Raw genomic sequence first — 115343 nt, 5'->3', positions numbered from 1 at the left:
GGCAGAGAGCAGTCGCACCAGCTCGTCGCGTTCCACGCCGTCACGCTAGCACCGCGGCATCCGTTGGCACTCACGTTGCACGAGTGCCAGAACCACCATAGACTCGCTTTAGCACTCTCACTCAGAGGCTGCTAACCCAGTCTTCGTCAAGAAAGAGGTCAACCGTGTCGGTTTCCATCAAGCCGCTCGAGGATCGGATCGTCATCAAGCAGGTCGAGGCCGAGCAGACCACGGCTTCGGGCCTGGTCATCCCCGACACCGCCAAGGAGAAGCCCCAGGAGGGCGAGGTCGTGGCGGTCGGTCCGGGTCGCATCGACGACAACGGCAACCGTGTCCCGCTCGACGTGGCCGTCGGCGACAAGGTGATCTACTCCAAGTACGGCGGCACCGAGGTGAAGTTCGGCGGCGAGGACTACCTCGTGCTGTCGGCCCGCGACGTGCTCGCGGTCGTCGTCCGCTAGTCGACACCGACATCGACGCGGCCCGGATGCCATCGGCATCCGGGCCGCGTCGCGTCTCCGGGGCACCGCACCCCGCCGTGGGCGGCACGGCGCGGTTGCGACGTGGGCCGGATGTCGTCGGCTGGCGGCAGTCCCGGTGCCCCGTCGTGTCGGAGCCGACGCGTAGGCTGGCACGGTGTCATCCGCTCCGTCCACCGACGCGCCGGCGCGCGTCCGGCCCGACGGCGTGAGCCGCGCGGGCTTCGTGTACGCGGTCTCCGCGTACGCGCTCTGGGGCTTCCTGCCCATCTACTTCATCGCGCTCGCCCCGAGCGGGCCGATCGAGATCGTCGCGATGCGCATCCTGCTCTCGCTCGTCTTCTGCGCGATCCTCATCGCTGCGACGCGCACGTGGCGGGCGTTCCGATCGCTCCTCCGCGACCGTCGCGTCGTGCTGACGATGGGCGTCGCCGGCGCGCTCATCTTCGTCAACTGGCTCACCTACGTCTTCGCGACCCTCACCGGCCACGTCGTCGAGGCGGCGCTCGGCTACTTCATCAATCCGATCGTGACCGTGTTCCTCGGGGTCCTCGTCCTCCGCGAACGGTTGAGCGCCACGCAGTGGACGGCCGTCGGCATCTCCATCGTCGCCGTCGTCGTGCTCGCCGTGGGGTACGGCCAACTGCCGTGGATCGCCCTCGTGCTGGCCTTCAGCTTCGGCTTCTACGGCCTCATCAAGAAGCGCGTCGGCCACCGGGTGGACGCCGTGTCGGGCCTCACGCTGGAGACGGCCTGGCTCGCCCCGCTCGCCGCGGTCCTCCTCGTCGTGGTCGCGTCGACGACCGGGCTCACCGTCGGCTCGGTGAGCGGATGGCACACGCTGCTGCTGCTGGCCGCGGGCGCGGTCACCGCGGTGCCGCTCCTCCTGTTCGCGGCCGCTTCGAGACGCCTGCCGCTGACGTACATGGGATTCATCCAGTACTTCGCGCCGTTCATCCAGTTCGTCGTGGGCGTCGTGGTGCTCCGCGAGCCCATGCCGCCCGAGCGGTGGGTCGGCTTCGGGCTCGTCTGGCTCGCGCTCCTCGTGCTGACGTTCGACCTGGTGCGCGGCGCCCGCGCCGCGCGACGGGCGGCGAACCTCGAGCCCGTCTGAGCACCGAGGACCCCCCGAACGGGGCTGGAGCATCGGGCTCCGGAGGCACGCCGGATGCGCGATTCCGCACCGGAAACGGCCGATTGCTGCGGAGAAACGCGCGCGGATGTCGCTGAGATAACGATTCCGTGTGCGTTACCGGGTTGTGATCGGGGCAATCTTGTTTCCCCTCTGGGGGCGCAATACGGTCGATACATCGGCGTCGCCAGACGCTGTTTGTGTACCGATCCTTCAGTCCCAAGGAGCATCATGAGCGTATTCGCGAGGGCCACCGGCTCGCGCTCGTCTCGCGCGGCCTGGACGGGCATCGCCATTGCCGGCGTATCCGCCCTCCTCCTCACCGCGTGCAGCACGGGTGGCACCACCACCCCGGAAGAGTCCGAGGAGCCGGCCGACACCGGCGACGCCCTGGAAATCGAGGCCGGTGAGCGCGACCTCACCCTGAAGGTCGGCACGATCCTGCCCCAGTCGGGCACGCTCGCCTTCCTCGGCCCGCCCGAGGAGGCCGGTGTCGCACTCGCCGCGGAGGAGATCAACGAGGCCGACGCGGGCATCCAGGTCGAGGTCGTGTACCGCGACTCCGGTGACACCACGACCGACATCGCCACCGTCTCGGTCACCGACCTCCTGTCGCAGGACGTGTCGGCGATCATCGGCGCCGCGTCGTCGGGTGTGTCGTTCACCGTGATCGACCAGATCACCTCGGCCGGCGTCGTCCACTTCTCGCCGGCCAACACGTCGCCCGACTTCACGGAGTACGAGGACAACGGCCTCTACTTCCGCACCGCGCCCTCCGACCTGCTCCAGGGCGAGGTCCTCGGCAACCTGATCGCGGAGGACGGCGCCTCGACGCTCGGCCTGCTGGTCCTCAACGACCCGTACGGCACCGGGCTGGCCGCCGCCACCAGCGAGGCCTTCGAGGCCGCGGGTGGCGAGGTCGTCGCCGAGGAGCTCTTCAACACGGGTGACTCGAACTTCGACGCGCAGCTCTCGGCGATCAACGCCGCGAACCCCGACGCCGTCGCGGTCATCACGTTCGACGAGGCCAAGGTCGTCGTGCCGGCGCTCGTCGGCGCGGGCTACCCGGGCGACCAGCTGTACTTCGTCGACGGCAACCTGGCCGACTACAGCGCGGACTTCGCTCCCGGCCTCGTCGCCGGTGCGAAGGGCACGCTCCCCGGCCCGGAGCTCGAGGCGAGCTTCGAGGACCGCCTGCTCGGCATCGACCCCGACCTCGACAGCTTCAGCTACGGCCCGGAGTCGTACGACGCCCTCATGCTGATCGCGCTCGCGGCCTACGCCGCGAACAGCACGGCCGGCGAGGACATCGGCGCCTACCTGCAGCAGGTGTCCGGCGGCTCGGGTGACGGTGAGACCGTGACCTCGTTCGCCGACGCGGCCGCGCTCCTCGCCGAGGGCGAGCAGATCGACTTCGACGGTGCGTCGGGTCCGATCACGCTCGACGAGAACGGTGACCCGACCGAGGCCACCATCGGCATCTACGAGTACGCCGACGACAACACCTACACGCGCATCGGCTGATCGGCCGACACGCAGCGAAGGGCCCCGGCTTCGGCCGGGGCCCTTCCGCATGCCCGCAGCACACGCGGCGAACAGCGCGCGGAGATCCAGCGCTCGCTCTCGGGTTCGTACCCGAACCGGCGGAGCTCCTGGCTGCGCCGGCATGCGCGGCGAGCTTCGTCGCTCACTCCTCGCACCCGTCGCGGTCCGACGGCGCGGGACTCGGCGACGACGATCGGGGATTTCGGGCGTAGAGCTCCATCGCTGCGCCGGGGAACGAGATCAGGTACTCGGTCACGGGGTCGCCCTGCACACGACGTGCGGTGCCGCGAGGGGGGGTTCGGCCACGTCAGCCGGTGCGCATCCCCTGCCCGAGCAAACGAGCGCCGACACGACGAAGGGGGCGGATGCCGTGGCATCCGCCCCCTTCGGGCGCTGGAACGAGCGAGTCAGTCCTGGCCGAGCGTACCCAGGTAGAGGCCGATGACCTTCGGGTCGTTCAGGAGGTCGCGGCCGGGGCCCTCGTACGCGTCGCGGCCCTGGTCGAGGACGTAACCGCGGTCGCAGATCTGGAGGCACCGACGCGCGTTCTGCTCGACCATGATGGTCGTCACGCCCGCACGGTTGATCTCCTTGACGCGCAGGAACGCCTCGTCCTGACGGACGGGGGAGAGGCCGGCACTCGGCTCGTCGAGCAGGAGCACGTGCGGCCCCATCATCAGCGCGCGTGACATGGCCACCATCTGGCGTTCGCCGCCCGAGAGCGAACCGGCCCGCTGGGTGAGGCGCTTGCCGAGCTCGGGAAAGATGTCGACCACGAACTCCAGGCGGTGCTTGAGGTCCTTGGGCTTCTGGAAGAGGCCCATCTCGAGGTTCTCCTGGATCGTCAGCGACGGGAACACGTTGTTCGTCTGCGGGACGAACCCGACTCCCTTGGCGACGAGCTTGTTCGCCTTCTGGTTCGTGATCTCATCGCCCTGCAGGAAGATCCCGCCCTCGCGCACCTTCACGAGGCCGAAGATCGCCTTCAGCAGCGTCGACTTGCCGGCGCCGTTCGGGCCGATGATGCCGACGAGCTCGCCGTCGCGCGCCGTGAGCGAGCACCCGTTGAGGATGTTCACGCCAGGAAGGTAGCCCGCCGTGACGTCGCGGACCTCGACGACCATGGCTCGGTCGTCGACCGCGGCGCCGGCGCCGGTGGACTCGGGGCCCGGTGTGGGTTCACTGTTCGTCATCGATGAGCTCCTTTATGGCTTCGACGTGACCGGTGTCGGTCGAGCCGATGTCGGTGTCGTGGTGCGCGCCGAGGTAGGCGTCGACCACGGCAGGATCGCGCATGACCTCATGCGGATCTCCCTCCGCGACGATCTTGCCTTCGGCCATCACGATCACCCAGTCCGCGATGTGGCGGACCATGTGCATGTCATGCTCGACGAAGAGCACCGTCATGCCCTGCGACTTCAGGTCGAGGATGTGGTCGAGCAGCGACTGCGTGAGCGCGGGGTTCACACCGGCCATCGGCTCGTCGAGCATCACCAGCGTGGGGTCGCTCATCAGGGCGCGCGCCATCTCGAGGAGCTTCCGCTGCCCGCCGGAGAGGCTGGCCGCGTAATCCTCCTTCTTCGTGTCGAGCTTGAAGCGGGCGAGGATCTCCTCGGCCTTCGCCTCGATCTCATCCTCCTGCTTGCGCCACAGGAACGGCAGGACCGACCGGAACAGGTTCTCGCCGGTCTGCTGCTTCGCGCCGAGCTTCATGTTGTCGAGCACGGTGAGCAGGCCCAGCGCCTTGGTGAGCTGGAACGTCCGGATGAGACCCATCCGGGCGACCCGGTACGCCGGGACGTGCGCCAGCGAACGACCATCGAACTGCCACTTGCCCTCGTCCGGCTTGTCGAAGCCGGTGAGCAGGTTGAAGAACGTGGTCTTGCCGGCGCCGTTCGGCCCGATCAGCGCCGTGATGGCTCCGCGCGGGATCTCGACGTGCGCGACATCGACGGCCGTGAGGCCGCCGAACGTGCGCTTGACGCCGTCGGCGACGATGATCGGGTCGACCTTCTTGCAGCCGGGACCGGCGTCGCCGACGTGGAGGCCGGTCGTCTTGACCGGCGTCGTGGGAGTGACGTTATCGGACAAAGGCCAACTCCTTCTTGTTGCCGAAGATGCCCTGTGGCCTGAATACGACCAGGAGCATGATCGCGATGCCGACCAGGATGAATCGCAGCTGGCCGGCTTGGACCTGCGTCATGAACGGGAGCCAGCCCGCCTCGACCGCCCGGGCCATGAAGCCCGAGAAGAACGAGAGCAGCACCCAGAAGATCATCGAGCCCACGATGGGGCCGAGGACCGTCGCGGCGCCGCCGAGCAGCAGGATCGCGTAGATGAAGAAGGTGAGGGACGTCTGGTAGTTCGCCGGGACGACCGCGCGCGGCATGATGAAGATCATGCCGGCGAGGGTGCCGAAGACGCCGCCCAGGATCAGGCTCTGCATCTTGTACGAGTAGACGTTCTTGCCGAGGGCGCGCACGGCGTCCTCGTCCTCGCGGATGCCCTTGATGACGCGGCCCCAGGGGCTGCGCATCAAGAGCCACGTGAACACCGCGGCGAGGATGACGATGGTCCATCCGAGGATGCGGATCCACCAGTCGTAGGCGTTGTAGGTGAACGGGCCGAAGCCGTACGTGCCGGGCGGGATCGGATTGAGCGCGGCGAGGCCGCCCTTGTAGCCCTGGAGCCCGCTCGCCGAACCGGTCACGTCGTCGAACGTGTTCGTCGTGAAGATGAGCCGCAGGATCTCCGCGGCAGCGATCGTCACGATGGCGAGGTAGTCGGCCCGCAGGCGCAGGGTCGGGATGCCGAGGATCAGGGCGAACACGATGGACGCGCCGATGCCGACGAGCACGGACGCCCACACGGGGAATCCGAAGGAGAGCGTCGAGATGGCGTACCCGTAGGCGCCCAGCGCCATGAAGCCCGCCTGGCCGAAGTTCAGCAGGCCGGTGTACCCGAAGTGGATCGCCAGGCCGAGGGCGGCCAGGGCGTACGCCGCGGTCGTCGGGCTGATGAGCTCCTGCGCCGCGTTCGAGAAGATCTGAATCCAGTCGATCATGGTCGGCCCCTTATCCGATTCTCTCTCGGCGACCCAGGATTCCCTGCGGTCGGAACAGCAGCACGAGGATCAGCACGAGCAGCGCGCCCACGTACTTCATGTCGCTCGGCAGCCAGAGCGTGGAGATCTCGATGAAGAGACCCACGATCAGCGAGCCGACGAGGGCGCCGAACGCGGTGCCGAGACCACCGAGAGTGACCGCGGCGAACACGAGCAGCAGGATCTGGAAGCCCATGTCCCAGCTGACGCCGGGGCGGAAGTACGCCCAGAGGATGCCGGCGAGGCCCGCGAGGCCGCCGCCGATCACCCAGACGATGCGGATGACGCGGTCGACGTCGATCCCGCTCGCTGCGGCGAGCGGAGCGTTGTCCGAGACTGCGCGAGTCGCCTTGCCGATGCGGGTCCGCAGGAGGAAGAACGCCACTGCGAGGAGCACGACGATCGAGGTCGCCATGCTCGCCACGTCGATCCACGAGAGCAGGATCGGTCCGAGCTGGATCTCCCTCGGCAGGGTCGCACCCGGGAGCTGCCGTGTTCCGCCGCCGTAGAAGAACTGGTAGGTGTACCGCAGGGCGAGCGAGAGGCCGATGCTCACGATCATCAGCGGGATCAGCCCCACCCCGCGCTTGCGCAACGGTTTCCAGAGCCCGGCATCCAGGGTCCAGCCGAGGCCGGCCGACAGGGCGATCGCGATCAGGATGGCGAGCCACACCGGCACGTTCAACGTGACGCTCAGCGTCAGCATCATCAACGCGCCGAACGTGATCATCTCCGCGTGCGCGAAGTTGGAGAGCCCGGTCGTTCCGAAGATCAGCGAGAGGCCGATGGCGGCGAGCGCGAGCAGCAGGCCGAAGTTCAGGCCGTTCACGACGCGGATGAGCACCTGGGCGCCGTAGTCCGTCGTCACGCGCTGGCCCTCGCCGAGGAAGAAGTTCACGGCCTTCCGGTTCGTGAGGCCGAACTCGGCCTCGACCGTGGACTGGCCGTCCTCGACGATCACGCCCTCGGGCAGCGTGTCCTCGTCGAGCGTCAGCTCGTAGGCGCCCTCCTTCTCGGGGACGCCGATCGTCCACTGGCCGTTCTCATCGGTCTCGGTCTCCGCTTCGAATCCGTTGCCGGACACGGAGATGGACACCCCCTCGAGCGGCTCGTCGTTGTACTTCACGTTGCCGCTGAAGAAGTACTCGAACTCCTCGGCCTGGCCGTCCGTACCCCCTTCGTCCGCCATCGCAGGGGACGCTGCGATGCCGGACAGAGTGAGTGCGGACAGTAGGAGTCCGAGGAGGATGAGCCACCTCCCACGGGAACGTGGGCGGACTGATTGCGTGGATTCCACTGCACCTCCAAAGGTCCCGGTATGGGGGTCGACCGGGTTCGCCTTTCCTGCGACGACGTCGTCACAGTACGTGCCGATTATGTCCCAGGTGTTTCGCAGCCGGGCACAAACGGCCCTCGATTGTTATCCGGGGAATGGCGGCGACGCAAACTCGCTTAAACTCTTCTGTACCGCGACGATGCGCCCGTGCCCGCGAACCCGCGGTGCGCGGGCCGTCGAGCACGACTCGAGACGAAGGGGCGACATGGATCAGGCCGATCCGTTCGGATTCACTGGACTGACGTACGACGACGTCCTGCTGCTGCCGGGGCACACCGACGTGATCCCCAGCGAGGCCGACACCAGTTCGCGCCTGACGCGGCGCATCACGGTCGCGACCCCGCTGCTCTCTGCGGCGATGGACACGGTGACCGAGGCCCGCATGGCGATCGCCATGGCTCGACAGGGCGGCATCGGCATCCTGCATCGCAACCTCTCGATCGCCGAGCAGGCCGAGATGGTCGACCGGGTCAAGCGCAGCGAGTCGGGCATGGTCTCCAACCCGGTGACCACGACGCCGGATGCCACGGTGGCCGAGGTCGACCGGCTGTGCGCGACGTACCGCGTGTCGGGCCTTCCCGTGATCGACGCCGACGGCGTGCTCGTCGGCATCATCACGAACCGCGACATGCGGTTCGTCTCCGACTTCGAGAAGCCGACGACCAAGGTGGCCGACGTGATGACGAAGGCGCCGTTGATCACCGGGCGCGTCGGCATGGATCCCGACGAGGCCGTGGCGATCTTCGCCCAGCACAAGGTCGAGAAGCTGCCGCTCGTCGACGACTCGGGGCGCCTGACCGGCCTCATCACCGTCAAGGACTTCGACAAGTCCGAGCAGTACCCGAACGCGACGAAGGATGCCGAGGGGCGCCTGCGCGTCGGCGCGGCGATGGGCTTCTTCGGCGACGCCTGGGAGCGGGCCGAGGCGCTGCGCGACGCCGGGGTCGACGTGCTCGTCGTCGACACGGCGAACGGCGAGTCCGCAGGCGTGCTCGACATCATCCGACGGCTCAAGGGCGATCCCACGTTCGCGCACATCGACGTGATCGGCGGCAACGTCGCGACGTACGAGGGTGCGAAGGCGCTCGTCGACGCGGGCGCCGACGCCGTCAAGGTCGGTGTGGGCCCGGGCTCGATCTGCACCACGCGGGTGGTCGCGGGCGTCGGCGTGCCGCAGGTCACCGCGGTCTACGAGGCGTCCAAGGCGACCGGCCCGGCCGGCGTACCGCTCATCGCGGACGGCGGACTGCAGTACTCGGGCGACATCGCGAAGGCGCTCGTCGCGGGTGCCGACACCGTCATGCTCGGTTCGCTGCTCGCCGGCACCGCCGAGAGCCCGGGCGACCTGGTCTTCCAGAACGGCAAGCAGTACAAGACCTACCGCGGCATGGGGTCGCTCGGCGCGCTGCAGACGCGTGGTGAGAAGACCTCCTACTCGAAGGACCGCTACTTCCAGGCCGACGTCCCGAGCGACGAGAAGCTCATCCCCGAGGGCATCGAGGGCCAGGTGCCGTTCCGCGGCCCGGTCTCGGCGGTCGCGTACCAGCTCGTCGGCGGCCTCCGGCAGTCGATGTTCTACGTCGGAGCGCGGACGGTCGCGGAGCTCAAGTCGAAGGGCCGCTTCGTCCGGATCACCCCGGCCGGGCTCAAGGAGTCGCACCCGCACGACGTGCAGTTCGTCGTCGAGGCGCCGAACTACACGAGGTAGGTCAGCGCGCGTCCGCGATGCGGCTGATCGCCTCGGCGAGCACCTCGGGCGAGCACGCGAGGTTGAGCCGGGCGTGGCCGCGCCCGGCGTCCGCGCCGAACATGGGCCCGTTGGCGAGCGCGACGCGCGCGCGCTCGAGCGCGACCGCCGCGGGATCGTCGCCCCAACCGAGCGCGGAGAGGTCGAGCCACGCCAGGTACGTGGCCTGCGGAACCCGGTACCGCACGTCGGGCAGCTCGTCGGCGAGCAGTTCGGCCAGCAGCCGCCGGTTGTCGTCGATCGAGCCGAGCACGCCGTCGAGCCATCGGCCGCCGTGCCGGAACGCCGCGATCGACGCGATCGCGCCGAACTGGCCCATCCGCCACTCGACCTCGTAGGGGAACGACGCGCGCACCGCGTCGCCGCGCTCGCTCGCGGTGAGGATGAGGGCGGCCTTCAGCCCGGCCAGGTTGAAGGCCTTCGTGGCCCCGGTCACCGCGATGCCGTGCTCCCGCGCGGCATCCGACACCGTCAGGAACGGCACGTAGCGCGACTCGGGCTGGGAGAGCGGTCCGTGCACCTCGTCGGACACGATCGTGGTATCGAATCGTGCGGCGAGTCCGGCGAGCGCCGCGAGGTCGTCACGCGAGTGCACGACGCCGACCGGGTTGTGCGGGTTGCAGAGCACCATGGCGCGGGCGCCGTCCGCGAACGCGGCCTCGATGCCGGCCAGGTCGAGCGACCATCCCTCGTCGATGCCCCCGGCGAGCGGCACGTCGACGACCGAGGCCCCCGCCTCGGTGACGAGGTCGAAGAACGGCGGATAGATCGGCGGGTTCACGATCACGCCGTCGCCATGCCCGACGACCCGGCGCAGCACCTCGACGATGCCCATGCTCACGTCGGCGGTGCAGGTCACCCGGGCCGGGTCCGGTTCCCAGCCGAGCCGCGCGGCGGCGAACTCGGCGAACGCCTCCGCGACCGGGAGGCTGCCGGAGTTGTAGCCCGTGTCGGAGCGGCGGATCGCGGCATGCAGTGCCTCGGCGATCGGCTCGGCGAGCGGGTAGTCCATCTCCGCGACGGGGAGCGGCAGCACGTCCGGATCGTAGCTGCGCCATTTCGCGCTGGTCCGGGTGCGGAGGAGGTCGAGCGGATCTGCGGCGACGCGGTGCATGGGTCAAGCCTGCCCCACCGAGCCGCGCGGCGGGACGATGCCACGTGGCCGTGCCGCGGCATCCGTCTTCGGCTATTCTGGTCGGCTGCCCATCCGGCGGCGCGGCGCAGGCCGCTGTCTTCCGAAACGGAACCGCTCCCATGGGCTTCATCGACGTCAACGGCGTCTCCTTCTCACTGCCGGACGGCAGGCCGCTCCTGGCGGACCTCGCCTTCCGCGTGACCGAGGGTCGCACGACCGCGCTCATCGGCCAGAACGGCGCCGGCAAGACGACGCTGCTGCGCATCGTCCGCGGCGACCTGCGCCCCGACGAGGGGAGCGTGCAGGTCGTCGGCGGCCTCGGCGTCATGGACCAGTTCGTCGGTCGCGGCGAGGTCGTCGAGGGCGTCGAGCGCACGGTGCACGGCCTGCTCGTGTCGGTCGCGCCCGAACGCGTGCGCGCCGCGGCGATCGAGCTCGAACGCGCCGAGAACGCCCTGATCGAGACGGATGACACGGCCGCCCAGATGCGGTACGCGTCGGCGCTCGCCGAGTACGCCGAGGCGGGCGGCTACGACCAGGAGGTCGTCTGGGACCACTGCACGATCGCCGCGCTCGGCATCCCGTTCGAGCGGGCGAAGTGGCGCGAGCTCGCGAGCCTCTCGGGCGGCGAGCAGAAGCGGCTGGCCCTCGAGGCCCTGCTCCGCGGACCGGAGGAGGTGCTGCTCCTCGACGAGCCCGACAACGCGCTCGACGTGCCGGGCAAGCGCTGGCTCGAGCAGCAGCTCAGGGCGACGCCGAAGACCGTGCTCCTCGTCTCGCACGACCGCGAGCTGCTCGCACGCGCCGCCGACCGGATCGTGACGCTCGAGGCCGGCGCCGCGGGCAGCACGGCCTGGGTGCACGGCGGCTCGTTCCGCGGCTACCAGGCCGCTCGCGAGGAGCGCTTCGCCCGCCTCGACGAGCTCCGGCGGCGCTGGGACGAGCAGCATGCGCAGCTGAAGCAGCTCGTGCAGACGCTCAAGGTCAAGGCGACGTACAACGACGGCATGGCCTCGCGCTACCAGGCGGCGATCACTCGGCTGCGGAAGTTCGAGGAGGCCGGACCGCCCGAGGAGCGTCCGCCGGCGCAGGCCGTGTCGATGCGCCTGCGCGGCTCCCGCACGGGCAAGCGCGCCGTCGTGTGCGACGGTCTCGAGCTGACCGGGCTCATGCGCCCGTTCGACCTCGAGGTCTGGTACGGCGACCGGGTCGCGGTGCTGGGCTCGAACGGATCGGGCAAGTCGCACTTCCTGCGCCTGCTCGCGGCCGGCGGCAGCGATCCCGACCGGGCGAAGGGGCATGTGACGGATGTCGGTTCGACCCTCGCCGCTGTTCCGCACACGGGTTCCGCGTCGCTCGGCGCACGGGTCGTGCCCGGCTGGTTCGCGCAGGGGCACGAGCTGCCCGGGCTTCGCGGGCGCACGCTCCTCGACATCCTGCATCGCGGCGACGCGAACCGGGAGGGCATGGCGCGCGAGGCGGCGAGCTCGGCGCTCGACCGCTACGGACTGGCCGGTTCGGCGCTCCAGCAGTTCGACGCGCTGTCGGGCGGGCAGCAGGCGCGCCTCCAGATCCTGCTGCTCGAGCTCTCCGGTGCCACGCTGCTCCTTCTCGACGAGCCGACCGACAACCTCGATCTCGTGTCGGCCGAGGCGCTCGAGGACGCGCTCTCTCGGTTCGACGGCACCGTGCTCGCGGTCACGCACGACCGCTGGTTCACGCGCTCGTTCGACCGGTTCGTGGTCTTCCGCTCCGACGGCGAGGTCGTCGAGGCCGACCAGCCGGTGTGGGACGAGCAGCGGGTGGTGCGGGCGCGCTGAGCGCGCGCGCCCGCCTGCGCCCGCCGTCCCCGCCGTCCGTGTCGCAGTCCGAGGCCCTTCGGTAGGGTTGAACGGTGACCCAGGAGATCGAGATCGGCCGCTCCAAGCGGGGCCGTCGCGTCTACGCGTTCGACGACATCGCCATCGTGCCGAGCCGGCGCACCCGAGACCCCGAAGACGTCTCCGTCGGCTGGTCGATCGACGCGTACCAGTTCGACATCCCGTTCCTCGCAGCGCCGATGGACTCGGTCGTCTCGCCGCAGACGGCGATCATGATGGGCCAGCTCGGCGGGATCGGCGTGCTCGACCTCGAGGGCCTCTGGACCAGGTACGAGGACCCGGAGCCCGCGCTCGCCGAGATCCGCAACCTGACCGACGAGCGGGCGACCGCGCGCATGCAGGAGCTGTACTCCGAGCCGATCAAGCCCGACCTCGTGACCGAGCGCCTCGCCGAGGTGCGCGCGGCAGGCGTGACGGTCGCGGGCGCGCTCTCGCCGCAGCGCACCCAGGAGCTCTACGAGACCGTCGTCGCCGCGGGCGTCGACCTGTTCGTGATCCGCGGCACGACCGTGTCGGCGGAGCACGTCTCCAAGAACCAGGAGCCGCTGAACCTCAAGAAGTTCATCTACGAGCTCGACGTGCCGGTCATCGTGGGGGGCGCTGCGACCTACACCGCGGCCCTGCACCTGATGCGCACGGGGGCGGCGGGCGTGCTCGTCGGCTTCGGCGGCGGCGCGGCCTCGACCACGCGTGCCACGCTCGGCATCCACGCGCCGATGGCGACGGCCGTGGCGGACGTCGCCGGCGCGCGCCGCGACTACCTCGACGAGTCCGGCGGCCGCTACGTGCACGTCATCGCCGACGGCGGCGTCGGTGCGGCGGGCGACATCGTCAAGGCCGTCGCCTGCGGTGCCGACGCGGTCATGCTCGGCGCCGCGCTCGCGCGCGCGACCGACGCGCCCGGCGGCGGATGGCACTGGGGCCCCGAGGCGCACCACTCGATGCTGCCGCGCGGCCAGCGCGTGCAGGTCGGCCAGGTCGCCCCGCTCGAGGAGATCCTCTACGGCCCCGCTCCCGCCGCCGACGGCACCGCGAACCTGGTGGGTGCGCTCCGCAAGTCCATGGCGACCACCGGCTACTCCGACCTCAAGGAGTTCCAGCGCGTCGAGGTCGTCGTCGCGCCCTACCGGTCGGCGTAGCGAACGACGCGACGCGAGGCTGTCAACCTGCTCCGATCCCCGGCCGATCCCATGGTCCGGCGAACCGCGCTCGGGTAGCGTGGGGACGACGGGCGTGACCGCCGCGGTCCGCCCGGGGATGGGGAGCGACGATGGCGAGACTGAAGTCGGTGACGCGTTCGAACAAGCTCGGGCCGGAGGAACGCGAGGCGGCGATCGCCCGCCTCAAGGAGAAGGAACTCGACGTCCTCGTGGTCGGCGGCGGCATCGTCGGCACGGGTGCGGCGCTCGACTCCGTGACGCGCGGCCTGTCGACCGGGCTCCTCGAGGCGAGGGACTGGGCGTCCGGCACCTCGAGCCGGTCGTCGAAGCTCGTGCACGGCGGCATCCGGTACCTCGAACAGCTCGACTTCCGGCTCGTGCGCGAGGCGCTCATCGAGCGAGGCCTGCTGCTGCAGCGCATCGCCCCGCACCTCGTGAAGCCCGTCCGGTTCCTGTACCCGCTGCAGAAGCGCGTGTTCGAGCGCGTCTACATCGGCGCCGGGATGCTGCTCTACGACATCTTCAGCTACTCGGGGGGCCGCCCGCCGGGCGTCCCGCACCACCGGCACCTCTCGAAGCGGCAGGTCATGCGCGCCATCCCGTCGCTCTCGAGCGATGCGCTCGTCGGCGGGCTCACCTACTACGACGCACAGGTCGACGACGCGCGGTACGTGGCATCCCTCGCCCGAACCGCGTCGTTCTACGGCGCGCACGTCGCGAGCCGCGTGAAGGTCGAGGGCTTCGTCAAGGTCGGTGAGCGCGTCGTCGGCGTCAAGGCGCACGACCTGCAGACCGACGAGCACTTCGAGATCCGCGCCAAGCAGGTCGTGAACGCGACGGGCGTGTGGACCGACGACACCCAGCGCATGGTCGGCGAGCGCGGCACGTTCAAGGTCCGCGCGTCGAAGGGCATCCACCTGGTGGTGCCGAGGGACCGCATCCAGTCGGCGATGGGCATGATCTTCCGCACCGAGAAGAGCGTCCTGTTCGTGATCCCGTGGGGCCGGCACTGGCTCATCGGCACGACCGACACCGACTGGAACCTCGACAAGGCGCACCCCGCCGCGACCGCGGCCGACATCGACTACCTCCTCGAGCACGTCAACGCGGTGATGGCGATCCCGCTCACCCGCGAAGACGTCGAGGGCGTGTTCGCCGGGCTCAGGCCCCTGCTCGCGGGGGAGAGCGACCAGACCTCGAAGCTCTCGCGCGAGCACGTCGTGGCGCACACCGTCCCCGGGCTCGTCGTGGTCGCGGGCGGCAAGTGGACCACCTACCGGGTGATGGCGAAGGACGCGATCGACGCCGCAGCCGACGCGCTCGACGGCCGGGTGCCGGCGTCCACGACGCAGGACATCCCGCTGCTCGGGGCCGAGGGCTACCAGGCGGCGTGGAACAAGCGCGGCAAGATCGCGCGCGCGTTCGGGGTGCACAAGGTGCGCATCGAGCACCTCCTGAATCGGTACGGCACGCTCACCGACGAACTGCTCGACCTGATCCGCGAGAACCCCGAGCTCGGCGACCCGCTTCCCGGGGCCGACGACTACCTCGGCGCCGAGGTCGTGTACGCCGCCTCGCACGAAGGTGCCCTCCATCTCGACGACGTGCTCGCGCGGCGCACTCGCATCTCGATCGAGGCGTGGGATCGCGGGGTCTCCGCCGCGCCCGTCGCGGCGCGGCTCATGGCCGGGGTGCTCGGCTGGGACGCCGACCGCGAGTCGCTCGAGGTCGAGCGCTACCTCCAGCGCGTCGCCGCCGAGCGCGCGTCGCAGGAGCAGCCCGACGACGAGTCGGCCGACCGGGTCCGCCTCGAGGCGCCCGACATCGTCAAGGTGGACTGAGCCGCAGGTTCGAGGCGCCGCGGCGGCGCGCCTCGGGCCCGCCGCTCGCAGGGACCGCGCATCCCGCCCGGCTAGAATCGCAGGCGACATGCTCCGGATGATGCTGCGCCCGCGCTGGGTGCTCGCCCTGATCGCTGCGCTCGGCATCGCGGCCGCCTTCGCGCTCCTCGCGCAGTGGCAGGTCGACCGTGCGGTCGAGCAGGCGACCGTCGTCGAGCGGCCCACCGAGCAGGTCCGCCCGCTCGCCGACGTCGCGGAGCCCGACGGGCCGACCGAACAGGCCGCGACCGGGCAGCGCGTGTCGTTCACCGGCACCATCGTTCCGGGCGACACCGTGCTCGTGCAGGGCCGATTGAACGAGGGCGTCGCCGGGTGGTGGGTCGTCGCCCACGTCGAGGTGACGGATGCCACGGCCGGCGGCCTCCCCGTCGCGGTCGGCTGGACCGACGACGAGGAGGCGGCGCGCGAGGCGCTCGCCGCGGTCGACCGCACCGCCCGGTCGGACGGCGAGGTCGGGTTCGTCGGCCGGTTCCTGCCGAGCGAGGCGCCTGTGGCGCCCGACGAGGGCGACGACCCGCAGTCGATGACGACCGTGGCGGTGGCGCACCTGATCAACGTGTGGGCGGACTACGACGATCGCCCGGTGTACTTCGGCTACGTGACCACGACCGAGCCCGTCGCCGGCCTCGAGGCGATCGACTCGCCGCCGCCGCTGCAGGAGTCGGAGCTCAACTGGCTGAACGTCTTCTACGCCGTCGAGTGGGTCGTCTTCGCGGGCTTCGCGGTGTTCCTCTGGTACCGGCTCGTGAAGGACGCCGTGGAGCGAGAGCGCGAGGAGGCGGAGCAGGAGGCGGAGCAGGCCGCCGCCGCCGGGGCCGGGGCGGCGACGCCGACGGACGCGGCACGGGACTGAGCCGGGCTTCCGCCGTCGGCGAACTCCGGACGCGGCCTCCGTCGACGGGGTGAGGATGCCGGTGTGGGCGATGACGACGTGGCACCCGACGAACTCGCGGCGGACGACCCGCTCGACGCGTACTCGCGCGTCGTGACGCGCGTCGCCGACGACCTCCTGCCGAGCATGGCCAGCCTGTCCGTTCGTTCCCGGCGCGGACTGGGCACGGGCAGCGCGAGCGTGGTGTCCGCCGAGGGGATCCTGCTCACCTCGGCGCACGTGGTCGCGGGCGCCGAACGCGCCGAGGCCGCCTTCGCCGACGGCACGGCCGTGGACGCCGACGTGATCGGACGCGACCCGCTGTCGGACCTCGCCGTGCTCGGGTCGCGCGGCGACGTCCCCGCGCCCGTGCCGCTCGGCGACGCGCGCACGTTGCGGGTGGGTCAGCTCGTCGTCGCGCTCGGTACCCCGCTCGGCCTGGCCGGCAGCGTGACCGCGGGCATCGTCTCGAACCTCGGGCGCTCGCTGCCGACGGCGGCGGGCCGCGTGGTCGACGAGGTCATCCAGACGGATGCCGCGCTGAACCCGGGCAATAGCGGCGGCGCGCTCGCCGACGGAGCCGGGCGCATGGTCGGCGTCAACACCGCGGTCGCGGGCGTCGGGCTCGGCCTCGCCGTGCCGATCAACCCCGCGACCCGGGCGATCATCGACGCGCTCGTCGCGCACGGTCGCGTCCGTCGCGCCTGGCTCGGCATCGCCGGTGCGCAGGTGCGTCTCGCGCCCGAGCTCGCGGCGCGGGTCGGTTCGCAGACCGGGCTCCAGGTCACGGGCGTGGTGGCGGGCAGCCCCGCCGAGGCGGCCGGCATCCGGCCGGGCGACATCGCCGTGAGCCTCGACGGCACGGGCATCGTGACCGCGACCTCCATCCAGCGGCTCATGGTCGAGGGTGCGATCGACCGCGAGGTCGAGATGACGCTCTGGCGCGGCGGCGCGCTCGTCGACGTGTTCGTCGTGCCGCGCGAGCTCGTCGGGTCGTGACCGGCCGCCGCCGCGGGTGGCGCCGGCGCGCGACATCCGTCACGGACTTCGGCCGGCCGGCCGCATCGTAGACTGGACGGCATGCCCCTCGAGCCCAAACCGGCTGATTTCCCGCGCATCCGCGGGGCCCTCAAGTTCTACATGGTGGCCTCGGTCATCACGGGCGTCATGCTCCTCCTGCTCTGCGCGGAGATGCTGCTGAAGTACGTCTGGCACCTCGAGCTGTTCGCGTTCGGTCCGAACGGCCTGCTCTCGTTCGAGCCCGTCGCCGAGACGCCCGAGGGGCTCGAGTCGACCGGCACGGGAGTGAACCTGTCGACCGGCATCCTCATCGCGCACGGCTGGTTCTACGTCGTGTACCTGTTCAGCAACTTCCGACTGTGGAGCCTCATGCGCTGGCCGTTCCCGCGCCTGCTGCTGCTCGCCTCGGGCGGCATCGTGCCGTTCCTCTCGTTCTTCCTCGAGGCCCGCATCGGGCGCGAGGTGCGCAGCTACCTCGCGAAGCGCGAAGCGGATGCCGCGGCCGCCGCGTCGACGTCGGGTGCCGCGCCCGCCGGGGCGCCGACCGACTCCGACTCCGACACCGATTCCGAGCCCGTGGAGGCCGCCCAGTGAGCGAGACCCAGCAGCGACCCGTCCTCGTCGTGGACTTCGGCGCGCAGTACGCGCAGCTGATCGCGCGACGCGTGCGCGAGGCATCCGTCTACTCCGAGATCGTGCCGCACACGATCACGGCCGAGGAGGTGCGCGCGAAGGACCCGGTCGGCATCGTCCTCTCCGGCGGGCCGTCGTCGGTGTACGAGCCGGGCGCGCCCGCGCTCGACCCGGGCATCCTCGCGCTCGGCGTGCCGACGCTCGGCATCTGCTACGGCTTCCAGGTCATGGCGCAGCAGCTCGGCGGCGAGGTCGCCCACACGGGCCACCGCGAGTACGGCTCGACGGCCGCGACGGTGCGCGTCGACGACCGCAACACGCTGCTCGGCGGGCAGCCCGAGCACCAGACCGTGTGGATGAGCCACGGCGACTCCGTGGCGGTCGCGCCCGAGGGCTTCGAGGTGCTCGCGTCGACCTCGACGACCCCGGTCGCCGCGTTCGCGAACGACGAGCAGGGCTTCTACGGCGTGCAGTGGCACCCCGAGGTCAAGCACTCGCCCTACGGGCAGGACGTCATCGAGAACTTCCTCCACCGGGCCGCGGGCATCCCCGCCGACTGGAACCCCGACAACGTCATCGCCGAGCAGGTCGAGCGGATCCGCGCCCAGGTCGGATCGGCCCGCGTCATCTCCGCGCTCTCGGGTGGCGTCGACTCCGCGGTCTCGACCGCGCTCGTGCACGAGGCCGTCGGCGACCAGCTCACGGCCGTGTTCGTCGACCACGGGCTGCTGCGCAAGGGCGAGCGCGAGCAGGTGCAGCAGGACTACGTCGCCGCGACCGGCGTGCGCCTGGTCACGGTCGACGCCGCCGACACGTTCCTCGCCGCGCTCGCCGGGGTCACCGACCCCGAGGAGAAGCGCAAGATCATCGGCCGCGAGTTCATCCGCGCCTTCGAGCAGGCCGAGCGCGACCTGGTCGCCGAGGCCGCGGCCGAGGGCGAGCCCGTGAAGTTCCTCGTGCAGGGCACGCTCTACCCCGACGTCGTCGAGTCGGGCGGCGGCACGGGCACCGCGAACATCAAGAGCCACCACAACGTCGGCGGCCTGCCGGAGGACCTGCAGTTCGAGCTCGTCGAGCCGCTGCGCACCCTGTTCAAGGACGAGGTGCGCGCGATCGGCCGCGAACTGGGCCTGCCCGAGGTCATCGTCGGCCGCCAGCCGTTCCCCGGCCCCGGCCTCGGCATCCGCATCGTCGGCGAGGTCACCCGCGACCGGCTCGAGGTGCTGCGAGAGGCCGACGCCATCGCGCGCGCCGAGCTCACCGCGGCCGGCCTCGATGCCGAGATCTGGCAGTGCCCGGTCGTGCTGCTCGCCGACGTGCGCTCGGTCGGCGTGCAGGGCGACGGCCGCACCTACGGCCACCCGATCGTGCTGCGCCCCGTCTCGTCGGAGGACGCGATGACCGCCGACTGGACCCGCGTGCCGTACGACGTGCTCGCCAAGATCTCCAACCGCATCACCAACGAGGTGCCCGAGGTCAACCGGGTCGTGCTCGACGTCACGTCGAAGCCCCCGGGGACCATCGAGTGGGAGTGAGGCGCGAGTGGGAGTGACCGGCTAGCCTGAGCCGCATGGCGGTCATCGAGAACTCCAAGCTCAGCGTCATCGGTGCGGGGAGCGTCGGCGCGAGCCTCGTGTACGCATCGCTCATCCGCGAGTCGGCGAACCAGGTCGCGCTGTACGACATCGCGGCGGAGAAGGTCGAGGCCGAGGTGCTCGACCTCGCCCACGGCACGCAGTTCACGCGGTCGAGCGTGATCGGCGGGGCCGATCTCGACGTCGTCGCCGACTCGCACGTCGTGGTGATCACGGCGGGCGCGAAGCAGCAACCGGGGCAGAGCCGGATGGAGCTCGCGGGCACGAACGTCGGGATCCTCGAGCGACTGCTGCCGCAGCTGCTCGAGCGCGCGCCCGACGCGATCTACGTGCTCGTCACGAACCCCGTCGACGTCCTCACGGTCGCGGCCAGGCAGATCAGCGGGCTCCCCGCGGAGCGCGTGATCGGCTCGGGCACGGTGCTCGACACGTCGCGCCTGCGATGGCTGCTCGCGAAGCGAGCCGGCGTGCTGACCTCGAGCGTGCACGCCGACATCGTGGGCGAGCACGGCGACACCGAGTTCCCGCTGTGGTCGAACGCGCGAATCGGACCGGTGCCGATCCTCGACTGGACGGGCGGCGAGCGGTTCTCGCTCGACGAGCTCGACGGCATCGCCTCCGAGGTGCGGAACGCCGCGTACACGGTCATCCGCGGGAAGGGCGCGACGAACTACGCGATCGGTCTCTCCGGCGCGCGCATCGTCGAGGCGCTGCTCGACGATGAGAAGGCCGTGCTGCCCGTCTCGACGGTGCACTCGGCGGCGTCTGGGCTCGGGCTCGACGGTGTTGCGCTCTCGATCCCGTCGGTCGTCGGCGGCACCGGCGCGTTCCCGATCGCCGAGACGCCGATGTCGGAGACCGAGGCGGGGCTGCTGGCGGCATCCGGTGACGCCATCCGAGCGACGATGCGGACGCTCGGACTCTGACGATTCCGGATCTTCCCGTTGCGATGTCGATCGGGCGTCTTCCCGTTCGACGTCATCAGTGAGAGGGTCGGAACGCGACCCGGACACGCTGAGGAGCGAACCACCATGACGAAGTACATGCTGATCATGCGAGCTGACGACACCGCCGTCGAGGCCTTCCAGGACATGCCGTTCGACGAGGTCATCGCGGCGATGGGCCGCTACAACGAGGAGCTCATGAAGGCGGGCGTCATGCTCGCCGGCGAGGGGCTCTCCGACGCGAGCGAAGGCTTCGTCGTGGACTTCTCGGCCGAGCCCCCACTCGTGACCGACGGCCCCTACGGCGAGACGAAGGAGCTGTTCAACGGCTTCTGGATCCTCGACGTCGCCTCGAAGGAGGAGGCCGTCGAGTGGGCCCGCCGATGCCCGCTCGGGCCCGGCACGAAGCTCGAGGTGCGCCGCGTGAACGACATCGAGGACTTCCCGCAGGACAACGAGTGGATCCAGAAGGAGGCCGGCTGGCGCGCCGAGCAGGCCGAGCGCCTCGCCGAGGACGCCCGCCGCGGCGCCGCCAGGGCGTGAGCCGCACCATCCGCACGTGACCGACGACGAGCAGACGGATGCCGCGGCGGCGCGCCCGGCGGACCCCGAGTCCGCCCGGCGCGCCGTCGCGGCCGTGTGGCGCATCGAGTCCGCGCGCATCGTCGCGACGCTCACGCGCATGGTCGGCGACTTCGCGCTCGCCGAGGACCTCGCGCAGGACGCCCTGGCCGAAGCCCTCGCGCAGTGGCCGGCGACCGGCATCCCGGCGAACCCCGGCGCCTGGTTGACCGCCGTCGGCAAGCGCCGGGCGATCGACGGATGGCGCCGACGCGAGCGCTACGACGATCGGCTCGCCGCGATCGCGCACGACCTCGAGCGCGAGCAGGCCGAGGCGACGGATGCCACGGGGGACCTGCCGTACGACCCCGACGCGATCGACGACGACGTGCTGCGGCTCGTGTTCGTGTCGTGCCATCCGGTGCTCTCGCGCGAGGCGCGCGTCGCGCTGACGCTGCGCGTCGTCGGCGGGCTCACGACCGAGGAGATCGCCCGGGCGTTCCTCACGCCCGTGTCGACCGTGCAGCAGCGGATCGTCCGGGCGAAGAAGACGCTCGGTGCGGCCGCCGTGCCGTTCGAGGTGCCCGGCCGCGAGGAGTTCCCCGCGCGGCTCGGCACCGTGCTCGGCGTGCTGTACCTGATCTTCAACGAGGGGCACTCGGCGTCGGCCGGCTCCGACCTCATGCGACCGGAACTCGGCCGCGAGGCGCTGCGGCTGGCACGCGTGCTCGCCGGGCTCGTGCCGCGCGAACCCGAGGCCCACGGCCTGGTCGCGCTGATGGAGCTCACCGCCGCGCGGTTCCCGGCGCGGCTCGACGTGAACGGCGACCCGGTGCTGCTCCCCGACCAGGACCGGCGGCGGTGGGACCGGTCGGCGATCACCCGCGGCCGTGCGGCGCTCGCGCGCGCCGACGCGATCGGGCGCGGCCGCGGACCGTACGCCCTGCAAGCGGCCATCGCCGAGCAGCACGACGTCGCGGCATCCGTCGACGACACCGACTGGGCGGGAATCGTCGCGCTCTACGAGGCGCTCGGGCGGGTCGCGCCGTCGCCCGTGGTGGAGCTCAACCGTGCGGTCGCCGTCGCCATGGCCGACGGGCCCGATGCGGGGCTCGCGATCGTCGACGAGCTCGCGGCCGACGGGCGGCTGGCGCGGTACCACCCGCTGCACGCCGTCCGCGGCGAGCTGCTCGAGCGCCTCGGTCGAACGGATGACGCGCGCGCCGCGTTCGCGGAGTCGGCGCGCCTCACCGCGAACGAGCGCGAGCGCGCGGTGCTGCTCGCCCGCGCATCCCGCCCGGGTGCGCGCTGACGCGGAGACGGCGAACGGGCCGCCCCAGAGGGGACGGCCCGTTCGAGCGGCGCGAGGTGCGAGCGCTAGTCGCGCGCGATCGCGAGGATGCGCAGGATCTCGAGGTACAGCCAGATGACGGTGACCATGATGCCGAAGGCGCCGGTCCAGCCGTACTTCTTCGGGGCGCGGTTGCGCACGCCCTGCTGGATGAAGTCGAAGTCGAGCACGAGCGAGTACGCCGCCATGATGACGACGAGGATGCCGATGATCACGCCGAGCGGGATGCCGGCGATCTCCAGGCCGCGCACGCCCCACGGGTCGTCGGTCACGCCGAAGAGGATGAGACCGAAGTTCACCAGCGAGAACACGAGGTAGCCGATCATCGCGACGAGGAAGATCTTCGTCGCGCGCTTCGACGCGCGGATCTTGCCCGAGGCGAAGAGCGCGAGCGTCACGCCGACCACGACGAGCGTGGCGATGACCGCCTGGGCGACGATGCCGCCGCCGTAGGCCATCTCGTACCACGCCGAGATGCCGCCGACGAAGATGCCCTGCACGCCCGCGTACGCGAGGATCAGCGCGGGCGACGGCTCCTTCTTGAAGATGTTGACGAGGGCGAGCACGAAGCCGACGAGGCCGGCGCCGATCCAGAGGAACGGCACGGACTCGACCGTGAGCCAGCCGATCGCCGCGCCGACGAGCAGCACGCCGAAGGCGGCGGCCGACTTCGCGATGGAGTCCTCGATCGTCATGACGTCGCGGTCGGGGAGCGTCGCGGGCTGGTTGTACATGTCCTGCAGCTGCTGGGCGGACATGTCCTGTGCGACAGCCACCGCCCCCTGGCCGGAGGTGAACGCCTCATTGCGTGAGAAGGCGGGGTTGTTGAGAGCCATTGCTGTGGTTCCTCTGCTTTCGGCTTTCCGTCGTGTGGAGGGGAATCGTGCGACCTCGCGGTCGCGTCCTCCAAACCTACCGGTTCTGACCGTGTCAACGCCGAGAGAATGCCCGGCATTCCGGCGCGGATGCCGCGTTCGCGCTCGCTACGCTTTCCCCATGCTGCGCGACCCGGCCGAGCGCCCCCTCGTCATCGGCCACCGGGGCGCGTCCGGCTACCGGCCCGAGCACACCGAGGCCGCGTATCGGATGGCGTTCGCGCTCGGCGCCGAGGCGGTCGAACCCGATCTCGTGGCCACGCGCGACGGCGTGCTCGTGCTCCGACACGAGAACGAGATCTCGGGCACCACGGATGTCGCATCCCGCACCGAGTTCGCCTCCCGACGCACGACCCGCGAGGTCGACGGCCGCCCGCTCACGGGCTGGTTCACCGAGGACTTCACGTGGGCCGAGCTGTCGACGCTGCGTGCGACCGAGCGGCTCGGCGGCGTCCGCCCGCACAGCGCCAGCTTCGACGGGCGCTACCCGATCCTGCGGTTCCGCGACCTGCTCGACCTGCTGGACGCCGCGACCGACGAGCAGCGCCGCATCATCCGCCTCGTCGCCGAGTTCAAGCACGCGACGCACTTCGCCGCGCTCGGCCTCGCGCTCGAGGAGCTGTTCGCCGCCGAGCTCGCGGCGGCCGGGTGGGGCCGCGGGGACGACCGGCTCGTCTCGGAGTCGTTCGAGCCGGGCCTGCTCGACCGGCTCGTCTCGGCGGGCGTGCGCGGCACGCGCGTGCTGCTCGTCGAGGACCGCGGCGCGCCGTACGACCTCGTGGCCGCCGAGGGGTCGGCCGCGCGGCACTACGACGCGTTCGTGAGCGAACGCGGCCTCCTGAGCCTCACCGGGATCGTGCACGGCGTGAGCGTCGGCAAGGGGCGACTCGTGGGCGGTCCCACCGGGTCGACGGCGACGGATGCCGCGGCCGCACGCCGCGCGCACCCCGACGCCGCGCTGCGCGGCTCCGACCTCGTGGATGCCGCGCACGCGGCCGGGCTCGCGGTGTACACGTGGACCCTCCGCCCGGAGAACCGGTTCCTCGCGCCCGAGTTCCGCCGCGGCTCCTCTCGGAGCGCGTGGGGCGACTGGCTGGGCGAGTTCACTCGGATCATGGACACCGGCGTCGACGGCGTCTTCCTCGACCACCCCGACCTCGGCCTCGAGGCGCGGCGCGCGTTCGCGGGCGACTGACCGAGGCGCGCGACCGGCGGAGTCGCGGCCGAGACGTCACGATCGGCGGGTGCACCGCGCATCCGCGACCGTCGTGCGAGGGCGACCCGGGTCGCGGCCGGCGGACGGGTGGGGTGTCGGATGGCGCGCCTAGACTTGACGGGACATGACGCTGATCCTCGACCCCGACGACCCCACCGGCTGGCGCGAGGCGCCCGTCGCGGCCTCCGACGCGCGTGAGGGCGGGGCGCGGGGCGCCGGCCACGCGGCATCCGATCGCCTCACGGCCGGCCTGAACCCGCAGCAGCGCGAGGCGGTGGAGTACCGCGGGCCCGCGCTGCTCATCGTCGCGGGTGCGGGGTCGGGCAAGACGCGCGTGCTGACGCACCGCATCGCGAGCCTCATCGACGGGCGCGAGGCGTGGCCGAGCCAGATCCTCGCGATCACGTTCACGAACAAGGCCGCGGCCGAGATGCGCGAGCGCGTCGAGGCGCTGCTCGGCGAGGCCGCAGGCGGCATGTGGATCTCGACGTTCCATTCGGCGTGCGTGCGCATCCTGCGCCGCGAGGCCGAGGCGATCGGGCTGTCGTCGACGTTCACGATCTACGACTCCGCCGACCAGCGCACCATCCTGAAGCGCATCATCAAAGAACTGGATGCCGACACGCTCGGCTTCACGCCCGCGAGCGCCCAGGCGAAGATCTCGAAGCTCAAGAACGAGCTCTCCGACGTCGAGACCTACGCGCGCAACGTCAACACGAACGACCCCAACGAGGTGATGTTCCTCGAGATCTTCCGCCAGTACACCAGGCGGCTGCGCGACGCGAGCGCGCTCGACTTCGACGACCTCATCAGCGAGACCGTCTACCTCTTCCGCGCGTTCCCGAAGGTCGCGGCGCTCTACCAGCGGCGGTTCCGGCACATCCTCGTCGACGAGTACCAGGACACGAACCACGCGCAGTACGCGCTGATCCGCGAGCTCACGCGGCCGGTCGAGCCCGACGTCGTCGCCGAGCTCGATGCGCACGGCGTGCTCGTGCGGGGCATGACGGATGCCACGGGGCGCATCCCCGGCGCCTCGCTGACGGTGGTCGGCGACTCCGACCAGTCGATCTACGCGTTCCGCGGTGCCGACATCCGCAACATCAGCGAGTTCGAGCGCGACTTCCCCGGTGCGAAGGTGGTGCTGCTCGAGCAGAACTACCGGTCGACGCAGAACATCCTCTCCGCCGCCAACGCCGTGATCTCGAACAACTTCGACCGCAAGGACAAGAAGCTCTGGACTGCCGACGGCGACGGCGACAAGATCACCGGCTACACGGGGTACTCGGCGCACGACGAGGCGCAGTTCGTGGCCGACGAGATCGAGGCGCTGCACCGGGCGGGCGTCGCGTACCGCGACATCGCCGTGTTCTACCGCACGAACGCGCAGACCCGTGCGCTGGAGGAGATCTTCGTGCGCTCGGCGCTGCCGTACCGCGTGGTGGGCGGCACGAAGTTCTACGAGCGCGCCGAGATCAAGGACGCGATGGCCTACCTCATCGCGGTCGCCAATCCGCTCGACGAGCTCGCCATCCGACGCATCCTGAACACGCCGAAGCGCGGCATCGGGCCCGCGACCGAGACGTCGATCGCGACCTTCGCCGAGCAGAACGACCTGTCGTTCCGGCAGGCGATGCGAGCGGCCGACGGCCTCGGGCTCGGGCCGAAGGTGACGAAGGCGATCCTCGAGCTCGCGAACCTGCTCGACGCCGCGGCCACCATGCTCGTGCCGTCGCAGAAGGGCCTCGACGAGGGCACGAACGAGGGCGCCGCGAAGGTGTCCGACGTGCTCGCATGCCTCATCGAGGGGTCGAAGCTCGTCGAGACGCTCCGCGCGAGCCGCGACCCGCAGGACGAGACGCGCGCCGAGAACGTCGAGGAGCTCCTCGCGCAGACGAAGGACTTCGACCGCGAGAACCCGGGCGCGGGCCTCGTCGACTTCCTCACGCAGGTGTCGCTCGTGGCCGCCGCAGACGAGCTCGACGACGCGTCGGGCACGGTCTCGCTCATGACGCTGCACACCGCGAAGGGCCTCGAGTACCACGCGGTGTTCCTCACGGGCCTCGAGGAGGGGCTGCTCCCGCACCAGATGTCCGCATCGGAGCCCGGCGGCCCCGCCGAGGAGCGGCGCCTCTTCTACGTCGGCATCACGCGGGCCCGCAAGCGGCTCTTCCTGTCGCTCGCGATGAGCCGTGCGCAGTTCGGCGAGGTGTCGGTCGCGATGCCGAGCCGCTACCTGCAGGAGATCCCCGACGAGCTCGTCGACTGGAAGCAGTCGCCCGGCATGGCGAACAGCCGCGGCGGCAACCAGCCGCGAGCGCTCAACGCCCGCCGCGGCGGGTACGGATCGGGCGGCGGCGGGGCCTGGGGCACGCGCGACCGCGACCTCGAACGGTTCAGCGTCACGAAGTCGGCCGCGCCGAAGGCCGAATGGGCCAACCGCGTCACGGGCACGGTGCGCGACAACGGCGATCTGACGCTCGAGGCGGGCGACCGCATCCGCCACACCGACTTCGGCGAGGGGACCGTGCGGCAGGTCACGGGCGAGGGCACGAAGCGCATCGCGCACGTCGCGTTCGACGCGGCCGGCCAGAAGAAGCTGCTGATCAAGATCGCGCCGATCGAGAAGCTGTGACCTGGCCGATACGCGCGCAGCGCACCGTGTACGAGAACGCCTGGATCCGCGTCATCGAGGACGACGTGGTCCGCCCCGACGGCACCGAGGGCATCTACGGGGTCGTCGAGATGCGGCATACCGCGGTGTTCGTCGTCGCGCTGACCGACGCCGACGAGGTGCTGCTCGTCACGGTCGGCCGGCACACCGTCGGCCGGTCGATCGAGGTCCCCGCCGGCGGCTCCGACGGCGAGGATCCTCTCGTCGCCGCACGCCGGGAGCTCCTCGAGGAGACCGGGTTCGAGGCCGACGACTGGCGCGCGATCGGTGCGATGAACGCGCTGAACGGCATCTGCCGCGCGCCCGAGTCCGTGTGGCTGGCGACCGGGCTCCGGCCGGCCGCAGGTCGGGAGCACGGCGACGCCGTCGGCCACGCGCACGGGCAGGCGGAGGAGGGGATCCACGAGGTTCGTGCGGTGCCCTGGGCGGAGGTCATGCGGATGGTGCGGGACGGCGAGATCACCGACGGCGAGACCGTCGCGGCGCTCATGTACGCGGCCCTCGCGCTCGGTCGCGTCGGCTGACCGATCAGTCCGGCGGCGCCGTCCCGAGCGCCGGCGGCCACGGTACCCGGTTGATCAGCGCGATCGCGTCGAACGGTGCGCGCACCTTGATGTCGTTGTCGAAGTAGACGTAGGCGTCTCGTCCCGCGTCGAGGTGCGCCCGCACCCATCCGGCCCATCGGTCGAGCGAGGCGGCGTCGTACCCGGATGCGTAGAGCTCCTCCTCTCCGTGCAGGCGGGCGTAGGCGAAGTCGGCCGTCGTCCGGTCGAGGCGCGGGTACTTCCCGGCCGTGTCCGCGGTGACGGATGCCGCACCGTGCCGCGCGAGCAGGGCGGCCCAGGCCTCCGCCTCGGACTCGAACGACGCATGGCGCACCTCGATCGCGTGACGCAGCGGCGCATCCGTGCCGACGGGGAAGGACGAGCGGCCCTCCATCCGCTCGTCGTGGCCCGCGGCGAGGGCCGCGGCATCCGCCCTCGATCTCGGAAGCCGCGCGAGGAACGCGTCGAGCAGGTCGGCGTCGAACGCGAGCGTCGGCGGAAGCTGCCAGAGCAGGGGACCGAGCTTCGCGCCGAGCTCGAGCACGCCGGAGGCGAAGAAGTTCGCCAGCGGTGCGTCGACGTCGCGCAGCCGCTTGATGTGGGTGACGAACCGCGGGCCCTTGACCGCGAAGACGAAGCCGTCGGGCGTCCCGTCGCGCCAGCGCACCCAGCTGGTCGGGCGCTGCAGGGAGTAGAACGAGCCGTTCAGCTCGATCGAGCTCATCCGATCGGCGGCGTACGCGAGCTCGTCGGCCTGCCGCAGGCCGGCGGGATAGAACGAGCCGCGCCAGCGCGGATAGCGCCAGCCCGAGATGCCGATGCGCGCCTCGGACACGCCGCCCGCTAGATCGCCCCGCCGAGCAGCGAGCCGATCGCCCAGGTGACCGCGAGAGCGAGTGCGCCGCCGACCACGACCCGCGTGATCGCCCGCCCGCGCGGCGCACCGCCGATCCAGGCGGAGAGCCAGCCGGTGATCGCGAGCGCGACGACGACCGCGACGAACGTGGTCGCGACGCGCCACTCGGGCGGCGGGAGCAGGATCGCGAGCATCGGCAGGACGGCCCCGATGAGGAACGATGCCGCCGACGCCCACGCCGCGTGCCACGGGTTGACGACGTCGACCTCGGAGATGTGCAGCTCGGCCTCGAGGTGCGCGGCGAGCGCGTCGTGCGCCGTGAGCTCGCGCGCGACGAGGTCCGCCGTCTCGGGCGTCAGGCCCTTGCCGCGGTAGATCTCGGCGAGTTCGGCGAGCTCCTGGTCGGGCATCGTCGCGAGCTCGGCCTTCTCCTTCGCGATGAGCGCGTGCTCGGTGTCGCGCTGGCTGGAGACCGACACGTACTCGCCGAGGCCCATCGAGATCGCGCCCGCGATGACCGAGGCGACCCCCGCGATGAGGATGGCCGCGACATCCGTCGTCGCTGCGGCGACGCCGACCACGAGGGCGGCGACCGAGACGATGCCGTCGTTCGCGCCGAGCACGCCCGCGCGCAGCCAGTTGAGCTTCTCGTGGACCTTCCCGTCGTGCGGGTCGGCGCGGTGCACCGGTTCGGCCGTGGCATCCGTCATGTCGGCAGTCTCGCAAAGCGGAGAGGAGCTCGCCAGCATGGTGAGGCTCACCTGAGCGGCCGGCCGCGCGTCGCCCCGCGCCCGGCCGCCGGCGCTCGACGCCGCGCGGTTCGGCGGCCCGTCGGCGACGGAGTAGCATGGTCGCGGCTCGACTTATCTCGACATCGAGGTATCTTGACGTCGAGACTCTCACAGCCGGGCCTCTCACCCACCCATCCCTGCGCGCAATCCGCGCGGAACGATAGGAAGCAGAGCGTGGATCTTTACGAGTACCAGGCCAGAGACCTCTTCGAGAAGTACGGAGTGCCGGTGCTCCCGGGCATCGTCGCCGACACCCCCGAAGACGTGCGAGCCGCAGCCGAGAAGCTCGGCGGCGTCGTCGTCGTCAAGGCGCAGGTGAAGACCGGCGGCCGCGGCAAGGCGGGCGGCGTCAAGGTCGCCAAGAACGCCGACGAGGCGGAGGAGGCCGCGAAGGCGATCCTCGGTCTCGACATCAAGGGCCACGTCGTCAAGCGCGTCATGGTCGCCGCGGGAGCGAAGATCGCGCAGGAGTTCTACTTCTCCGTTCTCCTCGACCGCGCCAACCGCTCCTACCTGTCGCTCACGAGCGTCGAGGGCGGCATGGAGATCGAGCAGCTCGCCGTCGAGAAGCCCGAGGCGCTCGCCCGCATCGAGGTCGACCCGGGCACCGGCATCAGCCCCGAGAAGGCCCGCGAGATCGCGGTCGCCGCGAATTTCCCGGCCGAACTCGTCGACAAGGTCGCGGACGTCTTCGTGAAGCTGTACGACGTCTACACGGGTGAGGATGCGACGCTCGTCGAGGTCAACCCGCTCATCCTCGACGAGGACGGTGACGTCATCGCGCTCGACGGCAAGGTCACGCTCGACGAGAACGCCGAGTTCCGCCACCAGGGCCACGCGCTGCTCGAGGACAAGGCCGCGGCCGACCCGCTCGAGGCCAAGGCCAAGGAGCTCGACCTCAACTACGTGAAGCTCGACGGCGAGGTCGGCATCATCGGCAACGGCGCCGGCCTCGTCATGTCGACCCTCGACGTCGTCGCGTACGCCGGCGAGGCGCACGGCGACGTGAAGCCCGCCAACTTCCTCGACATCGGCGGCGGTGCGTCGGCCGAGGTCATGGCGAACGGCCTGTCGATCATCCTCGGCGACCCGCAGGTCAAGAGCGTGTTCGTCAACGTCTTCGGCGGCATCACCGCGTGCGACCAGGTCGCGAAGGGCATCGTGGGCGCGCTCGCCGAGCTCGGCTCGGCCGCGAACAAGCCGCTCGTCGTGCGCCTCGACGGCAACAACGTCGCCGAGGGCCGTCGCATCCTCGAGGAGGCGGCGCACCCGCTCGTCACCCTCGCCGAGAACATGGACCAGGGCGCCGACAAGGCCGCCGAGCTGGCGAACGCCGCGTAGTAAGGGATTCAGACATGACGATCTTTCTGAACAAGGACTCCAAGGTCATCGTCCAGGGCATCACCGGCGGCGAGGGCACCAAGCACACTGCGCGCATGCTCGCGGCGGGCACCCAGGTCGTCGGCGGCGTGAACGCGCGCAAGGCCGGCACCACCGTGCTCCACAAGACGCAGGACGGCTCCGACGTCGAGCTGCCCGTCTTCGCCTCCGTCTCCGAGGCCATCGAGGCGACCGGTGCGGATGTCTCGATCGCGTTCGTGCCGCCGGCGTACACGAAGGACGCGGTGGTCGAGGCCATCGACGCGGAGATCCCGCTGCTCGTCATCATCACCGAGGGCGTGCCCGTGCAGGACTCGGCCGAGTTCTGGGCCTACGCCAAGGAGCAGGGCGGCAAGACCCGCATCATCGGCCCGAACTGCCCCGGCATCATCAGCCCCGGCGAGTCGCTCGTCGGCATCACGCCGGCGAACATCACCGGCAAGGGCCCGATCGGCCTCGTGTCCAAGTCGGGCACGCTCACGTACCAGATGATGTACGAGCTCCGCGATCTCGGCTTCTCGACCGCGATCGGCATCGGCGGCGACCCGATCATCGGCACCACGCACATCGACGCGCTCGCCGCGTTCGAGGCCGACCCCGAGACGAAGGCGATCGTCATGATCGGCGAGATCGGCGGCGATGCCGAGGAGCGCGCGGCCGACTTCATCAAGGCCAACGTCTCGAAGCCGGTCGTCGGCTACGTCGCGGGCTTCACCGCGCCCGAGGGCAAGACCATGGGCCACGCGGGTGCGATCGTGTCCGGCTCCGCCGGCACCGCGCAGGCGAAGAAGGAGGCCCTCGAGGCCGCCGGCGTGAAGGTGGGCAAGACGCCGTCCGAGACCGCCCGACTGCTGCGCGAGGTGTACGAGGCGCTCGGCGCGTAAACGAGCGGATGCCGCGGCCCGCGCCTGCACGCACGGGTCGCGACTCGCAGGGGAGGACCCCGTCGGCGATGCCGACGGGGTCCTCCGCGTTCTCAGGTTGTCGTGCCTCCTCCTCGGATCACGGGTCGATGACGATGGTGCACACCACGGTCCTCGGTTCGAGGTCCTCGATCGTGATGCTCGGGTCGTCCATCGCGTCAGCCAGGCTCACGCTGTCCGATCCGGCCACGTCGCACTCGATGCTCGAGAACGTGCCGCCGTCGACCTGCGAGTTCACGGAGACCGTGACGTCGGTCAGCGGCGTGTTGAGGAAGCTCACCGTGACCGGGTCCTCCTCGTCGGCGCAGTCAGGGCCGACCACGATGCTGACGTCCTGTGCGCTGTCATCGCTCACATATCCGTCAGGCACTGTCTCCGTCACGGTGTAGTCACCGACGAGGGAGGAGATGACCAGTCCGTCGAAGCAGAGCTCGCCGTCGGCATCCGTCGAGCCGCTCAGCCCTGGGGCACTGAGGTTGCCGCCCGTGACGGTGAAGCCGACGCCCTCGTGCGGATGGGTCTCGCCCAGTCCGTCAGCGGCGTGCTTGCGTTCCTTCACGATGAGCAGCGAACCGGTCTGCGGCACGTTGGTGTACGTGCAGTCGACCGTCTGACCCGAGGTGAGGTCGAACGACACGGTTCCGGCGGCGACGTCGGTGACGATGTCGCCGGGCTCGTATCCGGTGCTGGCGGAGCAGTCGATGCTGTCGAGTGCCCAGCCGGCGGGGATGTCGCTCTCGTCGACGACGTAGTCGGTGCCGAAGAACACATCGTCCCAGGTCTGGACGCCGTCATCGGTCAGATCGAACTCGAGGACCGGCGGTTCGGCGTCGGACTCGACCGTGAAGTTGCGGTCGAAGCCGAACAGCGTCGTGTTGGGATCCTCATCCGGGACGGTCTCCTTGCGGATGGTCACCGTGCCGCAGTTGCTGATCGGCGGTGTCGGCTGGAGGATGGTGTCCTTGTAGTCCGCGGTGTCGGAGTTGCCGGTCACCGTGCTCGGGATGGTGTTCGCGAATGTGAGGCATCCGGTGACTCCGCCGAAGATGGTGTCCGTCAGGTTGACGGCGGCTTCACCGCGGAACCCGTCCGCGCTGTACGCGGCCTGCGACACGGTGGCGTCGAGCGCCATCGGTGCGCCGAGCAGCAGCGTGCCCGAGCTGTCGTCCCAGACGCGCAGGTACAGGTCGAGGCTGCCGCCCTGCTGATCCCAGAGGATCATGAAGTCGCCATCGGTCCGGTTGGCCCAGGGGTTGCAGTTCGCGATCAGGTCCGCTTCGGTCGCATTCTCGTAGTCGCATTCAGCGGGTGCTTCCTCCTGCATGAACTCGTACGCGATGAACCCGCTTCCGGTGTTCTTGTCGCGCTCCCACGCGAAGTACAGCCAGTCGTCACCGGTGGTGAGGTCCTTCGCGGTGTCCAGCCAGGCACGGCGCAGGTCGACCTGGGCGTTCGGGTTCGTGCTGCCCAGCGTGGGGACGGCGTCGTCGTGGATGACGCCGATCTTCGTGGTGTTGGAGTTGAGCGGTCCGAGTTCCTTGACGTTGCCGAAGTCATCGGTGATCTCGGTGGTGCCGGCATCGGGCACGACCCCGTCGATGTTGTACGGGCCGTCCTCCGCGATGGCCGGACTCGCGATCATGACCATCGCGATGGCAAGACAGCTCGCCGCCGCTGCGGCGAGCCCCCGCCGCGTCCGGGTTGATCTTCCGGACGCTCGGGTACGGGTTGTCAGGGGCATCTTCGCCTCCCGGTTCGCAGTTTCATCCGGTCCGGGCGGGCCGGACGTTCCGCTGCGGGCGAGCGGGCGAATCTCGGGTGGTTCGCCTTCGGCGCGTCCGGTGACGGGGGTAGGTCGTCACGGGCGTGCGTCGCGCCGTAGTGGTCTCAACGCCACTCCGCACGGTACTCCGACATCGACGACGCCGAAACCATTAGTGAGGATTGCTCGTGTCCCCAGATGGGGGGACGCGCGGTGAGGGTCCCGCCGACGCTGCCGGCGGGACCCTCGCGTTCAGATCGGAGCTGCCTTCTCAGCTCACGGGTCGATCACGATGGTGCACACGACCGTCCTCGGCTCGAGGTCGTTGATCGTGATGCTCGGGTCTTCCTCGGCATCGGCGATGGCCACCGAGTCGGAGCCGTCGACGTCGCACTCGATGCTCGAGTACGTGCCGCCGTCCACCTGCGAGTCGACGCTGACCGTGATGTTCGTGAGCGGTGTGTTCACGAACTCCTTGACGGCGCCGGCGTTGGCGCTGTCGCAGTCGGCCGCCTCGGTCACGTTGGCGGTCTGGGTCCCGACCGGCGCGTAGCCGGCGGGCACCGCCTCGGTGATCGTGTACATGCCCGCCAGTCCGCTCACCAGCAGCCCGGTGGCGCACGCCACGCCGTTCGCGTCGGTCGTGACGGTCATACCCTCGGCGGGCAGTTCACCGCCCGTGATCACGAAGTCGACGCCTGCGTGCGGGTGGTCCTCACCCAGACCGTCCTCCGCGTGCTTGCGGAGCTTCGTGATCTCGATGGCGCCGACCTCACGGTCGTCGTGGAACGTGCACGTCACGGTCTCGCCCGGGCTGAGCCCGATCGCGGCCGGGTCCGAGCCGTCGTCGCACGTCGCGCTCACGAGGTTCCAGTAGTCCGGAACCGTCTCGGCCACGTCGTAGGTGCCTGGGTCGAGGTCGGAGAAGGTCTCCGAGTCCTTACCCCCTGGGCCCGCGGCGGTCGTCGTCAGCGTGAACGGCGACGGTGCGAGCGTGCTCGAGGTGAACTCGAACGATCCGGTCCCCGAATCGGTGATCTTCTCCACGACGATCGATCCGGCTGCCCGGTTCGTGTACGTGCAGTCGAGCAGGTCCTCGGCGTCATCGATGTCGAAGGTCACCACCGCGCCGTTGATCTCAGGCGTCACACCGGAACTCGCCTCGCAGTTGACGCCGACCAGCTCCCAGCCCGCGGGCAGCGTACCCTCGGTCACCGTGAGGTCGGTGCCGAAGAGGACGTTGTCGTACGACTTGCTCTCGCCATCCTTCAGCGAGAACGTGGAGTCCCCTGCGACCAGGGTCGCCAGCGTGGTCGAGTAGTCGAACGACGTGTCGGTTCCATCCGGACTCGGCTGCGTCACCTTGCGGATGATCACCTGGCCGCCCGTCTGGTTGCCGTACGTGCAGTCGAGTACGTCGTCGGCATCGTTGATGTCGAACGTGACCATGCCGTTCACCAGATCGATGTCCGGCGTCACTCCGGAGCTCGCGTCGCAGTTGATGGACTCGAGCGCCCAGCCGGTCGGCAGTGTGTCCTCGGTGATCGTGTACCCGGTGCCGAGCAGCACGTCGTCCCAGGTCGCATTCTCGCCGTCCTTCAGCGAGGCCGTCGGGTCATCCGGACCGGTGAGCCGGTCGAGGTCGGTCGAGAAACCGAACGACGATTGGCTGGGGTCGGGACTCGGGTCGGTCGCCTTGCGGATGATGACGGTGCCACCGGTCTCGTTGGTGTAGGTGCAGTCCAGTGATTGGCCTGCGTCGAGGTCGAAGGTGACGGTGCCGGCGGCGACGTCGGTGACGATCTCGCCGGGGCCGTAGCCGTCGCTGGCCGAGCAGTCGATGCTGTCGAGGGCCCAGCCGGCCGGGATGTCGCTCTCGTCGACCACGTACCCGGTGCCGAAGGGCACGTCGTCCCACGTCATGGAGTCGTCATCGGTGAGGTCGAACGTGAGGTCCGGTGGTTCGGCGTCCGATTCCGCTTCGAAGGTCCGCTCGAAGCCGAACAGCGTCGTGTTGGGATCCTCGTCCGGGACGGTCTCCTTGCGGATGGTCACGCTGCCGCAGTTGCTGATCGGCGGTGTGGTCTCAAGGATGGTGTCCTTGTAGTCCGCGGTGTCGGAGTTGCCGGTCACCGTGCTCGGGATGGTGTTGGCGAACGAGATGCACTCGTTGGCGCCGCCGAAGATGGTGTCCGTGAGGTTGACCGCGGCTTCACCGAAGAACCCGTTCGCGCTGTACGCGGCCTGGGACACCGTCGCGTTGAGCGCGGTCGGCGCTCCCAGCAGCAGTGTGCCGGAGCTGTCGTCCCAGATTCGGAGGTACAGGTCGAGACTGCCGCCCTGCTGGTCCCAGAGGATCATGAAGTCGCCGTCTGAGCGGTTCTCCCACGGGTTGCAGACGGGGATCAGGGCTGCGTCGGGCCCGTCGTAGGCGCAGGCGTCCGGCGCTGGTTCCTTCATGAACTCGTACGCGATGAAGCCGCTGCCGGTGTTCTTGTCGCGCTCCCATGCGAAGTACAGCCAGAAGTCGTCGTCGGTGTCCTGCTCGACGCCCAGCCAGGCGCGGCGCAGGTCGACCTGGGCGTTCGGGTTGGTCTCGCCGAGGGTCGGCACGGCGTCGTCGTGGATGACGCCGATCTTGGTGGTGTTCGAGTTGAGCGGTCCGACCTCTTTCACGTTGCCGAAGATGTCGTCGATCTGGGTGGCGCCGGCGTCCGGCACGGTGCCCTCGATCGACCATGGGCCGTCGGCCGCGACGGCCGGGCCGGCGATCATGACCGTCGCGAGGGTGAGACAGCCCGCCGCAGTAGCAGCGAGCACCCGTCGCGTCCGAGATCTCTCGGACGAACGGGTTCGGGTTGTCAGGGGCATCATCGCCTCCAGGTTCGCAGTTTCGTCCGGTCCGGGCGGGCCGGACGTTCCGCTGCGGGCGGTGGACGGACTCGGGTGGTCCGTCATCGGCGCGTCCGGGGACGGGGGTAAGGACGTCTCCGGGCGTGCATCGCGCCGTAGTGGGTCTCTCAACGCCGATCCGAACGTTACTCTGACGCGAGGAATGCTCAGTACCCCAGATCGGGGTACGCGCATGGCAGCATGGGAGTCATGGACGAGGTCGATCCCGGGAGCAACGATCCGGAGCGGAGGCCAGCCCATGCGACGGCGCCGCCGAGCGCCGTGGACATCGTGCGCTCGAGCTTCGTGACCGAGGAGTCGGTGTACGGCGTCATCCTCGTCTCGGGCATGATCGTCGTGGCCGGCGGTCACGGCGACAGTTCGTGGTCGGTGTTCTGGACCGTCGTGCTCACGGTGCTCGTATTCTGGGCGGCCCACGTGTACGCGGGAACCGTCGCCCACCACGGCATGGACGACCACCGCATGGTGGGGCTCGGCGAAGCGTTCCGCGGCGCGATGCGCCGGTCGCTCGGAATGCTCGTCGCGGCACTGATCCCGGCGTTCATCCTGCTGCTCGGTGCGACACGTGCCATCCCGGACCCGATCGCGATCTGGACGGCGCTCTGGGTCGGCGTCGGCGTGCTCGCGGTGCTCGGCTTCATCGCGTTCCGCCGGCGCGGCGCGAGCCTGCTCATCCAGGTCACCGGCGCGCTCGGCACGGCCGCGTTCGGCGTCGCCATGATCGTGCTGAAGGCGTTCGTGCACTGACGTCGGATGTCTCGGCGCGGCGTGTCGCGGGACCATCGTCCTCTCGCGACGAAGGCACCTCGATATCGTCGGCATCGTGGCCGACCGGGGGAGTGGTGCGCACATGACCGATTCGACGAATCCCGACGACGACCTGCGCGCTCGCATCGCCGCGCTGGAGGCCGAGAACGAGCGATTGCGCGCGGACGCCGCGGAGACCCGCGACCTGTCTGCGGACGTCGCGGCCGCGACATCCGTCACATCGGAGCGGCCGAAGCGCCGACGCGGCCGCACCGTCGCTGCGGTCGTGCTCGTGGTCGTCGGACTCCTCCTCGCGCCGATCGCCGTGATCACCGCGTGGGCCCGCGCCGAGCTGGTCGACACCGACCGGTTCGTCGCGACGTTCGGGCCGTTGGCCGAGGACCCGGAGGTCCAGGCATTCCTCGCCGACGAGGTGACGACGGCGATCGAGGAGCAGGTCGACATCCCGCAGCTGACCAGCGACGTCTTCGACGGCATCCGGGCGCTCGACCTGCCGCCGCGCGCGGAGGATGCCCTGTCACTGCTCGAGGCCCCGGCGGCCCAGGGTCTCAGCTCGCTCCTGTCGTCGACGGTCGATCGCGTCATCCAGTCCGAGGCGTTCGCGAACGTCTGGGACGCCACGCTCCGGGCGAGCCACACGCAGTTCACCGCGGCGCTGCAGGGCGACCCCGACGCGATGCTGGAGATCGGCGGTGACGGCACCCTCTCGGTGCAGCTCGGCCCGATCATCGAGGCGGTGAAGGAACGCCTCAGCGAGCAGGGGGTCGGGTTCGCCTCGGCGATCCCGGTCGTCGAACGCAGCGTCCAGGTCGCCCAGGCCGATTCGCTCGTGCTGGTGCAGACCGTCTACGCACTCGCCGTGGCGGTCGGCACGTGGCTGCCGCTCATCACGCTCCTCCTGCTCGCTGCGGGCGTGGTGGTCGCGAAGCGCCGGAGCGTCGCGCTCGCCTGGACCGCGGGGGGGCTCGCGCTGACGATGCTCCTCACGCTCGCGGGATTCGGCACCGGCCGGCTCTTCTTCGTCGGCACGGTGAGCCCGTCGATCATGCCCAGGGGCGCCGCCGAGTCGATCTACGGGGGCCTCACCGAGCTCATGGTCTCGACGCTCACCGCGCTCGCCGTGCTCGCGCTCGCCGTCGCGATCATCGCGTGGCTCTCGGGGCCGTGGTCGACCGCGCGCCGTGTGCGGGGCTTCTCGGACGACGCGTTCGGCGCCGTCCGGCGGAGCGCCGCGGAGCACGGCATCTCCACGGGTCGCTTCGGCAGGGGGCTGCACCGCTGGCGGGTCGCGGCGTACGCGGCGATCGCCGTCGTCGCGTCGCTCGTGCTCTGGTTCAACCGGCCGCTCGAGGTGTCGACCGTGGTGTGGACCGTGGTGATCGCGGTGCTCGCCGTGCTCCTGGTCGAGCTCCTCCGGCGGCCCGAGACCGAACCGGCGCCGGAGGTCGCCCCGGAGTCCGTCCCGATCGCGAGCCCGTGACCCGGACCGCCGACGCCGACTGACCCGCGGCCGCGGCACCCGCTCGCCGCCGTTCCAGCACGTCGTGCGCGGGGCTCGCCGCGCCCGCGTTAGGCTCGCGTGCGATGAGACGCACGACGATCGCCCTGCTGGCCGCGCTCGAGGCCACGGTCGCGGTGCTCGTCGGCCTCGGGCTCGCACTCGTGCCGCTCATGCTGCTGTGGGCGGTCCACTTCGGGCTCGCGGCGCCGGTCGACGCCTTCTTCCGCGCCGCGGCGGACGCCTGGCTGCTCGGTCACGGCGTCGACCTCGCCGTCCAGCTCGACGCCTCGACGACGGCCCTGATCGGCGTCGCCGGCGCCGACGCGCCGTTCACCGTCGGCATCGCGCTGCTCGGCTTCGCCCTGGTCACGTTCCTCTTCGGCCTGCGCATCGGCCGCCGCGCGACCGCGACCGGTACGCCGATCGTCGGGGCGGTGTCGGCGGTCGTGGTGACGGCGCTGCTCGGCAGTGCGCTCGCGGTGCTCGCCGCCGCGCCCGCGGCTCAGCCCGTGGTGTGGCAGGCGGCGGTGCTCCCCGGGGTCGTCATGGGCGCCGGGGTGGTCGCCGGCGTCATGGTGGCATTCGGCCGGTCGGGCTGGGCGACGGATGCCGCGACCAGCGCCGTGCGCGACCGGCTGGATTCGCTCCCGCTCGTCGCGTGGGCCGGGGTCCGCTCCGCGATCCGGGTCGGCGTGGGGTCGGCCGTCGGGGTCGTCGGGGTCGCCGCGGCGCTGCTCGCCGTGCGCGTGTTCCTCGACCATCCGACGATCATCGGCCTCTCCCAGGCGCTCGGTGCCGGCATCGACGGCGGGATCGCGATCACGCTCGTGGAACTGGCGCTGCTCCCGAACTTCGTGGTCTGGACGGCGTCGTGGATGCTCGGGCCCGGCTTCGCGCTCGGCGAGGGCACGATCGTGTCGCCGAGCGTGACCCTCATCGGGCCGGTCCCGGGCCTGCCGATCCTCGGCGCGCTCCCAGCGGAGGGGGCCCCGCTCGGCGTGCTCTGGCTCGCCCTGCCCGTGCTCCTCGGCTTCGGCGGCGCCGTGCTCGTCGGCCGCGGCAAGCCCGAGCGCGACCCCGAGCCGTGGTGGGCGACGCTCGCGGTCGGCGTCGGCTCCGGCGTGGTCGCCGGCGTCGTGCTCGGTGTGCTCGCGTGGGGTTCCGGCGGCGCGGTCGGGCCGGGGAACCTGGCCGTCGTCGGGCCCGATCCGCTGCTCGTGGCCGGCGTCGCTGCCGCGAGCGTCGGCGTGGGCGCGATCGCCGGGGCGTTCGCCGCCCGGGCGCGCTCCCGCCACGTCGAGGAGGACGCGCCGACTCCGGACGCCGTCGAGACGGTCGAGTTCGAGGGCCTGACACGGGGGAGCCGCGGCCGCTGAGCGCGATTTCGACGCCATCCGGCCCCGTGTTATCCTCGCGGACAACAAGCCATCGGATCCCCTGACGCGCTGCGGCGCGCCCCCGTGGCTCGCGCGCCACCGCACCGAACTCGACGAGGAGTCCCATGTCCCAGACCGCTGCCCCGACGCGGCCCGCCTCCGCCCCCGATCCGGCCACCCCGGCCGCCGGCCGCCACGACGGCAAGGGCCTCGCCACCGGAACGCTCGGCCTCTGGGGTTCCACGGTCATCGGCCTCGCCTCCACGGCCCCCGTCTACTCGCTCGCCGCGACGCTCGGCTGGGTCGTCCTCGCGGTCGGCGCGCAGGCGCCGATCGCGTTCATCATCGCGTTCGCGCCGATGCTCCTCATCGCGTTCGCCTACCGCGAGCTCAACCGCGAGATCCCCGACTGCGGGACGACGTTCACCTGGGGCACCAAGGCGTTCGGCCCGTGGATCGGCTGGATGGGCGGCTGGGGCGTCGCCGTCGCGGGCGTCGTCGTGCTCGCGAACCTCGCCCAGATCGGCGGCATCTACTTCTGGCTGCTCATCGACGAGTCGCTCGCCGAGGACCCGGTGGTCGTGACCGTCACCGGCGTCGTCTTCATCGCGGCGATGACCTGGGTCAGCTGGCGCGGCCTCGAGATCGGCGAGCGCCTGCAGAACGTGCTGCTCGCCATCCAGTACCTCGCGCTCGCCGCGTTCGTCGTGCTCGTCGTCGTGCAGTTCGCCACCGGCACCGCGCCCGCCACGGCGACCCTCCCGAGCCTCGAGTGGTTCAACCCGTTCGGGTTCACGGACTTCTCCGCGTTCGTCGAGTCGATCCTGCTCGCGCTGTTCATCTACTGGGGCTGGGACACCTGCCTCGCCCTGAACGAGGAGACGAAGGACCCGAAGCGCACGCCCGGCCGCGCCGCCGTGCTCACGACCGTCATCCTGCTCGTCACCTACGTCGGCGTCACGGTCGCCGCGATGGCCTACGCGGGCCTCGGCAGCGAGGGCTCCGGGCTCGGCAACGAGGCGAACGCCGACGACGTGTTCTTCGCCCTGAAGGACGCGGTGTTCGGACCCTGGTCGTGGCTGCTCGTCGTCGCCGTCATGATCTCCGCGGTCTCGTCGACGCAGACCACGATCCTGCCCACCGCGCGCGGCACGCTCGCGATGGCCGTCTACCGCGCGCTCCCCGAGAAGTTCGCGAGCGTGCACCCGCGTTTCAAGACGCCCGCCTTCTCGACGCTGCTCATGGGCGCCGTCGCGATCCTGTTCTTCGTCGGCATGTCGCTCATCAGCGACAACCTCATGCAGGACACCATCCTCTCGCTCGGCCTCGCGATCGCGTTCTACTACGCGATCACCGGCTTCGCGTGCGTCTGGTACTTCCGGAAGACCCTCCGCGAGAGCGCGCGGAACCTGTGGTTCCGCGGCATCCTGCCGTTCGTCGGCGCCCTGCTGCTGTCGGCGGCGTTCGTGTTCTCGGTGGTCGACATGCTCGACCCCGACTACGGGTACACCGTGCTGTTCGGCGTCGGCGGCGTCTTCGTCGTCGGGGTCGGCTCGCTCGCGCTCGGCGTGGTGCTCATGCTCGCCTGGGCGGCGTTCCCGGCGTCGAAGCCGTTCTTCCGCGGCGAGGCGCTCAACGAGGAGACCGAGGTCCTCGTGCCCGACGAGGACGAGCTCGTCATCGCCTCGTCCGAGCCGGCGGGCCGGTCGTCCACCGGCCGATGACGGCGAGCGGATGCCGCGGCGCGAGCCGGCGGCATCCGCTCGCGTCATTCCCGCCCGCCGCGCGCGTCGTGTGCGCAGCTGCGCGGACGGCCCCGTGTCATCCGCTCGTCTGCGCGACGGGTACCCTCGTAGGGTGCTGAAGCTCGTCGTGCTGATCTCGGGCACGGGTTCGAACCTCCGTGCGCTGCTCGAGGCGTCGGAGGACGCCGAGTTCCCCGCGAGGGTCGTCGCCATCGGCGCCGATCGCGACTGCGAGGGGTTGGCGCTCGGCGAGGAGTTCGGGATCCCGGCCTTCACCGTGCCCTTCACCGCCTACGACTCCCGCGAGGCGTGGGGCGAGGCGCTCATCGCGCAGGTGCGCGCCTGGGGGGCCGACCTCGTCATCCTCTCGGGGCTCATGCGGCTCGTGCCGCCCGCCGTCGTCGACGCGTTCAGCCCCTTCCTCATCAACACGCACCCCGCGTACCTGCCCGAGTTCCCGGGGCCGCACGGCGTGCGCGACGCACTCGCCGCGGGTGTCACCGAGACCGGTGCGAGCCTGATCGTCGTCGACAACTCGGTCGACGGCGGCCCGATCATCGCGCAGGAGCGCATCCCGGTGCTGCCGGGCGACACCGAGTCGACGCTCCACGACCGCATCAAGCCCGTCGAACGGCGCCTGCTCATCCGGGCGGTCCTCGACATCGCCAACTCGCACCTCGACCTGAAGGAGCTCGCCGCATCATGAGCGGAGCACGCATCGACCCGAGCCTCTACCGCGAACGGGACCTCGTTCCCGTGAAGCGCGCGCTCATCGCCGTGAGTGACAAGTCGGGCCTCGTCGAGCTCGCCTCGGCGCTCGTCGACGCGGGCGTGGAGGTCGTCTCGACCGGCGGCACCTCGAAGGCGATCGCCGACGCCGGGCTCCCCGTGACGCAGGTCGCCGACGTGACCGGCTACCCCGAGCACCTCGACGGACGCGTGCGCACGCTCCACCCGGCAGTGCACTCGGGCCTCCTCGCCGACCTCAGGCTCGAGCACCACGAGCGCGAGCTCGCGCAGCTCGCGATCGCCGCGTACGAGCTCGTCGTCGTGAACCTCTACCCGTTCGTCGAGACCGTCGCCTCGGGCGCCGAGGCCGACCAGATCATCGAGCAGATCGACATCGGCGGGCCCGCGATGGTGCGCGCGTCGGCGAAGAACCACGCCAACGTCGCCGTCGTCGTCTCGCCCGACCGTTACGACGAGGTCGTCTCGGCCGTCCGCGACGGCGGCACCACGCTCGTGCAGCGCCGGGCCCTCGCGCGCGAGGCCTTCCGCCACACGGCGACCTACGACATCGCCGTGGCCTCCTGGATCGGCAACGTCGTCGCACCCGACCAGGTCGCCGACGAGTCGCCCTTCCCCGCGTGGGTCGGTGCGGCGTGGACCAAGGACGCCGACCTCCGCTACGGCGAGAACTCGCACCAGCGCGCCGCCCGATACTCGGCCGTCGGCGGCCGCCCGGGCATCGCCCAGGCACGGCAGCTGCACGGCAAGGAGATGTCGCACAACAACTACGTCGACGCGGATGCCGCGGTGCGGGCCGCCTACGACTTCGAGGCGCCGGCCGTGGCGATCATCAAGCACGCCAACCCGTGCGGCATCGCCGTCGCGGCATCCGGCGCCGCCGACCCGATCGCCGACGCCCACCGACGTGCGCACGAGTGCGACCCGGTGTCGGCGTTCGGCGGCGTGATCGCAGCGAACCGCACGGTCACGCGCGAGATGGCCGAGACGGTCTCCGGCATCTTCACCGAGGTGCTCGTCGCGCCGGGCTTCGAGCCCGACGCCGTCGAGGTGCTCACGCAGAAGAAGAACATCCGCCTGCTCGAGCTGCCCGAGGGCTTCACGCCGCCGGTCACCGAGATCCGCCAGGTCTCAGGGGGGCTGCTGCTGCAGCAGGCCGACCGGTCGTTCGCGCCGGCCGCCGAGTGGACGCTCGCCGCGGGCGAGCCCGTCGACGAGGCGACGCTCGCCGACCTCGAGTTCGCGTGGCGCGCGTGCCGCGCGGTGAAGTCGAACGCGATCCTCCTCGCCTCCGGCGGCGCCTCCGTCGGCGTCGGCATGGGCCAGGTCAACCGCGTCGACTCGTGCAAGCTCGCGGTCGAGCGGGCCGGCGAGCGCGCGGCCGGATCGGTCGCGGCATCCGACGCGTTCTTCCCCTTCGCCGACGGCCTGCAGATCCTCCTCGACGCGGGGGTCCGCGCCGTGGTCCAGCCCGGCGGATCGGTGCGGGACGAGGAGGTCGTCGCCGCCGCGAAGGCCGCCGGCGCGACCATGTACTTCACGGGCGAGCGGCACTTCTTCCACTGATCGGCTCTCGCTCGTCGATGGCGGCCCGGTCGGCCGGTCCGGATCGGCGGATACACGATCCGGCTCGCCGTGGCGACCGCGCTCCCTCCCTCGCGCCCGATCGTATATCCGCCGTCGCGGGCGGCGCCGCCGCGGTGCCGCTCGGACGTATCCTTGAGGTGAGGGCGCCCACGAAGCGCCCGCACCGCCGCGCCCACAAGGCGATGAACAAGGAGAACGATCGATGACGATCACCCACGCCCCGGTCCCCTCACCCGACGCCGGGGTCCACGCAGCCCTTCCACTCGACGCCCCCGACCACGAACGCGTGCTCATCACGCGAGGTGCCCGATCGGGGCTCACCATCATCGTCGCGGTGCACTCCACCGCACTCGGCCAGGCACTCGGCGGGGCCCGGGTCTGGCACTACGAGCACTGGACCGACGCGCTCGCCGACGCCCTGCGGCTCTCGCAGGCCATGACCCTGAAGAACGCGGCGGCCGGGCTCGCGCGCGGCGGCGGCAAGTCGGTCGTGTGCATCCCCGCCGGCGAGACCCTCGACGAGGCGCGCCGCCAGGACGCCATGCTCGACCTCGGCGACGCCGTCGAGTCGCTCGGCGGCGCCTACATGACGGCGGAGGACGTCGGCACCAGCGCCGAGCTCATGGCCGTCGTGCACGAGCGCACCGAGCACGTGTGCGGCCTGCCCGCCGAGCAGGGCGGCGTGGGCGAGCCCGCGGATGCCACCGCGGCCGGCGTCCACGCCGGGATCCTCGCGACGCTCGACCACGTGTTCGGTTCCCGCGAGGTCGCGGGCCGTCACTTCGTCGTCGCCGGCCTCGGCCAGGTCGGCGGGCGCCTCGCGCGCGCCCTCGCCGCGGGCGGCGCCCGCCTCACGGTCACCGACGTGCACGAGGGCAAGCGCGCCCTCGCCGACGAGCTCGGCGCCGCGTGGGTCGACCCGGCCGACGCGCACCGCGTCGAGGCCGACGTGTTCGTCCCGTGCGGACTCGGCGGCGTGCTGACGCCCCCGGTCGTGCAGGAGCTCCGCGTGCGAGCGGTCGTCGGCGCCGCGAACAATCAGCTCGCCGAGCGCGACGTGGCGCGGATGCTCCGAGGCCGCGGCATCGCCTGGGCCCCCGACTTCGTCGTGAACGCCGGCGGGGTCGTGTACCTCGACCTCGCCACGGCGCCGGGCATCGGCCAGGACGAGCTCGACCGGCGGATCGCCGGCATCGGCGACGTCGTCGGCGCCGTGCTCCGCGACGCCGACGCGGCAGGCATCACCACGCTCGCGGCGGCCGAGCGCCTCGCCGCCGAGCGCCTCGCGGCCGCGCGCTGACCTGTACGGGCCGAACGGGGCGGCGGGCGACCGTCGCCCCGTTCCGTCGCTCCCGCGGGCCGGATCCCCGGTGCTCCCGACCGCTCGCGGGCGTGCGTGGGAGCACCCCTCCCGGCCGATAGGCTCGTGCGCATGACGCCCCCCGCGACCCAGCCTCCGGCCGTGCCCGCCCCCGATCCCGCGCAGGCGACGGTCGCCCGACGCTCGGTCGCGGCGTTGGCCTCCGCCGGGTCGGTCGCGCTCATCGCGTTCGGCGCCGGCGTGCTCGCGAACCTCGTCTCGCGCGACCAGAACCCCGTGGTCCTCGCCCAGGTCGTGCCCTACTTCCTCCTCGCCTCGGCCGTGCTCTGGGGGCTGCTCAGCATCGGCAACGCGGTCGGCGCGCTGCGCGCGTGGTTCCTCGCGTTGCCCGTCGGCCTGACCTCGGCGGTCCTCGCGACCCTCATCGCCGCGAGCGCCAACGTGCTCTCGAGCGGCGTCCAGGTCTCGGCGCAGGTCTTCTCGCTCGTGCTGTCGAGCCTGCTCGGGCTCAACCTCCTGTTCATCGTGGCCGCGGTGCTCGCCGAGGTGTTCGTCGCGCCCCGTGTCGCCGCGTGGGTGCTCGCGCACCGCCCGCGGCGTGCGTCGCGCCGCGTGGCGCTCGTGCGCATCCCGGCGTCGAACCTCGACGAGGGCGAGCTCACGCACCTCGAGCGCCGGCCCGTCGACCAGGCCCTCGCCGACGAGCAGTGGGACGACTACTGCGCCGCGCTCGTCGCGGAGGGGTGGGAGACCGTGGAGGTCGACGCCGCACCCGACCTGCCGGACTCGGTGTTCATCGAGGACACCGTGGTCGTCTTCGACGGCCTCGCCGTCATCGCGAACCCGGGCGCGGAATCGCGCCGGCCCGAGGTCGATGCCGTCGAGCGCACCGTGCGCGCCCTGCCGGGCATGTCGGTCGCCCGCATCACCGCCCCGGGCACCCTCGACGGCGGCGACGTGCTGAAGGTCGGCTCGACGGTGTACGTCGGCGCCTCGTCGCGGACGAACGCCGAGGGCATCCGCCAGCTCCGCGCCATCCTCTCGCCCCTGGCGTACACCGTCGTCGCGGTGCCGACGGCCAAGGCGCTGCACCTGAAGAGCGCGGTCACCGCGCTGCCCGACGGCACGATCATCGGGTTCCCCGACCTCATCGAGTCGACCTCGCTGTTCCCGCGCTTCCTCGCGGTGCCCGAGCCCGAGGGCGTCGCCGTGGTCGTGCTCTCCGACGAGACGCTGCTCATGTCGGCGTCCGCGCCGCGCTCCGCGGAACTCCTCTCCGGGCTCGGCTACCGCGTGGTGACCGTCGACATCAGCGAGTTCGAGAAGCTCGAGGGCTGCGTCACCTGCCTGTCGGTGCGGGTGCGCTGACCGGATCGACGCCGGGGCCGGCGCCGGCCGGCGCACTCGTCCGGCCGCCGGCCGCCTCCGCCGCCCCGCCGGCCACCGCACGGCCGTCGTGCAGCTCGATCACACGGTCCGCCCGGCGGACGAGCGCGGGATCGTGCGTCGTGACGACCGCGGCAACGCCCTCGGCGTGCACGAGGTCGGTGATGAGGTCCATCACCGTGGCCGCGGTGCCGCTGTCGAGCTGGCCGGTCGGCTCGTCGGCGAGCAGCACGCTCGGGCGTGCGGCGAGCGCCCGGGCGATGCCGACGCGCTGCTGCTGGCCGCCCGAGAGCTCGTAGGGGCGCTGCGCCGCGTGGGCCGCGAGGCCGACGAGTTCGAGCGCGTGCGCGACGCGCGCGTCGCGTTCGCCGGCCGGGAGGCGCTGCAGGCGGAGCGGGACCTCGACGTTCTCGGCGGCGGAGAGCACCGGGATGAGGCCGAAGGACTGGAACACGTAGCCGACGCGGTCGCGGCGCACCGCCGCGAGCGCGTCGTCGTCGAGCGCGCCCAGGTCGTCGTCGCCGAGTGCGACCCGGCCCGCGGTCGGGCGGTCGAGCCCTCCGAGCAGGTTGAGCAGGGTCGTCTTCCCGGCGCCGGAGCGGCCGGTGACGACCACGAGCTCACCCGGAGCGACCTCGAGCGAGACGTCGTCGACGGCGACGACGTCGCCCGCGCGCGACGTGAAGACGCGGCGGAGGGATTCGGCGCGCAGCGTGCTCATCGGGACTCCTCGGGGTCGCGGCGGATGGGTGCCTCGGTGCGGTCGGATGCCTCGGGGCGGTCGTCGCCGGTGGTGCCGTCGCCGTCGTGCGACGGCGACTCCACGGCATCCGGCGGCCCGTCGAGCCGGCGCGCGCCCTCGTGCCCGGGCCACACCCCGACGTGGTCGGGCTCGAGGGCGAGCCGCACGCGGTCGCGCAGCTCGAGGCTCGTGACGAAGTCGTGCGGCAGCTGCAGCCGCCCGACGCGGTCGAGCACCGCGAACTCCTCCGCGATCGCGTGCTCGGTGCCGTGCTCGTCGACGTGCGTCGAGCGGAGCACCTCGGTCGAGGTGCGGCCGTCGCGGATCTGCACCGTGCGACGCACGTGCTCGGACACCGACGGGTCGTGCGTGACGATGAGCATCGTGACGCCGAGCTCCTCGTTGACCGAGCGCATGGCCTCGAGCACCGACGCGGAGGTCGCCTCGTCGAGCTCGCCCGTCGGCTCGTCGGCGAGGAGCACCTCGGGGCCGTTCGCCAGCGCGACCGCGATCGCCACGCGCTGCTGCTCGCCGCCCGACAGCTCCGCCGGTCGCCGGTCGGCGACCTCGGGCACGCCGACGAGCTCGAGCAGCTCGCCGATGCGGGCCGTGCGAGCCGGTCCGCGGACCGCCTTCGCGACGCTCATGGCGAGCGCCACGTTCTCGGCGGCCGTCAGGTACGGCAGCAGGTTGCGGGAGGTCTGCTGCCAGACGAAGCCGACCGTGTTGCGGCGGTAGTCGACGCGCTCGCGGCCCCGCATGGCGAGCAGGTCGTGGCCGGCGACCCGGGCGACGCCCGCCGTCGCGGTGTCGAGCGCCGACAGGATGGTGAGCAGCGTCGACTTGCCCGATCCCGAGGCGCCGATCAACGCGACGAGCTCGCCCGGGTCGATGCGCAGGTTCAACCCCTGCAGCGCCTGCACCTCCACGCCGTCGGCGCTGAAGATGCGCACCAGGTCGGTGCACAGGATGTGCGGTTCCACGGTGGCCTGCGTCATGCTCAGCCCTCCTCCTCCTTGCGCATCGCCCGCGCGGCGCCGACGCGCCCGCCGACGTGCGCGGCGACGGCCGCCGCTGCGGCCGAGACGATGACGGATGCCGCGACGACGGCGCCCACGAGGACCCAGTCGAACGTCACGGCCGGGGCGATCGCGCCTCCGGTGAAGCCGCGCAGGTCGACGCCCTGCAGCACGATCACGGGCACGAGCGCGCCGAGCGCGACGCCCGCGACGATCGCGACCGCCGTGACGGGTCCGATCTCCCACGCGACGATGGCGCGTTCGCCGCGCCGGCCGAGCCCGAGGGTGGCGAGGAGCGGCAGCAGCCGCTCGCGCGCGGGCTGGCCGACGAGCAGCGTGAGCGCGAGTGCGAGTGCGGTGAGCAGCGTGGCGGCCACGATCGCTGCGACGAGGCCGGCGCGGAGGCCGCCCGAGTCGGGCTGGGCGCGGAGGCGATCTGCCAGGCCGTCGGCGGTCGTCGCCTCGGCGCCGGCGCCCGCGATCTCGACCAGCTCGTCGCCCACCACGGCGGGGTCCGCACCGGGCGCCACGCGCACGAGCACCTGCCGTGGGACGAAGGTCGCCGCGAACGGGTCGGCGTTGACGCGATCGACGATGATCCAGGCGTCGCGCGAGGTGAACGGGCTCTCGGCCGACGGGGTCCCGACGACCTCGAGCGCGCGGCCCTCGAGGTCGACGTCCTCGCCGTCGGACATCGCCTCGGCGACCGGGGGCGAGACGAGCACCGGGACGGGCTCGACGGTATCGGAGAGCGCGTCGGGCATCGCCAGGGCGTCGGTGCGGCCGGCCTGCACGCGCTCGACCTCGTCCCGGTCGAGCACGATCACCGTCGTCGAGCGGGTGCGGCCGTCGATGTCGAGCTGGGCCGGCGTCGTCGAGTACACGGGGGCGATCGCCTCGACCCCCGCCGCGGCGGCCATGTCGGCGAGCTGGTCCCGTGTCAGCGGTACGCCCGAGATCGCGAGGTCGGCGCCGACGCGTCGCTCGCTCGCGGTCGCGATGCCCCGGTCGAGGGTCGAGAGGACGACGGTCGACGTCACGGCGACGGAGACGCCGACGACGACGGCCAGCACGGGCACGAGGCCCGCGCTGGGGTCGCGCAGCGCGCGCGCCGACCCGAGGAAGGGCACCAGGCCGCGACGACGCGACATGCGGCGCACGAGCGCGCCGAGGGGCAGGGGGTAGACGCGCAGCACGAGCACGCACGCCGCGAGGGCGAGCAGCAGGGGAGCGGCGGCGAGCAGCGGGTCGACGCCGACCTCGGCCGCACCGGCCGTGCCGCGTTGCACGAGCAGCACGCACGAGACCGCGGCGACGAGCACGACGAGCGCCTCGACCACGACACGCGCCCGCCCCGGGCGCGTGGCGCCGAGGTCGGCCCTGGCGCGGCGCAGCGGGCTGAGCTCCGGCGCCCGGGCGACGAGCAGCGCGGGCGGGGTGAGCGCGAAGACCGCGGCGATCCACCAGCCCGCCACGCCGGGAACCCCGGGGGTCGCGGCGATCGCGATCGCCGCGCCGAGGGCGGCGGCGGGCACGCCGATCGCGAGGCCCTCGGCGAGCAGCACGCCGCGGAGCTGTCCGGGCGCGGCGCCGCGCGCGGCGGCGAGCTCGAGTCCCGTGCGGCGCCGCTCGAACACGACGCGCGCGCCGAGCACCAGGACCGCGATGGCGACGCCGATGGGACCGGAGGCGATCATCGCGAGCACGGCGTCGACGGCGGCGGCCGCGGCGACCGCATCGACGAGGATGTCGCGGAGCCCGGTCGTGAACCCCACCGTGCCGACCGTCGACACCGTGAGGTACGGGACGAACGTGCCCGGCGGCGCCTCGGGCATGTCGACCTCGATCCAGCGACCCGACCCGAGCACCTGCGACGTGCTCGCGAACTCGCCGAGCTGCGCGGCGAGCCCGGGAGCGTCCGAGGCGCGGACCGCCGCGGCATCCGTCGGGATCCACGACCGCATGTCGAGCGCCAGGGCGAACGGCGCGAACTCGGGCCAGGACGCCGGGTCGATCCACGCCACCGCGGTGTACTCGGGCGGCGCGAGCCCGTTGTCGACGACGGAGGCACGGAGCGCCGTCGGCAGGTGCGTCCACAGCCCGGCGTCCGCGTCCGCGGCCTCGGCCGTGCCGGCGAGCCGCACGAGCACCTCGACCCCCGTGTAGTCGATCGAGCGGACCTCGCCGATCGGCCACGCCATGGCCTCGGCCACCGATGCCGCGAGGAGGATCTCGATGGGTTCGTCGCGCGGCTCCTGGATCGGCCCGGGGAGCGGGGCGGGCCACTCGCCGTCGACGAGCACGAGGTGCTCGCGCATGCGCGGGTCGAAGCCCGGCTGGATCCGGTACTTCGGCGACGCGGGCCCCGCGCCCTCGACGCGCGCCTGGACCGGGCCCGAGACGGCGACCGTCATCGGGTCGCCGGTCGTCGACCGCAGGGGCTCGGGAAGCGAGTCGCGCACGGCGGAGAGCCGTTCCTCGTGGCCGCCCCAGACCGGTTCCACGTCCTCCGGGAGGTCGGTCCCCGCGGTGGAGGGCCCGATGTCCGGTCCCATCGGGGAGGCGGCGACGAGGTCGATCTCGGACGCCGGATGGCTCGCGAGCCGCGTCTCGAGGGCCGCGGTGTGGACGTCGGCGACCGCGCGGGGCGCCGCGACCGCGAGGAAGGCGGCCGCGCACACGAGCAGTGCGAGCGCGATCGACGGCAGCGGTCCGGCGGCGAGCTGCCGGAGGACCAAGCCCACGGCCGAGGTGCGCGAGCGATGTCGGGTCATCGATCCTCCGTTCCGGGGACCGCCGTGCTCGCGCGTGCGCCGACCGAGCGCGCGGCGGCGAATGCGATCACGAGGCATCCGGCGACGAGGACGGCGAGCGCGGCCGCGAGCGGGAACCACGACGTCGTGAACGTCGGCTCGAGCCCGGCGGCCGAGCCGGGCACCGCGGCCATGCCGAGCTCGGGGGCCGTGAGCCGGGCGACGGCCAGTCCGATCCCGAGTCCGATGGCCGTCGCTGCGATCACGAGGCCGACGAGCTCGGCGCGACGCGCCGAGGCCTGCAGCCGTGCGGTCGCGCCGAGCGAGCGCAGGACGGCGAGTTCGCCCGAGCGGGCCGTCGCGAGCGCCGCCACGAGGCCGGCGAGTGCGACGAGCGCGAACCCGGCGGCGCCGGCGGCACCGATCCAGAGGGCCGTGATCGCGGGCGCGACCGTGGCTGCCGCGGATGCTCCGGCGCGGGTGTCGACATCGGCCGCGACGCCCGCCGCGTCGACGAGCGCCACGGCCGACCCGGCGGCGTCCGGTCCCGAGATCCAGAGCTCGTCGAACTCGGGCACTCCGGCGTCGGCGGCGAAGGCGGCGGCGGAGAGCGCGCCGAGGTCGACGAGGATGCCGGGACCCACGCCGGGGAGGACGTCGACGACGTCGGCGATCTCCGCACGGACCGTCGCGCCGCCGGTGCGGAGCCGGAACTCGATCGGGTCGCCCGGATCGGCGGCCACGAGTCCGGCGAGTGCCCGGTCGATCACGACCGGGACGGCGGCGTCGGCGTCGGAACCGCGCGCGGCGGCGACGAGCCGGTCGGTGGGCGTGCGGCTCGACACGGCGAGCGTGCCGTCGAGGTCGGATGCCGCGCCTGCGCCGGCGACGTCGACCTGGAGTCCACCGGCGCCGCCGGCCATCCGGGCCTCGACGCCGAGGATCGTGAGCCCCGAGAGGTCGGGTGCGGTCGCCTCGAGGCGGAGGGCGGTTCCGGTCCCGGCCTCGCCGGCCGGGAGGCGATGGGCCGCGCCGTCGGCGTCGAGCAGCCACACCGAGATCGCGGCTCGTGGGGCGGCGGTGCCGCCATCCGTGCCGATCGCGCCCGTCGCCGCGTCCGTCGGTGGGTCGTCCGATGCCGACGTCGCACCGACGGAGCTGACGGTCACGTCGAGCACGATCGTCGAGCCCGGCTCGACCGCGGCGCCGCGCGAGGCCACGAGCGCGTCGCGCACGTCGGTGGCGAGCGGCGAGCCGGCGCCGGGCGCCGCTTCGGCGAGGCGCGCGACGGGGAGCGCGACGATGCCCACCGGATCGGAGCCCACGCGGGCCTCGCCGCGGTGCACGGGGATCGTGACGGTCTCGTCGGGCAGCTCGCCCATGGCGTCGACGCCGGCGGGGACGCCGCCGTCGACGACCTCGCGGCCCGCGAGCTCGACGCGGGCCTCACCGCCGAGCGAGGCCGCGGAGGCCGCGCGGTCGAACGCGCGCCACGACCCGTCGACGGCGGCGCCGAGGGCGAGCCCGCCCGCCGCGAACGAGAGCACGAGGATCGCGGAGGCGTACACGGGCGTGCGGCGTGCGAGCTGCCGTGCGGGCAGTGCGGGAACGAGCCCGACGCGGCCGCTCGCCCATCGCTCGAAGACGCGGAGCACCACCCCGGTGACGGCGAGCGCGCCGACCGCGAGCGCGAGGAGCACGAGCACGGGGGCGAGCGACGCGAGCGGGTCGACGCTCGTGCCCCCGGTCGCCGTGCGGACGATCGGCGAGCCGTACAGCCGGAACTGCCAGAGCGAGACGCCGGCGAGGACCACGAGCAGCACGACGCCGCCGGCGGCCACCGCACGGCCCGCGCGCCCGGTCACGTCGCCCGCGCCGCGCACGACCGGGCGGCGGGCGTCGACCCACGCGGTGCCCGCGTGCACCGCGACGACCGCGATCGCCACACCCGCAGCGACGGCCCACGCCGACACGCTCGCGTCGGCGTCGCCGGGCGCGAGCACGGCGAGGGCGACGGATGCCGCGAGCGCCCCGACCAGTGCGGTGGGGACGGCGATCGCGAGCGCCTCCACGGCCGCGCTGCGCGTGATCGAGGCCGGCGAGGCGCCGCGCGCGAGGAGGAGCGTCGTCTCGCCCCGTCGCTCCGTCGCGAGGAGCGACGCCATCCGGAGGAGGGCGACGAGGCCCGCGACCCCCAGCAGGAGCACGGGCAGCGGGGCGAGCGCGCGGGCCGCGTCGAGGCCCGCGAGCACCGCGTCGATCGTGCCGGGGAGGCCGCCCGAGCGCACGATCCCGTCCGTGCCGACCGCCGCATCGTCCTGCAGGGCGGGCAGCACGAGCGGGATCGACGCCTGCAGGGCGGCGAGATCGGCGGGCTGCGTCGTGGCCGGGTCGATCGTCGCGGTCCAGCGCACGGCGACCGCGGCGCGGGCGTCGGCCGCGGCCGACTCGTCGACGAGCAGCGGACCGAGCGCCCCGTCGGCCGAGCCGGTCGCGAGGAGCGGATCGCCCGCCCACTCGGGCGCACGGGGATCGGTCGGCAGCCAGGTCCCGACGACGAGGATGCGCACGCCGTCGAGCTCGAGGACGGCGCCGGGCGCGAGCCCCGCGCCATCCGTCGCGCCGGCGTGGATCGCGCCGGGCACCGCGCCAGCCTGCTCGGCGGCGGCCCGGGCCCCGGCCTCGTCGGGCCACGCGCCGTCGACCAGCTCGGCGCGCTCGGCGGCGGCGGGGTCGGCGAGCAGCACCACGCCCGCTTCGGCCTCGGCGCCATCGACCGGACCGCCGCCGAGCAGGGCCACCGGGTCGCTCACCACCGACCGGCGGACGTCGGCACCGTGGGCGGCGACGAAGCGGTCGAGCACGCGGCCCGCGGCATCCGCCTGCGCACCGGCCGCGTCGGAATCTGAGGCGAGGCGCGTCTGCCAGGTCACCGCGCCGTCGGCGCCGTCGGCGGCGGCGATCCCGGTGCGCGCTCCGGCACCCGGCGCGGCGACGAGGATGCCGAGCACGGTCGCCAGGAACGCCGTCAGCAGCAGCGAGACGGCCGCCGAGCCGGCGAGCACGCCGAGGCGTGCGCGCGAACGCGCCGTCAGCAGGCGTGCCGGTGACACGCGACCTCCTCATCGTCGGGTCGCACGCGCGGAGGGGCGGGAGGGTGCCGGATCCGCCGCGTGTCGGGATCGGGACAGCGTACTCCCGAGATCGGGTCTTGTGTCATCCGCGCGCTGGGGCATAATCTGAAGGGCTGTCCGCCGGGGACCCATCCGAGCGGGCGAAGGGTTCGTGAACCACGACGACGCAGGAGGACGACATGAAGTACACCGGCATCTCCGCCCGCACGGTCGCGGCGTTCGGTGCGCTCGTCTCTCCGCACGCCGACCCCGCCACGGTCCACCGGGGCTAGCCCCGAGCACCGTCCAGCCGGCGGGACGCCGGCCGATTCCCATGCGGAGCCCATCTGCTCCGCGTCGCTTCCGCTCGCGCGCCGCCGTGCGCGCGGCATCCGCGTCTCCCTACGACGAGGTCCGCATCCACGCGACCCGTCGCGCACTCCCGGAAGGAACCCCGGCGTGACCGCCACCGAATCCACCCTCCACCCTCCACATGCCGAGCGCATCGGAACGGTGCGCGCGCTCCTGCGACTGCGCACCTACGTCGGCCCCGCCATGACGGCGATCGCCCTGAGCATGGCCGCCTACCTCGTCGCGCAGCTCATCGCACTGGCCATCCCGCAGGTGCTCGAGGCAATCGTCGACGGGCCGCTCGCCGAGGGCGACCGCGAGGCGATCGTCCCGCTGTCGCTGCTCGTGCTCGCGCTCGGGGCCGCCGAGGCCGCGATGTTCGCGCTGCGCCGCTGGCTCGTCATCGGCCCGACCACGAAGGTCGAGGCGCGCATGCGCAACGCGCTCTACGCGAAGCTGCAGGACCTGCCGGTGAGCTTCCACGACCGCTGGCCGAGCGGGCAGCTGCTCTCGCGTGCCGTCAGCGACCTCGGACTGATCCGCCGCTGGCTCGCATTCGGCCTCGTGCTGCTCGTCATGAACCTCGTCGTGATCGTCGTCGGCGCCGTGGTCCTGATCTCGATGAGCTGGATGCTGGGGCTCGTCTTCCTCGTGTGCTCGATCCCGCTGTGGATCGTGGGCTACCGGTTCGAGGGCCGGTACTCCGAGGTGTCGCGTCGCAGCCAGGACCAGTCCGGTGACCTCGCGACCGCGGTCGAGGAGTCGGTGCACGGGATCCGCGTGCTGAAGGCGTTCGGCCGCGGCAAGCACGCCCTGTCGTCGTTCCGCGCGCAGGCCGAGCAGCTCCGATCGACCGAGATCGAGAAGGCGCGTCTCGACGCGAACATCTGGGTGTGGATCCTCATCGTGCCCGCAGTGGCCCTCGCGATCTGCCTCGTGCTCGGTGTCCAGCTCGCCGCCCAGGGCCAGCTCTCGGTCGGCCAGCTCGTGGCGTTCTTCGCCACCGCGGCGGTGCTCGCCTGGCCCATCGAGTCCATCGGCTTCCTGCTGGCGTTCTCCCTCGACGCGCGGACCGCGACGGACCGGTACTTCGACATCATGGACAGCGAGAACGAGGTCCGGGATCCGGCCAGGCCGGCGACCCTGGCCTCGCCCGTCGGCGAGCTCGCGTTCACCGACGTGCGCTTCCGGTACCAGGACTCGCCGGAGCGCTTCGGCGACCTGCTCGACGGCGTCGACCTCGTGCTCCGGCCCGGCGAGACGATGGCACTCGTCGGTCTGACGGGCTGCGGGAAGACGACCATGACGGCGCTCGCGACGCGCCTCTACGACGTGACCGGCGGGTCGGTGACGCTCGACGGCGTCGACGTGCGCGCGTTCCGCCGGGAGGAGCTGCGCCGCCACATCGCGATGGCGTTCGAGGACGCCACGCTCTTCTCGGCGTCCGTGCGCGAGAACGTGCTGCTCGGCCGTCCGGAGCTCACGGGCGACGCCGCGACCGACCCGGCGGTCGCCGCCGAGGCCGAGCGCGTGCTCGACGAGGCGCTGCGCATCGCGCAGGCCGGCTTCGCCCACGGGCTGCCCGACGGCGTCGACACGAAGGTCGGCGAGGAGGGCATGAGCCTCTCCGGCGGCCAGCGGCAGCGACTCGCGCTCGCGCGCGCGGTCGCCGCGAAGCCCGCGGTGCTCGTCCTCGACGACCCGCTGTCGGCGCTCGACGTCACGACCGAGGCGAAGGTCGAGGCCGAGCTCCGGACCGTGCTCGCGTCGACCACCGCGCTGATCGTGGCGCACCGTCCGTCGACCGTGATGCTGGCCGATCGCGTCGCCCTCCTCGAGGACGGGCGGATCACGGCGGTGGGCACCCACTCCGAGCTCCTGCGCGAGTCCGAGCACTACCGCTTCGTCATCTCGAGCCTGGAGGACGGGGAGCGTCGTGCGCAGGCGGAGGCATCCGACCTGATCGACGGCGAGGACCTCACCCCGGCGGCCGACGCGGCCGACGCGACCGCCGCGGGCGAACCCGCAGTACCGGCAGAACCGAAGGAGGCGATCCGATGAGCACCGTGACCGGCGTGCAGGGCGAGGAGCGCGACGAGTACTCGAAGGCCGAGTCGCGCTCGCTGCGCCGCCGCAGCCTGCGCCTGCTCGGGTCGCTGCTGCACCCGCTGCGCGCGCAGCTCTGGGTGACGATGGCGGTCGTCGTCGTCTCGACGGGCGCCCAGGTGGCCGGGCCGGCGATCATCGCGTACGGGATCGACCGGGGCCTGCCCGCGCTCATGCAGCAGGACTGGCTGCCGGTCGGGCTCGCAGGCCTGGCCTACCTCGTCACGGGCGTCGTGGGCGCGTTCCTCATCGCGTGGTACATCCGGATGGCGGCGCGCATCAGCCAGGCCGTGCTCATCGACCTGCGCACGCGCGTGTTCCTGCACACGCAGAAGCTCTCGCTCGAGTTCCACGAGTCGTACACGTCGGGCCGCATCATCTCGAGGCAGACGAGCGACCTCGACGCGATCCGCGAGCTCATGGACGAGGGCATCAACCAGCTCGTGCGCGGCCTGCTGTACATGCTGTTCACGGCGATCGCGCTCGTCTGGCTCGACTGGGTGTCGGGGCTCGTGCTGCTCGCCACGCTGATCCCGCTCGTCGCCATGACGCGCTGGTTCCAGGTGCGCTCGCAGAAGCTGTTCCGGCGCTCGCGCGTCGCGAGCGCCTCGCTCATCGTGCAGTTCGTCGAGACGATGACGGGCATCCGCGCGGTGCAGGCGTTCCGCTCGGAGCGCCGCAACGAGCGCGCCTTCGGTGACCTCGTCGAGGACTACCGCGACGTCAACGCCCGCGCCCTCGGGCTGTTCGCCGTCTACAACCCGGCGCTCAACTTCATGGGCTACGTGGCGGTCGCGGGCGTGCTGCTCATCGGCGGGTTCCGCGTGGTCGACGGTGCGCTCGAGGTGGGCGTGCTGCTCGCCGCGGTGCTCTACACCAAGCGATTCTTCGACCCGATGGAGGAGCTGGCGATGTTCTACAACTCGTACCAGTCCGCCGCCTCGGCGCTCGAGAAGATCTCGGGCGTGCTCGAGGAGCAGCCGAGCGTGCCGGACCCGTCGGACCCCGTGGACCTGTGGAAGGCCGACGGCCGCGTCCGGTTCGAGTCCGTCGAGTTCGCGTACACGCCGGAGCGCGTGGTGCTGCCGAGGTTCGACCTCGACGTGCCGGCGGGCCAGACGGTGGCGCTCGTCGGATCGACCGGTGCCGGCAAGTCGACGCTCGCGAAGCTCATCTCGCGGTTCTACGACCCGAGCGACGGCGTCGTCGAGCTCGACGGCGTCGACCTGCGCCGCCTGCACCCGAAGGACCTGCGCCGCGCGATCGTCATGGTCACCCAGGAGGCGTACCTGTTCTCGGGCTCAGTGGCCGACAACATCGCGCTCGGCAAGCCCGAGGCGTCCTTCGACGAGATCGTGGCGGCCGCGAAGGCGGTCGGCGCGCACGAGTTCATCGAGGGCCTGCCGAACGGATACGACACCGACGTGAACAAGCGCGGCGGGCGCGTCTCGGCCGGCCAGCGCCAGCTGATCTCGTTCGCGCGCGCGTTCCTCGCCGACCCCGCGGTGCTGATCCTCGACGAGGCGACGAGCTCGCTCGACATCCCGAGCGAACGACTCGTGCAGGAGGGCCTGCAGACGCTGCTCGCCGACCGTACGGCCGTGATCATCGCGCACCGCCTCTCGACGGTCGCGATCGCCGACCGCGTGCTCGTCATGGAGCACGGCCGCATCGTCGAGGACGGCGCTCCCGCCGACCTCATCGGCGGCACCGGGCGGTTCGCGGCGCTCCACGCGGCCTGGCGCGACTCGCTCGTCTAGCAGCGCGCGAGGGCGGATGCCCCGGGCTCGGGCCCGAGGCATCCGCCCTCGCCGTCGGCGCCGTGCGTCAGCCGGCGCAGACCTCGACGACCGGCGTGCGCGCGATGCCGTTGAAGCCCGTGGCCGTCGCCCACGTGTACGCGCCCATCATCGGCGAGACGAGCAGGTCGCCGTCGGCGAGCGGCGGCAGCGGCAGGCGGCGTGCGACGACGTCGACGCTGTCGCACGTCGGCCCCGCGAGCGTGACCGGCACGCGCGTGCGCGTCAGCACGCGCCGCGTGGCGCGCTCGGCCGCGTCGTCGCCGACCGGCTGCACGCCGAGCTCGGCGGCCGCGAAGATCAGCGCGTGCACGTCCTCGGCGGGGATGTTCGAGTACGCGCCGTAGAGGCCCTCGTCGAGGTGGTGCCAGCGCCCGTCGGAGCGCTCGTTCGTGCCGATCACGCGCGTGACGAGCATCATCGCCGGCGCGGCGACGAACCGGCCGGGTTCGACGACGACGCGTACGTGCGCGGGCACGTCGACCAGGGCCGGCCGGATGCCGCGGGCCAGCTCGGCGAGCGCGGGCACCGGTTCGTCGTAGGCGACCGGGAACCCGCCGCCGAGGTCGAGCAGCTCGAAGCGGATGCCGTGCCGCGCCTCGAGCGAGCGCATGAGCCGGAGCGTCGTCGTGATCGCGCGCACCCACGGCGTCGCGGAGGTGGTCTGGCTGCCGACGTGGAAGGTGAACCCGCGCACCGCGAGCCGCGAGCGCAGGCACAGGTCGACGAGCGCCGGGGCGTCCTCGGGCGCGACGCCGAACTTCGACGACAGGTCGGACTTCGCCTCGGGATTCGGGAACGACAGCCGGACGAGCACGCCCACGTCGTGCGTGGGGAGCCCGGCGAACTTCGCGATCTCCGACGGCGAGTCGACGACGAAGGTGCGGATGCCGCGCAGGTACGCGCCCGTGAGGTCGGCCACCGACTTCACGGGGTGCGTGTGCAGGCAGCGGCCGACCGGCACCCCCTCGCGCTCGAGCAGGTCGATCTCGCCGCGCGAGGCGACCTCGAACGAGGCGCCGAACCCGTGCACCGCACGGATCACCGCGGGGTGGGGGAGCGACTTGGTCGCGAAGTGGATCGCGGCGTCCGGCAGCTCGCGCCGGAGCGCGAGCAGCTGCGTGGCGACGCGGTCGACGTCGAGGAGGAACAGCGGCGAGCCGTGCTCGCGCACGAGCGCGGCGAGGCGGATGCGCTGCGCGTACGTGGCGAGCTCGCGTCGGACGTGCTCCCGGTGCGGCGGCCGTTCCGGGGGCGGCCCGGTCGCCGTGCCGAGGCGCCGTCGCGCCTGACGCGCTCGTCGCGGGCGCAGGCCCACGGTCGCGCGCGCCGGCGCGTCGGGCGGGAACGGCGCGAGCCGGTCGAGGTCGGTCGCGGAGTGCGGCACGAGCGTCATCGGAGCGCCCCCTCCAGTCGAGGCGCCGTCGGCGCCGGGACACCGGGAACGGCCCGGCGAGCGGCGGGTTCCCGACCCCGAGCGGGGGCCGCGCCCGCGGCATCCGCCCCTCCGTCGGGCAGGATCAGGCGGCGACCGGACTCGAACGACACGATCGCGACCGCGTAGAACACGGCGTCCGCGGCGAGCTTGCCCACGAGCCATCCGGTCGGGTTCGGGCCGAGCGCGCTCGTCGCTGCGACGAGCAGCGTGGGCCGCACGAGGAACGTGTCGAGCACCTCGGCCGGGCCGAACTCGGCGACGACGCCGCGGAGCGTGAGGACGGTCGCGACGAACGCGCGCTCCGCCGCGCGGCGGTGCCGTCGCACGCGCCGCGAGGCGAGGTGCCCGCGGATGCCGCGGACCACGACGAGCGCGTAGTAGCCCACGCTCTCCGCGACCGTGCCGGCGACCGCGGCCGCGACGAGCGAGTTCGTCGCCCGGTACGCCGCGGCTGCACCGGCGATGGCCGCGATCGTGCCGAGCACCTCCAGCGGGAGGTAGCGCGCGATCCAGCGCGCGATGCGTCCGTGATCCGATCCGAGCATGCGCCAAGCGTCACGCCGCCGCGCGCCCGCCGGATCGGGGCGGTCACCCGAGCGCGGTCGGGGTCACCCCTGAACGGCGACCGTCAGGCGAACGGCGCGCGGTCGACCCGATCGTCCACCTCCGGCAGCCGACGGAGGAGCTCCGGCATCCACCAGACGACGTTCGCCCAGACCACGATGAACGCGGTCGCGGCGATCGTGTCGACGAGCAGCGAGACGATGCCGTCCGTGATGACCCACGCCAGTCCGTACGCGGCGAGGCCGGCGGCCACCGAGACGATCGTGACGGTGATCCAGTTGACGACGTTGATCCGGACGACGCGTCGGCGTGCTCCCGCATCGGACCTCGTGTCGCCCGCGAGCTGCTCGCCCTCGAGCTGCTCGCCCTCGACGACCGGCGGCCGGTACCGGATGCGGAGCCAGTCCCGGGTGAGCGCGATCGCGACGGCCGCCGCGCCGATGGAGAGGACGATCCAGTTCTGCTCCTGCGGGATCTCGAGCACGGCCGGCGTGTCGTCGCCGGTGACGAGTTCCGCGACCAACTGCACGGCCGGCAGCAGGCCACCGAGGAGGGCGAACACCGAGATCATGCCGACCGTCCGGGCGTCGCGCCCGGGAATGGGTGCGCGCGTCGCCGTGGAGGCCGCCCGGGCGGCGACCGCGGTGAGCACGACGGTGACGCCGAGGCAGAGCAGCATGAGCAGGACGTTGCTGCCGATGATCGCGATCATCAACGGGACGACGCTCGCGATCGCCACGCCCGCCATGAACCACGTGGGGCGGAGCGCGCGCGACCTCGCCTCGACGGTCCGCTTCCTGAGCTCCTCGTCGCCGATGGCCGCGGCCACCGCCGACCAGTGACGCAGCCGCGAGGTGACGGTCCCGAGGATCGCCGCGATCGCCGCGAGGGCCGACACGACGGCCACACCCGTCCACCAGGCCGAGTCGAACCGGATGTCCTCCCAGGTGAGCAGCCACGCGACCGCCGCGACGAACCCCGAGACGAGTGCGAGCCGGGGCGGGTCGAAGAGCGTCGGGATCGGGACCATGAGCGGCCGGAGGAGGAAGAGCACGGCCCAGGCGAACCACCGCGTTGCCGATCGCACGGGCTGGACCACGACCCGGTCGAAGAGCCGGACGGCCCGCGACGCGATCGCGAAGCGGTACGACGGATCGAGGTTGAAGATCGTGTCGGTGCCCGCGCGCAGCCGGCTGCGGCGCGCGGTGCCGGCGCCCGCACGGCGCGCGTCCGGGACGACGGGCTCGGACGTGCCGGCCCCGGGTGCGACCGTGTCGGGTGCGACCGCGGCATCGCCGTCGGATGCCGCGGGCTCCGGCTCCGCCGGCGGCACCGGTTCGAGCGGGGACAGCCGGAGCGTCGCGAGCCGCGGGTCGTCCGCTTCGGCCAGGACCGCGTCCTGCAGCAGGCGCACCGCACGGTCGGCCTGCACCTCGGCCGGCGCGAGCGACGCGAGGAACCGGGTGATGCCCGCAGCGCCGTCGAGCCGTCCCCACCACCAGTCGTTGACGCGCCAGTCGCGGGCGAGGAACCCGAGGAAATTGCCGATGCCGTACCCTGCGAGCTTCGAGCCCCGGTCGAGCGAGACCTCGGCCGACGCCGCCTCGACGGCCTCGGCCGCCTCGCGCGCGGTGAGGTCGCCCTTCCTCAGCACCGCGCCGAGCATGGTGTACCAGCGGTCGACGACGAGCGCGCGGAACTCCTGCGGATCGGCCGGCGGCTCGTCGACCCCGATCGCCCAGTACCGCACGCTCGAGAGCGCGGGCGGGATGCCCGCCGAGTGGTAGAGCGGCGGGAGGTCGGCGGCCGACAGGATCGGCCCGCCGAGCGGGCGCCACGGCGAGGCGGCCCAGTCGGCGGTGAGCTCGCGCGCACCCGTTGAGATCTCGCGCTCGACGTTGACCGTCGCGATGCGCAGCCGCACGACGGCGTTGTCGAGGTTCGCCCAGAGGTCGGGCTCGCGGAAGCGGCGGCTCTCGGCGAGCCACGCGTCGATCCACCCGGCGAGGTCGGCCGAGGTCGGATGGGCCCCGGTCTCGGCGAAGGCCGCCGTCCGTTCCAGCACGTGGGCCGTGACGCGGTCCCGCCACGCGAGCGCCGCCGTGAGCGCGTCGTACGCCGCCTCGCGGACGGCGGTGAAGGCGAATCCCTGCCGCGCGCCGGCCTTCTCGGGCAGGGCCTCCAGCGCCCGCGCCCAGCCGAGCACGCAGTTCGCGGCATCCGCGAGCGCCAGGGGGGAGCGTGCGAACGCGTCGCGGTGGGACGCCGACAGCGCGGCGACGCGTTCGCGGGCGGCGTCCGTCAGGCCGATCAGCCGGATCCGGGGGATCGGCCGGTAGCGCCGCCGGTGTTCGAGCGACGAGTGCAGTTGCCAGAGGCTCGGTGCCGCGATCGTCTCCGCGAGGTGGTCGGCGAGGTCGACCGCGAGCGCCCGGAGGTAGGCGGGGCGACGCGCCGTGATGCCCGTCGGATCGGCCAGCGCGCTGACGATGAGCGGCGCGGCGCTCTCGAGCCTCGCCCTGGCCACCTGCTGCTGGGTGTTGAACCGCTGGAGCTCGGCGACCTCGCGGGCGACCGACTCGCGCCGCACCTGCCGATCGAACATCGCCTTGATCGCGCGGAAGAACCGCGATGCGTTCGGGTCCCAGTCGACGCGGCCGCCCAGCGGCGGATCCGGCTCGGGGTCGAGGAACACCATGGCCCGATCCGCGCGTCGCTCCGAGACGCGCGAGCGCGCGGCACGCAGCGCGCGTTCGATCGGCACGTTGTCGAACACCGCCCCGTCGACGACCCGGTACGGCGTCGTCGCCGCGGCGCGGTGCCCGGCGAACGCGAAGCGCATGCCCGGACCCCCGTCGATTCCGGCCTCGTCGCCGGCGCCGGCGTCGCCCCGGAACGAGGCGATCGCGGCCGGCTCGAACCCGCCGGGCAGCGACGAGGTGGACCGCGCCGCGAGCGCCAGCCGGTCGAGGTTGGTGCGGTCGTCCTCGAGGACCGCGGGATCGACCGGCCGTCCGGGCCGGTCGCGTTCCGGCCGGCGCGCCGGGATGCGGTTGTCGAGCGCGTGGTCGTCCGCACCGACGAACCGGAAGTGCCCCCGGCCCTCGTTCGCGTCCTCCTCGTACTCGTCGGCTGCGTCGATGACCGTCGCGGAGAGGTCGACCGCCGTGTAGTCGGACACGAGGTCGGGGTGCCGGTCGGAGGTCCCGTAGATCTCGGTCAGCGCCTCCCGCGTCCTCGCGCGGAAGTAGTCCTCGCCCTGCATGAGCGCGAGGATCCCGCGGGCACCGGGCGGGTGCAGCAGCCCCCAGAATCCGCCGACCGTGCCCCACGTCTCCAGCAGGCCCTCGAGGCCCGTGCCCGCGCGCTGCGCGACCGCGTAGACGACGGCGTTCAACCCGCCCGCGCTGGCGCCGGCCAGCAGGTCGAACTCGACGCGGTCGTACCCCGCGGCATCCAGCATCTCGGCGTACGCCTGGAGCCGCGCGAGCACCGGCGGGGTGAACGGATGCTCCGCCGTCTCGGGGACGAGGGCGAGCGTCACGTCGCCGTCGTCGTAGAGGCGGATGCGGCGCAGCAGGTCGAGCTCGGCGACCGTGCCGCCGATCCAGACGGCGAGGCTCACGCCGCCCCGCATCGCGAGCGCCACGCGCAGCGTGCGGTTGAACGACGGCGTCGCCTCGGGATGCTTCGCGAGGACGCCCTCCACGCGCTCGTCGCTCGCGACGGGAACGAGCCGCACCCGCCGACCGGTGGTCGAGACCGGCTCCTGCGAGGGTGGGGCGGATGCCGGTGACGTGCCGGGTCGGACCATGACGCTCCTCGGGTGACGGCGCGGGCCCGCGCCTGGGGATCGCGTGGGGCAGGGAGCGCGATCGGATCCCAGCGTGGCACGGTCGGGCCTCCGGATGCACGGGGCTGTCCCCACAACGGGGTCCGGCGGCCGGAGGTCGCGGCGCGTATTCTCGGCGACAGGCGGCGCATGGACGTCGGGGGCTCACGCACGCCTTCGATCGGAGGTGCCTGAATGGTTGAGCGCACGGAGGAACGGCCCCTGAGGGTCGCCATCGCGGACGACGCGCTGCTGCTTCGCGAGGGCATCGCGAAGGTGCTCGAGGGCGGCGGCATCGAGGTCGTCGCCTCGGTCGGCACCGCCGACGAGCTGCTCGCGACGCTCGACGAGGTCGAGCTCGACGCGGCGGTGCTCGACATCCGCATGCCGCCGACGCATCGCGACGAGGGCATCGTCGCGCTCGAGCGCATCCGCCGGGACGGCAGCGAGATCGGCATCCTCCTGCTCTCGATGTACGCCACGCCCGAGTACGCCCTTCGCGTGATGGGCGCGGGCAGCGGCACCGGGTACCTCCTGAAGGAGCGCGTCTCCGAGCCGCAGACGCTCGTGCGCGCGGTGCAGACCGTGGCGTCCGGCGGCTCGGTGGTCGACCCCGAGGTGGTCGAGCAGCTCGTGCAGCGCACGCGCGCCGACGATCCGCTCGCCCGACTGACGGAGCGGGAGCGGTCCGTGCTCGAGCTCATGGCGCAGGGCTACTCCAACGGCGGCATCGCCCAGACCCTCTTCCTCGGCCTCAAGACCGTCGAGACCCACGTCCGCAGCATCCTGCAGAAGCTCGACCTCGAGGAGTCGCCCGAGCACCATCGCCGCGTGCTCGCGGTGCTGACGCTCCTCGGCCAGAGGTGATGCCCTGGTGATGGCCCCCGGCCGCCGCGGGCGCATCGCACGCCGGACCGCCGTCATCGCGTCCGTCGTCGCGATCAGCCTGTTCATGGAGGTCTCGGGCTACCTCGCCACGCCCGCGGAGCTGCGCCCGGAGCTGTCGTGGACCACCGTGCACGCGATCGTGCCGCTCGTCTTCGCCGCCTGCGCGGGCGTCGCCTGGGCGATCGGGCCGAACCCCGTGCCGGCGCGCCTGATGATCGCGTTCGTCCTGTTCTGGATCCCGCAGGCCTTCTACCCCGTCATCGAGACGCTCGGATGGCTCTGGCCGATCCTCCGCGGCGTCGACCTCGGCTGGGCGGTGGTCGCGGGCATCCTCGTGCTCGTGTATCCGCGCGGCGGACTCGGCGACCGCTTCGACCGGGTCATCGCGACGACCGCGCTCGTCGCGACCGTGGTGAACTTCTTCACCGTGCTGGCGCTCGCCGGCCCGGACGCCGTGCCGTGCGACTGCGCGCCGAACGCGTACCGCCTCGCGGAGGCGCCGACCGTGTTCGCGATCGTCGACATCGGCTACCGGTTCGTCGGCGTCGCGCTCGCCGTCGCGATCGCCATCCGCCTGCTGCTGCGCTGGGTGCGCGGCAGCGTGCCGGCGCGCGCCGTCGCGTTCCTCATGCCGCTGGCGCTGCTGTCGTGGGTCAGCACGCTCGCGGCGCAGATGGTCCGCTACGCCACGGGCGTCCCGGCGAACCTCGCACTCGAGACCGTCTCGCTCATCGCGATGGCGTCGGTGCCCGTGTGCTTCGTCGCGGGCATCGCGCACGCGCGCAACATGCGGGCGCGCGTCGCCGACCTCATGCGCATCACGCGCGAGGGCGCCGACCGCGGGCTCTGGGCCGAATCGCTCGCGCGCACGCTCCGCGACGACTCGGTGCGCGTCTACTGGTGGGAGGAGGAGCGCGGCCGGTACGTGGACGCGGCGGGCCGGCCCATCGACTCCGGCGCGGAGGGTCGGGGCCACAGCATCCTGCCCGTCGCCTCGCCGAGCGGCCTGCCGATCGCGCTCATCCGGCACGACCGCGTGCTCACCGACAACATGCGCCTGCTCGACGGCGTCTCGAGCGCGCTCCGGCTCTCGGTCGACAACGGGCGGCTCCGCTCCGAGATCGAGCGCACGCTCGAACAGGTCCGGCAGTCCCGCCAGCGCATCGTCGAGGCGGGCGACGAGGCGCGCCGGCGCATCGAGCGCGACCTGCACGACGGCGCGCAGCAGCAGCTCGTCGCCGTCGGCATGCAGCTCCGCATGGCCGCGAACGGCGCCCGCTCGGCCGGCGACGACGCGCTCGCCGCCGACCTCGAGCAGTCGATCGCGACGCTGAACCAGGGTCTCAAGGAGCTGCGCGAGCTCGCGCACGGCATCCACCCGACCCTGCTCTCGCAGGGCGGACTGACGCTCGCGCTGCCCGAGATCGCGGGTCGCTGCCCCGTGCCCGTCGACATCGCGGTGCAGCCCGAGGGGCGCCTCGCGGAGCTCATCGAGTCGACCGCGTACTTCGCCGTCGCCGAGTCCCTCGCGAACGTCGCCAAGCACTCGAAGGCGACACGTGCCTGGGTGCGCGCCTACGTCGAGGGCGACGAACTCGTCCTCACGATCCGCGACAACGGCATCGGCGGCGCCTCGCTCGACCGCGGGACCGGGATGCTCGGCATCGTCGACCGCATCGACGCGGTCGGCGGCACGGTCCAGCTCGACAGCCCGCGCGGCGCGGGGACCACGGTCACCATCCGGATGCCGGCGCACCTCGAGGGCACCGCCGACCTGCCGGGTTCTGGGGCGGGCCTGCTCGTCGCGGCCGACCCGGGCGTCGAGGCACCGGATGCCGCGGCAGCGCCGGATCCGGGGCGTTCGGTCGCACCGGGCGTCGTCGGCTCGCCCGCCGACGTCTGACGTCGGGGTCGCGCACGAGGTCGACGCGGGCGGGCACCGGCGGCGGGGGAGGGTGACGGGCCGGCGTCCGTCCGGCCGGTGGGAGGTCGATCAGCCGCGCCAGCGGCACGCCGCGAGGTCGATCCGGTACCCGTCCTCGTCGTCGACGGGACGGATCGGCACGCCCTCCGCGACGTAGTGCTCGCGAGCCGCATCCGCGTGACCGGCCGGCGGGCGCCCGCCCGCACGGACGACGCGCCACCACGGCACCTCGCCCCCGTAGCGCGCCATGACCTGGCCGACGGCTCGCGCTCCGCGCGAGCCGAGTGTCGCGGCGACGTCGCCGTACGTCATGACGCTGCCGGGCGGGATGTCGGCGACCACGGCGAGCACGGCGTCGACGAAGCCCTCGCCGTGCCGCGGCATCCGTCGCTGCTGCACGCTCCCGGGCCGGTCTGCCCGCGGCTCAGCCGGCGAGCTGGAGCGCGCCGATGACGTCGCCGTACTGGGTCTCGCCGACGTCGCGGAAGCCGATGCGGTGGAAGAACTCGCCGGGGCCCTCCTCGCCGGGCTCCCACAGCACGGTGATGCGGTCGAACCCGCGGCGCTTGGCCTCCTCGGCCAGCGCGTGGGCGAGGAATCGGCCGACGCCCTTGCCCTGCGCCTCGGCGTCGACGTTGATGCGCCAGATGCAGGCCCGGAACTCCTCGTGCTCGTTCTCGGGGTCGAAGTTGCCGTGGATGAACCCGACCACCTTGTCGTCGTTCAGGGCGACGCGCTGCCACGCCGTCGCGGGATTCACGACGGACGCCTCGGCGGCGTAGGTGACCGGTGCGATGAACTGCTCCTGGCCGGGCTTCAGCGACAGGGTGTTCGCGGCGACGATGTTCGTCGCGTTCAGTTCTTCGAGTCGCAGATCAGCCATGCATCGCAGCCTAACCGCATGAGGTGGCGCGTCGGTAACCCTCATGCAACCGGATGGGTTCGAAACGGCGAGGGCGGACGGCATCGTCCGGCTGCGTCCATCGAGGCGGTCGATCTCTCGATGTCGAGATATTCCGGCGACGCGGTAAGCTGTTCGACGGCGTGTCCGGACACCCCCGAGACTTCCTCGCTTCCCAGCAATCCCACGAGATCCCAAGGAGACCGCCCCTTGTCGAAGATCAAGGTCGAAGGTACCGTCGTCGAACTCGACGGCGACGAGATGACCCGCATCATCTGGCAGGCCATCAAGGACCAGCTCATCCACCCGTACCTCGACGTCAACCTCGAGTACTACGACCTCTCCATCCAGAAGCGCGACGAGACCGACGACCAGATCACGGTCGACGCGGCCAACGCGATCAAGAAGCACGGCGTCGGCGTCAAGTGCGCGACGATCACGCCCGACGAGGCGCGCGTCGAGGAGTTCGGCCTGAAGAAGATGTGGCGGTCGCCGAACGGCACCATCCGCAACATCCTCGGCGGCGTCATCTTCCGCGAGCCGATCATCATCTCGAACATCCCGCGGCTCGTCCCGGGCTGGAACAAGCCGATCATCGTCGGCCGCCACGCGTTCGGCGACCAGTACCGCGCCACCGACTTCAAGTTCGACGGCCCCGGCACCCTCACCATGACCTTCACCCCGCAGGACGGCTCCGAGCCGCAGCAGTTCGAGGTCTTCCAGGCGCCCGGCTCGGGCATCGCCATGGGCATGTACAACCTCGACGCGTCGATCCGCGACTTCGCGCGCGCCTCGCTGAACTACGGCCTCGACCGCAACTACCCGGTCTACCTCTCGACCAAGAACACGATCCTGAAGGCCTACGACGGCCGCTTCAAGGACATCTTCCAGGAGGTCTTCGACACCGAGTTCAAGGAGAAGTTCGAGGCCGCCGGCATCACCTACGAGCACCGCCTCATCGACGACATGGTCGCGGCGTCGCTCAAGTGGGAGGGCGGCTACGTCTGGGCCTGCAAGAACTACGACGGCGACGTGCAGTCCGACACCGTCGCGCAGGGCTTCGGCTCGCTCGGTCTCATGACCTCCGTGCTCACCACGCCCGACGGCAGGATCGTCGAGGCCGAGGCGGCGCACGGCACCGTCACGCGCCACTACCGCCAGCACCAGCAGGGCAAGCCCACCTCGACCAACCCGATCGCCTCGATCTTCGCCTGGACGCGCGGCCTCGCGCACCGCGGCAAGCTCGACGGCAACCAGGAGCTCATCGACTTCTCGCACACGCTGGAGGAGGTCATCATCGAGACGGTCGAGTCCGGCGCCATGACGAAGGACCTCGCGCTCCTCGTCGGCCCCGAGCAGGAGTACCAGACGACCGAGCAGTTCCTCGACACGATCGACGCGAACCTCAAGGCGCGCCTGGGCGCCTGAGCCGCCTCACGCCCGCGGTCCGAAGGGCCGGATGCCACGTGGCATCCGGCCCTTCGCCGTTCGCGCGCGCCCGATCGAGTGCGATCTCTGCACTCGAGTGCGGGATGAACGCGCTCCACCGCAGAGATCGCCCTCGATCGTGCCCGAGGTGCCGTTGGTCACCGCGGGATCCGCGGAGGCGGGTGAGGATGGGGGCATGGCCCGCGGCATCCGTCTCGTCCGTCGCTATCCGGTCGTCGCGCTCACGCTCGCGATCGGGCTGACCGGCGTCGCGCTCGCGCTCGCGGGCCAGGGATGGCTCGTGGCCTGGATCTTCAGCGGGTACGCGCTCGGCGTGGCGGCGTGGCAGGCGGTCGGCATGGTGCGGGACATCCTCCGCGGGCACTGGGGGCTCGACATCCTCGCGGTCACCGCGATCGTCGCGACGGTGGTCGTGGGGGAGTACGTCGCCGCGCTCATCGTCGTGCTCATGCTCACGGGCGGCGAGGCGCTCGAGGACTTCGCGAACCGGCGCGCGAAGCGCGAACTCGACGCGCTCCTCACGCGTGCGCCGCAGCACGCGCACCGCGTGGTCGACGACCACTTCGTCGACGTGCCGGTCGACGAGGTCGCACCGGGCGACGTGCTGCTCGTCCGGCCGAGCGAGATCGTTCCCGTCGACGGCGAGCTGCGTTCGGTCGAGGCATCCGTCGACGAATCCTCGATCACGGGCGAGAGCGTTCCCGTCGAGAAGCAGGCGGGCGACGCGCTGCTGAGCGGTTCGGTGAACGGGCTCGCGGCGATCGAGATCACGGCGACGGCGCGGGCCGCCGACAGCCAGTACCAGCAGATCGTCGCACTCGTCGCCGAGGCCGCTGCGAGCAAGGCGCCCGTCGTGCGACTCGCCGACCGTTACGCGGTGCCGTTCACAGTGTTCTCGCTGCTGCTCGCCGGGTTCGCATGGTGGATCTCGGGTGACCCGGTGCGATTCGCCGAGGTGCTCGTGCTCGCGACGCCGTGCCCGCTGCTCATCGCCGCACCCGTCGCCTTCATCGGCGGGATGAGCCGCGCGGCGCGGAACGGCGTGATCGTGAAGGGCGGCGGGGTGCTCGAGCAGCTCGCACGAGCGCGCACGGCGGTCTTCGACAAGACGGGGACGCTCACGCACGGGTCCCCCGAACTCGTGGCCGTCCGCCCCGAGGCCGGTCTCGACGCCGACGAGCTGCTCGGGCTCGTGGCATCCGCCGAGCAGTACTCGTCGCACGTGCTCGCCGAGTCGATGATCGAGGCCGCGACCGCGCGGGGACTTCGCCTGAAGGAGGCCTCCGGCGCGCGCGAGGCCGCGACCAACGGCGTCGTCGCGCGCATCGACGGGCGCGAGGTCGTGGTCGGGAAGTTCGCCTTCGTGGCCGCGCACGCGCCCGACGCGCGACGCACGGTGATCGAGCCGGGAGAGCTCGCGATCTACGTCGCGGTCGACGGGGCGTATGCGGGCGCACTGCTCGCCCGAGACCGCCTCCGCGACGACGCGGCGGCGACGCTCGCCCGGCTCGACGAGCTCGGCGTGCACCGGACGATGATGCTCACGGGTGACGCGCAGGCGACCGCCGACCATATCGCCGCCGAGCTCGGGATCGACCGCGTGCGCGCCGAGTGCCTGCCGGCCGACAAGGTGGCGGAGGTCGCGGGCATCGCCGAGCGGCCGGTCATCATGGTCGGCGACGGCGTCAACGACGCCCCCGTGCTCGCCGCGGCCGACGTCGGCATCGCGATGGGCGCGCGCGGTGCGACGGCGGCGAGCGAGTCCGCAGGCGCGGTGATCCTGGTCGACGCCGTCTCGCGCACCGCGAAGGCCGTCGAGATCGGCCGCGACACCGTGCGCATCGCGCTGCAGAGCATCTGGATCGGCATCGCCGTGAGCGTCGGACTCATGCTCGTCGCGACCTTCGGCGTCATCCCGGCGACCGTCGGAGCGCTCCTCCAGGAGGTGGTGGACCTCATCACGATCCTCGCCGCGCTCCGCGCCATCGGCGGTCGGCGCGACGCGCGGGCGGCGGCCGATGCTCCCGAGCGGCAGCGCGCAGCGGCATCCGCCCACTGACCCGGGATGCGTTCGGAGCCCCGGACCGACCGGCCGACCGACCAGCCACGATCCCCGCGACGCCGACCCGCAGGGACCCGGCCGAAGGTCACGGGTTTGTAAAGAAAGTGAACGAATTCCGTCGGAAGGGTTGCGCCGAGGTTTGTTCGTAAGGTCTACTAACAAACGTGACGGCAACGGAAGCAGCACCCGGGCAGGCGCCCGCAGGCACCGCAGGCAACGGCGATCGCTCGGTCGCCGCGCCCACCCCCGCGGGTCAGCTCTTCGCCGGTCGGGCACTCCGGACCTCGGGCAAGGTGCTCCCCGAGCACGCCCGCAGCCACAACCGCTCCCTCGTCCTGCAGACGCTCTACAGCATGGGCGCGCAGAGCCGGGCGGATGTCGCGCGAGAGACGGGTCTGACGCGCGTCACGATCTCCGACCTCGTCGCCGAGCTGATCGGGGAGGCGCTCGTCGTCGAGCTCGGCCAGCGCGAGCACTCCCGCCCGGGCAAGCCGGCGACGCTCATCGACATCGACCGCGCCGGCCACCACGTGGTCGCGCTCGACCTCTCGGAGCACACGCGTTTCCGCGGCGCGGTGCTCGACCTGGACGGCGGGACCGTCGCACGCGCCGAGGTGGCGCTCGACGGCGCGACGGGCGAGCGCGCCTTCGAACTCGTCACCGAACTGCTCGACGGACTGCTCGCACTCACGACGGCGCCCGTGCTCGGCATCGGCGTCGGCTCGCCGGGTGTCGTCGAGCCGAACGGCGTCGTCCGTTCGGCGCCGAACCTCGGCTGGACCGACCTCCCGCTCCAGGAGCGGTTGCAGGGTGCGTTCCACCTGCCCGTGCACGTCGCCAATGACGCGAACGTCGCGGTCCTGGCCGAGCACGCCGGCGCTCCGGGCGACCTCCTGCTCGTCAAGGTCGGCCACGGCGTCGGCGCCGGTCTCATCGTCGGCGGCCGCCCCGTGCTCGGCGCCGGCAGCGCCGCGGGCGAGATCGGCCACGTCGTGGTCGGAACCGACGGCGGACCGCGCTGCGCGTGCGGCAAGCACGGCTGTCTCGAGGCCTGGCTCGCGGTCCCCCGACTGACCGCCGAGCTCGACCGACTCGGCGACGCGGATGCCGCGGCATCCGCCCGCGAAGAGACCCTGCGGGAAGCGGGACGACGCCTCGGCATCGTGCTCGCTCCCGTCGTCGGTGCGCTGAACCTCTCCGAGGTCGTCATCAGCGGACCGACGGAACTGCTTGACGGCCCGCTGCTCGAGGCGGCCGCCGAGACGGTCCGGAACCGGACGATGGCGGAACACCACCGGGATCTGAGGCTCCGGATGACCGCGCACGGGCAGGACATCGTCCTGCGCGGGGCGGCCGTCATGGTCCTCTCCGGCCAACTCGGGGTCTCCTAGGCCCCACCCCCTGCACCAAGGGTGGGAGCACCCCCGCTGCCACCTCCGCCCTACGAAAGGAAACCACGCAATGAGGAAACTCGGCATCGTGGCGCTCGGCGCCGCGGCTGCGCTGACCCTCGCCGGGTGCGCCACCACCGGAGGCGACGCAGCCTCCGATGAGAACGCGGAGATCCGCGTCTGGCTCGTCGGCACCGACACCCCCGACGCGGCGCGCGAGCTGCTCGTCGAGACGTTCGAGGAGCAGCACCCCGGCTCGACCCTCGTGATCGAGGAGCAGTCGTGGGACGGCCTCGTCGACCGCCTGACGACGAGCCTCTCCGGTTCGGACAGCCCCGACGTCGTCGAGGTCGGCAACACGCAGGCCCCGGCGTTCACGTCGGCGGGCGCCTTCATGGACCTGACCGACCACTACGACGAGCTCGGCGGCGACGACCTGCTCCCCGGCTTCGTCGAGGTCGGTTCCTACGACGAGAAGTTCTACGCGGCGCCCCTCTACTCGGGCTCGTCGCTCGTCTTCTACAAGAAGGACGCGTTCGCCGCGTCGGGCATCGAGGTCCCGACCACCCTCGACCAGTACGTCGACCAGGCGATCCAGCTCGCGAACGACAACCCCGGCAAGTCGGGTGTCTGGTGGCCCGGCCAGAACTGGTACGCCGCGCTGCCCTACATCTGGGAGGCCGGCGGCGAGGTCGCGGTCCCGGACGGCGAGGAGTGGGATGCCCAGCTCAGCTCCGCCGAGTCGATCGAGGGCCTCGAGATGGTCCAGAAGGTCATGACGGAGGCCTCGCTCGCCCCGAAGGACGCGAACGAGTCGAACCCGCAGGTGGGCTTCTGCGACGGCACGTCGCTGCAGCTCGCGGCTCCGGCCTGGGTGAAGTGGTCGATCCTCGCCCCCGAGGACGCCGAGACCCCCGGCTGCCCCGACCAGGAGGAGAACCTCGGCGTCTACGCGCTCCCCGGCGCTGACGGCGACGCCGCCCAGGTCTTCGCCGGAGGCTCGAACATCGGCATCTCGGCCAACACGCAGCACCCGGAGCTCGCGCTCGACGCGCTGAAGATCATCCTCTCGGACGAGTTCCAGACGATCTACGGCGAGAACGGCCTCGTCCCGGCGAAGCTCTCGCTCGGCGACACGCTCGGCACCGACGAGGTCGCCCAGGCGATCTCCGCCGCGGCCGGCAACGCCAAGCTCACCCCGGCCTCGCCGAAGTGGGCCGACGTCGAGGCGGCGGGCATCCTGCAGGACCTCTTCGTGAACATCGCGCAGGGCGGCGACGTCGCCCAGCTCGCCGAGGAGGCGGACCAGCAGATCGAGGACATCCTCAACGGCTAGTCCCTTCCCCCGCGGTGCGGCCGCGCGCACACGTGACGTGCGGCCGCACCGACTCCCACAAGGCCCCGGGCCGGCAGTGCCCCACACACGCTGCCGGCCCGGAACCGTGAGCGGGCACCGCCCGCGGCATCCACACCTCGCCGTCAGACGCAGGAGCCCCACATGACCACCACCGACACCGGCCTCCCCGCGGCCGTGAGCGCGGTCGACGGCGAACGCATCGTCACGCCGCAGCCCACGCCGCCGCCGAAGCGTCGCCGCTTCAGCCGCCGCGCCGGGGGCCTCACCCCGTACGGCCTCCTCGTCCCCGCCTCGCTCGTGCTCGCCGCGATCGTCGGCTGGCCCCTCATCCAGCTCCTCGTCACGTCGATGCAGGAGTTCGGCCGTGCGCAGGTGTTCGGCGCCCCGCCGACCTGGGTGTGGTTCGAGAACTACGTCTCCGTCCTGACCGACGTCACCTTCTACGAGGTGCTCGGCCGGAGCCTCGTCTTCGCCGCCGTGTGCGTCGTGACCACGATGGTCCTCGGCACGCTCATCGCGCTCCTGCTGCAGCGCCTGCCGAAGGGGTTCCGCCTGCTGCTCTCGCTCGGCATGCTGCTCGCGTGGGCGATGCCGCCGCTCTCGGCGACCATCGTCTGGGGCTGGATGTTCGACACCGACTACGGCATCATCAACTCGGTCCTCGTGAACGGGTTCGGGCTCGAGCAGTTCCAGCAGCACTCCTGGCTCATCGATCCGCTCAGCTTCTTCCTCGTCGCGGGCATCATCATCGTCTGGGGCGCCGTGCCCTTCGTGGCGTTCACCATCTACGCCGGCCTCACCCAGGTGCCCGACGAGGTGCTCGAGGCGGCCCAGCTCGACGGCGCCGGCGCGTTCGCGCGCTTCCGGCTCATCACCTTCCCGTACCTCAAGCCGATCTTCCTCATCACGACGATCCTGCAGATCATCTGGGACCTCAAGGTCTTCACGCAGATCTTCGCGCTGCAGGACATCGGCGGCATCCGCGCGCTCACCAACACGCTCGGCGTGTACATCTACCAGGTCTCGATCGCGGGCGGCGACTTCGGCACGGGCGGTGCGATCGCGGTGATCACGGCGATCATCCTGATGATCGTCTCGTTGTACTACGTCCGCCAGACCATCAAGGAGGAGGAGCTGTGAGCGCCACCACCGCCATCGTGACGGGGTCGAGCACACGCCCGGCGCCCGGCAGCCGGCGCGGCCGCAACCGCCTCTCGACCGCGCTCTGGAGCGCCCTGTCGGTCGTGCTGTTCGCGCTGTTCGCGTTCCCCGTCTACTGGATGGTGAACACGTCGTTCCAGCCGAACAACCAGATCCGCGGCTCCGAGATCCACTTCTGGCCCGACAACTTCACGCTCCGCAACTACGCCACCGTGCTGTTCGACCCGGGTCGCACCCCGTTCGCACCGGCCGCGGTCAACTCGCTCGTCGTGACGCTCACGACGGTGCTCGTGGCGCTGATCTTCGCGTTCCTCGCGGCGATCGCGGTCACCCGGTTCCGGTTCAGGAGCCGGCGCGGGTTCATCGTGATGATCCTCGTGATCCAGATGATCCCGGGCGAGGCGATGATCGTCTCCATCTTCCGGGTGATCGACGGATGGCACCTGCTGAACACCCTGATCGGCCTCACCATCGTGTACGTCGCGACGGTCCTGCCGTTCACGATCTGGACCCTCCGGGGATTCGTGAACGGCGTCCCGGCCGACCTCGAGGAGGCGGCCATGATCGACGGATGCTCCAGGTCCGGCGCCTTCTGGCGGGTCACGTTCCCGCTGCTCGCCCCCGGGCTCGTCGCGACCGGCGTCTTCGGCTTCATCCAGGCGTGGAACGAGTTCGTGATCGCGCTCGTGCTGAACGCCCGGCCCGAGATGATGACGCTGCCCGTCTGGCTCCGCACCTTCCTCGTGGCGAACGGCACGACGAACTGGGCGGCCATCATGGCGGGTTCGACCCTCATGGCGATCCCGGTGATCGTCTTCTTCCTCATCGTCCAGGGGCGGATGACGAGCGGCCTCGTGAGCGGAGCGGTCAAGGGATGAGCACCAGGATCCAGGGCGGCGCGGGCCAGGACCTGCGCCGCGACATCCTCACGACCCTCCTGCCCGGGTTCGCCGGGCCCGAGGCGCCCGAGTGGCTGCTCGGCCTGCTGCGCGAGGGCCTCGGAGGCGTGTGCGTCTTCGGGTCGAACGTCGTCTCGCCCGCGCAGCTCGCGGGACTGACCGCCGGGCTGCGCGCGGCCAACCCGCTCGCGGTCGTCGCGATCGACGAGGAGGGCGGCGACGTCACGCGCCTCTTCTTCGACCGCGGCGCGCCCTACCCGGGCAACGCGGTGCTCGGCCGCATCGACGACCTCGACCTCACCCGCGCCGTCGGGCGCGCGGTGGGCGACGCGCTCGTCGCGGTCGGCTGCACCATGACGTTCGCACCCGACGCCGACATCAACTCGAACGCGCAGAACCCGGTGATCGGCGTGCGCAGCTTCGGCGCCGAGCCGGGCCTCGTCGCCCGGCACACGGCGGCCTGGGTCGAGGGCGTGCAGTCTGCCGGCATCGACGCGAGCGCGAAGCACTTCCCCGGACACGGCGACACCGCCACCGACTCGCACCTCGCCCTGCCGGTCGTCGACCTCCCGGTGGAGGCGCTGCACGAGCGCGAGCTCGCGCCCTTCCGCGCCGCGATCGAGGTCGGCACGCGGTCGATCATGACCTCCCACATCCTGCTCCTGCAGCTCGACGCGGAGCACCCCGCCACCCTGTCTCCCCGCATCCTGCACGGCCTGCTCCGCGGGGAGCTGGGGTTCGAGGGCGTCATCGTGTCCGACGCCCTCGACATGGCCGGGGCGAGCGGCGGGCGCGGCATCCCCGAGGCTGCCGTGCTCGCGCTCGCCGCCGGCTGCGACCTGCTGTGCATCGGCACCGACAACACCGGCGAGCAGATGGAGGAGATCGCGCAGGCGATCGCCGACGCCGTCGCGTCCGGTCGGCTGACGGCCGATCGGGTGACGGATGCCGCGGCTCGCGTGCGCGCGCTCGCGGCCGGATCACGCGCAACGGGCGAGCGCGGTGGCGCCGCGGCATCCGCTGCGCCCCTCGTGGCCGGAGGCGAACCGGGCCTGCCGGTCGACCTGCCCGAGGATCTCGCCGACCGGGTCGCGGCATCCTTCCACATCGCACCCGGAACGCTCGACCGGTTGTGCGCGACCGGCGCCGTCGGCACCGTGGTGCGGGTGGAGACCGTCGCGAACATCGCCGTCGGCGGCGTGCCCTGGGGGCCGTTCGCCCTCGCCGCCGCCCCGGACGAGGCAGCCCCCGCCCCGGCCTGGCTGTCGGATGCCGCGGAGGTCGTGCTCGACGCCGCGACCCCGCTGCCCGATCCGGCCTCGCTCGCCGGACCCGTCGTCGTGATCGGCAAGGACCTGCACCGGCACGCCTTCGCGGTCGACGCGATCGAGCGCCTGCGCGCGGAGCGCGCCGACGTCGTGACGGTCGACATGGGCTGGCCGAGCGAGGACCTGGCGTTCGCGGACGTCGCGACCTTCGGCGCCTCGCGCGGCGTGGCCGCGACGCTCGCCGAGCTCGTGCACGACGCGCTCGCCGCCGCGGCGGAGGTGTCGTGAGGCTCGGGATCGACATCGGCGGCACGAAGACCGCGGCCGTCGCGATCGGCGAGGACGGCGAGCTCAGCGACCAGGTCCGCATGCCGACCGGGTTCGGCGCGGACGCCGTGGTCGCCACGGCGCTCCGCACGGTCGAGCGGATGTCGGAGCTCGCCGGCGTCGACCCGCACGCGTTCCACTCGATCGGCATCGGCATCCCGGGCTCCGTCGACAGCGCGAGCGGTCGGGTGACCCACGCGGTCAACCTCGGGCTCGAGGGGCTCGACCTCGGTCCGCGGCTCGCGGACCGGCTCGGCGTCGACGTGCGGATCGAGAACGACGTGAAGGCGGCGGCGCTCGGCGCGCATCACCTGCTCGGCGTCGCCGACGGCATCCGGGCGCACTCCATGGCCTACCTCAACCTCGGCACCGGGCTCGCGGCCGGCATCGTGCTCGACGGGCACCTGCTGCGCGGCGGGCGGGGCGTCGCGGGCGAGATCGGGCACATCCCGGTCGACCCGACGGGGGAGCGGTGCCCCTGCGGGCAGCGCGGATGCCTCGAGACGCTCGCGTCGGGCTCGGCGCTCGCGACGATGTGGCCGAGCACGCACCGCTATCCCGCGATCGACCTGTTCGACCGGGCGGATGCCGGCGAACCCGGCGCCGTCGCGGTGCGCGAGCGCTTCCTCGTGGGCGTCGCGTCGGCGGTGCGCCTGCTGGCCCTCACGACCGATGTCGACGACCTCGTCATCGGCGGGGGGCTCGCGGCCCTCGGCGACCGGTTGCTCGCCGGCACCCGTCGCGTGCTCGACGGCTGGGCCGGGGACTCGGCGTTCCTCGCTTCGCTCGACCTGCCCCGCCGGGTGCAGGTCATCCCACGCGGATTCCCCGCGGCCGCCGTCGGCGCCGCGCTCATCGGCGAGGAACTGGAGGTGCCGGCATGGCAGAGGTCGTGATCGTCCGCGACGACGGGGAGGCCGGTGAGCTCGCCGCGGGCGCGATCGTCGAGCTCGTCCGTTCGCGTCCCGACGCGGTGCTCGGGCTCGCGACGGGGTCGACGCCGCTCACCACGTACCGCGCGCTGGCGCGGCGCATCGACGCCGAGGGCCTCGACGTGTCCCGGGTGCGCGGCTTCGCGCTCGACGAGTACGTCGGCCTCCCCGCCGGCCACCCGGAGGGATACCGCCAGGTGATCACGCGCGAGGTCGTGGAGCCGCTCGGGCTCGCGCCGGGGCTCGTCCGGGTTCCGAACGGCGACCCTGCGACGATCGCCACGGCCGCGGAGGACTACGACGCGGCGATCGCGGCGGCGGGCGGCGTCGACCTGCAGATCCTCGGCATCGGCCGCACGGGCCACATCGGATTCAACGAGCCGGGTTCGTCGCTCGCGTCCCGCACGCGCGTGAAGACCCTCACCGAGCGGACCCGCGTCGACAACGCGCGCTTCTTCGACTCGATCGACGACGTGCCGATGCACTGCGTCACCCAGGGGATCGGCACGATCCTCGAGGCCCGCCACCTCGTGCTGCTCGCCTTCGGCGAGGCCAAGGCCGAGGCGCTCGCGGCCGCGGTGGAGGGTCCCGTCTCGGCGAGCCAGCCGGGCTCGGCGATCCAGCTGCACCCGCACGCGACGGTCATCGTCGACGAGGCGGCCGCGTCGCGGCTCGCGCACGCCGAGTACTACCGGTACGCGTGGGCCAACAAGCCCGACTGGCAGGGCATCTGATCCGGGCGAACGGATGCCGCGGCATCCGTCAGCTCGGGACGAGCCGGCGCACCGTGTCGAGGTAGGCGTCGGCGTCGAAGTCGTCGAGCAGGGTCGACTGCACCATGAAGCCGGGCGCGAGCCCCATCAGCACGGGGACGACGCGTCGCGCGTACTCCGCCGGGTCCTCGTGGGCCCGCTCGGGGTGCGCCGCGGCCCACTCGGCGACGAGCCTGCGGAGGAGGTCGCGCACCGGTCCGAGGAACGAGTGCACGAGCGTACGGACGGACGGGTCGATCGCGGCCTCGGACCAGACCTGCAGGAACATGGTCGGGGCGATCGCGTCACGGCGCATGCCGTCGATGATCGTGGCCATGATCTCGCCGGGTGCGAGCGGCCCGTGGTCGGCGCGGAGTTCGGTGAGCTCGACCGCCCGCGCGCCGAGGATGCGTTCGGCGACCGCCGCGAACAGCTGCTCCTTGCCGGCGAAGTGCCCGTAGATCGCCCCCGCCGAGAGACCGGACTCGGTGATGATGTCGGACATCGACGTGCCCCGGTAGCCCTTCGTCGCGAAGCGGCGGAGCGCGGCGGCGGTGATCTCGTCCCGGCGTGCCTCGCGGTACTCCTCGCTCACCTTCGGCATCGGCCGCCCCCCTTCGTCTTGACGATCCTACGACGCAGGAGCATTATAAAGAACGAGCATTCGTTTTTTATGAAAGGACGACCATGCACTCCCACCTCACCCAGCGCACGCCGATCGGCCGGGCCGTCGGCATCGGCGCCGTCCTGTCGCTCGTCGTCGGCGTCATCCTGCTCGCCTTCGCCTGGCCGTCCGTCACGGCCGAACCGAAGGACCTTCCGGTCGGCGTCGTCGGCCCCGACGCGTCGGTCGCGCAGGTCGAGGAGCGCGTCGCCGACGAAGCCGGGGGCGCCATCGCGCTCGAGCGCTACGACGACCGCGACGCCGCCGTCACCGCGATCGAGGAACGCGAGGCCTACGGGGCGATCGTGCTCGGCGCGGCGCCGACCGATGGCCCCGAGGTGCTGATCGCGACCGCGGCGAGCCCCGCCGTGGCGCAGCAGCTCCGCGGCCTTGCCGCCGAACTCCAGGCCGGCATCGACGAACAGCTGCGCGCCGCGCTTCCCGCGCAGCTCCGGCAGGTGCTCGAGGCGGCGGTGACGGCCGCGGTCGCGCAGGCCACGGGCCAGACGGGCGCCGACGCGCCGAGCGCGCCGTCCGTGCCCGAACTGCCGTCCGTCACGGTGACCGTGACCGACGTGGTCCCGCTCGCCGAGACCGACCCGACCGGCACCGGCCTCGCGGTGGCCATGTTCCCGCTCGTCCTCGGCGGCATGCTCGGCGGAATCGCCGTCTCGCTCGTCGTCATCGGGGCGATGCGCCGGGTCGCCGCCGTGGTCGCGTACTCGGTGGCGGGCGGTCTCCTGCTCACCGGGATCCTGCAGGGCTGGTTCGGCGCGCTCCAGGGCGACTACTGGCTGAACGCGTCCGCGATCGCACTGGCCCTCGCGGCCATCGCCGCGCCCATCACCGGTCTCGTCGCGCTCATGGGCCGTGCCGGCATCGGCGTCGGCGCCGTGCTGTTCGTGCTCGTCGCGAACCCGATCTCGGCGGCCACCGTGCCCGTGCAGTTCCTCGCGGCGCCGTGGGGCGCCATCGGACAGTGGTTCCCGCCGGGCGCCGCCGCGACTCTGCTCCGCGACCTCTCGTACTTCCCGGACGCGCCCATGGCGTTCCCGTGGCTCGTGCTCGTGGCGTGGGCCGCCGGCGGCATCCTGCTCTCGCTCGTCGGCCACTTCCGCACCGCGGGCGGCGCGGAGAACGACACCGAGGCCGCGCACGCCGATGAGGAACTCGCCGCGGCGGAGACGCACGCCGAGGCACCGGCCGGCGCTCCGGTCGACGCCCCGGCCGACGGCGAGTCCGGCCGTCCGGCGGGCCGCGACGCGGCCCCGGTGGGCTGAGCCGGAGCGATTCGGCACGACCCCGCGCCGCGGCATCCGATGCGTCGGATGCCGCGGCGCCGGCGTCCAGCCGGCCCGGTTAGGCTTTCACCTCGTGAACGACGCCACCCCCGAGCCGACCCCGACGATCGGCGCCAACGACCTGCTGCGCTTCCTGCTCGAGATCTTCGCGATCGTGACGCTCGGCATCTTCGGGTTCACGGCGTTCGCGCTGCCATGGCCGGGCGTGCTGCTCGGCATCGGCCTGCCGCTGCTGGCCATCCTGCTCTGGGCGCTGTTCCGTTCGCCGAAGGCCGTCTTCCACGTCGACCCGTTCGTGAAGGCGCTGGTCGAGATCGCGGTGTTCTCGGCCGCCGCGATCGCCTGGTGGGTCATGGGTCAGCCGGTCGTCGCGATCGTGTTCGCGGTCGTGGCCGCGGTGAGCGGCGTCGTCAATGGGCGGCGCGAGTTCGGCGCCTGAGGCCGCCTCGCGCGGCCGTCGGCACGTTCGCCGGCCGCGGGCGCCGCGTCAGCGGAAGATGACCGTCCGCTGCCCGTCGAGCAGGACCCGACGTTCGGCGAACCACTTCACCGCCTGCGAGAGCGTGCGGCTCTCCTCGTCCTGGCCGATGGCGACGAGCTCGGCGACCGAGCGCGAGTGATCGACGCGGACCACGTTCTGCTCGATGATCGGGCCCTCGTCGAGGTCGCTCGTGACGAAGTGCGCCGTGGCGCCGATGAGCTTCACCCCGCGCGCATGCGCCTGCCGGTAGGGGTTCGCGCCCTTGAAGCCGGGCAGGAACGAGTGGTGGATGTTGATGCAGCGCCCCGCGAGCGCGTCGCACAGCTCTGGCGAGAGGATCTGCATGTAGCGCGCGAGCACGACCAGCTCGATGTCGTAGTGGTCGACCGCGTCGAGGATCCGCCGCTCGAACTCGGCCTTCGCCTCCGGCGAGGTCACGGGCGCCGACTCGAACGGCACGCCGTAGAAGTCGACCAGGTCGCGCAGGGTGCCGTGGTTCGAGAGCACGAGCGGGATCTCGACCGGCAGCTGCCCTCCGCGCTGGCGGAAGAGGAGGTCGTTCACGCAGTGGCCGGCCGTCGAGGCGAGCACGAGGGTCCGCAGCGGGCGGCCGACCTCGTCGAGGTGCAGCTCCATGCTCCAGCGCTCGACGACCGGCGCGAGGGCAGCCTCGAACTCGGCGCGGTCGGCGGGCGACTCGACCTGCACGCGCATGAAGAAGCGGCCCGTGTCGTGGCTCGCGAACTGCTGGCTCTCGGTGATGTTGCCGCGCGCGGCGACGATCGCCCCGCTCACCGCGTGCACGATCCCGGGGCCGTCGGTGCAGCTCAGCGTCACGGCCCAGTGGGACAGGTGCGGGCTGTGCGGCTCGGCCTCCGTGCTCATCCGGACAGCGTACCGTCCGGGGAATCCGCAGGTTGCGGCGGTTACACTGGGCACGGTCGTGCGGACACCGACGGCCCCGGGCGCGCACGTGAGCGCGTAGTCGACCCGCCGCAGGCCCAGCCGCGAGCGGGGAACGCCGTCGGATGACCTTCCTCATGCCGATCCTCTCCTCGTCGCGCTCCCGCGCGACCGACACCATGCCGTGGCGCGCGCTCGTCGCGCTCGCCGCGGCCGTGTTCCTGTCCATCACCATCGAGATGCTGCCGACCGGGCTGCTGCCCGAGATGAGCGCAGACCTCGGCGTCGGCGCCCCGCTCGTGGGCCTGCTCGTCTCGGTGTTCGCCTTCACGGTCGTCGTCACGTCGACCCCGCTCACCGCACTGCTCAGGCGGATGCCGCGGCGCACCCTCATCACCGTCGTGCTCGTCGTGCTCGGTCTCTCGACGGCCGCCTCGGCGCTCGCGCCCGACTACGGTCAGCTCGTCGCGATCCGCATCGTCGGCGGCGTCGCCCACGGCCTGTTCTGGGCGCTCGTCGGCGCCTACCCGGCCCGGCTCGTCGCCGAGCGGAACCTGGGCCGTGCGGTGTCCGTCGTGCTCGGCGGCGGGACGCTCGCACTCATCGCGGGCGTGCCGCTCGCGACCGCGCTCGGCCAGGCGGTCGGCTGGCGCTGGGCGTTCGGCGTCGTGGCGGTCCTGACGCTGGCGGGTGCGGCCGTCGTCCGCGCGGTCCTGCCGGCGGATGCCGCGTCCGCGCGTCCGGGGACGCACGACGTCGCGGCGGGCTCGACGCCCACGTCGTCCCGCGGCGCGATCGCACCGGGCGCCGCATCCGCGGCGATCGACGCCGACGGGCCCGTCGCGAGTCGGAGCATGCGCGGCGTCGTCGCGGTGAGCATCGTGACCGCCGTGGTCATGATCGGCCAGTACGCGGCGCTCACCTACGTCGCCCCGCTGCTCACCGACGTCGTCGGCGCGTCGCCCGCCGCGGTCGCGCCGCTGCTGTTCGCATCGGGGCTCGCCGGCGCGGTCGGACTCCTCGTCGCGGGCAGCCCGATCGCGCGCGACAGCGTCCGCGCGCTCGTCGGCGCGATGCTGCTGCTCGCGATCGCGCTCGTCGTGATCGCCGCCGAGCCCGGGCTGTGGCCCGCGATCATCGCCTACACGGTGTGGGGATTCGCGTTCGGCGCCATCCCGCCGCTGCTGCAGACGCGGCTGCTGCAGGCCGCGCCGCCCGATCGGCGGGACGCCGCGAGCGCGCTCTACACGACCGCGTTCAACGTCGGCATCGGCGGCGGCGCGCTCATCGGCGCGGTGCTGTTCGACGCCGTCGGCATCGGCGCCGTGCCCGTCGCCTACGCGGTCCTGCTCATCGTCGCCATGCTCGTCGTGGTGCGGTCCACGCGCGCGGAGCGCGCGCGAGCGCGCGTGGTGGAGGCGTAGCGCGCCGAGCGCCGGCTCAGGAGTAGCGCGCCGACGCGGTCCACTTGTGGTTCGCCGGGGCGAGCAGCTCGACGACCGCGATACCCCACTCGTCGAGCTCGACCGTCGCGAAGGCCACGTCGTCGGCGAGCAGCTCGACCTCGGCGCCCGGCTCGCCAGTGAGCTCGAGCGTGAGGTTCGAGCCGAGGGCGTCGACGACGAGCCCGAGCTCGGCGATCGGATCCGGCTCGACGGGCGGGGCGGGTTCGATCGTCGGTTCGGGCACGGGGGCCGGTGCGGGCTCCGGCGCGGGCGGCGGCGGCGCGGGCGGCGCGGGCGCGGGCGGCGGCTCGACCGGTTCCTCGACCGGTCGCACGGGGTCCGGCTCGTCCGTGATCGGTGCCGGCGCGGCATCCGGAATCGACGGCACCGGAGCCGGCGAGGGGGCGACGGGCGCCTCGGCGGCGAGCGCCGTCGAACCGCGTTCGGGCGCGGCATCCGTCTGCGCGACCTGTGGGAGCACGAGCAGCGCCACCGCAGTCGCGGCCACGAGCACGGCGCCGCCGACACCAGCGCCGACGGTCATCGCCGCGCTCGCGCCGGACGCCGAGGCGGTGCCCGCACCACTCGCGGCGCCCGCGGATGCCGAGCTCGTCGCGCCGGCCGTGCCGACGACGGCGTCGCCCGCGGCGCCGGCCGCTCCCAGTCCGGCGAGCCCCGTCGCGCCCGCGGCCGCCGTGGCGGCGGGTGCCGTCGAACCGAGCCATGCCGAATACGCCGTCGCCGCGGCGGGCCCGGCCGCGAGCGGCAGCAGGACGAACGCGAGCCGCATGCCGACCTCCCGGGCCTCCGCGGCGACGACCGTGCACTTCGCGCAGCCGTCGAGGTGCGCCTCGACCTTCGTCGTGTCGCGCGTCCGGAGCCGACCGCGCATGTAGGCGCCGAGCCGGTCCACGGTCCAGCCGCACTCTGGCTCGTGGTGGGCGTCGGCGAGGTGCGCGCGGATCCACTGCTGGCGCAGGCCCTCGCGCGCACGGTAGGCGAGCGCCGCGGTCGCATTGGCGCTCATGCCGAGCAGCGGCGCGATCTGCTGCGGCGACATCCGCTCGACCTCGGCGTACCAGAGCACCTCCTGCCAGCGCTCCGGCAGTCCACGGAACGCCTTCGCGGTCGTCGACCGGTCGAGCGCCTCGAGCGCGGCCGCGTCGCCCGTCGCGGGATCCTCGACCGCGTCGAGCTGGTCGAGGGGCGTCTCGCGGTTGGCACGACCCCAGCTCGCGGCCGTGTTGCGGATGGTGGTGAACAGGTACGGCCGGAACGCCCCCGTCGGCCCCTTGCCCGACCGGATCGCGTCGAAGGTCCGCGTGAACGCCTCGGCCACGAGGTCGTCGGCGTCGAGCGTCGTGTGCGAGCGGGCGACGGTGCGAGCGGATGCCTCGTGGCGGCGCCACAGTTCGGCGTACGCCTCGCGGTCGCCGGTGCGGGTCGCCGCGATCAGTTCGGCGTCGGCGAGCGCGGATCGTGCAGGGGTCACGTGCCTGGTCCTCCTCGTGCGGGCGCGCGCGCCCGGGCCGAGCGCGACGGCCTTCGGGTGCCGGCGGTCCGCGCCGGGCAGGTCTCGCGTGCGGCCACGCTCATTCCACCAGATGAGCGGCCCGATCGCCCAACGCGGTCGCCGCGATGGCCGACCCGGTGGGCCGTGGGCGACGGATCGCGCGAAGTGGCGTCATGATCGGCCCGGGACGGCGTCTCTCATGGCGAGGGACCGCGCACCGGGGAAGGGCCGGGCGGTCGCTCGGGTCGAAGCGGACCGCGTGGGGGATCGCGCGGCACGGCGACCGGGACGGAGCGCGGGGGCGAGGGGAACAGGCCCCCCGCTCCGCCCGGTGAGGCCGCCCGATCGAGGGTCCGCGGATTCGTCCGACCGGAACAGGTCTGCGCTCGTGCGCTCCGCCCGGTGAGGCCGCCCGGTCGATGGTCCGCGGATTCGTCCGACCGGAACAGGTCTGCGCTCGTGCGCTCCGCCCGGTGGGGGCGCCCGGTCGATGGTCCGCGGATTCGTCCGACCGGAACAGGTCTGCGCTCGTTCGCTCCGCCCGGTGGGGCCGGCTCAGGCGATGCGCTCGCCTGCGCCCCACACCGCGGCGACCGCGAGGTCGTCCTCGAGCAGGACCGCGTCGGCCGCGAAGCCCACATCGAGCCGGCCGAGGTCGCCGGCGCGTCCGATGGCGGAGGCCGGCGTGACCGTGAGCGCGCCGATCGCCTCGTGCAGCGGGATGCCGGAGTCGAACACCGCACGACGCAGCGCCTCGTCCTGCGTGAGCGTGGATCCGGCGATCGAACCGCCGCCGGCGAGACGAGCCACCCCCTCGCGGACCTCCACCTCGAGCGAACCGAGGACGTACGCGCCGTCGGACGACCCGGTCGCGGCCATCGCGTCGGTCACGAGCGCGACCCGCCCGGGCGCCCCTGAGAACGCGAGGCGCACGACATCCGGGTGCACGTGCACGCCGTCGCCGATCACCTCGAGCGTCACGTGGTCGGCGCGCATCGCGGCGACCACGGGCCCGGGGGCGCGGTGGTGGATGCCGCGCATCCCGTTGAACGCGTGGGTGAGGATCGACGCACCGGCGTCGAAGGCGCGCAGCGCCGTCTCGAAGTCGGCGCCGGTGTGGCCGACGGCGACGGCGACGTCCGCGTCGACGAGGCGCGCGATCGCCGCCTCGGCGGCGCCGTGCTCCGGCGCGATCGTGATCTGCCGCAGCGTGCCGTCGGCGGCGGCGAGCAGCCGGTCGAGCGCGTCGTCGTCGGCGGTGCGCAGCATGGCGGGGTCGTGCGCCCCGCGGAAGTCGTGGTCGAGGAACGGTCCCTCGAGGTGGGCGCCGAGCACGAGCGGGTCGGATGCCGCGACCGCGGCGATCGCGCGGAGCCGTTCGGCGAGCACGTCGACCGGCGCCGTCACGAGCGAGCAGACGCTCCGGGTCGTGCCGCGCGCCCGGTGCACCGCGAGCCCGGTCCGGATGGCGTCGACGCCGTCGTCGAACGCCGCGCCGCCCGCGCCGTGGCAGTGGATGTCGACGAATCCGGGCGTCAGCCATCGGCCCGCGGCATCCGTCACCTCGGCCTCGCCGGCCAGCACCGCAGGCGCGTCGCGCCACCCCTCGCCGATGCCGCGATCCGCGATCCGGTCGCCCTCGAAGCGCACCCATGCGTCAGGGACGGTGTCGCCCCCGGAGACGATGCGGGCGGAGTGGACGACGGTCGTCGGCGCGAAGGTCACCGGGCCACGATAACGCCGGTGCCGCACGCATCGCCGGGGTCGCGACCGCGCGCGTCATCCGCGGCGTGGGCTCGCGGCATCCGTTGCTATGCTTGGCGGCGTCGCGACTGGCGTTGAGATGGGTGACCATCGGGGAGCGACTGGCACGGACCGACCGCACGCCTGGGCCGGTACGCGAGGCCTCTGGGCGCGAGTCGCGCACGAGGCGATTTCCGCAGGTCCGCATGTCATCTTCGAAGGAGCCATCCCTTGGCTGAATCACTCACCACCGACGCCCCCGCCGACGCCGTCGCGGGCGACGCATCCGTCTTCAACGCACCGCTCGCCGAGGTCGACCCCGAGATCGCCGAGGTGCTCGAGCAGGAGCTGAACCGCCAGCGCTCGACGCTCGAGATGATCGCGAGCGAGAACTTCGTGCCCGTCTCGGTGCTGCAGTCGCAGGGCTCGGTGCTCACGAACAAGTACGCCGAGGGCTACCCGGGTCGCCGCTACTACGGCGGCTGCGAGTTCGTCGACGTCGCCGAGAACCTCGCCATCCAGCGGGCCAAGTCGCTGTTCGGCGCCGAGTACGCGAACGTCCAGCCCCACTCGGGCGCGACCGCCAACGCGGCCGTGCTCTCGGCGATCGCGACGCCCGGCGACACCATCCTCGGCCTCGAGCTCGCGCACGGCGGCCACCTGACGCACGGCATGAAGCTGAACTTCTCGGGCAAGCTCTACAACGCCGTCGCCTACGGCGTCGACCCCGAGACCTTCCAGGTCGACATGGACGTCGTGCGCGACAAGGCCCTCGAGCACAAGCCGCAGGTCATCATCGCCGGCTGGTCGGCGTACCCGCGCCAGCTCGACTTCGCCGCGTTCCGCGAGATCGCCGACGAGGTCGGCGCGAAGCTCTGGGTCGACATGGCCCACTTCGCCGGCCTCGTCGCCGCGGGCCTGCACCCGAACCCCGTTCCGCACGCCGACGTCGTGTCGTCGACGGTGCACAAGACGATCGGCGGCCCGCGCTCGGGCTTCATCCTGTCGCGCGACATGGAACTCGCGAAGAAGCTGAACTCCAACGTCTTCCCCGGCCAGCAGGGCGGCCCGCTCATGCACGTGATCGCCGCGAAGGCGACCGCGTTCAAGATCGCGGCGTCCGAGGAGTTCAAGAACCGCCAGGAGCGCACGCTGAGCGGCGCCCGCATCCTCGCCTCGCGGCTCACCGCCGACGACTCGCGCGCGGCGGGCGTCGACGTGCTCACGGGCGGCACCGACGTGCACCTCGTGCTCGCCGACCTCCGCACGTCCGAGCTCGACGGCCAGCAGGCGGAGGACCGGCTCCACGAGGTCGGCATCACCGTGAACCGCAACGCGGTGCCGTTCGACCCGCGCCCGCCGATGGTGACCTCGGGCCTGCGCATCGGCACGCCCGCACTCGCGACCCGCGGCTTCGGCGACGCCGAGTTCACCGAGGTCGCCGACATCATCGCGCTCGCGCTGCAGGCGAACCCGGATGTCGCGGCGCTCCGCTCGCGCGTCGAGTCGCTCACCGCGGCCTTCCCGCTCTACCCGGGCCTCCAGCAGTAGCGACGGCCCCGGACCGGGCACCGGGAGCGCGGTCACCGCGCTCCCGGCCCGGGACGCGACGACAGAATGAGGAGACCCGAATGACCGCCATCACGCTCGACGGCGTCGCCACCGCGGCCGCCGTGAAGTCCGAGCTCGCCTCGCGCATCACCGACCTGCGGGCCAACGGCGTCGTGCCGGGCCTCGGGACCCTGCTCGTCGGCGACGACCCCGCGTCGAGGTCGTACGTCGCGGGCAAGCATCGCGACTGCGCCGAGGTCGGCATCGAGTCGATCCGCGTCGACCTGCCCGCCTCGGCGACCTCCGCCGACGTGCGTGCCGCGATCCGGGACCTGAACTCGGCGCGAGAGGTGACCGGATACATCGTGCAGCTGCCGCTGCCGACCGGCCACGACGAGAACGCGATGCTCGAGCTCATCGACCCCGACAAGGACGCCGACGGCCTGCACCCGACGAACCTCGGCCGGCTCGTGCTCGGCATCGAGGGCGACCTGCACTCGCCGCTGCCGTGCACGCCCGCCGGCATCGTCGAGATGCTCCAGCGCTACGACGTCCCGATCCGCGGGCAGCACGTCACGGTCATCGGCCGCGGCCTCACCGTGGGCCGTCCGCTCGGGCTGCTCTTCACGCGCAAGGGACTGGATGCCACGGTCACGCTCACGCACTCGCGGACCCGGGACCTCGCCGCGGAGGTCCAGCGCGCCGACATCGTGGTCGCGGCCGTCGGCGTGCCGCACATGGTGAAGCCCGAATGGGTGAAGCCCGGCGCCGCCGTGCTCGACGTCGGCATCACACGCGTCGCCGACGAGGAGACCGGCAAGGGCAGGCTGACGGGCGACGTCGACCCGGCGGTCGCCGAGGTCGCGGGCCACCTCTCGCCGAACCCGGGCGGCGTCGGCCCCATGACGCGCGCGATGCTCCTCGCCAACGTCGTCAAGGCCGCCGAGATCAAGCTGCACGGCCGCTGAGCCGCTCGCACCGGCATCCGCCGTCAGCCTGACCGTCGCCCGCCGTTCACCCGGCGTGCACCCCGCGGACGCGTCGCGCGAATAGCTTCGCGCCATGAGCCGCAGCCAGCCCGACGAGGCCACCGCCGCCGGTCAGGCCGAGCCGGGTCGGCCCGCGGACGGCGCAGGCGCGTCGGGGGACCGCGCCGCCCGTTCCCGGCCCGACCACTCGGCGGCCGACGGCGGTGCATCGAGCGGCGCCGCGCGCGCCATCGCGATCATCCCGGCCCGCGGCGGGTCGCAGGGCCTGCCTGGCAAGAACGTGGCACGCATCGGGGGAGTGCCGCTCATCGCCCGGGCCGTGCACGCCGCGCTCGCCTCGGAACGCATCGACGGCGTCGTCGTGACCACCGACGACGAGGAGATCGCCGACGCCGCGCGCGGCGCCGGAGCCGAGGTGGTGGAGCGCCCCGCCGACCTCGCGAACGCGACCGCGACGAGCGAGTCGGCGCTGCTGCACGCGATCGAGGCGCTGGGCCGGGCATCGGGGGCGGATGGCGCGGGCGCGCCCGCCGACGTCATCGTCTTCATCCAGGCGACCTCGCCCTTCATCGACCCGGCCGACCTCGACGCGGCCGTCGCACGCGTGGCGGAGGGCGAGCGCGACGTCGTGTTCGCCGCGACACCGACGCACGGGTTCCTCTGGCGCGAGCGCGCGGACGACGCCGACGGCGCGAGCGCCGTCGGCGTGAACCACGACCCGTCGAACCGGCCGCGGCGCCAGGATCGCGACCCGGAGTTCCTCGAGACCGGCGCGTTCTACGTCCTGCGGACCGACGGCTTCGTGCTCGCCCGGCACCGCTTCTTCGGCCGCATCGGCATCCAGCGCGTGCACCCCGACACCGCGATCGAGATCGACGACGCCGCCGACCTGGCCCGGGCGCGCGCGCTCGCGCCACGCGTCGACCGGCGCCTCGCGGGCGGCATCGCCGCGTCGCTCGCCCGACGCGAGGGCGTGGCGTGGGTGGCCGACCCGCGCCATCCGTTCGTCGACGTCGACGCGGTCGTCACCGACTTCGACGGGGTCCACACCGACGACACCGCCATGGTCGACGAGCTCGGCCGCGAGTCCGTCCGGGTGAGCCGCGCCGACGGCCACGGCGTGGCGCGGCTGCGCGACGCGGGCATCCCCGTGCTGATCCTCTCCGCCGAGGCCAACCCGGTCGTCAGCCGCCGGGCCGAGAAGCTCGGCGTCGACGTCATCCAGGGGCTCGCCGACAAGGGTGCGGCCCTCCGCGAGTGGGCCGCGGCCCGCGGCATCCGCCTCGATCGCATCGCCTACCTCGGCAACGACCGCGGCGACATCCCCGCCCTCGACCTCGTCGGCTGGCCGCTCGCCGTGCCCGACGCGGCCCCCGACGCGCTCGAGCGGGCCCGCCACGTGCTCGAACGGCACGGCGGGCACGGCGCGGTGCGCGAGCTCGCCGAGCTCGTGCTCGCGGCGCGCGACGCGAAGCTCGGCTCCGCGGCATCCGACCTCGCTCGCGAGTCGCGCGAGCTCGATCCCGCCCATCCCACGCGCGAGCAGCGCGAGGCCATCGCCGCGGCGTCCTCCGCGACCTGACCCACCCACGAAAGCGAGCCAGCATGTCCGTGCGCATCGGCCACGCCGCCATCGGCGAGTACGAGCCCGTCTACGTCATCGCCGAGATCGGCCTCAACCACAACGGCGACGTCGAGATCGCCAAGCGCCTCATCGAGGTGGCCGCGCACGCCGGCGCGCAGGCCGTGAAGTTCCAGAAGCGTACGCCCGACATCTCCACGCCCGAGCACATGAAGCTCACGCCGCGCGAGACGCCGTGGGGCACCATGACCTACCTCGAGTACCGCCACCGGGTCGAGTTCGGCCGCGACGAGTACGCCGAGGTCGCCCGGCACGCGGCCCTCCACGGCCTCGACTGGTTCGCCTCGCCGTGGGACGCGCCGGCCGTCGCCGACCTCGAGTCGTACGGTGCCGTCGCGCACAAGATCGCGTCGGCGTCGGTGACCGACCTCGAGCTGCTCGAGGCCGTGCGCGACACGGGCCGGCCGGTCATCCTGTCGACCGGCATGTCGACGCTCGACGAGATCGACCGCGCGGTCACGGTGCTCGGCACCGAGCGCCTCGTGATCATGCACGCCACCTCGAGCTACCCCATGCCGCCCGAGGAGGCCAATCTCCTCATGATCCCCGCGCTGAAGCGCCGTTTCCCCGGCGTGCCGATCGGCTACTCGGGCCATGAGCGCGGCCTGCAGATCTCGCTCGCCGCGGTCGCCCTCGGGGCGGTCGCGGTCGAACGGCACATCACGCTCGACCGCACCATGTGGGGCTCCGACCACTCGGCCTCGCTCGAGCCGCAGGGCCTCGAGCACCTCGTGCGCGACATCCGCATCATCGGCGACGCGCTCGGCGACGGCGTCAAGCGCGTCTACCCGGGCGAGGAGGCCCCGAAGGCGAAGCTCCGCCGGGTGCTCGCGTGACGGCTGCCGAGGCGGGCGTGCCGGTGACGGATGCCGCGGCGCGGCGTCTGCTCGTCGTCGGCGACTCGGACTCCTACGTGAAGTGGGGCGCGGCGCTCGCCTCGACGCTGCCCGGCGGGTGGACCTCGCGCCTGGTCGTGGTGGCCTCGCCGGTGCAACCGAGTCCGAGGCAGCTCGTCCATGCGCTCGCCGGCACGCGCTTCGCGCCCGAGCACGCGCGGGTCCTGCCGCTCGACGGACGCCCCGGCCGCGCCGGCCTCGACGAGGAGCTCGACGACTTCGACCCGCACGCGGTGCTGCTCGCGCTGCGCGGGCCGTTCGTGCGGGTCGTCGCGCCGAGGCTCCTCAGCCGGCGGAACCGGCCGGTGCTCGTCAGCGGCTTCCCGGGCCTCACGATCCCGGCCGTGCCGAAGGCCGTGATCTATCGGGAGCAGACCGACCTCGTGGTCCTGCACAGCCGTCGCGAGGTGCGGGAGTTCCGCGCCAACGCGGCCGAGCTCGGCGTCGATCGCATGTTCGGGCTCGCGACCCTGCCGTTCCTGGCGGGCGCGTCGGCCGGGGGTGCGCCGACGCAGACGCCGGCACCGGATGCCCGGACGTCCGCGTCGACGGATGACGCGGCGCCGGCCCGCACCGATGTCGTGTTCGCCGCTCAGGCGAAGGTGCCCGTCGCCCGCGAGGACCGCCTGGCGGTGCTCGCCGCGCTCGCCGAGCTCGCCCGTCGCGAACCCCGGCGCCGCGTGGTCGTCAAGGTTCGCGCTCGGGCGGGCGAGGCCCAGACCCACGATGAGGCGCACGACTACGCCGGACTCGTGGCCGACCTGGCGGCTGCGGGCGGGATGCCGCAGAATCTCGTGGTCGAGGACGGACCCATGGCGGGTCATCTCGCCCGGGCCGGAGCGCTGGTGACGGTGAGCTCGACGGCCGCGCTCGAGGCGATCGCGCTCGACATCCCGACCCTGCTCATCGACGACTTCGGCGTGTCGCCGGGCATGATCAACACGGTGTTCGAGGGCGCGGGCCTGTTCGGCTCGACCGATGACCTCTCAGCCGGGCGCTTCTTCCGCGCCGAGCCGGGCTGGCTCGCCGACAACTACTTCCACGGGGCGGGTGCCGACGACTGGGCGGCGCGGCTGGCGGCGCTCGTCGAGGCGCGCGAGATCGTCCCGCTGCCGGAGCTCGAGCGTCGCCACGACCTCTCGGGCGGCGCGCTCCGCACCGCGTTCGAGCGACGCCGCATGCTCGGCGGGCACGACCGGACCCTCTCGGGCGCGCTGGCGTGGGGCGTCGGCGTTCCCGCTCGCGGCGTCGTCCGGCGGATTCGTCGCGCACAGCGTGGGATCGCACAGGCGGTGTCGCGTTCCGCGGGTGCGGAGGCCGGTGCGACCTCAGTCGACCGGAGCCGTGTGCCGGTCGACGTGCGCGAGGTACGCCTCGGCGTTCCGGCGGATGCCGGCCTGCTCGTCGGCGGTGAGCTCGCGCCGCACCTTGCCGGGGACGCCCGCGACGAGCGAGCCGGGCGGCACGACGGTGCCCTCGAGCACCACGGCACCGGCCGCGACCAGTGACCCGCGCCCGATCACGGCGCCGTTGAGGATCGTGGCCCCCATGCCGATGAGGCAGTCGTCCTCGACGGTGCAGCCGTGGAGCACCGCGCGGTGCCCGACCGAGACGCCCGTGCCGATCGTGACGGGGTAGCCGGCGTCGACGTGGCAGACGACGCCGTCCTGCAGGTTCGAGCGCTCGCCGAGCGTGATCGGCTCGGCCTCGGCGCGGAGCACCGCGTTGTACCAGACGCTCGACCGCGCGGCGAGGCGCACCCGGCCGACGATCACGGCGCCCAGTGCGACGAAGGCGCTCGGCTCGAGCTCGGGTGCGGGCACGTCGGCGATGGTCAGGATCCGGGCGGACGGGTCGGCGCTCATGCGGCCAGCCTATTCCGCGCTCGCGTCGCGTCGCGTCCGCCGGAGATCCGGCGATGCACAGGACGTTCGCCGTCCGTTGCGTCCTGCGGATCGCGGGGACTCCTGCGAATCGTGGGGTCAGTCGCCCGGGTCGCGGCGTCGACGGCCCAGGGCGATGCGGATGGCGCGGACCGCGGCGCCGACGGCGAACACCGCCACCCCGGCCGCGATCGACACGATCGGCAGCGTGACGACGAGCACGACGCATCCGACGGCCCCGAACCAGGACAACCACCGCGGGACGAGCCGCTCGCCAACGGGCTGCGTGAGCGCCGACGCGTTCGCGACGAGGTAGTAGAGCAGCACGCCGAACGACGAGAACCCGATCGCGCCGCGCAGGTCGGCGACGAGGATGAGCACGACGACCGCGACGCCGGTGGCGATCTCGGCGACGTGCGGCACCCCGAACCGCGGATGCACCGCCGTCAGCGCCCGCGGCAGCTCGCCGTCGCGCGCCATCGCGAGGCTCGTGCGACCGACGCCCGCGACGAGCGCGAGCAGCGACCCGAGCGCGGCCACGCCCGCGGCGATGCGGACGACGGGCTCGGCCCAGAGCCATCCGGCCACCGCGACCACGTCGACGAGCGGGGCGACGGATGCCGCGAGCGCATCGGCCCCGAGCGACCCCACGGCCGCCGTGCCGACGAGCACGTACACGACCACCACGATCGCGAACGCGACGCCGATCGCGCGCGGGATCGTGCGGGTCGGCTCGCGGACCTCCTCGCCGAGGGTCGCGATGCGCGCGTAGCCCGCGAACGCGAAGAAGATCAGGGCTGCGGCCTGCAGGACGCCGTACACGTCGGGCGCGGCATCCGTGGCCTGCAGCTCGGCGGTCGGGGCGGGCGCGCCGACCCCCCAGCCGACGCCCGCGATCGCGGCGAACCCGGCCACGACGACCACGACCAGCACCGCGATCACGGCCGACACGATCGCCGACGCGACCCGCGCGGTGCGGGTGACGCCGAGCACGTTGACGCCGACGAGCACCACGACGGCCGCGATCGCGACCGGCTTCTGCCACGCGGGCGGCACGAGGTACGCGGCCGCCGTGAGCGCCATCGCGGCACAGCTCGCGGTCTTGCCGATGACGAAGCCCCAGCCCGCGAGGAACCCGGCCCAGGCGCCGAGACGCTCCCGGCCGTAGCGGTAGGCGCCGCCCGACTCCGGGTAGCGGACCGCGAGCTGCGCGGTCGACCCGGCGTTGGCGAACGCGACCAGCGCGGCGACCGCGAGGCCCGCGAGGAGCCACCCGCCCGCCGCCTGCGCCGCCGGCGCCCACACCGCGAACACGCCCGCTCCGATCATCGCGGCGAGCCCGATCGCGACCGCGCCCCGGAGTCCGAGGCGGCGGGCGAGGCGCTCGTGCGGCGCGGCGGAATCGGTCACGTTCGCACCCTACGGCAGGGCGGTGAACGGGCGGGAACGGTCGAGCTCGGACCGGCCCGCGGCGTCGAGGCGTGCCGACGCCGGGTGCCGGGCCGGGCGGCACGAGCACGGGTGCCGCTGGCATCCGCTCGTAGGATCGAGGTCATGACGCTCGAGCCGACCGCAGCCCCCTCGCACGCCGCCGTCGACAAGGTCGCGGCCGCACTCGCGGCCGACGGGATCGAGCCGCGCATCGTGTGGTTCGACGACGCCGTGACCACTGCGAAGCTCGCGGCCGACGCGCTCGGGGTCGAGGTCGGGCAGATCGCGAACTCGCTCGTGTTCACGCTCGACGACGAGCCGATCCTGGTGCTCACGTCGGGTGCGCACCGCGTCGACACCGACTGGCTCGGCGCCGAGCTCGGCGGCACGATCGGGCGCGCCTCGAAGGAGGTCGTCAAGGCCGCGACCGGCCAGGTCATCGGCGGCGTGGCTCCGGTCGGCCATCCGTCGCCCGTGCGCACCTTCGTCGACGTCGACCTCGCGGCCTACGACGAGGTCTGGGCCGCGGCCGGGCACGCGAAGACGGTCTTCCCGACCACGTTCGACGAGCTCGTGCGCATCACGGGCGGCACGCCGACCGCGGTCGAGCCGGGCTGAACCGTCCGGCCGCGATCGAGCGGCGCCGAACCCGGGCGTCGGTGGCACCCGACGCCTCCGGCGCAGGTCGCGCCTACGCGTCGCGGCGCGCGCCCTGCGCGGCGCGGACCGTGAAGACGCCCGGTTCGCGGTAGCCGTGCTCGGCGAACGCCTCGACGACCTTGCGGCCGACGACGGGCACGAGCTCGTCGATCACGAGCGCGATCGCCGCGCCGCCGAAGCCGCCGCCGGTCATGCGGGCTCCGATCGCGCCGTTCGCCTGCGCGGTCTCGACGGCGAGGTCGAGCTCGGGCACCGAGATCTCGAAGTCGTCGCGCATCGACACGTGCGACGCGTCGAGCAGCGGGCCGATCGCCCCCGGGCCGTGCTCGCGGAGCGTGCGGACGGTGTCGAGCACGCGCTGGTTCTCGGTGACCACGTGCCGCACGCGGCGGAACGTCTCGTCGTCGAGCAGGTCGCGCGCGCGGTCGAGGTCGTCGACGCGCACCTCGCGCAGCGACTCGGCGCCGAGCGCGGCGGCGCCCGCCTCGCACGACGCGCGCCGCGCGGCGTAGCCTCCGGTCGCGTGCGCGTGGCTCACTCGCGTGTCGACGACGAGGAGCGACAGCCCCGCCTCGGCGAAGCCGAGCGGGATCACGTCGGCGTCGAGGCTGCGGCAGTCGAGGAAGACGCCCGCGTCGGCCTCGCCGAGGAGCGACGCGGACTGGTCCATGATCCCGGTCGGCGCGCCGACCGCGCGGTTCTCGGCGAGGCGTCCGATCTTCGCGAGCGTCGGCCGGTCGAAGCCGAGTCCCCAGTGCTCGTCGAGCGCGAGCGCGACGGCGCACTCGATCGCGGCCGACGACGACAGGCCGGCCCCCACCGGCACGTCGGAGTCGATGTGCAGGTCGACGCCGCGCACGTGCGCGAGGTCGGCCCCGGACTCGCCGAGCGCCCAGACCACGCCGAGCGGGTAGGCGGCCCAGCCGCTCATCGCGTCGGGCGACAGCTCGTCGAGGTGGACCTCGATCGTCTCGGGCGAGAAGGTCGAGGAGACCCGCACGACCCGGTCGTCGCGGTCGCCGAGCGCGACGGTCGTGCGACGGTCGATGGCGAAGGGGAAGACGAACCCGTCGTTGTAGTCGGTGTGCTCGCCGATCAGGTTGACGCGGCCGGGCGCCGACCACACGCCGGCGGCACGTCGGCCGTACTGCTCGGCGAAGCGGTGCTGGGCGGAGGCCACGGCGTCGGTCACAGGACAACTCCTTCGATGGCGGTGCGCAGTGCGGCGGACTGCGTCTCGGGGGGAACGTCGCCGATCCAGGCGCCCATGGCGGCCTCGGACCCCGCGAGGTACTTCAGCCGGTCGGCCGCGCGGCGCGGGCTGGTCAGCTGCATGGTGAGCCGGACGTCGTCGCGGTGCGCGTGCACGGGCGCCTGGTGCCAGGCGGCGATGTACGGCGTCGGCGTGTCGTAGAGCCGGTCGACGCCGCGCAGGAGGCGGAGGTACACGCGCGAGAGCTCGTCGCGCTCCTCGGCGTTCGTCGCCGCGAGGTCGGGCACGTGGCGGTTGGGGACGAGGTGGACCTCGATCGGCCAGCGCGCGGCGAACGGCACGTACGCGGTCCAGTGCTCGCCGGCGATGAGCACGCGCTCGCCGGAGCGTTCGCGCTCGAGGACGTCGGCCTGCAGCGTGGGGCCGTACGCCTCGATCGCGGCGAGCAGCCGCTCGGTCCGCGGCGTCACGTAGGGATAGGCGTAGATCTGCCCGTGCGGGTGGGGGAGCGTCACGCCGATCTCGCGCCCGCGGTTCTCGAACGGGAACACCTGCTGCACGCCGGGCATCGCGGAGAGGGCCGCCGTCCGATGCGCCCATGCCTCGATGACCGTGCGGGCGCGCGAGACGGTCAGGGTGCCGAACGAGCCCTCGTGCTCCGGGCTGAAGCACACGACCTCGCAGCGGCCGTGCGAGGGCAGGCGGCGCTCGATCCCGACGGCGCGAACGTCGGCGAGCGCGGATGCCGCGGCATCCGTCACGCCCTCGGCCGGCCAGTCGGGCAGGTCGGGACCGAACGACGGCGACCGGTTCTCGAACACGGCCACGTCGTAGCCGCTCGGGATCTCCGACGGGTTCGTCGCGGTCTGCGGCGCGAGCGGGTCGGCGTCGGCCGGCGGGAGGAAGACGCGGTTCTGCCGGGCGGCCGCGATCGAGACCCATTCGCCCGTGAGCGGGTCCTGCCGCATCTCCGCGACCGCGGGCCGCGGGTCGAGGGCGCGGGCGTCGATCGCGCGCTCGGCGGCGAGCGTCGTGTCGGCGTCGTCGAAGTAGATGAGCTCGCGGCCGTCGGCGAGCGTCGAGCGGCGCACGGCGATGCGCGGGTCGAGGATGCCGGGTTCGGTCTGGTGCACGGCGCCACCGTACGCGATCTTCGTTTCAGAAACAAGTGGGTTTCGTATTGCAAAGTGGGGATGGCGCGACGCACACTGTCCTCATGCATCCCGACGCCGCGCACCGCCGCAGGCTGACCGCCGACCTCGTCAGCGAGCGCGGCTTCGTGCGCGTCGTGGAGCTCAGCGAGTCGTTCGGCGTGACCCCGGTGACGGCCCGGGCCGATCTCGACGCGCTCGAGCGGGCCGGGGTCGTCCGTCGCGTCCACGGCGGCGCGGTGCCGTCCGGCGCGGGCGCCGCCGAGCCGAGGCCCGAGCGCGAGCCGAGCTTCGAGGAGGCGCTCGCGGCATCCGTCGTGCCCAAGCAGCTCATCGGCGAACGCGCCGCCGCCCTCGTCCGGAGCGGGCAGAGCGTCATCCTCGACGTGGGCACGACCACGTTGCAGGTCGCGCGTGCGCTCCGCGCCAGGGACGACCTCGACGACGTCACGATCTTCACCAACGGCCTCTCGATCGCGCTCGAGCTCGAACCCGAGATCCCGCGATTCACGGTGGTGGTGACGGGCGGCACGCTCCGACCGAGGCAGCACTCGCTCGTCCATCCGCTCGCCGGTTCGGTGCTCGACGAGGTGCACGTCGACCTCGCCGTCATCGGCTGCAACGGCGTCGACCCGAAGCTCGGCGTGACGAACGCGAACCTGCCGGAGGCATCCGTCAAGTCGCTCATGCTCCAGCGCGCGGCGCGCGCCGTCGTCGTGGCCGATGCGTCCAAGCTCGGCGAGGTCCACCTCGGGCGCATCGCACCGGTCGACGCGTTCCACGCGCTGGTGACGGATGCCGCGGCCCCCGCGGTCCTCCTCGGCGAGCTCCGCGACGCCGGGCTCCAGGTGCTCGTCGCCCGGGGGCCCGACCGGCCCTAGGGTGGAATGCATGAATCTCCCCACGGGCGATCAGTTCGAGCTCGAGACGACCACGTCCACGGGCGACGTCCGCGCGACCGTCACCGCCGTCGCCGCGGGCCTGCGCTCGCTCACCATCAACGGGATCGACCTCGTCCCGTCGTTCGGCGAGGACCAGACGCCGCCGTCCGGTTCCGGAATCGTGCTCGTGCCGTGGCCGAACCGGATCCGCGACGGCGTCTGGCGGCACGGCGAGCAGACCCACCAGCTCGCGATCACCGAGCCGGCGCGGCACAACGCGATCCACGGACTGCTGCGCTACGCCGAGTACGTCCCCGTCGAGCAGGACCGCGACTCGGTGACGCTCGCGGCGACCATCTACCCGCAGCTCGGCTATCCGTTCCTGGTTCGAACCGCGGTGCGGTACGAGCTCGTGTCGGACGGGCTCAAGGTCACCCACTTCCTCGAGAACGTCGGCGGCGAACCCGCACCCGTCGCGGTCGGCACCCACCCGTTCCTGAAGATCGGCGGCGTGCCGACGGAGGACCTGGTGCTGCGGCTCGACGCCGCCAGCCACCTGGAGGTCGACGAGCGCCTGCTGCCGACGGGCGAGGTGCCCGTCGACGGCACCGAGTGGGACTTCCGCGATGGTCGTCGCGTCGGCGACGTCGATCTCGACGACGCCTTCGGCGAGGTCGCCTCGGTCGACGGCACGGTCGAGCACGTGCTCGTCGCGCCCGACGGCCGCTCGGTGTCGGTCTGGGCCGACGACGAGTTCGCCTACGTGCAGGTGTTCACGACCGACTCCTACCCCGGCGAGAGCCGGGCGATCGCCGTCGAGCCGATGACGGCGCCGGCCGAGGCGTTCAACTCCGGCAAGGGGGTGCGCTGGCTCGACCCGGGCGAGCAGTGGGAGCTGAGCTGGGGCATCCGCTTCGCCGGGTTCACCGCCGAGTGACGCCGACCGTGCGGGCGTCGCCGCCGCACGGTCGTCGCATCAGAAGGCGCAGCTGCCGGAGTCGACGCGCTCGCTGAGCGACGGCGCCTCGTCGGCGAGCGGCTCGAGGGTGCCGACCGGCACCGCGAAGCCGACGTTGTCGACGGTCTGCGACTTCGCGAACACCACGCCGCCCACCTCGCCGTCGCCCGTGAGCACCGGGCCGCCGGAGTTGCCGTGGTCGACCTCGGCCGCGAGCGTCACCACGTCGCGCGAGGTCGCATCGCCGTCGATCGAGATGGTGATCGGTCCGTTCGCCATAACCCGTGCGGCGCGCAGTTCGAGCGGGCCGCCGAAGGGGTAGCCGGCGACGGCCACGTCGGTCTCGGCGCCCGGCGCTTCGGCGATCTCGAGGGGGGCCACGTCGAGCCCCTCGACCGCGATGAGCGCGAGGTCGACCTCGGGATCGAACGCGACCACCCGCCCCGGGACCGGTCCGCGGCCGGGGGCCTCCACGATGGGCTCGGTGACGCCCGCGACGACGTGCGCGTTCGTGACGATGCGGTCGGGCGCGACGACGAAGCCCGACCCGGTGAGGTTGCCGCCGCACTCGAAGGCCAGGCCCGTGACCCTGACCACGGATGCCGCGGCCGCGTTCAGCTCGGGATCGTCGACGCCGCCCGACGGCAGCTCCGGCGCGACCGTCGGCCCGTCGAGCACGCCCGTGAGCCAGGGGATCGCCTCGCCGAACGCGGCGGTGCGGAGTTCGGCCATGAGCGTGCGCGCCGGCTGCGGCGTGACCTGTTCGATGCCGCGGACCACCCACGAGCTCGCGACCGCGGGGGAGACGACGGGCACGCCCATCGATCCCACGCCGGAGGCGACGAGCGCGATGACGAACGCCGTCACCATGGTGTTCACGATCGCGCCGAGCACGCGGTCGATCGGCCCGAGCTTCACGGCGTCGGCGCCGCGGCCGAGCGCCCGGCCGATCGCGCCGCCGATCGACGCGCCCGCGACGAGGAGCAGCACCGCGACGGCGATCGCGATCGGCGCCCGCCACTCGGGCGCGGCGACGAACGAGACGACCCACGGCATCGCGACGTAGGCGGAGATGCCGCCGGCGACGAGCCCGAGGAGCCCGCCGAGCGTGCGCAGCAGGCCGGCGCGCCATCCGTGCACGAGCGCGCCGACGAGGACGAGCACGAGCAGGATGTCGAGGACGAGGCTCCAGGTCATGCGGGGTCTGCTCCGATCTTCCGACGACCAGCCTGTCGCATCCGGCTCGGAGCCTGCTGAGGGCGCCGGGGCGGGAACGGCGACGACGGCCCCTCCCGCCGGGGAGGAGCCGTCGTGCCGGGTCGGCGTGCGTCAGCGACTACTGGGGCAGCAGCACCGAGTCGATGAGGTAGACGGTCGCGTTGGCCGTCATGACGCCGCCGCAGATGACGCTCGCGTCGTTGACCATGAGGTCGTCGCCCGACCCGGTCACCTCGACGGTCCCGCCCTGGACGGTGGTCTGCGTGCCCACGACCTCCTCGGGCGACAGCTGACCGGGCACCACGTGGTACGTGAGGATCGAGGTCAGCAGCGCGCTGTCGGTCTGCAGCGTCTCGATCGTGGCGGCGTCGATCTGCGCGAAGGCGTCGTCGACGGGCGCGAAGACCGTGAACTCATCCCCGTTCAGCGTGTCGACGAGGTCGACGTCGGGGTTGAGCTCGCCGGACACGGCCGCGACCAGGGTGGTCAGCAGCGGGTTGTTCGACGCGGCGACGGCCACCGGGTCCATCGCCATGCCCTCGACCGAGCCGGCACCGTCCGGCACCTGCTCGGCGTAGCCGGCGCATCCCGGCCCGACGAGGTTCGCCGCCGGGTCGGCCATGCTCTCCTCGGTCTCCATCGGCTCCTCGCTCATCGAGGTCTCGTCGTCGGTCGCGGCCTCGTCGGTCGTGCCGGCGCTGCAGCCGGCGAGTCCGAGCGCGGCGACGGCCACGATCGAGAACGCCGCCAGTGCGGTGCGGTGCGTGCTGCGCGTGGATCGCATCGGTCTCCTCCTTGGGTGTGGGCGACCCGCCTGCGGGGTCGTCGGGTGGGGTTCGGTGCGGCGCGGATGCCGGATTGGACGCGTCGCGGAATCCGGATCGATCCGGACCGTTCAGGGGGTCATCCCCACTGTTCGTCCAGCCGGGTTCGCCTAGCGTCGGATGCATGACGACGACATCCCTGCGTGCCGCCGCCGATTCCGAGCTCACGGGGCTCGCCGCGTGGGCGGTCGACCTGATGGAGACCCTCGGCGCGCCCGGCGCCGGGCTCGCGATCGCGCTCGAGAACCTCTTCCCGCCGCTGCCGAGCGAGGTGATCCTCCCGCTCGCGGGCTTCACCGCGAGCCGCGGCTCGTTCGGCCTCGTCGAGGTCCTCGCCTGGACGACCGCGGGATCCGTCGTGGGCGCGCTCGCGCTGTACCTCGTCGGCGCGCTGCTCGGCCGGGCGCGCACGCGCGCGCTGGTGAAGGCGGTGCCGCTGGTGGATGTCGCGGACGTCGACCGTACGGAGGCCTGGTTCGACCGCCACGGGCGGAAGGCGGTCCTCCTCGGCCGCATGATCCCGATCTTCCGGAGTCTGGTCTCCATCCCGGCCGGGGTCACGCGGATGCCGGTCGCGTGGTTCCTCGGCCTCACCACCCTCGGCAGCGTCATCTGGAACACCGTGTTCGTGCTCGCCGGTTACCTGCTCGGCGAGAACTGGCACGTCGTCGAGCCCTGGGCCGACGGCCTGCAGGTGGTCGTCATCGCGGCCGTCGTGCTCGCCGTGGCAGTGTTCGTCGGCAAGCGGGTCGTCCGGATCCGCGAACATCGCCGCCGCGTCTCGCGCGGCGAGGAGGCCCCCGGCGGCATCTGAGCCGGGGTCCTGCGTGATGCACCGCCGGAGTACTAGCGTGGTGCCGTGGCCGGCGGAGCCGTGCGGGACCGTGGTCGCATCGCCGGGATCCGACGGCGACGCGCCGGGGCTCCGTCATGATCCCCGTCACCGAGTTCGCGCGAAGCGGCGACGCCGATATCGCCTACAAGGTGGTCGGTGAGGGAACTCGCGACCTGCTTGTCGCGTTCCCGCTCGTCTCCAACGTCGACGTCTTCTTCGAGCTCTCGGAGAACGTCGAGCTCGTCGAGCGGCTCGCCGCGCTCGGCCGGGTGATCCTCTTCGACAAGCGGGGCGCGGGGATGTCCGACCGGGCGACCGCGCCGGTGGGCGTCGAACAACACTCCGACGACCTGGTCGCCGTGCTGAACGCGGCGGGCAGCACGCGTGCCGTGCTGCTCGGCTGGTTCGACGGCGGCGCCACGTGCCTCGTGACGGCGGCGCGCCACCCGCTCCGCGTCGAATCCGTGGTGGCGGCCGAGGTGCTCGCCAGGGGCCGACCGGCCGAGGGCTTCCCGTGGGGATTCGCGTCGCCGTTCGGCGAGGTGGCGATGCGCAAGCTCGTGACCATGGGCTGGGGCCAGAAGGCGATGGCGCGCATGATGGCTCCCGAATGGGCGGGCGACGCGAGGCTCATCGACTGGCTCACGCGGTACGAGCGCCTCTCCGCCCCACCGAGCGGTGCTGCCCGCGTGCTCGAGGACGCCCTCGACCTGGACATCCGAGATCACCTTCCCGACGTCACGGCCCCCGTGCTCGTGCTCCACGACCTCGGCTACCCCGGCCTCCCGACCGAGCCGTTCCGCTGGTTGGCCGACACCCTCTCCGACGGAAGGCTGAAGCTGGTCCGCCAGACTCCGGGAGCTCCGTTCGTCCTGCCGGGCGACGAGACGATCGACGAGATCGAGGAGTTCCTCATCGGCACGCGCAGTGGCGGGCGGCGCGAACTCGCGAGCATCGTCTTCACCGACGTGGTCGGCTCGACCGAGGAGCTCGCCGGCTCCGGCGATCGTCGATGGGGCAACCTGCTGGCCGCGCACCGGGACGCGGTCCGCCGCTCGATCACGACCTTCGGCGGGCGGGAGGTCAACACCGCCGGAGACGGATTCGTCGCGTCGTTCGCGCTTCCGTCATCTGCGCTCCGCTTCGCGGTGGAGGCGGTCGCGACCGCCGGCGACCTGGGCCTGGGCCTCCGCGCCGGGGTGCACTGCGGGGAGGTGCTCGTACGAGACGAGGACATCGTCGGCATCGCGGTCCATGTCGCCGCTCGGGTCTCCGCCCTCGCGGGCAGCGGAGAGGTGCTCCTCACCGACACCGTCCGCGTGCTCGTGGAGGGCTCCGGGATGGAATTCCGATCCGTCGGCGAGCACTCCTTGAAGGGCGTACCGGGTCACTGGTCGTTGTACCGCATCGAGGCGGGGCCCCGATGATCCCCGCGACACGGTACGCGTCCCGGAACGGCGTCGACCTCGCGTACAAGGTGTTCGGCGAGGGCGACCGCGACATCGTGCTCGCGTTCGCGTTCATCTCCAACGTCGACGTCTTCTGCGAACTGCCCGAGCACCTCGAGTTCATCGAGCGACTGCGGGGGCTCGACGCCCGGGTCATCCTGTTCGACAAGCGCGGCACCGGGCTCTCCGACCGCGGGGGCCTCGACGCGACCGTCGAGGACCATGCCGACGACCTGAGGGCGATCCTCGACGCCGCGGGCAGCACCCGCGCGTCGATCATCGGGTGGTTCGACGGTGGGGCGACCGCGATCGTCACCGCCGCACGTCATCCCGAGCGCATCGAATCGGTCATCGCGTACGAGGCGCTCGCCGTCGGCCACGCCGACGAGGGATTCCCCTGGGCGATCGATGCCACGTGGATCGCGAGTCTCATGGCTGGCCTCGAGCCGTCGGAATGGGGCCGGGGACTCGTCGTCCGGCAGTTCTGGCAGGCGGATGGCGCGGATCGGCTCGTCGCGTGGTGGGAGCGCTACGAGAGCATGTCGGCGACGCCGAGCGCCGCGCGGCGGCTCGCCGAGGCGATCGCGGCCGTCGACATCCGGCCCCATCTCGCGTCGGTGCGAGCCCCCGTGCTCGTCCTGCACGACACCGCGCTCGACGCGATCGAGGAGGCGCCCATGCGGTGGCTGGCCGATGCCCTGCCCGGTGGCCGGTTGCAGCTCGTCCGGCGATCCTCGGCGCTGCCCGCCGTCCTCCCCGACAGCGCGCTCGTCGACGAGATGGAGGAGTTCCTCACGGGGACGCGCAGCGGCGGGCACCGCGACGTGCTCACGACCGTCTTCACGGACATCGTCGGGTCGACGGCCGCGCTCGCCGAGGCCGGCGACGAGCGCTGGCGCAGCATCCACGCCGCGCACGACGACGCGCTGCGACGCTCCATCGCCAGGTTCTCCGGGTCGGAGGCGAACACGACCGGCGACGGCATCGTCGCGACCTTCCCGCTCCCGTCGTCGGCCCTGCACTTCGCCACCCAGGCCCTCGAGTCGGCCGCCGCGCTCGGCCTCGAGTTGCGCGTCGGCGTGCACGCGGGCGAGCTCATCGTGCGCGGCGACGACCTCATCGGGCTCGCCGTGCACGCGGCGGCCCGCATCTGCGCGATCGCCGAGCCCGGCCGCATCATGGTGAGCGACGCGGTCCGCGTCCTCCTGCTCGGCCTCCCGTTCGCGTTCGAGGAGGCGGGGGAGCACGAGCTCAAGGGCGTGCCGGACCGATGGCGGCTCTGGTACTGCGTCGACGGGCCGGATGGCGCCGTCGCGCCCCCGAGCTGAGCTCCCGCCGCATCGGCGCGTCGCCGGTCCAATCCCCGGTGCGCACCGCACCGAATCACCGTCGACCCTCCCCGCACCGCAGGAGCACCGCATGACCCTCGTCCAGGCACCGCGCCGAATCGCGTACCGCGCCGCGCACACGGCAGCGGGACGACGACCCGGGCGGTCTGTCATGCTGGGACTCGTGACGGACGGCGAGCTCGAGCGCGCGGCATCCGCCCCGACCCTCGACGACCTGCTCGTCGCGACCGGCTCGGGGGACCGGGCCGCCTTCGGCGACCTCTACGATCGCACCGCCGCCCGCATCTTCGGGCTCGTGCGCCGCGTCGTGATCGACCCCGCCCAGGCCGAGGAGGTGGCGCAGGACGTCTTCCTCGAGGTGTGGCAGACCGCACCGCGATTCGACCCCGGTCGCGGCTCGGCGATCTCGTGGATGTTCACGCTCGCGCACCGTCGCGCCGTCGACCGCGTGCGGTCGGCCCAGTCTGCGCGGGACCGGGACGCGCGGATCGGCGCGCGCGACCTCGACGTCCCGGTCGACAGCGTCGCCGAGGCCGTCGAGGTCCGGCTCGACCACGAGCGCGCGCGGGTGGCGCTCGCCGAGCTCTCCGACCTGCAGCGCGAATGCGTGACGCTCGCCTACTACGGCGGGCTGACCCAGTCCGAGATCGCCGAGCGGCTCGACGTCCCGCTCGGCACCGTGAAGACCAGGATGCGCGACGGCCTGATACGACTGCGCCGCGTGATGGGGGTGAGCGCATGACCGAGCCCGAGTTCCCCGAGCGTCCGGATCCCGACGACCTGGACGCCCTCCTCGCGGCCTACGCGCTCGACGCCGTGACCGACGAGGAGCGCGCCGTCGTCGAGGCGCGACTGGCCGAATCGCCCGAACTCCGTGCCGAGCTCGCCGGTCACCGTGCCGCGGCGGACGCGCTCGCCGAAGCGGTGCAGCCCGTGCCGCCCCCGCCCGCACTGAAGGCGTCGATCTTCGACCGGCTCGACGGGGTGGAGCAGGTTCCCGCGCCCGCGGCGCCTGCGCCCGCCGCCCCCGCGCCTGCCGCCGACCCGGTCGTCGAGCGACGCGAGCCCGCGGCATCCGCCAGCGGACGCGCCGATCGCGAGGCGCGCCGGCGCTGGTTCCAGCGACCGGGTGCGATCATCGCCGCTGCGGCGGCCGCCGTGCTCGTCGTCGCGGGAGCGATCGTGGGCGTGAACTGGCCGGGACCCGCGGGGTGGGGTGCACAGCGCGAGGTGCAGGCGATCGCGTCGGCGCCCGACGCCGAATCCACCACCGTGACCTCGGCGGAGGGCGGCGAGGTCACGATCGTCTGGTCCGAGGAGCTCGGCCGGTCGGCCGTCCGCGCCTCCGACCTGCCCGACGTCGGCGCTGACTCGACCTACGAGCTCTGGTACATCGACGAGGCCGGCGCCACACCCGCCGGCACCTTCGACCCCGACGACGGCGAGGCCTTCGTCGTGCTCGACGGCGTCTTCACCCCCGGGGTCGTCGTCGGCATGACGGTCGAACCGGCCGGCGGCTCCGAAGCGCCCACGACCGAGCCGATCGTCGTCGTCGAGACCTGATCCGGTCGGTTAGGGTCTGATGGGGCCGCGCCCCACGACCACCACCCCGACGACGAGGAGTGACGCATGCGCATCGGCATGTTCCTGGGCTATGCCGGCGGATTCCGCGAGGCCGCGGACGAGGTCGCCGAACTCGAGCGCGCAGGCGTCGACCTGGTCGTCGTTCCCGAGGTCTACTCGTTCGACGCGGTGAGCCAGCTCGGGTTCCTCGCGGCGCGCACCAGCCGGATGACCCTCATGAGCGGCATCCTGCAGCTCTACACGCGCACGCCCTCGCTCACCGCCATGACCGCCGCGGGCCTCGACTACGTCTCGGAGGGACGCTTCGAGCTCGGCATCGGCGCCTCCGGTCCGCAGGTCATCGAGGGCTTCCACGGCGTGCCCTACGATGCTCCGCTCGGCAGGATGCGCGAGATCGTCGACGTGTGCCGCATGGTGTGGCGCCGCGAGCGCGTCGTGCACGAGGGCCGCAACTACACGATCCCGCTGCCGGCCGACCGGGGCACGGGCCTCGGCAAGCCGCTCAAGCTCATCAACGAGCCCGTGCGCGAGCGCATCCCGATCACGATCGCCTCGCTCGGCCCGAAGTCGGTCGAGCAGACGGCCGAGATCGCCGAGGGCTGGCTGCCGATGTTCTTCCACCCCGAGCGAGCCGCCGACGTCTGGGGCGCCTCGCTCGCGACCGGGCGCGCGCGCCGCGACCCGGAACTCGGGGAGCTCGACGTGTTCGCGAGCCCCGCGCTCGCGATCACCGACCGCACCGAGCTGGTCGAGGCCGCGATCGCGGCCGTGAAGCCGAACCTCGCGCTGTACATCGGCGGGATGGGCGCACGCGGGAAGAACTTCTACAACGACCTCATCGCGAGCTACGGCTACGCGACCGAGGCCGAGCGCATCCAGGACCTGTACCTCGACGGCCGGCGCGAGGAGGCGATCGCGGCCGTGCCCGACGAGCTCGTGCGCGCGATCTCGCTCATCGGCTCGCCCGCGGAGGTCGCCGAGCGCGTGGCGGCGTTCGCGCGCGCCGGGGTCACGACGCTGAACGTCGCGCCACTCGGGCGCGATGCGGGGGAGCGCCTGGCGCTGATGTCGGGGCTCCGGCGCATCGTCGGCTGAGCCGGCGCGCCCGGGCAGTGCCGGGGGCCGGGCCGGCGAGCGGTGCCGCCCTGCCCGAGCAGCGCCGGGGCGCGACGCGATGCGTCGATACGCCCGCATCGCCCTCGCGTCGACTCCCCAGTTCGAGGGTGTTCCCCGTACCGCGCCGCGGACGTACGCTCGGTGCACCGCACGTGGCAGTGCGGAAGGGGACACCTGGGGAGGAGCCGCCGCGTCGGGGCATCGAGGCCCTCCACGTCCTCGATCCCCCACGGCGGTGCCCGGTCCGCCGGTCGCCGCGACACGCCGGTCGCGTGGCATCATGGTGCCGACCGGGGGAGCACGCCCGCTCCAGCGGACGGGGAGGTCGGATGGCCCGCAGTGATGCCGTCGACGCGATCGTGGTCGGATCCGGTCCCAACGGGCTCGCCGCGGCCGTGACGCTCGCTCGCGCCGGACTCTCCGTGCGCGTCTTCGAGGCTGCGGCCGAACCGGGAGGCGGCTCGCGCACCGCCGAGCTCACCCTCCCCGGATTCCGGCACGACGTGTGCTCCGCGGTCCACCCGATGGCGCTCGCGTCGCCGTTCTTCCGGGCGTTCGGGCTCGACCGGCGGATCGAGATCCGCGTCCCCGAGCTCTCGTTCGGCCACCCGCTCGACGGCGGGCGCGCCGGCATCGCCTGGCGCGACCTCGATCGCACCGCGGAGGGGCTCGGCCGCGACGGCCGAGCGTACCGGCGCCTGCTCGCGCCGCTCGTCGCGCACGAGGGGGCCGTGACCGAGTTCACGGGGTCGACGCTGGTGCGCGTGCCGCGCCATCCGCTCGTCGCCGCGCGCTTCGGACTGCGCGCGCTCGAACAGGGGACGCGCGCCTGGAACGTGCGGTTCCGCGAGGACCTCGCGCCCGCGATGCTGACCGGCGTCGCGACGCACGCGATCCGTCCGCTGCCGAGCCTCGGGACGGCCGGCGCGGGGCTGGTGCTCACGATGCACGCGCACGCGCGCGGGTGGGCGATCCCGGTCGGCGGCAGCGGTGCGATCGTGGCCGCGCTCGTCGACGACCTCGTCGCGCACGGCGGCGAGGTGGTGACGGATGCCGCGGTCGACGACCTCGCGGCGCTGCCGCCGGCGCGCGCCGTCGTGCTCGACGTGACGCCGCGGGCGCTCGCACGTCTCGCCGGCGACCGGCTGCCGGCTCGGTACCGACGGACGCTGCGGCGCTTCCGCTACGGGAACGCCGCAGCCAAGGTCGACTTCGCGCTCGCCGGCCCGGTGCCCTGGGCGAACCCGGACCTCGCCGCGGCGGGCACGCTGCACCTCGGGGGGTCGCGGGAGGAGATCGCCGCGAGCGAGCGCGACGTGTCGCAGGGGCGCCATCCGTCGTCACCGTACGTGCTGGTGTCGCAGCCGTCGACGCTCGACGACACGCGCGCGCCCGGAGGGCGCCACGTGCTCTGGACGTACACGCACGTCCCCTCGGGTTCGACGCTCGACCCGACCGAGGCCGTCACCCGGCAGGTCGAGCGCTTCGCACCCGGCTTCCGGGACCTCGTGCTCGCCTCGTCGTCGCGCTCGGCCGAGCAGATGCAGGCCGAGAACGCGAACTACATCGGCGGCGACATCGCCTCGGGAGCGCCGTCCCTCGCGCAGCTGGTACGCCGCCCGGTGCTCTCGCCCGATCCGTGGCGCACGCCGCTCGACGGCGTCTACCTCGCGTCGGCCTCGACACCCCCCGGCCCGGGCGTGCACGGCCTCGCCGGCTGGCACGCGGCCACGAGCGCGCTGCGCCACGAGTTCGGCCTCGGGATGCCACGGCTCGCGCCGTGATCCGGTGGGCCCCGTCGGGCTCGAACCGACGACCTACGGATTAAAAGTCCGCTGCTCTGCCAACTGAGCTAGAGGCCCCCGTCCAGACTACCCCGGCGACCGTGGTCACTTCGGCGGCGTCGAGCACGATCGGACAGCGATGTCGTCGGGCACGCATACGTTCGTCTCGACCTCGCGAAGGGACAGCCCGTGAAGACCTGCTCGACATGCCGACGCGAGCTCGCCCTCTCGGAGTTCAACCTGCGATCGAGGTCCGCCGACGGCCGGCAGTCCGTCTGCAGATCGTGCAATGCGGCGCGCGCGCGCCGGTACTACACCGAGAACCTCGAGAAGCACCGCAAGGCGGTCTCCGAGCAGGTGGCGAAGACCCGTGCGGCGCATCTCCAACGGATCGGTGCCTACCTGCTCGAGCACCCGTGCGTCGATTGCGGTGAAGCCGACATCCGGGTGCTCGACTTCGACCACCGCGTCGGGACTCGCAAAGTGGCCGAAGTGATGAAGCTCGCGAAGGCGGCGTATTCGTGGGAGCGCGTCGCGGCCGAGATCGCGAAGTGCGATGTGCGCTGCCGGAACTGTCACGCGATCGCGACGTACCAGCGGATCGGTTCCGACTGGCGGTCCGCCGTCCTTCGCGCTGCGCAGGCGACGAGTCCAGCGGAGTGAACAGCCGGTGTTCGTCGATTCCGCCGAGGGCGGAACCCGCCGCCGAGCGGAGCGGTTCCCAAGCTGCCGGGGTATCGTGTCCGCGATGACCGCAGACTTCCACCGCCCCACGCGCTTCCCGCCGCGCATGTTCGAGGGCTATCTCGGCGCCGAGGACCCGGCGTACGTGAGCCGCGTCGCGCACGACACCGCGGCCGCGGTGCTCTCACGGGTGCGGGCCGATCCCGACCCCGAGGTCGTCCGGCGCCTCGTGTCGTACACCGACGAGCACGGCATCGACGCGATCGCCGAGCTGTGGTCGCAGGCATCGCCGAAGAGCCTGCCCGGCGCGCTCTGGCGCATCTACCTGCTGCGAGCCATGATCCGCCAGGACGCGCAGGGCGTGAGCCTCGCGTTCCAGCGCGGGACCGAGGTCTCGCACACCATCGACCCCGTCGTCGCCGGTGCACCGACGCCGGCGGGCCCGGCCGAGGTGCGCGAACTCGCCGACACGATCCTGCGGGGGCTCTTCTCCGGTGACTTCGCGGCGGCCCTCGAGCGCGCCACGGCGTTCTGCCGGGTCGCCGCGGCCGGGTTCGCGAGCCTGGCCGACGACGCGGATGCCGCGGACGCCGTGCACCCCGACCGGCCGGGCATGCTCACCCAGCGTGCCCTGCGCCTCTCGGCGCTCGGCGAGGAACTCGCCGCATGCGCGCGCCTCTGGCGCCACGACAGCCTCGACTGACGCGACCCGGACGCGGGGAATAGACCCGCCGCCGGCCTCGTTTAGACTGTTCGTGGCCGGTCGCAGTAACCCCGGGCTCCAATATTCGCCGCTTCGAGCGGCCTCGCGCCGAGAGGCGTTCTGCGGCCGGCCTCTTGCTTGCGCGCTCGCCTTCGCCGCCACGGCGCGGCCCTCGTGAGCGCGGCCGCGGCCCGCGCGGCGTAGCATCGAGGAATGGCCGACACCGTCTCGTTCCTCGTCGACCCGCTGCCCGCCGGTGCGTCGGCGGAGTTCCTCGAGGCGTCCTTCCGCGAGATCGAGCCGGGCTCGGGCGCGCTCGCGGTCAACGACCTCGCGCCGCACCGCGGCGACGGCGTCTTCGAGACCCTCGCGGTCGTCGACGGCCACGTGCAGGAGGTCGAACCGCACCTCGCGCGACTGGCGAACTCGGCCCGCCTCACGGAGCTGCCCGAGCCGAACCTCGAGCAGTGGCGGCTCGTCATCCGCCGCGCCGCCGAACGCGTCCCGGCGGAGGGCGAGTTCGCGGTGAAGATCGCCCTGAGCCGCGGCGTCGACCCGGGCACGACACCCACCGGGTGGGTGCACGTGACTCCGGGCGCCGACTTCACCGCGGCGAGAGAGCGCGGCATCCGCGTCATCACCCTCGACCGCGGCGTGTCCCGCGGCGCGGGGGAGCGGGCGCCATGGCTGCTGCTCGGCGCCAAGACCCTGAGCTACGCGTCGAACATGGCCGCCATCCGCGAGGCGAAGCGCCGCAGCGCCGATGACGCGGTCTACATCTCCTCCGACGGATTCGTGCTCGAGGGGCCCACGTCGAGCCTGATCGCGCGCCTCGGCGACGAGTACGTCACGCCGCCTCCGGCCGCCGGCATCCTGCACGGCACGACCCAGCGCAGCATCTTCGCGCACCTCGAGGACCAGGGACGCCGGGTCGCGTATCGCGACCTGACGCTCGACGAGCTCAGGGCAGCGGATGCCGCGTGGCTGGTGTCGAGCGTGCGCATGGCCGCGCCGATCGCCGAAGTCGACGGCGCGCCCCTGCCCGTCGATGCGGAGACGACGGCGGCACTGAACGCCTACCTGCTGAGCCCGCGCGACTGAGTGCAGGGGCTGCCGCCCGACGCGGTCGCGCCGCAGCGACGACACGGCCCGGTCCCCGCGCGGGGACCGGGCCGTCGTGTGCCGGAGCCGGGATCAACCGAAGCGGCCGGAGACGTAGTCCTCCGTGGCCTTCTCGGTCGGGTTCGAGAAGATCGTCGTCGTCTCGTCGTACTCGATGAGCTTGCCCGGCTTGCCGGTGCCCGCGATGTTGAAGAACGCGGTCTTGTCGGAGACGCGCGAGGCCTGCTGCATGTTGTGGGTCACGATGACGATCGTGTACTCCTGCTTCAGTTCCTCGATGAGGTCCTCGATCGCGAGCGTCGAGATCGGGTCGAGGGCCGAGCACGGCTCGTCCATGAGGATGACCTCGGGCGAGACCGCGATGGCGCGCGCGATGCAGAGACGCTGCTGCTGCCCGCCCGACAGGCCCGAGCCGGGACGGTCGAGGCGGTCCTTGACCTCGTTCCAGAGGTTCGCGCCCTGCAGCGAGGTCTCGACGAGGTCGTCGGCGTCGGACTTCGAGATGCGCTTGTTGTTGAGCTTCACGCCCGCGAGCACGTTCTCCCTGATCGACATCGTCGGGAACGGGTTGGGGCGCTGGAAGACCATGCCGACCTGACGACGCACGAGCACGGGGTCGACGTCGGGGTCGTAGAGGTTGTTGCCGTCGATCAGCACCTCGCCCTCGACGCGCGCGCCCGGGATGACCTCGTGCATGCGGTTCAGGGTGCGGAGGAACGTGGACTTGCCGCAGCCCGACGGACCGATGAACGCCGTGACGCTCCGCGGCTCGATCTCGAGGGAGACGCCCTCGACGGCCAGGAACTTGCTGTAGTAGACGTTCAGGTCTCGGACTTCGATGCGCTTGGACACTTCGGTTCCTATCTGGGGGTCAGCGACCGTACTTGGGCGCGAAGATCCGCGCGACGAGTCGGGCGACGAGGTTCAGCACCATGACGATGAGGATGAGCGTGAGGGCGGCCGCCCACGCGCGGTCGAGGTACGCCTCGGGCGGGTTCCCCTGGTTGGCGTACTGGGTGTAGACGAAGACGGGCAGCGACTGCATGCGCCCCTCGGTCATGTCGTAGTTCATGCTGTTCGTGAAGCCGGCCGCGATGAGCAGCGGTGCGGTCTCGCCGATGACGCGGGCGATCGAGAGCATGATGCCGGTGGTGATGCCCGCGATCGAGGTGGGCAGCACGACCTTGACGATGGTCAGCCACTTCGGCACCCCGAGGGCGTATGCCGCCTCGCGGAGCTCGACCGGGACGAGCCGCAGCATCTCCTCGCTCGAGCGGACGACGACCGGGATCATGAGCACCGCGAGGGCGACCGCACCGGCGATGCCCGTTCGGGTGCCCGGGCCCCAGAAGATCGCGAAGAGCGCGTAGGCGAAGAGGCCCGCGACGATCGAGGGGATGCCCGTCATGACGTCGACGAGGAACGTGATGCCCCGGGCGAGCCGGCCGCGACCGTACTCCACGAGGTAGATCGAGGTCATCAGGCCGATCGGGATCGAGATCAGCGCGGCGGTGCCGGTCATCAGCAGCGTGCCGATGATCGCGTGCAGCGCGCCGCCGCCCTCGCCCGTGACGTTGCGCATCG

The 115343-nt window shown here is 72.6% G+C and carries 92 protein-coding genes, 1 tRNA gene, 1 pseudogene and 1 riboswitch (2 of these 95 running past the window's edge); of the genes and pseudogenes, 61 read left to right on the top strand and 33 right to left on the bottom strand.

Going from position 1 to position 115343, the window contains the following annotated elements; all coding sequences use genetic code 11:
- Positions 1–36, bottom strand: the 5' end (the start) of a protein-coding gene (locus ACULK2_RS13540) for a class I SAM-dependent methyltransferase (protein WP_445968389.1). The gene continues 1152 nt to the left of window position 1, outside the view; the window shows 36 of its 1188 coding nt (coding positions 1–36); the start codon lies at positions 34–36; its stop codon lies off the left edge, out of view.
- Between the two features lie 128 nt (positions 37–164).
- On the opposite strand from ACULK2_RS13540, the gene groES reads away from it, so the two are divergent.
- The 3 genes from groES to ACULK2_RS13525 all read left to right on the top strand — a co-directional run bounded on the left by groES (position 165) and on the right by ACULK2_RS13525 (position 3135).
- Complete coding sequence (groES, locus tag ACULK2_RS13535; protein ID WP_055894868.1) at positions 165–461, top strand: co-chaperone GroES; 297 nt, start codon at positions 165–167, stop codon at positions 459–461.
- Between the two features lie 175 nt (positions 462–636).
- Positions 637–1593 carry an EamA family transporter RarD gene (rarD, locus tag ACULK2_RS13530; protein ID WP_445968388.1) on the top strand — a complete coding sequence of 319 codons (957 nt, stop codon included), beginning with the start codon at positions 637–639 and terminating at the stop codon, positions 1591–1593.
- Positions 1594–1842: 249 nt separating this feature from the next.
- Positions 1843–3135 carry an ABC transporter substrate-binding protein gene (locus tag ACULK2_RS13525; RefSeq protein ID WP_445968387.1) on the top strand — a complete coding sequence of 431 codons (1293 nt, stop codon included), beginning with the start codon at positions 1843–1845 and terminating at the stop codon, positions 3133–3135.
- A gap of 428 nt (positions 3136–3563) precedes the next feature.
- Here the strand turns inward: ACULK2_RS13525 and ACULK2_RS13520 are convergent, their stop codons facing one another.
- The 4 genes from ACULK2_RS13520 to ACULK2_RS13505 are packed head-to-tail and all read right to left on the bottom strand — an operon-like array spanning position 3564 to position 7448.
- Entirely contained in the window at positions 3564–4280 is a 717-nt protein-coding gene (locus tag ACULK2_RS13520) for an ABC transporter ATP-binding protein (protein WP_445968645.1), read from the bottom strand.
- Positions 4281–4335: 55 nt separating this feature from the next.
- Positions 4336–5247, bottom strand: coding sequence for an ABC transporter ATP-binding protein (locus tag ACULK2_RS13515; protein ID WP_445968386.1), 912 nt, complete (start codon positions 5245–5247; stop codon positions 4336–4338).
- Entirely contained in the window at positions 5237–6217 is a 981-nt protein-coding gene (locus ACULK2_RS13510) for a branched-chain amino acid ABC transporter permease (RefSeq protein ID WP_445968644.1), read from the bottom strand. The genes ACULK2_RS13515 and ACULK2_RS13510 overlap by 11 nt, the downstream gene beginning before the upstream one ends.
- A gap of 13 nt (positions 6218–6230) precedes the next feature.
- Positions 6231–7448 (bottom strand): ABC transporter permease subunit, encoded by a 1218-nt coding sequence (locus tag ACULK2_RS13505; protein WP_445968385.1) that lies wholly within the window; start codon positions 7446–7448, stop codon positions 6231–6233.
- 352 nt (positions 7449–7800) lie between these two features.
- On the opposite strand from ACULK2_RS13505, the gene guaB reads away from it, so the two are divergent.
- Positions 7801–9303 (top strand): IMP dehydrogenase, encoded by a 1503-nt coding sequence (gene guaB, locus ACULK2_RS13500; RefSeq protein WP_445968384.1) that lies wholly within the window; start codon positions 7801–7803, stop codon positions 9301–9303.
- Between the two features lies 1 nt (position 9304).
- Here guaB and ACULK2_RS13495 read toward each other — a convergent pair whose 3' ends face one another.
- Positions 9305–10456, bottom strand: a complete 1152-nt coding sequence (locus tag ACULK2_RS13495) for a MalY/PatB family protein (protein WP_445968383.1) — start codon at positions 10454–10456, stop codon at positions 9305–9307.
- 140 nt (positions 10457–10596) lie between these two features.
- Between ACULK2_RS13495 and ACULK2_RS13490 the strand changes: the two genes are divergently transcribed.
- From ACULK2_RS13490 to ACULK2_RS13445, 10 genes are all read left to right on the top strand, one after another.
- Complete coding sequence (locus tag ACULK2_RS13490) at positions 10597–12297, top strand: ABC-F family ATP-binding cassette domain-containing protein (protein WP_445968382.1); 1701 nt, start codon at positions 10597–10599, stop codon at positions 12295–12297.
- A 74-nt stretch (positions 12298–12371) separates the two neighbouring features.
- Positions 12372–13496 carry a GuaB3 family IMP dehydrogenase-related protein gene (locus ACULK2_RS13485; protein ID WP_445968381.1) on the top strand — a complete coding sequence of 375 codons (1125 nt, stop codon included), beginning with the start codon at positions 12372–12374 and terminating at the stop codon, positions 13494–13496.
- Positions 13497–13627: 131 nt separating this feature from the next.
- Complete coding sequence (locus tag ACULK2_RS13480) at positions 13628–15358, top strand: glycerol-3-phosphate dehydrogenase/oxidase (RefSeq protein ID WP_445968380.1); 1731 nt, start codon at positions 13628–13630, stop codon at positions 15356–15358.
- A gap of 88 nt (positions 15359–15446) precedes the next feature.
- On the top strand, positions 15447–16271 hold the full coding sequence (locus ACULK2_RS13475; RefSeq protein ID WP_445968379.1) for an SURF1 family cytochrome oxidase biogenesis protein: 825 nt from the start codon (positions 15447–15449) through the stop codon (positions 16269–16271).
- A gap of 63 nt (positions 16272–16334) precedes the next feature.
- Positions 16335–17288, top strand: a complete 954-nt coding sequence (locus tag ACULK2_RS13470) for a S1C family serine protease (RefSeq protein ID WP_445968378.1) — start codon at positions 16335–16337, stop codon at positions 17286–17288.
- Between the two features lie 81 nt (positions 17289–17369).
- Positions 17370–17903 carry a DUF3817 domain-containing protein gene (locus ACULK2_RS13465; RefSeq protein ID WP_445968377.1) on the top strand — a complete coding sequence of 178 codons (534 nt, stop codon included), beginning with the start codon at positions 17370–17372 and terminating at the stop codon, positions 17901–17903.
- Positions 17900–19477, top strand: coding sequence for a glutamine-hydrolyzing GMP synthase (guaA, locus tag ACULK2_RS13460; protein WP_445968376.1), 1578 nt, complete (start codon positions 17900–17902; stop codon positions 19475–19477). The genes ACULK2_RS13465 and guaA overlap by 4 nt, the downstream gene beginning before the upstream one ends.
- A gap of 35 nt (positions 19478–19512) precedes the next feature.
- The gene (locus ACULK2_RS13455; RefSeq protein WP_445968375.1) at positions 19513–20463 is read left to right on the top strand and encodes an L-lactate dehydrogenase; all 951 of its coding nucleotides are present in this window, start codon (positions 19513–19515) and stop codon (positions 20461–20463) included.
- Positions 20464–20568: 105 nt separating this feature from the next.
- Positions 20569–21024, top strand: coding sequence for a YciI family protein (locus ACULK2_RS13450; RefSeq protein ID WP_445968374.1), 456 nt, complete (start codon positions 20569–20571; stop codon positions 21022–21024).
- Positions 21025–21040: 16 nt separating this feature from the next.
- Positions 21041–22354 (top strand): RNA polymerase sigma factor, encoded by a 1314-nt coding sequence (locus ACULK2_RS13445; RefSeq protein WP_445968373.1) that lies wholly within the window; start codon positions 21041–21043, stop codon positions 22352–22354.
- Positions 22355–22419: 65 nt separating this feature from the next.
- On the opposite strand, the gene ACULK2_RS13440 is transcribed toward ACULK2_RS13445, so the two are convergent.
- Positions 22420–23229: a Bax inhibitor-1/YccA family protein gene (locus ACULK2_RS13440; protein WP_445968372.1), complete on the bottom strand. Its 810-nt coding sequence runs from the start codon at positions 23227–23229 to the stop codon at positions 22420–22422.
- A 160-nt stretch (positions 23230–23389) separates the two neighbouring features.
- On the opposite strand from ACULK2_RS13440, the gene ACULK2_RS13435 reads away from it, so the two are divergent.
- The 3 genes from ACULK2_RS13435 (at position 23390) to ACULK2_RS13425 (ending at position 27682) form a co-directional block, all read left to right on the top strand.
- Positions 23390–24463, top strand: a complete 1074-nt coding sequence (locus ACULK2_RS13435) for a glycerophosphodiester phosphodiesterase family protein (RefSeq protein ID WP_445968371.1) — start codon at positions 23390–23392, stop codon at positions 24461–24463.
- Between the two features lie 145 nt (positions 24464–24608).
- A complete protein-coding gene (locus ACULK2_RS13430; protein WP_445968370.1) occupies positions 24609–27119 on the top strand; it encodes an ATP-dependent helicase in 2511 nt (836 codons plus the stop codon).
- The gene (locus ACULK2_RS13425; RefSeq protein WP_445968369.1) at positions 27116–27682 is read left to right on the top strand and encodes an NUDIX domain-containing protein; all 567 of its coding nucleotides are present in this window, start codon (positions 27116–27118) and stop codon (positions 27680–27682) included. Before ACULK2_RS13430 ends, ACULK2_RS13425 begins: the two co-directional genes overlap by 4 nt.
- A gap of 4 nt (positions 27683–27686) precedes the next feature.
- On the opposite strand, the gene ACULK2_RS13420 is transcribed toward ACULK2_RS13425, so the two are convergent.
- Positions 27687–28538, bottom strand: coding sequence for a DUF72 domain-containing protein (locus ACULK2_RS13420; protein ID WP_445968368.1), 852 nt, complete (start codon positions 28536–28538; stop codon positions 27687–27689).
- 8 nt (positions 28539–28546) lie between these two features.
- Positions 28547–29269 carry a VIT1/CCC1 transporter family protein gene (locus ACULK2_RS13415; RefSeq protein WP_445968367.1) on the bottom strand — a complete coding sequence of 241 codons (723 nt, stop codon included), beginning with the start codon at positions 29267–29269 and terminating at the stop codon, positions 28547–28549.
- A gap of 255 nt (positions 29270–29524) precedes the next feature.
- Here ACULK2_RS13415 and sucC point away from each other — a divergent pair, with 255 nt between their 5' ends.
- A complete protein-coding gene (gene sucC / locus ACULK2_RS13410) occupies positions 29525–30691 on the top strand; it encodes an ADP-forming succinate--CoA ligase subunit beta (RefSeq protein ID WP_445968366.1) in 1167 nt (388 codons plus the stop codon).
- A gap of 14 nt (positions 30692–30705) precedes the next feature.
- A complete protein-coding gene (gene sucD / locus ACULK2_RS13405; protein ID WP_445968365.1) occupies positions 30706–31614 on the top strand; it encodes a succinate--CoA ligase subunit alpha in 909 nt (302 codons plus the stop codon).
- A 118-nt stretch (positions 31615–31732) separates the two neighbouring features.
- On the opposite strand, the gene ACULK2_RS13400 is transcribed toward sucD, so the two are convergent.
- Positions 31733–33394 carry a prealbumin-like fold domain-containing protein gene (locus ACULK2_RS13400; protein WP_501044930.1) on the bottom strand — a complete coding sequence of 554 codons (1662 nt, stop codon included), beginning with the start codon at positions 33392–33394 and terminating at the stop codon, positions 31733–31735.
- A 297-nt stretch (positions 33395–33691) separates the two neighbouring features.
- Positions 33692–36373 (bottom strand): prealbumin-like fold domain-containing protein, encoded by a 2682-nt coding sequence (locus ACULK2_RS13395; RefSeq protein WP_501044929.1) that lies wholly within the window; start codon positions 36371–36373, stop codon positions 33692–33694.
- Positions 36374–36517: 144 nt separating this feature from the next.
- Here ACULK2_RS13395 and ACULK2_RS13390 point away from each other — a divergent pair, with 144 nt between their 5' ends.
- From ACULK2_RS13390 to ddaH, 8 genes are all read left to right on the top strand, one after another.
- A complete protein-coding gene (locus ACULK2_RS13390; protein ID WP_445968362.1) occupies positions 36518–37075 on the top strand; it encodes a hypothetical protein in 558 nt (185 codons plus the stop codon).
- Between the two features lie 103 nt (positions 37076–37178).
- A complete protein-coding gene (locus ACULK2_RS13385; protein ID WP_445968361.1) occupies positions 37179–38576 on the top strand; it encodes a hypothetical protein in 1398 nt (465 codons plus the stop codon).
- 104 nt (positions 38577–38680) lie between these two features.
- Entirely contained in the window at positions 38681–39973 is a 1293-nt protein-coding gene (locus tag ACULK2_RS13380; protein WP_445968360.1) for a cell division protein PerM, read from the top strand.
- A gap of 125 nt (positions 39974–40098) precedes the next feature.
- Positions 40099–41697: an APC family permease gene (locus tag ACULK2_RS13375; protein WP_445968359.1), complete on the top strand. Its 1599-nt coding sequence runs from the start codon at positions 40099–40101 to the stop codon at positions 41695–41697.
- A 133-nt stretch (positions 41698–41830) separates the two neighbouring features.
- Entirely contained in the window at positions 41831–42424 is a 594-nt protein-coding gene (gene purN, locus ACULK2_RS13370) for a phosphoribosylglycinamide formyltransferase (protein ID WP_445968358.1), read from the top strand.
- Positions 42421–44031 (top strand): bifunctional phosphoribosylaminoimidazolecarboxamide formyltransferase/IMP cyclohydrolase, encoded by a 1611-nt coding sequence (purH, locus tag ACULK2_RS13365; protein ID WP_445968357.1) that lies wholly within the window; start codon positions 42421–42423, stop codon positions 44029–44031. Before purN ends, purH begins: the two co-directional genes overlap by 4 nt.
- 223 nt (positions 44032–44254) lie before the next feature.
- Positions 44255–45352, top strand: a complete 1098-nt coding sequence (locus ACULK2_RS13360; protein WP_445968356.1) for a Glu/Leu/Phe/Val dehydrogenase dimerization domain-containing protein — start codon at positions 44255–44257, stop codon at positions 45350–45352.
- Positions 45353–45484: 132 nt separating this feature from the next.
- Complete coding sequence (ddaH, locus tag ACULK2_RS13355) at positions 45485–46741, top strand: dimethylargininase (RefSeq protein ID WP_445968355.1); 1257 nt, start codon at positions 45485–45487, stop codon at positions 46739–46741.
- Here the strand turns inward: ddaH and ACULK2_RS13350 are convergent.
- Genes ACULK2_RS13350 through ACULK2_RS13335 form a run of 4 tightly spaced genes read right to left on the bottom strand, consistent with a single transcriptional unit; the run spans position 46713 to position 54386 of the window.
- Entirely contained in the window at positions 46713–47480 is a 768-nt protein-coding gene (locus tag ACULK2_RS13350; RefSeq protein WP_445968354.1) for an ABC transporter ATP-binding protein, read from the bottom strand. The genes ddaH and ACULK2_RS13350 overlap by 29 nt on opposite strands.
- Positions 47477–48499: an ABC transporter ATP-binding protein gene (locus ACULK2_RS13345; protein WP_445968353.1), complete on the bottom strand. Its 1023-nt coding sequence runs from the start codon at positions 48497–48499 to the stop codon at positions 47477–47479. The genes ACULK2_RS13350 and ACULK2_RS13345 overlap by 4 nt, the downstream gene beginning before the upstream one ends.
- 2 nt (positions 48500–48501) lie before the next feature.
- Positions 48502–51294 (bottom strand): hypothetical protein, encoded by a 2793-nt coding sequence (locus ACULK2_RS13340; RefSeq protein WP_445968352.1) that lies wholly within the window; start codon positions 51292–51294, stop codon positions 48502–48504.
- Positions 51291–54386 carry a hypothetical protein gene (locus tag ACULK2_RS13335; protein ID WP_445968351.1) on the bottom strand — a complete coding sequence of 1032 codons (3096 nt, stop codon included), beginning with the start codon at positions 54384–54386 and terminating at the stop codon, positions 51291–51293. Before ACULK2_RS13335 ends, ACULK2_RS13340 begins: the two co-directional genes overlap by 4 nt.
- 459 nt (positions 54387–54845) lie before the next feature.
- On the opposite strand from ACULK2_RS13335, the gene ACULK2_RS13330 reads away from it, so the two are divergent.
- Positions 54846–56798, top strand: a complete 1953-nt coding sequence (locus ACULK2_RS13330; RefSeq protein WP_445968350.1) for an ABC transporter ATP-binding protein — start codon at positions 54846–54848, stop codon at positions 56796–56798.
- Positions 56795–58603 (top strand): ABC transporter ATP-binding protein, encoded by a 1809-nt coding sequence (locus tag ACULK2_RS13325; protein ID WP_445968349.1) that lies wholly within the window; start codon positions 56795–56797, stop codon positions 58601–58603. The genes ACULK2_RS13330 and ACULK2_RS13325 overlap by 4 nt, the downstream gene beginning before the upstream one ends.
- Before the next feature lie 67 nt (positions 58604–58670).
- Here the strand turns inward: ACULK2_RS13325 and ACULK2_RS13320 are convergent, their stop codons facing one another.
- From ACULK2_RS13320 to ACULK2_RS13310, 3 genes are all read right to left on the bottom strand, one after another.
- Positions 58671–60038 (bottom strand): type III PLP-dependent enzyme, encoded by a 1368-nt coding sequence (locus ACULK2_RS13320; RefSeq protein ID WP_445968348.1) that lies wholly within the window; start codon positions 60036–60038, stop codon positions 58671–58673.
- The gene (locus ACULK2_RS13315) at positions 60035–60625 is read right to left on the bottom strand and encodes a hypothetical protein (protein WP_445968347.1); all 591 of its coding nucleotides are present in this window, start codon (positions 60623–60625) and stop codon (positions 60035–60037) included. The genes ACULK2_RS13320 and ACULK2_RS13315 overlap by 4 nt, the downstream gene beginning before the upstream one ends.
- An 83-nt stretch (positions 60626–60708) precedes the next feature.
- Positions 60709–64458: a DUF3376 domain-containing protein gene (locus tag ACULK2_RS13310; protein ID WP_445968346.1), complete on the bottom strand. Its 3750-nt coding sequence runs from the start codon at positions 64456–64458 to the stop codon at positions 60709–60711.
- Between the two features lie 213 nt (positions 64459–64671).
- Here ACULK2_RS13310 and ACULK2_RS13305 point away from each other — a divergent pair, with 213 nt between their 5' ends.
- Complete coding sequence (locus ACULK2_RS13305; protein WP_445968345.1) at positions 64672–65343, top strand: LuxR C-terminal-related transcriptional regulator; 672 nt, start codon at positions 64672–64674, stop codon at positions 65341–65343.
- A 10-nt stretch (positions 65344–65353) separates the two neighbouring features.
- Positions 65354–67267 carry a sensor histidine kinase gene (locus ACULK2_RS13300; protein ID WP_445968643.1) on the top strand — a complete coding sequence of 638 codons (1914 nt, stop codon included), beginning with the start codon at positions 65354–65356 and terminating at the stop codon, positions 67265–67267.
- A 90-nt stretch (positions 67268–67357) separates the two neighbouring features.
- On the opposite strand, the gene ACULK2_RS13295 is transcribed toward ACULK2_RS13300, so the two are convergent.
- Both ACULK2_RS13295 and ACULK2_RS13290 read right to left on the bottom strand, forming a co-directional pair.
- A complete protein-coding gene (locus tag ACULK2_RS13295; protein ID WP_445968344.1) occupies positions 67358–67672 on the bottom strand; it encodes an MGMT family protein in 315 nt (104 codons plus the stop codon).
- A gap of 40 nt (positions 67673–67712) precedes the next feature.
- Entirely contained in the window at positions 67713–68171 is a 459-nt protein-coding gene (locus tag ACULK2_RS13290; RefSeq protein WP_445968343.1) for a GNAT family N-acetyltransferase, read from the bottom strand.
- 228 nt (positions 68172–68399) lie between these two features.
- On the opposite strand from ACULK2_RS13290, the gene ACULK2_RS13285 reads away from it, so the two are divergent.
- The 9 genes from ACULK2_RS13285 to nagB all read left to right on the top strand — a co-directional run bounded on the left by ACULK2_RS13285 (position 68400) and on the right by nagB (position 79769).
- Positions 68400–69617, top strand: a complete 1218-nt coding sequence (locus ACULK2_RS13285; RefSeq protein ID WP_445968342.1) for an NADP-dependent isocitrate dehydrogenase — start codon at positions 68400–68402, stop codon at positions 69615–69617.
- A 196-nt stretch (positions 69618–69813) separates the two neighbouring features.
- On the top strand, positions 69814–71697 hold the full coding sequence (locus ACULK2_RS13280; protein WP_445968341.1) for a heavy metal translocating P-type ATPase: 1884 nt from the start codon (positions 69814–69816) through the stop codon (positions 71695–71697).
- Between the two features lie 296 nt (positions 71698–71993).
- Complete coding sequence (locus ACULK2_RS13275) at positions 71994–73091, top strand: ROK family protein (protein WP_445968642.1); 1098 nt, start codon at positions 71994–71996, stop codon at positions 73089–73091.
- A 70-nt stretch (positions 73092–73161) separates the two neighbouring features.
- Positions 73162–74427: an extracellular solute-binding protein gene (locus ACULK2_RS13270; RefSeq protein ID WP_445968340.1), complete on the top strand. Its 1266-nt coding sequence runs from the start codon at positions 73162–73164 to the stop codon at positions 74425–74427.
- A gap of 162 nt (positions 74428–74589) precedes the next feature.
- Positions 74590–75588, top strand: coding sequence for a carbohydrate ABC transporter permease (locus ACULK2_RS13265; RefSeq protein ID WP_445968339.1), 999 nt, complete (start codon positions 74590–74592; stop codon positions 75586–75588).
- Positions 75585–76487, top strand: coding sequence for a carbohydrate ABC transporter permease (locus ACULK2_RS13260; RefSeq protein WP_445968338.1), 903 nt, complete (start codon positions 75585–75587; stop codon positions 76485–76487). Before ACULK2_RS13265 ends, ACULK2_RS13260 begins: the two co-directional genes overlap by 4 nt.
- Entirely contained in the window at positions 76484–78064 is a 1581-nt protein-coding gene (locus tag ACULK2_RS13255; RefSeq protein ID WP_445968337.1) for a glycoside hydrolase family 3 protein, read from the top strand. Before ACULK2_RS13260 ends, ACULK2_RS13255 begins: the two co-directional genes overlap by 4 nt.
- Positions 78061–78999: an ROK family protein gene (locus tag ACULK2_RS13250; protein WP_445968336.1), complete on the top strand. Its 939-nt coding sequence runs from the start codon at positions 78061–78063 to the stop codon at positions 78997–78999. Before ACULK2_RS13255 ends, ACULK2_RS13250 begins: the two co-directional genes overlap by 4 nt.
- On the top strand, positions 78984–79769 hold the full coding sequence (nagB, locus tag ACULK2_RS13245) for a glucosamine-6-phosphate deaminase (protein WP_445968335.1): 786 nt from the start codon (positions 78984–78986) through the stop codon (positions 79767–79769). Before ACULK2_RS13250 ends, nagB begins: the two co-directional genes overlap by 16 nt.
- Before the next feature lie 28 nt (positions 79770–79797).
- On the opposite strand, the gene ACULK2_RS13240 is transcribed toward nagB, so the two are convergent.
- Positions 79798–80391: a TetR/AcrR family transcriptional regulator gene (locus tag ACULK2_RS13240; protein ID WP_445968334.1), complete on the bottom strand. Its 594-nt coding sequence runs from the start codon at positions 80389–80391 to the stop codon at positions 79798–79800.
- Positions 80392–80474: 83 nt separating this feature from the next.
- Between ACULK2_RS13240 and ACULK2_RS13235 the strand changes: the two genes are divergently transcribed.
- Together ACULK2_RS13235 and ACULK2_RS13230 are read left to right on the top strand one after the other, a co-directional pair.
- A complete protein-coding gene (locus tag ACULK2_RS13235) occupies positions 80475–81731 on the top strand; it encodes an ABC transporter permease (RefSeq protein ID WP_445968333.1) in 1257 nt (418 codons plus the stop codon).
- 94 nt (positions 81732–81825) lie between these two features.
- Positions 81826–82191, top strand: coding sequence for a YrdB family protein (locus tag ACULK2_RS13230; protein ID WP_445968332.1), 366 nt, complete (start codon positions 81826–81828; stop codon positions 82189–82191).
- A 48-nt stretch (positions 82192–82239) separates the two neighbouring features.
- Here ACULK2_RS13230 and purU read toward each other — a convergent pair whose 3' ends face one another.
- Positions 82240–83118 (bottom strand): formyltetrahydrofolate deformylase, encoded by an 879-nt coding sequence (gene purU / locus ACULK2_RS13225; protein WP_445968331.1) that lies wholly within the window; start codon positions 83116–83118, stop codon positions 82240–82242.
- 143 nt (positions 83119–83261) lie between these two features.
- Here purU and ACULK2_RS13220 point away from each other — a divergent pair, with 143 nt between their 5' ends.
- Positions 83262–84560 carry an MFS transporter gene (locus tag ACULK2_RS13220; RefSeq protein ID WP_445968330.1) on the top strand — a complete coding sequence of 433 codons (1299 nt, stop codon included), beginning with the start codon at positions 83262–83264 and terminating at the stop codon, positions 84558–84560.
- Between the two features lie 16 nt (positions 84561–84576).
- Here ACULK2_RS13220 and ACULK2_RS13215 read toward each other — a convergent pair whose 3' ends face one another.
- Together ACULK2_RS13215 and ACULK2_RS13210 are read right to left on the bottom strand one after the other, a co-directional pair.
- Positions 84577–86073 carry a sigma-70 family RNA polymerase sigma factor gene (locus ACULK2_RS13215; protein ID WP_445968329.1) on the bottom strand — a complete coding sequence of 499 codons (1497 nt, stop codon included), beginning with the start codon at positions 86071–86073 and terminating at the stop codon, positions 84577–84579.
- A 576-nt stretch (positions 86074–86649) separates the two neighbouring features.
- Positions 86650–87819 (bottom strand): N-acetylglucosamine-6-phosphate deacetylase, encoded by a 1170-nt coding sequence (locus ACULK2_RS13210; RefSeq protein ID WP_445968328.1) that lies wholly within the window; start codon positions 87817–87819, stop codon positions 86650–86652.
- Positions 87820–87912: 93 nt separating this feature from the next.
- Positions 87913–87994: riboswitch (ZMP/ZTP riboswitch) on the top strand.
- Between the two features lie 74 nt (positions 87995–88068).
- On the opposite strand from ACULK2_RS13210, the gene glyA reads away from it, so the two are divergent.
- The 5 genes and pseudogenes from glyA to ACULK2_RS13185 form a co-directional block, all read left to right on the top strand.
- Complete coding sequence (glyA, locus tag ACULK2_RS13205) at positions 88069–89388, top strand: serine hydroxymethyltransferase (RefSeq protein ID WP_445968327.1); 1320 nt, start codon at positions 88069–88071, stop codon at positions 89386–89388.
- 80 nt (positions 89389–89468) lie between these two features.
- A complete protein-coding gene (locus tag ACULK2_RS13200; RefSeq protein WP_445968326.1) occupies positions 89469–90356 on the top strand; it encodes a bifunctional methylenetetrahydrofolate dehydrogenase/methenyltetrahydrofolate cyclohydrolase in 888 nt (295 codons plus the stop codon).
- Positions 90357–90450: 94 nt separating this feature from the next.
- Positions 90451–91959, top strand: coding sequence for a cytidylyltransferase domain-containing protein (locus ACULK2_RS13195; RefSeq protein WP_445968325.1), 1509 nt, complete (start codon positions 90451–90453; stop codon positions 91957–91959).
- A gap of 23 nt (positions 91960–91982) precedes the next feature.
- A complete protein-coding gene (locus ACULK2_RS13190) occupies positions 91983–92855 on the top strand; it encodes an N-acetylneuraminate synthase family protein (protein WP_445968324.1) in 873 nt (290 codons plus the stop codon).
- A pseudogene (locus ACULK2_RS13185) lies at positions 92852–93940 on the top strand (DUF6716 putative glycosyltransferase); the annotation flags it as partial. The gene ACULK2_RS13190 and the pseudogene ACULK2_RS13185, both read left to right, overlap by 4 nt.
- Before the next feature lie 303 nt (positions 93941–94243).
- Here ACULK2_RS13185 and ACULK2_RS13180 read toward each other — a convergent pair.
- Positions 94244–94780, bottom strand: coding sequence for a gamma carbonic anhydrase family protein (locus tag ACULK2_RS13180; RefSeq protein ID WP_445968323.1), 537 nt, complete (start codon positions 94778–94780; stop codon positions 94244–94246).
- Positions 94781–94897: 117 nt separating this feature from the next.
- Complete coding sequence (locus ACULK2_RS13175) at positions 94898–96208, bottom strand: APC family permease (protein WP_445968322.1); 1311 nt, start codon at positions 96206–96208, stop codon at positions 94898–94900.
- A 144-nt stretch (positions 96209–96352) separates the two neighbouring features.
- Between ACULK2_RS13175 and ACULK2_RS13170 the strand changes: the two genes are divergently transcribed.
- Entirely contained in the window at positions 96353–96847 is a 495-nt protein-coding gene (locus tag ACULK2_RS13170; RefSeq protein WP_445968321.1) for a YbaK/EbsC family protein, read from the top strand.
- A gap of 73 nt (positions 96848–96920) precedes the next feature.
- On the opposite strand, the gene galK is transcribed toward ACULK2_RS13170, so the two are convergent.
- Positions 96921–98081 (bottom strand): galactokinase, encoded by a 1161-nt coding sequence (gene galK / locus ACULK2_RS13165; RefSeq protein ID WP_445968320.1) that lies wholly within the window; start codon positions 98079–98081, stop codon positions 96921–96923.
- A complete protein-coding gene (gene galT, locus ACULK2_RS13160; RefSeq protein ID WP_445968319.1) occupies positions 98078–99235 on the bottom strand; it encodes a galactose-1-phosphate uridylyltransferase in 1158 nt (385 codons plus the stop codon). The genes galK and galT overlap by 4 nt, the downstream gene beginning before the upstream one ends.
- Positions 99236–99318: 83 nt before the next feature.
- Here galT and ACULK2_RS13155 point away from each other — a divergent pair, with 83 nt between their 5' ends.
- Positions 99319–100134 (top strand): DeoR/GlpR family DNA-binding transcription regulator, encoded by an 816-nt coding sequence (locus tag ACULK2_RS13155; protein WP_445968318.1) that lies wholly within the window; start codon positions 99319–99321, stop codon positions 100132–100134.
- 10 nt (positions 100135–100144) lie between these two features.
- Positions 100145–101071, top strand: a complete 927-nt coding sequence (locus ACULK2_RS13150) for an aldose 1-epimerase family protein (protein WP_445968317.1) — start codon at positions 100145–100147, stop codon at positions 101069–101071.
- A 39-nt stretch (positions 101072–101110) separates the two neighbouring features.
- On the opposite strand, the gene ACULK2_RS13145 is transcribed toward ACULK2_RS13150, so the two are convergent.
- Positions 101111–102289: a MarP family serine protease gene (locus ACULK2_RS13145; protein ID WP_445968316.1), complete on the bottom strand. Its 1179-nt coding sequence runs from the start codon at positions 102287–102289 to the stop codon at positions 101111–101113.
- 139 nt (positions 102290–102428) lie between these two features.
- A complete protein-coding gene (locus ACULK2_RS13140; RefSeq protein ID WP_445968315.1) occupies positions 102429–103094 on the bottom strand; it encodes a fasciclin domain-containing protein in 666 nt (221 codons plus the stop codon).
- A 164-nt stretch (positions 103095–103258) separates the two neighbouring features.
- Between ACULK2_RS13140 and ACULK2_RS13135 the strand changes: the two genes are divergently transcribed.
- The 7 genes from ACULK2_RS13135 (at position 103259) to ACULK2_RS13105 (ending at position 111250) form a co-directional block, all read left to right on the top strand.
- Positions 103259–103948: a DedA family protein gene (locus ACULK2_RS13135; RefSeq protein ID WP_445968314.1), complete on the top strand. Its 690-nt coding sequence runs from the start codon at positions 103259–103261 to the stop codon at positions 103946–103948.
- Positions 103949–104064: 116 nt separating this feature from the next.
- Positions 104065–105396, top strand: coding sequence for an adenylate/guanylate cyclase domain-containing protein (locus tag ACULK2_RS13130; RefSeq protein ID WP_445968313.1), 1332 nt, complete (start codon positions 104065–104067; stop codon positions 105394–105396).
- The gene (locus ACULK2_RS13125) at positions 105393–106745 is read left to right on the top strand and encodes an adenylate/guanylate cyclase domain-containing protein (RefSeq protein ID WP_445968312.1); all 1353 of its coding nucleotides are present in this window, start codon (positions 105393–105395) and stop codon (positions 106743–106745) included. The genes ACULK2_RS13130 and ACULK2_RS13125 overlap by 4 nt, the downstream gene beginning before the upstream one ends.
- Before the next feature lie 172 nt (positions 106746–106917).
- Positions 106918–107508: an ECF RNA polymerase sigma factor SigK gene (gene sigK, locus ACULK2_RS13120; protein WP_445968641.1), complete on the top strand. Its 591-nt coding sequence runs from the start codon at positions 106918–106920 to the stop codon at positions 107506–107508.
- The gene (locus tag ACULK2_RS13115; protein WP_445968311.1) at positions 107505–108329 is read left to right on the top strand and encodes an anti-sigma factor; all 825 of its coding nucleotides are present in this window, start codon (positions 107505–107507) and stop codon (positions 108327–108329) included. Before sigK ends, ACULK2_RS13115 begins: the two co-directional genes overlap by 4 nt.
- A 66-nt stretch (positions 108330–108395) precedes the next feature.
- The gene (locus ACULK2_RS13110; protein ID WP_445968310.1) at positions 108396–109445 is read left to right on the top strand and encodes an LLM class F420-dependent oxidoreductase; all 1050 of its coding nucleotides are present in this window, start codon (positions 108396–108398) and stop codon (positions 109443–109445) included.
- A gap of 350 nt (positions 109446–109795) precedes the next feature.
- Positions 109796–111250: a phytoene desaturase family protein gene (locus ACULK2_RS13105; protein ID WP_445968309.1), complete on the top strand. Its 1455-nt coding sequence runs from the start codon at positions 109796–109798 to the stop codon at positions 111248–111250.
- 5 nt (positions 111251–111255) lie between these two features.
- Here ACULK2_RS13105 and ACULK2_RS13100 read toward each other — a convergent pair.
- Positions 111256–111328 (bottom strand) — tRNA-Lys (locus ACULK2_RS13100).
- A 111-nt stretch (positions 111329–111439) separates the two neighbouring features.
- Here ACULK2_RS13100 and ACULK2_RS13095 point away from each other — a divergent pair.
- From ACULK2_RS13095 to ACULK2_RS13085, 3 genes are all read left to right on the top strand, one after another.
- Positions 111440–111913, top strand: coding sequence for a hypothetical protein (locus ACULK2_RS13095; RefSeq protein WP_501044928.1), 474 nt, complete (start codon positions 111440–111442; stop codon positions 111911–111913).
- An 85-nt stretch (positions 111914–111998) separates the two neighbouring features.
- Positions 111999–112637, top strand: coding sequence for a DNA-directed RNA polymerase subunit beta (locus ACULK2_RS13090; protein WP_445968307.1), 639 nt, complete (start codon positions 111999–112001; stop codon positions 112635–112637).
- A gap of 213 nt (positions 112638–112850) precedes the next feature.
- Complete coding sequence (locus ACULK2_RS13085) at positions 112851–113738, top strand: aminodeoxychorismate lyase (RefSeq protein ID WP_445968306.1); 888 nt, start codon at positions 112851–112853, stop codon at positions 113736–113738.
- A 93-nt stretch (positions 113739–113831) separates the two neighbouring features.
- Here the strand turns inward: ACULK2_RS13085 and pstB are convergent, their stop codons facing one another.
- The gene (gene pstB, locus ACULK2_RS13080; protein ID WP_445968305.1) at positions 113832–114611 is read right to left on the bottom strand and encodes a phosphate ABC transporter ATP-binding protein PstB; all 780 of its coding nucleotides are present in this window, start codon (positions 114609–114611) and stop codon (positions 113832–113834) included.
- Between the two features lie 19 nt (positions 114612–114630).
- Positions 114631–115343, bottom strand: the 3' portion of a protein-coding gene (gene pstA, locus ACULK2_RS13075) for a phosphate ABC transporter permease PstA (RefSeq protein WP_445968304.1). It continues 388 nt past the right edge of the window; 713 of the gene's 1101 nt are visible here — the last part of the coding sequence; its start codon lies off the right edge, out of view; the stop codon is at positions 114631–114633.

This window comes from Agromyces molybdatiresistens (assembly GCF_052748445.2).
Note: the sequence above shows the minus strand (reverse complement) of the source record. Positions and strands in the feature narration are given on the sequence as shown.

What these genes read in the sequence shown, in the direction of transcription:
- ACULK2_RS13310 (WP_445968346.1), bottom strand. Translation starts at nt 64,458, where the DNA reads ATGGTCCGACCCGGCACGTCACCGGCATCCGCCCCACCCTCGCAGGAG.
- ACULK2_RS13505 (WP_445968385.1), bottom strand. Translation starts at nt 7,448, where the DNA reads ATGGCGGACGAAGGGGGTACGGACGGCCAGGCCGAGGAGTTCGAGTAC.
- ACULK2_RS13300 (WP_445968643.1), top strand. Translation starts at nt 65,354, where the DNA reads ATGGCCCCCGGCCGCCGCGGGCGCATCGCACGCCGGACCGCCGTCATC.
- ACULK2_RS13110 (WP_445968310.1), top strand. Translation starts at nt 108,396, where the DNA reads ATGCGCATCGGCATGTTCCTGGGCTATGCCGGCGGATTCCGCGAGGCC.
- ACULK2_RS13315 (WP_445968347.1), bottom strand. Translation starts at nt 60,625, where the DNA reads ATGCTCGGATCGGATCACGGACGCATCGCGCGCTGGATCGCGCGCTAC.
- ACULK2_RS13240 (WP_445968334.1), bottom strand. Translation starts at nt 80,391, where the DNA reads ATGCCGAAGGTGAGCGAGGAGTACCGCGAGGCACGCCGGGACGAGATC.
- ACULK2_RS13255 (WP_445968337.1), top strand. Translation starts at nt 76,484, where the DNA reads ATGAGCACCAGGATCCAGGGCGGCGCGGGCCAGGACCTGCGCCGCGAC.
- ACULK2_RS13325 (WP_445968349.1), top strand. Translation starts at nt 56,795, where the DNA reads ATGAGCACCGTGACCGGCGTGCAGGGCGAGGAGCGCGACGAGTACTCG.
- ACULK2_RS13150 (WP_445968317.1), top strand. Translation starts at nt 100,145, where the DNA reads ATGAATCTCCCCACGGGCGATCAGTTCGAGCTCGAGACGACCACGTCC.
- ACULK2_RS13350 (WP_445968354.1), bottom strand. Translation starts at nt 47,480, where the DNA reads ATGAGCACGCTGCGCGCCGAATCCCTCCGCCGCGTCTTCACGTCGCGC.
- ACULK2_RS13220 (WP_445968330.1), top strand. Translation starts at nt 83,262, where the DNA reads ATGACCTTCCTCATGCCGATCCTCTCCTCGTCGCGCTCCCGCGCGACC.
- ACULK2_RS13375 (WP_445968359.1), top strand. Translation starts at nt 40,099, where the DNA reads ATGTCCCAGACCGCTGCCCCGACGCGGCCCGCCTCCGCCCCCGATCCG.
- ACULK2_RS13495 (WP_445968383.1), bottom strand. Translation starts at nt 10,456, where the DNA reads ATGCACCGCGTCGCCGCAGATCCGCTCGACCTCCTCCGCACCCGGACC.
- purU (WP_445968331.1), bottom strand. Translation starts at nt 83,118, where the DNA reads ATGAGCACGGAGGCCGAGCCGCACAGCCCGCACCTGTCCCACTGGGCC.
- ACULK2_RS13490 (WP_445968382.1), top strand. Translation starts at nt 10,597, where the DNA reads ATGGGCTTCATCGACGTCAACGGCGTCTCCTTCTCACTGCCGGACGGC.
- ACULK2_RS13145 (WP_445968316.1), bottom strand. Translation starts at nt 102,289, where the DNA reads ATGACCTGGAGCCTCGTCCTCGACATCCTGCTCGTGCTCGTCCTCGTC.
- ACULK2_RS13090 (WP_445968307.1), top strand. Translation starts at nt 111,999, where the DNA reads ATGACCGCAGACTTCCACCGCCCCACGCGCTTCCCGCCGCGCATGTTC.
- ACULK2_RS13465 (WP_445968377.1), top strand. Translation starts at nt 17,370, where the DNA reads ATGCCCCTCGAGCCCAAACCGGCTGATTTCCCGCGCATCCGCGGGGCC.
- ACULK2_RS13380 (WP_445968360.1), top strand. Translation starts at nt 38,681, where the DNA reads ATGAGACGCACGACGATCGCCCTGCTGGCCGCGCTCGAGGCCACGGTC.
- ACULK2_RS13440 (WP_445968372.1), bottom strand. Translation starts at nt 23,229, where the DNA reads ATGGCTCTCAACAACCCCGCCTTCTCACGCAATGAGGCGTTCACCTCC.
- ACULK2_RS13320 (WP_445968348.1), bottom strand. Translation starts at nt 60,038, where the DNA reads ATGACGCTCGTGCCGCACTCCGCGACCGACCTCGACCGGCTCGCGCCG.
- ACULK2_RS13480 (WP_445968380.1), top strand. Translation starts at nt 13,628, where the DNA reads ATGGCGAGACTGAAGTCGGTGACGCGTTCGAACAAGCTCGGGCCGGAG.
- ACULK2_RS13270 (WP_445968340.1), top strand. Translation starts at nt 73,162, where the DNA reads ATGAGGAAACTCGGCATCGTGGCGCTCGGCGCCGCGGCTGCGCTGACC.
- sucD (WP_445968365.1), top strand. Translation starts at nt 30,706, where the DNA reads ATGACGATCTTTCTGAACAAGGACTCCAAGGTCATCGTCCAGGGCATC.
- ACULK2_RS13430 (WP_445968370.1), top strand. Translation starts at nt 24,609, where the DNA reads ATGACGCTGATCCTCGACCCCGACGACCCCACCGGCTGGCGCGAGGCG.
- ACULK2_RS13525 (WP_445968387.1), top strand. Translation starts at nt 1,843, where the DNA reads ATGAGCGTATTCGCGAGGGCCACCGGCTCGCGCTCGTCTCGCGCGGCC.
- ACULK2_RS13340 (WP_445968352.1), bottom strand. Translation starts at nt 51,294, where the DNA reads ATGACCCGACATCGCTCGCGCACCTCGGCCGTGGGCTTGGTCCTCCGG.
- nagB (WP_445968335.1), top strand. Translation starts at nt 78,984, where the DNA reads ATGGCAGAGGTCGTGATCGTCCGCGACGACGGGGAGGCCGGTGAGCTC.
- ACULK2_RS13265 (WP_445968339.1), top strand. Translation starts at nt 74,590, where the DNA reads ATGACCACCACCGACACCGGCCTCCCCGCGGCCGTGAGCGCGGTCGAC.
- ACULK2_RS13085 (WP_445968306.1), top strand. Translation starts at nt 112,851, where the DNA reads ATGGCCGACACCGTCTCGTTCCTCGTCGACCCGCTGCCCGCCGGTGCG.
- ddaH (WP_445968355.1), top strand. Translation starts at nt 45,485, where the DNA reads ATGACGCCCCCCGCGACCCAGCCTCCGGCCGTGCCCGCCCCCGATCCC.
- ACULK2_RS13305 (WP_445968345.1), top strand. Translation starts at nt 64,672, where the DNA reads ATGGTTGAGCGCACGGAGGAACGGCCCCTGAGGGTCGCCATCGCGGAC.
- ACULK2_RS13115 (WP_445968311.1), top strand. Translation starts at nt 107,505, where the DNA reads ATGACCGAGCCCGAGTTCCCCGAGCGTCCGGATCCCGACGACCTGGAC.
- ACULK2_RS13170 (WP_445968321.1), top strand. Translation starts at nt 96,353, where the DNA reads ATGACGCTCGAGCCGACCGCAGCCCCCTCGCACGCCGCCGTCGACAAG.
- ACULK2_RS13105 (WP_445968309.1), top strand. Translation starts at nt 109,796, where the DNA reads ATGGCCCGCAGTGATGCCGTCGACGCGATCGTGGTCGGATCCGGTCCC.
- purH (WP_445968357.1), top strand. Translation starts at nt 42,421, where the DNA reads ATGAGCGGAGCACGCATCGACCCGAGCCTCTACCGCGAACGGGACCTC.
- ACULK2_RS13450 (WP_445968374.1), top strand. Translation starts at nt 20,569, where the DNA reads ATGACGAAGTACATGCTGATCATGCGAGCTGACGACACCGCCGTCGAG.
- ACULK2_RS13200 (WP_445968326.1), top strand. Translation starts at nt 89,469, where the DNA reads ATGACCGCCATCACGCTCGACGGCGTCGCCACCGCGGCCGCCGTGAAG.
- ACULK2_RS13135 (WP_445968314.1), top strand. Translation starts at nt 103,259, where the DNA reads ATGACGACGACATCCCTGCGTGCCGCCGCCGATTCCGAGCTCACGGGG.
- ACULK2_RS13140 (WP_445968315.1), bottom strand. Translation starts at nt 103,094, where the DNA reads ATGCGATCCACGCGCAGCACGCACCGCACCGCACTGGCGGCGTTCTCG.
- ACULK2_RS13190 (WP_445968324.1), top strand. Translation starts at nt 91,983, where the DNA reads ATGTCCGTGCGCATCGGCCACGCCGCCATCGGCGAGTACGAGCCCGTC.
- ACULK2_RS13345 (WP_445968353.1), bottom strand. Translation starts at nt 48,499, where the DNA reads ATGACGCAGGCCACCGTGGAACCGCACATCCTGTGCACCGACCTGGTG.
- ACULK2_RS13385 (WP_445968361.1), top strand. Translation starts at nt 37,179, where the DNA reads ATGACCGATTCGACGAATCCCGACGACGACCTGCGCGCTCGCATCGCC.
- ACULK2_RS13280 (WP_445968341.1), top strand. Translation starts at nt 69,814, where the DNA reads ATGGCCCGCGGCATCCGTCTCGTCCGTCGCTATCCGGTCGTCGCGCTC.
- ACULK2_RS13520 (WP_445968645.1), bottom strand. Translation starts at nt 4,280, where the DNA reads ATGGTCGTCGAGGTCCGCGACGTCACGGCGGGCTACCTTCCTGGCGTG.
- ACULK2_RS13400 (WP_501044930.1), bottom strand. Translation starts at nt 33,394, where the DNA reads ATGCCCCTGACAACCCGTACCCGAGCGTCCGGAAGATCAACCCGGACG.
- ACULK2_RS13180 (WP_445968323.1), bottom strand. Translation starts at nt 94,780, where the DNA reads ATGAGCGCCGACCCGTCCGCCCGGATCCTGACCATCGCCGACGTGCCC.
- ACULK2_RS13360 (WP_445968356.1), top strand. Translation starts at nt 44,255, where the DNA reads ATGACGATCACCCACGCCCCGGTCCCCTCACCCGACGCCGGGGTCCAC.
- ACULK2_RS13235 (WP_445968333.1), top strand. Translation starts at nt 80,475, where the DNA reads ATGCACTCCCACCTCACCCAGCGCACGCCGATCGGCCGGGCCGTCGGC.
- ACULK2_RS13390 (WP_445968362.1), top strand. Translation starts at nt 36,518, where the DNA reads ATGGACGAGGTCGATCCCGGGAGCAACGATCCGGAGCGGAGGCCAGCC.
- ACULK2_RS13475 (WP_445968379.1), top strand. Translation starts at nt 15,447, where the DNA reads ATGCTCCGGATGATGCTGCGCCCGCGCTGGGTGCTCGCCCTGATCGCT.
- ACULK2_RS13130 (WP_445968313.1), top strand. Translation starts at nt 104,065, where the DNA reads ATGATCCCCGTCACCGAGTTCGCGCGAAGCGGCGACGCCGATATCGCC.
- guaB (WP_445968384.1), top strand. Translation starts at nt 7,801, where the DNA reads ATGGATCAGGCCGATCCGTTCGGATTCACTGGACTGACGTACGACGAC.
- ACULK2_RS13435 (WP_445968371.1), top strand. Translation starts at nt 23,390, where the DNA reads ATGCTGCGCGACCCGGCCGAGCGCCCCCTCGTCATCGGCCACCGGGGC.
- sigK (WP_445968641.1), top strand. Translation starts at nt 106,918, where the DNA reads ATGCTGGGACTCGTGACGGACGGCGAGCTCGAGCGCGCGGCATCCGCC.
- ACULK2_RS13395 (WP_501044929.1), bottom strand. Translation starts at nt 36,373, where the DNA reads ATGACGGACCACCCGAGTCCGTCCACCGCCCGCAGCGGAACGTCCGGC.
- ACULK2_RS13455 (WP_445968375.1), top strand. Translation starts at nt 19,513, where the DNA reads ATGGCGGTCATCGAGAACTCCAAGCTCAGCGTCATCGGTGCGGGGAGC.
- ACULK2_RS13195 (WP_445968325.1), top strand. Translation starts at nt 90,451, where the DNA reads ATGAGCCGCAGCCAGCCCGACGAGGCCACCGCCGCCGGTCAGGCCGAG.
- ACULK2_RS13125 (WP_445968312.1), top strand. Translation starts at nt 105,393, where the DNA reads ATGATCCCCGCGACACGGTACGCGTCCCGGAACGGCGTCGACCTCGCG.
- ACULK2_RS13295 (WP_445968344.1), bottom strand. Translation starts at nt 67,672, where the DNA reads ATGCCGCGGCACGGCGAGGGCTTCGTCGACGCCGTGCTCGCCGTGGTC.
- ACULK2_RS13415 (WP_445968367.1), bottom strand. Translation starts at nt 29,269, where the DNA reads ATGACGGATGCCACGGCCGAACCGGTGCACCGCGCCGACCCGCACGAC.
- ACULK2_RS13290 (WP_445968343.1), bottom strand. Translation starts at nt 68,171, where the DNA reads ATGGCTGATCTGCGACTCGAAGAACTGAACGCGACGAACATCGTCGCC.
- ACULK2_RS13155 (WP_445968318.1), top strand. Translation starts at nt 99,319, where the DNA reads ATGCATCCCGACGCCGCGCACCGCCGCAGGCTGACCGCCGACCTCGTC.